Origin of the sequence: Embleya sp. NBC_00896 (assembly GCF_045207785.1) — a bacterium.
In the GTDB taxonomy this organism is placed as follows: domain Bacteria; phylum Actinomycetota; class Actinomycetes; order Streptomycetales; family Streptomycetaceae; genus Embleya.
Genome location: NZ_CP108776.1, coordinates 5,268,036 through 5,382,453 on the forward strand (window position 1 = coordinate 5,268,036; position 114,418 = coordinate 5,382,453).

Annotated in this window: 102 protein-coding genes, 2 pseudogenes and 1 riboswitch (2 of these 105 only partly in view); of the genes and pseudogenes, 50 read left to right on the plus strand and 54 right to left on the minus strand. The window is 71.0% G+C overall.

Going from position 1 to position 114,418, the window contains the following annotated elements:
* On the plus strand, window positions 1-345 hold the 3' portion of the coding sequence (locus OG928_RS23915) for an AI-2E family transporter (RefSeq protein WP_406287148.1). Its footprint begins 834 nt before the window's first position; only the last 345 of its 1,179 coding nucleotides appear in the window; the start codon falls outside the window, past its left edge; it ends in the stop codon at window positions 343-345.
* Here the strand turns inward: OG928_RS23915 and OG928_RS23920 are convergent.
* Together OG928_RS23920 and panB are read right to left on the minus strand one after the other, a co-directional pair.
* Window positions 318-1,076, minus strand: coding sequence for a site-2 protease family protein (locus tag OG928_RS23920; protein ID WP_406291158.1), 759 nt, complete (start codon window positions 1,074-1,076; stop codon window positions 318-320). The genes OG928_RS23915 and OG928_RS23920 overlap by 28 nt on opposite strands.
* Window positions 1,077-1,199: 123 nt before the next feature.
* Window positions 1,200-2,081 (minus strand): 3-methyl-2-oxobutanoate hydroxymethyltransferase, encoded by an 882-nt coding sequence (gene panB / locus OG928_RS23925; protein WP_406287150.1) that lies wholly within the window; start codon window positions 2,079-2,081, stop codon window positions 1,200-1,202.
* Window positions 2,082-2,323: 242 nt separating this feature from the next.
* Between panB and OG928_RS23930 the strand changes: the two genes are divergently transcribed.
* The 3 genes from OG928_RS23930 (at window position 2,324) to OG928_RS23940 (ending at window position 5,749) form a co-directional block, all read left to right on the plus strand.
* A complete protein-coding gene (locus OG928_RS23930; RefSeq protein ID WP_406287152.1) occupies window positions 2,324-3,910 on the plus strand; it encodes an MFS transporter in 1,587 nt (528 codons plus the stop codon).
* A 1-nt stretch (window position 3,911) separates the two neighbouring features.
* Window positions 3,912-4,580, plus strand: a complete 669-nt coding sequence (locus tag OG928_RS23935; protein WP_406287154.1) for a TetR/AcrR family transcriptional regulator — start codon at window positions 3,912-3,914, stop codon at window positions 4,578-4,580.
* Window positions 4,581-4,693: 113 nt separating this feature from the next.
* Window positions 4,694-5,749 carry an endonuclease/exonuclease/phosphatase family protein gene (locus OG928_RS23940; protein ID WP_406287156.1) on the plus strand — a complete coding sequence of 352 codons (1,056 nt, stop codon included), beginning with the start codon at window positions 4,694-4,696 and terminating at the stop codon, window positions 5,747-5,749.
* Window positions 5,750-5,855: 106 nt separating this feature from the next.
* On the opposite strand, the gene OG928_RS23945 is transcribed toward OG928_RS23940, so the two are convergent.
* Window positions 5,856-7,622: an NAD+ synthase gene (locus OG928_RS23945; protein ID WP_406287158.1), complete on the minus strand. Its 1,767-nt coding sequence runs from the start codon at window positions 7,620-7,622 to the stop codon at window positions 5,856-5,858.
* Window positions 7,623-8,089: 467 nt separating this feature from the next.
* Between OG928_RS23945 and OG928_RS23950 the strand changes: the two genes are divergently transcribed.
* The gene (locus OG928_RS23950) at window positions 8,090-9,451 is read left to right on the plus strand and encodes a glutamine synthetase family protein (RefSeq protein ID WP_406287160.1); all 1,362 of its coding nucleotides are present in this window, start codon (window positions 8,090-8,092) and stop codon (window positions 9,449-9,451) included.
* 106 nt (window positions 9,452-9,557) lie between these two features.
* Here the strand turns inward: OG928_RS23950 and OG928_RS23955 are convergent, their stop codons facing one another.
* Window positions 9,558-10,187: a TetR/AcrR family transcriptional regulator gene (locus tag OG928_RS23955; RefSeq protein WP_406287162.1), complete on the minus strand. Its 630-nt coding sequence runs from the start codon at window positions 10,185-10,187 to the stop codon at window positions 9,558-9,560.
* 241 nt (window positions 10,188-10,428) lie between these two features.
* Between OG928_RS23955 and OG928_RS23960 the strand changes: the two genes are divergently transcribed.
* A complete protein-coding gene (locus OG928_RS23960) occupies window positions 10,429-13,458 on the plus strand; it encodes a bifunctional [glutamine synthetase] adenylyltransferase/[glutamine synthetase]-adenylyl-L-tyrosine phosphorylase (protein WP_406287164.1) in 3,030 nt (1,009 codons plus the stop codon).
* Here OG928_RS23960 and OG928_RS23965 read toward each other — a convergent pair.
* Both OG928_RS23965 and OG928_RS23970 read right to left on the minus strand, forming a co-directional pair.
* Window positions 13,422-14,309 carry a phosphatase PAP2 family protein gene (locus OG928_RS23965; protein WP_406287166.1) on the minus strand — a complete coding sequence of 296 codons (888 nt, stop codon included), beginning with the start codon at window positions 14,307-14,309 and terminating at the stop codon, window positions 13,422-13,424. The two genes, OG928_RS23960 and OG928_RS23965, sit on opposite strands and share 37 nt — an antisense overlap.
* Window positions 14,310-14,578: 269 nt before the next feature.
* Entirely contained in the window at window positions 14,579-16,039 is a 1,461-nt protein-coding gene (locus tag OG928_RS23970; protein ID WP_406287169.1) for an MFS transporter, read from the minus strand.
* Between the two features lie 151 nt (window positions 16,040-16,190).
* Here OG928_RS23970 and OG928_RS23975 point away from each other — a divergent pair, with 151 nt between their 5' ends.
* Window positions 16,191-16,445: a heavy-metal-associated domain-containing protein gene (locus tag OG928_RS23975; protein ID WP_406287170.1), complete on the plus strand. Its 255-nt coding sequence runs from the start codon at window positions 16,191-16,193 to the stop codon at window positions 16,443-16,445.
* Between the two features lie 73 nt (window positions 16,446-16,518).
* On the opposite strand, the gene OG928_RS23980 is transcribed toward OG928_RS23975, so the two are convergent.
* Window positions 16,519-16,860, minus strand: a complete 342-nt coding sequence (locus OG928_RS23980; protein ID WP_406287172.1) for a VOC family protein — start codon at window positions 16,858-16,860, stop codon at window positions 16,519-16,521.
* A 192-nt stretch (window positions 16,861-17,052) separates the two neighbouring features.
* Between OG928_RS23980 and OG928_RS23985 the strand changes: the two genes are divergently transcribed.
* On the plus strand, window positions 17,053-18,291 hold the full coding sequence (locus OG928_RS23985) for an MFS transporter (RefSeq protein ID WP_406287174.1): 1,239 nt from the start codon (window positions 17,053-17,055) through the stop codon (window positions 18,289-18,291).
* Window positions 18,292-18,520: 229 nt separating this feature from the next.
* Here the strand turns inward: OG928_RS23985 and OG928_RS23990 are convergent, their stop codons facing one another.
* Window positions 18,521-20,752, minus strand: coding sequence for a hypothetical protein (locus OG928_RS23990; RefSeq protein ID WP_406287176.1), 2,232 nt, complete (start codon window positions 20,750-20,752; stop codon window positions 18,521-18,523).
* A gap of 779 nt (window positions 20,753-21,531) precedes the next feature.
* Here OG928_RS23990 and OG928_RS23995 point away from each other — a divergent pair.
* Window positions 21,532-22,065: a DUF6461 domain-containing protein gene (locus OG928_RS23995; RefSeq protein WP_406287179.1), complete on the plus strand. Its 534-nt coding sequence runs from the start codon at window positions 21,532-21,534 to the stop codon at window positions 22,063-22,065.
* 543 nt (window positions 22,066-22,608) lie between these two features.
* Here the strand turns inward: OG928_RS23995 and glnA are convergent.
* Window positions 22,609-24,018 carry a type I glutamate--ammonia ligase gene (gene glnA, locus OG928_RS24000; protein WP_406287181.1) on the minus strand — a complete coding sequence of 470 codons (1,410 nt, stop codon included), beginning with the start codon at window positions 24,016-24,018 and terminating at the stop codon, window positions 22,609-22,611.
* Between the two features lie 245 nt (window positions 24,019-24,263).
* On the opposite strand from glnA, the gene OG928_RS24005 reads away from it, so the two are divergent.
* Window positions 24,264-24,722 (plus strand): RDD family protein, encoded by a 459-nt coding sequence (locus OG928_RS24005; RefSeq protein WP_406287184.1) that lies wholly within the window; start codon window positions 24,264-24,266, stop codon window positions 24,720-24,722.
* 128 nt (window positions 24,723-24,850) lie between these two features.
* Here the strand turns inward: OG928_RS24005 and OG928_RS24010 are convergent, their stop codons facing one another.
* The 5 genes from OG928_RS24010 to OG928_RS24030 form a co-directional block, all read right to left on the minus strand.
* Window positions 24,851-25,537: a DUF4191 domain-containing protein gene (locus tag OG928_RS24010; protein ID WP_406287186.1), complete on the minus strand. Its 687-nt coding sequence runs from the start codon at window positions 25,535-25,537 to the stop codon at window positions 24,851-24,853.
* Between the two features lie 292 nt (window positions 25,538-25,829).
* Complete coding sequence (locus tag OG928_RS24015; RefSeq protein WP_406287188.1) at window positions 25,830-26,084, minus strand: hypothetical protein; 255 nt, start codon at window positions 26,082-26,084, stop codon at window positions 25,830-25,832.
* Between the two features lie 92 nt (window positions 26,085-26,176).
* On the minus strand, window positions 26,177-27,148 hold the full coding sequence (gene lipA, locus OG928_RS24020; RefSeq protein ID WP_406287190.1) for a lipoyl synthase: 972 nt from the start codon (window positions 27,146-27,148) through the stop codon (window positions 26,177-26,179).
* A 195-nt stretch (window positions 27,149-27,343) separates the two neighbouring features.
* Entirely contained in the window at window positions 27,344-28,138 is a 795-nt protein-coding gene (gene lipB / locus OG928_RS24025) for a lipoyl(octanoyl) transferase LipB (protein WP_406287192.1), read from the minus strand.
* A gap of 28 nt (window positions 28,139-28,166) precedes the next feature.
* Window positions 28,167-28,820 carry a hypothetical protein gene (locus tag OG928_RS24030; protein WP_406287194.1) on the minus strand — a complete coding sequence of 218 codons (654 nt, stop codon included), beginning with the start codon at window positions 28,818-28,820 and terminating at the stop codon, window positions 28,167-28,169.
* Window positions 28,821-29,183: 363 nt separating this feature from the next.
* Here OG928_RS24030 and OG928_RS24035 point away from each other — a divergent pair, with 363 nt between their 5' ends.
* Complete coding sequence (locus tag OG928_RS24035; protein WP_406287196.1) at window positions 29,184-30,554, plus strand: tetratricopeptide repeat protein; 1,371 nt, start codon at window positions 29,184-29,186, stop codon at window positions 30,552-30,554.
* Window positions 30,555-30,624: 70 nt separating this feature from the next.
* On the opposite strand, the gene OG928_RS24040 is transcribed toward OG928_RS24035, so the two are convergent.
* The 4 genes from OG928_RS24040 to lpdA all read right to left on the minus strand — a co-directional run bounded on the left by OG928_RS24040 (window position 30,625) and on the right by lpdA (window position 36,293).
* Complete coding sequence (locus OG928_RS24040; protein WP_406287198.1) at window positions 30,625-31,884, minus strand: NAD(P)/FAD-dependent oxidoreductase; 1,260 nt, start codon at window positions 31,882-31,884, stop codon at window positions 30,625-30,627.
* Window positions 31,885-32,060: 176 nt separating this feature from the next.
* On the minus strand, window positions 32,061-32,954 hold the full coding sequence (locus tag OG928_RS24045; protein WP_406287200.1) for a TIGR01777 family oxidoreductase: 894 nt from the start codon (window positions 32,952-32,954) through the stop codon (window positions 32,061-32,063).
* A gap of 88 nt (window positions 32,955-33,042) precedes the next feature.
* Window positions 33,043-34,833: a 2-oxoglutarate dehydrogenase, E2 component, dihydrolipoamide succinyltransferase gene (sucB, locus tag OG928_RS24050; RefSeq protein ID WP_406287202.1), complete on the minus strand. Its 1,791-nt coding sequence runs from the start codon at window positions 34,831-34,833 to the stop codon at window positions 33,043-33,045.
* Window positions 34,834-34,904: 71 nt separating this feature from the next.
* A complete protein-coding gene (lpdA, locus tag OG928_RS24055; RefSeq protein WP_406287204.1) occupies window positions 34,905-36,293 on the minus strand; it encodes a dihydrolipoyl dehydrogenase in 1,389 nt (462 codons plus the stop codon).
* Window positions 36,294-36,556: 263 nt separating this feature from the next.
* Between lpdA and OG928_RS24060 the strand changes: the two genes are divergently transcribed.
* On the plus strand, window positions 36,557-36,880 hold the full coding sequence (locus OG928_RS24060; RefSeq protein WP_406287207.1) for a hypothetical protein: 324 nt from the start codon (window positions 36,557-36,559) through the stop codon (window positions 36,878-36,880).
* A gap of 90 nt (window positions 36,881-36,970) precedes the next feature.
* Here OG928_RS24060 and OG928_RS24065 read toward each other — a convergent pair whose 3' ends face one another.
* From OG928_RS24065 to OG928_RS24080, 4 genes and pseudogenes are all read right to left on the minus strand, one after another.
* Window positions 36,971-38,479 (minus strand): leucyl aminopeptidase, encoded by a 1,509-nt coding sequence (locus OG928_RS24065; protein WP_406287210.1) that lies wholly within the window; start codon window positions 38,477-38,479, stop codon window positions 36,971-36,973.
* 162 nt (window positions 38,480-38,641) lie between these two features.
* Window positions 38,642-39,424, minus strand: coding sequence for an adenosylcobinamide-GDP ribazoletransferase (locus OG928_RS24070; RefSeq protein ID WP_406287212.1), 783 nt, complete (start codon window positions 39,422-39,424; stop codon window positions 38,642-38,644).
* A complete protein-coding gene (locus OG928_RS24075; RefSeq protein ID WP_406287214.1) occupies window positions 39,421-40,461 on the minus strand; it encodes a nicotinate-nucleotide--dimethylbenzimidazole phosphoribosyltransferase in 1,041 nt (346 codons plus the stop codon). The genes OG928_RS24070 and OG928_RS24075 overlap by 4 nt, the downstream gene beginning before the upstream one ends.
* 173 nt (window positions 40,462-40,634) lie before the next feature.
* Window positions 40,635-41,942 (minus strand): annotated as a pseudogene (locus OG928_RS24080) (bifunctional adenosylcobinamide kinase/adenosylcobinamide-phosphate guanylyltransferase).
* Between the two features lie 91 nt (window positions 41,943-42,033).
* Between OG928_RS24080 and OG928_RS24085 the strand changes: the two are divergent.
* Entirely contained in the window at window positions 42,034-42,240 is a 207-nt protein-coding gene (locus OG928_RS24085; protein ID WP_406287216.1) for a hypothetical protein, read from the plus strand.
* A 113-nt stretch (window positions 42,241-42,353) separates the two neighbouring features.
* Here the strand turns inward: OG928_RS24085 and OG928_RS24090 are convergent, their stop codons facing one another.
* The 3 genes from OG928_RS24090 to OG928_RS24100 are packed head-to-tail and all read right to left on the minus strand — an operon-like array spanning window position 42,354 to window position 44,759.
* Window positions 42,354-43,352, minus strand: coding sequence for an aldo/keto reductase family protein (locus OG928_RS24090; protein ID WP_406287218.1), 999 nt, complete (start codon window positions 43,350-43,352; stop codon window positions 42,354-42,356).
* 34 nt (window positions 43,353-43,386) lie between these two features.
* Entirely contained in the window at window positions 43,387-44,157 is a 771-nt protein-coding gene (locus OG928_RS24095) for a class I SAM-dependent methyltransferase (RefSeq protein WP_406287221.1), read from the minus strand.
* Window positions 44,154-44,759 carry a DUF3043 domain-containing protein gene (locus OG928_RS24100; RefSeq protein ID WP_406287224.1) on the minus strand — a complete coding sequence of 202 codons (606 nt, stop codon included), beginning with the start codon at window positions 44,757-44,759 and terminating at the stop codon, window positions 44,154-44,156. Before OG928_RS24100 ends, OG928_RS24095 begins: the two co-directional genes overlap by 4 nt.
* Before the next feature lie 188 nt (window positions 44,760-44,947).
* Between OG928_RS24100 and OG928_RS24105 the strand changes: the two genes are divergently transcribed.
* Window positions 44,948-45,721: a PspA/IM30 family protein gene (locus OG928_RS24105; protein ID WP_079026675.1), complete on the plus strand. Its 774-nt coding sequence runs from the start codon at window positions 44,948-44,950 to the stop codon at window positions 45,719-45,721.
* On the plus strand, window positions 45,718-45,996 hold the full coding sequence (locus OG928_RS24110) for a hypothetical protein (RefSeq protein ID WP_406287227.1): 279 nt from the start codon (window positions 45,718-45,720) through the stop codon (window positions 45,994-45,996). The genes OG928_RS24105 and OG928_RS24110 overlap by 4 nt, the downstream gene beginning before the upstream one ends.
* A 115-nt stretch (window positions 45,997-46,111) precedes the next feature.
* Here OG928_RS24110 and nadA read toward each other — a convergent pair whose 3' ends face one another.
* Window positions 46,112-47,326, minus strand: a complete 1,215-nt coding sequence (gene nadA / locus OG928_RS24115; RefSeq protein WP_406287229.1) for a quinolinate synthase NadA — start codon at window positions 47,324-47,326, stop codon at window positions 46,112-46,114.
* Between the two features lie 162 nt (window positions 47,327-47,488).
* Here nadA and OG928_RS24120 point away from each other — a divergent pair, with 162 nt between their 5' ends.
* Window positions 47,489-47,842, plus strand: a complete 354-nt coding sequence (locus tag OG928_RS24120) for a HesB/IscA family protein (protein ID WP_395862290.1) — start codon at window positions 47,489-47,491, stop codon at window positions 47,840-47,842.
* Between the two features lie 104 nt (window positions 47,843-47,946).
* On the opposite strand, the gene OG928_RS24125 is transcribed toward OG928_RS24120, so the two are convergent.
* Together OG928_RS24125 and OG928_RS24130 are read right to left on the minus strand one after the other, a co-directional pair.
* Complete coding sequence (locus OG928_RS24125) at window positions 47,947-48,633, minus strand: hypothetical protein (RefSeq protein ID WP_406287231.1); 687 nt, start codon at window positions 48,631-48,633, stop codon at window positions 47,947-47,949.
* A 47-nt stretch (window positions 48,634-48,680) separates the two neighbouring features.
* Window positions 48,681-48,893 (minus strand): hypothetical protein, encoded by a 213-nt coding sequence (locus OG928_RS24130; RefSeq protein WP_406287234.1) that lies wholly within the window; start codon window positions 48,891-48,893, stop codon window positions 48,681-48,683.
* Window positions 48,894-49,050: 157 nt separating this feature from the next.
* Between OG928_RS24130 and OG928_RS24135 the strand changes: the two genes are divergently transcribed.
* Window positions 49,051-50,028: a carbohydrate kinase family protein gene (locus OG928_RS24135; protein ID WP_406287236.1), complete on the plus strand. Its 978-nt coding sequence runs from the start codon at window positions 49,051-49,053 to the stop codon at window positions 50,026-50,028.
* A 90-nt stretch (window positions 50,029-50,118) separates the two neighbouring features.
* Here OG928_RS24135 and OG928_RS24140 read toward each other — a convergent pair whose 3' ends face one another.
* Window positions 50,119-51,525 carry a cysteine desulfurase/sulfurtransferase TusA family protein gene (locus OG928_RS24140; RefSeq protein ID WP_406287239.1) on the minus strand — a complete coding sequence of 469 codons (1,407 nt, stop codon included), beginning with the start codon at window positions 51,523-51,525 and terminating at the stop codon, window positions 50,119-50,121.
* 237 nt (window positions 51,526-51,762) lie between these two features.
* Between OG928_RS24140 and coxB the strand changes: the two genes are divergently transcribed.
* From coxB to OG928_RS24165, 5 genes are all read left to right on the plus strand, one after another.
* Window positions 51,763-52,626, plus strand: coding sequence for a cytochrome c oxidase subunit II (coxB, locus tag OG928_RS24145; protein ID WP_406287240.1), 864 nt, complete (start codon window positions 51,763-51,765; stop codon window positions 52,624-52,626).
* 3 nt (window positions 52,627-52,629) lie between these two features.
* Window positions 52,630-54,348 (plus strand): cytochrome c oxidase subunit I, encoded by a 1,719-nt coding sequence (gene ctaD, locus OG928_RS24150; protein WP_406287242.1) that lies wholly within the window; start codon window positions 52,630-52,632, stop codon window positions 54,346-54,348.
* Window positions 54,345-54,743, plus strand: coding sequence for a cytochrome c oxidase subunit 4 (locus tag OG928_RS24155; RefSeq protein WP_406287245.1), 399 nt, complete (start codon window positions 54,345-54,347; stop codon window positions 54,741-54,743). Before ctaD ends, OG928_RS24155 begins: the two co-directional genes overlap by 4 nt.
* A 209-nt stretch (window positions 54,744-54,952) precedes the next feature.
* Window positions 54,953-56,245 carry an Ig-like domain-containing protein gene (locus tag OG928_RS24160; protein ID WP_406287246.1) on the plus strand — a complete coding sequence of 431 codons (1,293 nt, stop codon included), beginning with the start codon at window positions 54,953-54,955 and terminating at the stop codon, window positions 56,243-56,245.
* 178 nt (window positions 56,246-56,423) lie between these two features.
* Window positions 56,424-57,650 carry an Ig-like domain-containing protein gene (locus tag OG928_RS24165; RefSeq protein WP_406287249.1) on the plus strand — a complete coding sequence of 409 codons (1,227 nt, stop codon included), beginning with the start codon at window positions 56,424-56,426 and terminating at the stop codon, window positions 57,648-57,650.
* 179 nt (window positions 57,651-57,829) lie between these two features.
* On the opposite strand, the gene OG928_RS24170 is transcribed toward OG928_RS24165, so the two are convergent.
* Genes OG928_RS24170 through OG928_RS24185 form a run of 4 tightly spaced genes read right to left on the minus strand, consistent with a single transcriptional unit; the run spans window position 57,830 to window position 62,019 of the window.
* Entirely contained in the window at window positions 57,830-59,473 is a 1,644-nt protein-coding gene (locus OG928_RS24170) for a cytochrome bc complex cytochrome b subunit (protein ID WP_406287251.1), read from the minus strand.
* Window positions 59,473-60,558, minus strand: a complete 1,086-nt coding sequence (locus OG928_RS24175) for a Rieske 2Fe-2S domain-containing protein (protein WP_406287252.1) — start codon at window positions 60,556-60,558, stop codon at window positions 59,473-59,475. The genes OG928_RS24170 and OG928_RS24175 overlap by 1 nt, the downstream gene beginning before the upstream one ends.
* Window positions 60,555-61,355 carry a c-type cytochrome gene (locus OG928_RS24180; protein WP_406287255.1) on the minus strand — a complete coding sequence of 267 codons (801 nt, stop codon included), beginning with the start codon at window positions 61,353-61,355 and terminating at the stop codon, window positions 60,555-60,557. Before OG928_RS24180 ends, OG928_RS24175 begins: the two co-directional genes overlap by 4 nt.
* 46 nt (window positions 61,356-61,401) lie before the next feature.
* The gene (locus tag OG928_RS24185) at window positions 61,402-62,019 is read right to left on the minus strand and encodes a heme-copper oxidase subunit III (RefSeq protein ID WP_406291160.1); all 618 of its coding nucleotides are present in this window, start codon (window positions 62,017-62,019) and stop codon (window positions 61,402-61,404) included.
* A gap of 75 nt (window positions 62,020-62,094) precedes the next feature.
* Here OG928_RS24185 and OG928_RS24190 point away from each other — a divergent pair, with 75 nt between their 5' ends.
* From OG928_RS24190 to OG928_RS24210, 5 genes are all read left to right on the plus strand, one after another.
* On the plus strand, window positions 62,095-63,210 hold the full coding sequence (locus OG928_RS24190) for a cytochrome c oxidase assembly protein (RefSeq protein WP_406287257.1): 1,116 nt from the start codon (window positions 62,095-62,097) through the stop codon (window positions 63,208-63,210).
* A gap of 9 nt (window positions 63,211-63,219) precedes the next feature.
* On the plus strand, window positions 63,220-63,630 hold the full coding sequence (locus tag OG928_RS24195) for a hypothetical protein (RefSeq protein ID WP_406287259.1): 411 nt from the start codon (window positions 63,220-63,222) through the stop codon (window positions 63,628-63,630).
* 108 nt (window positions 63,631-63,738) lie between these two features.
* The gene (locus OG928_RS24200; RefSeq protein ID WP_406291162.1) at window positions 63,739-64,152 is read left to right on the plus strand and encodes a hypothetical protein; all 414 of its coding nucleotides are present in this window, start codon (window positions 63,739-63,741) and stop codon (window positions 64,150-64,152) included.
* Window positions 64,153-64,262: 110 nt separating this feature from the next.
* A complete protein-coding gene (gene trpD, locus OG928_RS24205) occupies window positions 64,263-65,345 on the plus strand; it encodes an anthranilate phosphoribosyltransferase (protein ID WP_406287261.1) in 1,083 nt (360 codons plus the stop codon).
* Between the two features lie 209 nt (window positions 65,346-65,554).
* Window positions 65,555-65,671, plus strand: a riboswitch (SAM riboswitch).
* 236 nt (window positions 65,672-65,907) lie between these two features.
* Entirely contained in the window at window positions 65,908-67,308 is a 1,401-nt protein-coding gene (locus OG928_RS24210; protein ID WP_406287263.1) for an aminotransferase class V-fold PLP-dependent enzyme, read from the plus strand.
* Window positions 67,309-67,328: 20 nt separating this feature from the next.
* Here OG928_RS24210 and OG928_RS24215 read toward each other — a convergent pair whose 3' ends face one another.
* From OG928_RS24215 to OG928_RS24225, 3 genes are all read right to left on the minus strand, one after another.
* Window positions 67,329-67,607: an Lrp/AsnC ligand binding domain-containing protein gene (locus OG928_RS24215; RefSeq protein ID WP_406287265.1), complete on the minus strand. Its 279-nt coding sequence runs from the start codon at window positions 67,605-67,607 to the stop codon at window positions 67,329-67,331.
* Window positions 67,498-68,421 (minus strand): rhomboid family intramembrane serine protease, encoded by a 924-nt coding sequence (locus tag OG928_RS24220; RefSeq protein WP_406287266.1) that lies wholly within the window; start codon window positions 68,419-68,421, stop codon window positions 67,498-67,500. The genes OG928_RS24215 and OG928_RS24220 overlap by 110 nt, the downstream gene beginning before the upstream one ends.
* Before the next feature lie 72 nt (window positions 68,422-68,493).
* The gene (locus tag OG928_RS24225) at window positions 68,494-69,126 is read right to left on the minus strand and encodes an exonuclease domain-containing protein (RefSeq protein WP_406287268.1); all 633 of its coding nucleotides are present in this window, start codon (window positions 69,124-69,126) and stop codon (window positions 68,494-68,496) included.
* Between the two features lie 247 nt (window positions 69,127-69,373).
* On the opposite strand from OG928_RS24225, the gene OG928_RS24230 reads away from it, so the two are divergent.
* From OG928_RS24230 to OG928_RS24250, 5 genes are all read left to right on the plus strand, one after another.
* Window positions 69,374-69,610, plus strand: a complete 237-nt coding sequence (locus OG928_RS24230) for a hypothetical protein (RefSeq protein ID WP_406287270.1) — start codon at window positions 69,374-69,376, stop codon at window positions 69,608-69,610.
* 392 nt (window positions 69,611-70,002) lie between these two features.
* Window positions 70,003-71,391, plus strand: a complete 1,389-nt coding sequence (locus OG928_RS24235) for an NYN domain-containing protein (protein WP_406291164.1) — start codon at window positions 70,003-70,005, stop codon at window positions 71,389-71,391.
* Window positions 71,392-71,457: 66 nt separating this feature from the next.
* Window positions 71,458-71,781, plus strand: coding sequence for a hypothetical protein (locus tag OG928_RS24240; RefSeq protein ID WP_406287272.1), 324 nt, complete (start codon window positions 71,458-71,460; stop codon window positions 71,779-71,781).
* Between the two features lie 67 nt (window positions 71,782-71,848).
* Complete coding sequence (locus tag OG928_RS24245) at window positions 71,849-73,237, plus strand: hypothetical protein (RefSeq protein ID WP_406287275.1); 1,389 nt, start codon at window positions 71,849-71,851, stop codon at window positions 73,235-73,237.
* 16 nt (window positions 73,238-73,253) lie between these two features.
* The gene (locus OG928_RS24250; protein ID WP_406287277.1) at window positions 73,254-74,522 is read left to right on the plus strand and encodes a M48 family metallopeptidase; all 1,269 of its coding nucleotides are present in this window, start codon (window positions 73,254-73,256) and stop codon (window positions 74,520-74,522) included.
* A 31-nt stretch (window positions 74,523-74,553) separates the two neighbouring features.
* Here the strand turns inward: OG928_RS24250 and OG928_RS24255 are convergent, their stop codons facing one another.
* Entirely contained in the window at window positions 74,554-75,849 is a 1,296-nt protein-coding gene (locus tag OG928_RS24255; protein ID WP_406287279.1) for a glycosyltransferase 87 family protein, read from the minus strand.
* A 50-nt stretch (window positions 75,850-75,899) separates the two neighbouring features.
* Between OG928_RS24255 and OG928_RS24260 the strand changes: the two genes are divergently transcribed.
* Complete coding sequence (locus OG928_RS24260; RefSeq protein WP_406287281.1) at window positions 75,900-77,141, plus strand: glycosyltransferase family 4 protein; 1,242 nt, start codon at window positions 75,900-75,902, stop codon at window positions 77,139-77,141.
* Between the two features lie 94 nt (window positions 77,142-77,235).
* Here OG928_RS24260 and OG928_RS24265 read toward each other — a convergent pair whose 3' ends face one another.
* Window positions 77,236-79,041 carry an AMP-dependent synthetase/ligase gene (locus tag OG928_RS24265; RefSeq protein ID WP_406287283.1) on the minus strand — a complete coding sequence of 602 codons (1,806 nt, stop codon included), beginning with the start codon at window positions 79,039-79,041 and terminating at the stop codon, window positions 77,236-77,238.
* A 322-nt stretch (window positions 79,042-79,363) separates the two neighbouring features.
* Between OG928_RS24265 and OG928_RS24270 the strand changes: the two genes are divergently transcribed.
* The 3 genes from OG928_RS24270 to OG928_RS24280 all read left to right on the plus strand — a co-directional run bounded on the left by OG928_RS24270 (window position 79,364) and on the right by OG928_RS24280 (window position 81,875).
* On the plus strand, window positions 79,364-80,131 hold the full coding sequence (locus tag OG928_RS24270; RefSeq protein WP_406287285.1) for a metallophosphoesterase: 768 nt from the start codon (window positions 79,364-79,366) through the stop codon (window positions 80,129-80,131).
* Window positions 80,132-80,248: 117 nt separating this feature from the next.
* Window positions 80,249-80,683: an SRPBCC family protein gene (locus OG928_RS24275; protein ID WP_406287287.1), complete on the plus strand. Its 435-nt coding sequence runs from the start codon at window positions 80,249-80,251 to the stop codon at window positions 80,681-80,683.
* 7 nt (window positions 80,684-80,690) lie between these two features.
* Window positions 80,691-81,875: an ArsA family ATPase gene (locus tag OG928_RS24280; protein ID WP_406287289.1), complete on the plus strand. Its 1,185-nt coding sequence runs from the start codon at window positions 80,691-80,693 to the stop codon at window positions 81,873-81,875.
* A 70-nt stretch (window positions 81,876-81,945) separates the two neighbouring features.
* Here the strand turns inward: OG928_RS24280 and OG928_RS24285 are convergent, their stop codons facing one another.
* Complete coding sequence (locus OG928_RS24285) at window positions 81,946-82,140, minus strand: DUF397 domain-containing protein (RefSeq protein ID WP_406287291.1); 195 nt, start codon at window positions 82,138-82,140, stop codon at window positions 81,946-81,948.
* Window positions 82,137-82,679, minus strand: coding sequence for a DUF5753 domain-containing protein (locus tag OG928_RS24290; protein ID WP_406287293.1), 543 nt, complete (start codon window positions 82,677-82,679; stop codon window positions 82,137-82,139). Before OG928_RS24290 ends, OG928_RS24285 begins: the two co-directional genes overlap by 4 nt.
* A gap of 115 nt (window positions 82,680-82,794) precedes the next feature.
* Here OG928_RS24290 and OG928_RS24295 point away from each other — a divergent pair, with 115 nt between their 5' ends.
* The 4 genes from OG928_RS24295 (at window position 82,795) to OG928_RS24310 (ending at window position 85,813) form a co-directional block, all read left to right on the plus strand.
* Window positions 82,795-82,989, plus strand: a complete 195-nt coding sequence (locus OG928_RS24295; protein WP_406287295.1) for a hypothetical protein — start codon at window positions 82,795-82,797, stop codon at window positions 82,987-82,989.
* Between the two features lie 178 nt (window positions 82,990-83,167).
* On the plus strand, window positions 83,168-83,746 hold the full coding sequence (locus OG928_RS24300; protein ID WP_406287297.1) for a DUF5304 family protein: 579 nt from the start codon (window positions 83,168-83,170) through the stop codon (window positions 83,744-83,746).
* 132 nt (window positions 83,747-83,878) lie between these two features.
* Window positions 83,879-84,817 (plus strand): ROK family glucokinase, encoded by a 939-nt coding sequence (locus OG928_RS24305; protein ID WP_406287299.1) that lies wholly within the window; start codon window positions 83,879-83,881, stop codon window positions 84,815-84,817.
* A 345-nt stretch (window positions 84,818-85,162) separates the two neighbouring features.
* Window positions 85,163-85,813, plus strand: a complete 651-nt coding sequence (locus OG928_RS24310; RefSeq protein WP_406287301.1) for an endonuclease/exonuclease/phosphatase family protein — start codon at window positions 85,163-85,165, stop codon at window positions 85,811-85,813.
* 7 nt (window positions 85,814-85,820) lie between these two features.
* Here the strand turns inward: OG928_RS24310 and OG928_RS24315 are convergent, their stop codons facing one another.
* The 3 genes from OG928_RS24315 to OG928_RS24325 form a co-directional block, all read right to left on the minus strand.
* Complete coding sequence (locus OG928_RS24315; RefSeq protein WP_406287304.1) at window positions 85,821-87,608, minus strand: protein kinase domain-containing protein; 1,788 nt, start codon at window positions 87,606-87,608, stop codon at window positions 85,821-85,823.
* 84 nt (window positions 87,609-87,692) lie between these two features.
* Window positions 87,693-88,526 carry a hypothetical protein gene (locus OG928_RS24320; protein WP_406287305.1) on the minus strand — a complete coding sequence of 278 codons (834 nt, stop codon included), beginning with the start codon at window positions 88,524-88,526 and terminating at the stop codon, window positions 87,693-87,695.
* 7 nt (window positions 88,527-88,533) lie between these two features.
* Window positions 88,534-89,313, minus strand: a complete 780-nt coding sequence (locus tag OG928_RS24325; protein ID WP_406287307.1) for an alpha/beta hydrolase — start codon at window positions 89,311-89,313, stop codon at window positions 88,534-88,536.
* 288 nt (window positions 89,314-89,601) lie between these two features.
* Between OG928_RS24325 and OG928_RS24330 the strand changes: the two genes are divergently transcribed.
* Genes OG928_RS24330 through OG928_RS24340 form a run of 3 tightly spaced genes read left to right on the plus strand, consistent with a single transcriptional unit; the run spans window position 89,602 to window position 92,324 of the window.
* Entirely contained in the window at window positions 89,602-90,399 is a 798-nt protein-coding gene (locus tag OG928_RS24330; protein WP_406287310.1) for a lysophospholipid acyltransferase family protein, read from the plus strand.
* Between the two features lie 33 nt (window positions 90,400-90,432).
* Window positions 90,433-91,581, plus strand: coding sequence for a MacS family sensor histidine kinase (gene macS, locus OG928_RS24335; protein ID WP_406287312.1), 1,149 nt, complete (start codon window positions 90,433-90,435; stop codon window positions 91,579-91,581).
* Entirely contained in the window at window positions 91,578-92,324 is a 747-nt protein-coding gene (locus tag OG928_RS24340; protein WP_406287315.1) for a response regulator, read from the plus strand. The genes macS and OG928_RS24340 overlap by 4 nt, the downstream gene beginning before the upstream one ends.
* Window positions 92,325-92,355: 31 nt before the next feature.
* Here the strand turns inward: OG928_RS24340 and glpK are convergent, their stop codons facing one another.
* Window positions 92,356-93,828, minus strand: a complete 1,473-nt coding sequence (gene glpK / locus OG928_RS24345; RefSeq protein WP_406287317.1) for a glycerol kinase GlpK — start codon at window positions 93,826-93,828, stop codon at window positions 92,356-92,358.
* A 178-nt stretch (window positions 93,829-94,006) separates the two neighbouring features.
* Here glpK and OG928_RS24350 point away from each other — a divergent pair, with 178 nt between their 5' ends.
* On the plus strand, window positions 94,007-95,032 hold the full coding sequence (locus OG928_RS24350; protein ID WP_406287319.1) for a 6-phosphofructokinase: 1,026 nt from the start codon (window positions 94,007-94,009) through the stop codon (window positions 95,030-95,032).
* 34 nt (window positions 95,033-95,066) lie between these two features.
* On the opposite strand, the gene OG928_RS24355 is transcribed toward OG928_RS24350, so the two are convergent.
* The 4 genes from OG928_RS24355 to OG928_RS24370 form a co-directional block, all read right to left on the minus strand.
* Window positions 95,067-96,443 carry a hypothetical protein gene (locus tag OG928_RS24355; RefSeq protein WP_406287321.1) on the minus strand — a complete coding sequence of 459 codons (1,377 nt, stop codon included), beginning with the start codon at window positions 96,441-96,443 and terminating at the stop codon, window positions 95,067-95,069.
* A 145-nt stretch (window positions 96,444-96,588) separates the two neighbouring features.
* Window positions 96,589-97,026 carry a nitroreductase family deazaflavin-dependent oxidoreductase gene (locus tag OG928_RS24360; RefSeq protein WP_406287324.1) on the minus strand — a complete coding sequence of 146 codons (438 nt, stop codon included), beginning with the start codon at window positions 97,024-97,026 and terminating at the stop codon, window positions 96,589-96,591.
* A 39-nt stretch (window positions 97,027-97,065) separates the two neighbouring features.
* Entirely contained in the window at window positions 97,066-97,956 is an 891-nt protein-coding gene (locus OG928_RS24365) for a phosphotransferase family protein (RefSeq protein ID WP_406287326.1), read from the minus strand.
* Between the two features lie 258 nt (window positions 97,957-98,214).
* The gene (locus OG928_RS24370; RefSeq protein ID WP_406287328.1) at window positions 98,215-100,077 is read right to left on the minus strand and encodes an anthranilate synthase family protein; all 1,863 of its coding nucleotides are present in this window, start codon (window positions 100,075-100,077) and stop codon (window positions 98,215-98,217) included.
* Window positions 100,078-100,421: 344 nt separating this feature from the next.
* Here OG928_RS24370 and OG928_RS24375 point away from each other — a divergent pair, with 344 nt between their 5' ends.
* The 5 genes and pseudogenes from OG928_RS24375 (at window position 100,422) to OG928_RS24395 (ending at window position 108,616) form a co-directional block, all read left to right on the plus strand.
* Window positions 100,422-101,756, plus strand: coding sequence for a class II 3-deoxy-7-phosphoheptulonate synthase (locus OG928_RS24375; RefSeq protein WP_406287330.1), 1,335 nt, complete (start codon window positions 100,422-100,424; stop codon window positions 101,754-101,756).
* A gap of 86 nt (window positions 101,757-101,842) precedes the next feature.
* Window positions 101,843-102,868 (plus strand): threonine aldolase family protein, encoded by a 1,026-nt coding sequence (locus tag OG928_RS24380; RefSeq protein WP_406287332.1) that lies wholly within the window; start codon window positions 101,843-101,845, stop codon window positions 102,866-102,868.
* Window positions 102,869-103,274: 406 nt separating this feature from the next.
* Window positions 103,275-103,715: pseudogene (locus OG928_RS24385) on the plus strand (transposase); the annotation flags it as partial.
* Between the two features lie 45 nt (window positions 103,716-103,760).
* On the plus strand, window positions 103,761-106,019 hold the full coding sequence (locus OG928_RS24390; RefSeq protein WP_406287333.1) for a protein kinase domain-containing protein: 2,259 nt from the start codon (window positions 103,761-103,763) through the stop codon (window positions 106,017-106,019).
* 149 nt (window positions 106,020-106,168) lie between these two features.
* Window positions 106,169-108,616 carry a protein kinase domain-containing protein gene (locus OG928_RS24395; RefSeq protein WP_406287336.1) on the plus strand — a complete coding sequence of 816 codons (2,448 nt, stop codon included), beginning with the start codon at window positions 106,169-106,171 and terminating at the stop codon, window positions 108,614-108,616.
* Window positions 108,617-109,081: 465 nt separating this feature from the next.
* On the opposite strand, the gene OG928_RS24400 is transcribed toward OG928_RS24395, so the two are convergent.
* The 4 genes from OG928_RS24400 to metF form a co-directional block, all read right to left on the minus strand.
* Window positions 109,082-109,396 carry a bacterioferritin-associated ferredoxin gene (locus tag OG928_RS24400; protein WP_406291166.1) on the minus strand — a complete coding sequence of 105 codons (315 nt, stop codon included), beginning with the start codon at window positions 109,394-109,396 and terminating at the stop codon, window positions 109,082-109,084.
* 136 nt (window positions 109,397-109,532) lie between these two features.
* Window positions 109,533-110,015: a bacterioferritin gene (gene bfr / locus OG928_RS24405; RefSeq protein WP_406287337.1), complete on the minus strand. Its 483-nt coding sequence runs from the start codon at window positions 110,013-110,015 to the stop codon at window positions 109,533-109,535.
* Between the two features lie 166 nt (window positions 110,016-110,181).
* Window positions 110,182-110,475, minus strand: coding sequence for a hypothetical protein (locus OG928_RS24410; protein WP_406287339.1), 294 nt, complete (start codon window positions 110,473-110,475; stop codon window positions 110,182-110,184).
* Between the two features lie 124 nt (window positions 110,476-110,599).
* Window positions 110,600-111,517, minus strand: coding sequence for a methylenetetrahydrofolate reductase [NAD(P)H] (metF, locus tag OG928_RS24415; RefSeq protein ID WP_406287341.1), 918 nt, complete (start codon window positions 111,515-111,517; stop codon window positions 110,600-110,602).
* Between the two features lie 166 nt (window positions 111,518-111,683).
* On the opposite strand from metF, the gene OG928_RS24420 reads away from it, so the two are divergent.
* Window positions 111,684-112,775 carry a polyprenyl synthetase family protein gene (locus OG928_RS24420; RefSeq protein WP_406287343.1) on the plus strand — a complete coding sequence of 364 codons (1,092 nt, stop codon included), beginning with the start codon at window positions 111,684-111,686 and terminating at the stop codon, window positions 112,773-112,775.
* Window positions 112,776-113,387: 612 nt separating this feature from the next.
* Here OG928_RS24420 and OG928_RS24425 read toward each other — a convergent pair.
* On the minus strand, window positions 113,388-113,906 hold the full coding sequence (locus tag OG928_RS24425) for a ribonuclease domain-containing protein (protein WP_406287345.1): 519 nt from the start codon (window positions 113,904-113,906) through the stop codon (window positions 113,388-113,390).
* Window positions 113,907-113,943: 37 nt separating this feature from the next.
* Window positions 113,944-114,418, minus strand: partial view of a thiamine phosphate synthase gene (gene thiE / locus OG928_RS24430; RefSeq protein ID WP_406287347.1) — the 3' portion only. Its footprint extends 170 nt past the window's final position; only the last 475 of its 645 coding nucleotides appear in the window; the start codon falls outside the window, past its right edge; the stop codon is at window positions 113,944-113,946.

Sequence of the window (114,418 nt, forward strand, 5' to 3'; positions counted from 1 at the left end):
ACGGTGAGCCCCTTGACGGTGCTGTGGGTGGTGCTGTTCGCGACGGCCTACCAGCAGTTCGAGAACTACCTGCTGCACCCCAGGATCACCGCGCGCACGGTCGAGATCCACCCGGCGGTCGCGTTCGGCGCGGTGATCGCGGGCGCCTCGCTGCTCGGCGTGGTCGGGGCGCTGGTCGCGATTCCGGTCGCGGCCACCGCGCAGGCGTTCGTGGGCAGCTACCTGCATCGCTACGCGGTGCCGCAGCACCACCTCACACCCGACGAGACCCGGCCGCCGCGCGAGCCGGGCCGGCTGTCCCGGCTGTGGCGGCGCGGTCAGGACCAGAAGCGGAACAGCCGGTAGCCCTGGTCCGCCAGGAACGGCGACACGTCGAGCGCGTTCGTGATCTGGTCGATCACGTCGTAGAACACCCGGTTGACGGACGGCGACCACAGCAGCGCGAACAGGAACAGGATCGCGTAGGGCGCGTACGGGGCGACCGCCTTGCGGAAGCCGTAGGGCAGCCACGGTTCGAGCACGCCGTAGCCGTCCAGGCCCGGCACCGGCAGCAGGTTGAGCACGGCCGCGATGACCTGGAGTTGGATCAGGAACGAGAACGCGGCCAGGAAGGTCGGGCTCGCGCCGTCCACCGCTCCGGAGCCCAGCAGCAGCGCGAGCACGATCGCGATCACGGCGTTGGTGAGTGGCCCCACGGCCGACACCACGCTGTTGCGGGCCCGACCTCGGATCGCCGAGCGGTCGAGGTAGACCGCGCCGCCGCTGAGCGGGATGCCGCCGAGCAGTACGAAGACGGTCGGCAGGATGAAGGACAGGAGCGGATCGCTGTACTTGAGCGGGTCGAGGGTCAGATAGCCCTTCCCCACGACGCCCTCGTCCCCGGAGCGCAGCGCGGCGAACGCGTGCGCGAACTCGTGCAGGCACAGTGACACCAGCCAGCCCGACATGACCATGAGGAACACGGCCGTGCGGGCGGCGGTCTCCGTCGAGCCGTCGTCGCGCCAGGCGTACCAGCCCGAGGCGGCGCACACCGCGACGATCGCGAGGAACACCGGGCTCGGCCGGACGTGCCGCAGCGAGCCGCCCCTCGCGGGTCGGCGATCGTAGTCACCGAAGGGTTGCGTCACGAACTGCTCCAAGTGCGCAGAAGAGGCCGTACGACCGTGGCTTCCGATCGTACGGCCCCCCTGTCGTCACACTCAGTGGAACGCGTGCTCCGGCGCCGGGTAGGCACCGCCCACCACGTCACCCGCGAACGCCTTGGCCGCGTCGCCCAGCGCGGCGCGCAGGTCCACGTACTGCTTGACGAACTTGGGCGTGTGGCCGGTGGTCATGCCCGCCATGTCGGTCCACACCAGCACCTGCGCGTCGCACCGCGCGCCCGCGCCGATCCCGATGGTGGGGATGTCGAGCAGATCGGTCACGCGCGCGGCCAACTCCTCCGGCACACACTCCAGGACCACCGAGAACGCGCCCGCGGCCTGCATCGTCTTGGCGTCGGCGATCAACTGCTCGGCGCTCTCGTCGTCGCGGCCCTGGACGCGGTAGCCGCCGAAGGTGTGTACCGACTGCGGGGTGAGCCCCAGGTGGGCCATCACCGGGATGCCGGCCGCGACCATCGCCTCGACCTGGTGCGCCGAACGCTTCCCGCCCTCCAGCTTGACCGCACCGGCACCGGCCTCCTTGAGGAAGCGCGCGCCGTTGCGCAGGGCCTGCTCGGGGGACTCCTGGTAGGACCCGAAGGGCATGTCGGCCACGATCATCGCGCGCTTGGTGCCGCGCACGACCGCGGCGGTGAGCATCACGAGCTGGTCCATGGTGACCGGCACGGTGTTCTCGTAGCCGAGGTGGTTGTTGCCGGCCGAGTCGCCGACGAGGAGCACGGGGATGCCCGCGTCGTCGAACACGGAGGCGATCATCGCGTCGTAGGCCGTGAGCATCGGCCAGCGTTCGCCGGCCCGCTTCGCGCGGGCCAGGTCGCGCACGGTGACCCGGCGCCCCGTCCCGTCGCCGCCGTAGAGGGTCAGCCCAGGGCCCTCGGTCGACGTGGTTATCGACTGCGCGGAATTGCTGGTGGACATGCTGTTCTCCCGACTCGAGGCGCACGGACGGCGTCCCCGGACAACGCCATGGTGACACGCGCCCCAGCAGGACAACAGGGGAGCCCGGCACCGGATTCCGGGGGAATACGGCACGCGCGATTTACCGAGGCTTTGCAATACGAGACGGTCTCGTTTCGTAAAGTGGGCTAGCCTGTACGCAGTACATCAGCCGTCCCAGTCGGATGAATCGAGCCTCACCCGTGACTTCAGCGAACACCCCCATGCCACGCACGGTCGACGAGCACATACATCGGCGACGCTGGGCGATCCTCGGTGTCCTCGTCATCAGCCTGCTGGTGGTCGTCCTGGACAACTCGATCCTCAACGTCGCGATCAAGACGATCGCCGACCCCGAGCAGGGCCTGGGGGCGACCCAGAGCGAGCTCCAGTGGGCGATCAACTCCTACACCCTGGTCTTCGCGGGCCTGCTGTTCACCGCCGGCATCCTCGGTGACCGTTTCGGCCGCAAGCGCACCCTTCTGTTCGGCATGGTGGTCTTCGGCCTCGCGTCGCTGCTGTCCGCCTACTCGCAGAGCCCCGAGCAGTTGATCGCCGCGCGTGCGGTGATGGGCTTCGGCGGCGCGTTCGTGATGCCCGCCACCCTCTCGATCATCAGCAACGTGTTCGAGCCGCAGGAGCGGGCCAAGGCGATCGGCATCTGGTCCGGCGCGGTGGGCCTGGCGATCGCGATCGGCCCGATCACCGGCGGCGCGCTGCTGGACCACTTCTGGTGGGGCTCGGTCTTCCTGATCAACGTCCCGATCGTGATCGTCGGCATCGTCGCGATGCTGCTGCTCGTCCCGGACTCGCGTGACCCCAACCCCGGCCGGCTCGACCCGATCGGTGTCGCACTGTCCATCGCGGGCCTGGTCTCGCTCGTCTACGGCATCATCCGCGGCGGCGACGCGGGCTGGGGCAGCCTGGAGGTGGTCGGCACGATCGTGCTCGGCCTGGTGATCCTCGGCTACTTCGTGTGGTTCGAGAAGCGCAGCGACCACCCCGCCCTGGACGTCAGGTTCTTCCGCGACCCGGCGTTCTCCGCCGCGGCCGGCGCGATCGGCCTGGTGTTCTTCGCGCTCATGGGCGTGACCTTCTTCATGGCCTTCTACCTGCAGAGCGTGCGCGGCTACACGCCGTTGCAGACCGGTCTGCTGCTGCTTCCGCTCGCGGTCGGGCAACTGCTGTTCTCGGCGCGCAGCTCGGTGATGGTCAAGCGGTTCGGGGTCCGCGCGGTGACCACCGGCGGGATGCTCGTGGTCGCCCTGTCCTTCCTGTCCTTCCTGGCGATGGACCGCACGTCGCCGATCTGGACCCTGTGCGTCGTGTTCTTCTTCCAGGGCGCGGGCATGGCGCACGTGATGCCGCCCGCCACCAACTCGATCATGGCCTCGCTCCCGCGTGAGAAGGCGGGTGCCGGATCGGCCGTCAGCAACACCGTGCGGCAGGTCGGCGGCGCGCTCGGCGTGGCGATCCTGGGTTCGGTGCTGTCCTCCGTCTACCGCGACCGGATCTCCGGCGACCTCGACAGGCTCCCGCCGGACGTGCCCAAGGGCCCGGCGGGCGACTCGGTCGAGGCGACCCTCGCGGTCGCGGGCCGGCTCGGCGACCGGGGTGCGGCGCTCGTGGACCCCGCCAAGGACGGCTTCATCGACGCCATGCACGCGGCCGCGATCGGGTCCGCCGTGGTCGGTCTGATCGGCACGATCGTGGTGTTCCTGTGGATGCCTCGGCGCGAGGCCGGGCAGACTGCTCCCGAAGCGGGCCGTCCCGGAGAGCCCGCAGAGGAACAGCGCCCCGTGAAGGTCTGACATGCAACCTGCCACGCCCGAACCAACAGCAGCGCCCGCCGTCGATCCGCCGGTCGAGGCGACGGCCGAGGGCGTCGCGGTCGACAAGCCGCGTCGCGGTCGACCGCGCAGCGAGGAGGCCGAGCGGGCGATCCTGGAGGCGACGCTGCGGCTGCTCGACGAGCACCGCAGCATCGCCGCGATCTCCGTCGAGGCCGTGGCCCAGGAGGCGGGCGTGGGCAAGGCCACCATCTACCGTCGGTGGCCCGGCAAGGAGGCCCTGGTCGTGGCCGCCGTCGAGTCCGCCGAGGTGCCGCCGGCCACGCTCCCCGGCCGGTCGCTGCGCGAAGACCTGGTGATCATTCTGGAGAACATGCGCCTCCAGGCCATAGACAAGCGCGGCGACGGACTGATGGGCATGGTCACCGGCGAGATGAAGCGCCATCCCGAACTGCACCGGCGCTACCACGAGGTGGTGGTCGAGAAGCGTCGCGCGGTACTGCGGGAGGTGCTGCAACGCGGAGTCGACTCCGGCGAACTGCGCGCGGATCTGCCCATGGAGGTCCTGATGGACCTGGTGACGGGCCCCATACTGGTGCGCAAGCTCGTACGGGAGAACGCAAGCCTGGAGCCGGAGCTCCCGGCCCAGCTCGCGGCCGCGCTGCTCGACGGAATTCGCGCGCGCTCCTGAGCCCGCAGGGAACCTATCGGCCGCTTCTCGGCGTCCGTTTCGACGTAGGCGGCATTTTGTTCGTACGGTGACGCGGACATGCGGGACTCGAACCTGGGACTTCAGGAGGCAGCATGACGTGGCCCACCACGACGGACACCGGAGCCGAGCCGCAACCGGCCGGTCACGGCGCTCCTCGGCGAGGGTCGCGGTTGTCGTGGCAGAACCTCCGGGACGGGGCGATTCGGACCTGGCGTACCCCGCCGTGGCGCCGCGGCCGGGTGATCGCGGTCGTGGCGATCCTGGCGACCCTGCCACTCGCGTTCCACCGCCTGGTGCCCAATACGCCGGGCAACTGGGGCAGCTTCGTGGAGACGTTCCTGCCCTGGGCGGGGCTGGTCGTCCCGGTGTTGCTGATCTGCGCGGCGATCCGCCGCTCGTGGACGGCGGTGGCCGCGACGCTGGTGCCGATCATGGTGTGGGTGGTGATGTTCGGCGGGTTCTTCATGCCGGGCCGCGGCGGTGGTTCGCACGATCTGCGCGTGGTAAGCCACAACGTGAACGCGGTCAACACCGACCCGGCCGGCACCGCCCGCTCGCTGCTGAAGTCGAACGCGGACGTGATCGCGCTCGAGGAGCTGCCCGAGGGCGCGTGGAAGCTGTACAACGCGGTGCTCAAGGACAAGTACCCGAACGTGCAGCACGAGGGCACGGTCGCGGTGTGGACCACGAGCGCGTTCCCGATGAACAAGGCCGAGGCGGTCGACGTCGGGATGGGCTTCACCCGGGCGCTGCGCACGGTGATCCAGACGCCCAAGGGCGACGTCGCGTTCTACGCCGTGCACCTGGCGTCGGTGCGCTTCGGCGCGAGCGGCTTCACGATCGGCGAGCGCAACCACACGATCGGCCGGCTCGCCCAGGCGCTGGCGGTCGAGACCGCACCGCACGTGGTGTTGGCCGGCGACCTGAACGGGACCACCGACGACCGCGCGCTGCAGCCGATCACGCGCTACCTGCGGGACGCGCAGGACGCGGCCGGCACCGGGATGGGCTTCACCTGGCCCGAGTCGTTCCCGATGGCCGCGATCGACCACATCATGACGCGCGGGATGACCGCCGCCGACGCGAAGGTGCTGGGCAGCACGTCCAGCGACCACAAGCCGGTACAGGCCGACCTGCGCCTGCGCTGAGCCGAGCGGCACGGACACACCGAACACGAGGAACACGAGGAATACGACGAGGAAGGGGCCCGGCCATCGCGGCCGGGCCCCTTCCTCGTGTTCGTCGTGTCGCTCGTCAGCCGCTCTCGCGCCACCGGCTGGTGATCGGCAGGCGCCGGTCCCGGCCGAAGGCCTTGAGCGAGATCTTGGTGCCCGGCGGATACTGCCGACGCTTGTATTCGGCCGTGTCCACGAGCTTGAGGATCCGGTCCACCAGCTCGGGCTCGAAGCCCGCCGCGACGATCGCGTCGCGGCCCATGTCGCGCTCGACGTAGTCGTCCAGGATGGCGTCCAGCAGCTCGTACGGCGGCAGCGAGTCGGTGTCGACCTGGCCCGGCCGCAGCTCGGCGCTCGGCGGTTTGGTGATCGAGTTCACCGGGATCGGGGCGACCTCGCCGCGCCGTTCGGCCTCGGCGTTGCGCCAGCGCGAGAGCCGCCACACGACGGTCTTGGGCACGTCCTTGATCGGTGCGAAGCCGCCCACCGCGTCGCCGTAGAGCGTCGAGTAGCCGCAGGCCAGTTCGCTCTTGTTGCCGGTCGCCAGGACGAGGTGACCCTCCTGGTTGGACAGGCCCATCAGCGTCGTGCCGCGCACCCGCGCCTGGAGGTTCTCCTCGGCCAGACCGGTGAGGCCGAGCGCGCCGAGGTAGGCGTCGACCATCGGTGCGATCGGCACCTGGCGGTAGTTGAGCCCGATCCGCCGGGCGGTGTCGGCCGCGTCGTCCTTGGAGTGCTCGGACGAGTAGGTGCTGGGCATCGAGATGCCGTACACGTTGCCGCCGCCGACCGCGTCGGCCGCGATCGCCGCCACCAGCGCCGAGTCGATCCCGCCGGACAGGCCGAGCAGCACCGACTTGAAGCCGTTCTTGGCGACGTAGTCGCGCAGGCCCGTGACGAGCGCCTCGTAGATCTCCGCGTCGTCGGACAGCGCCGGCGCGACCGAGTGCCCGGCGACCGGCCCGGGCAGGTCCGGCGCGGCGTCGGAGACGATCACCTGGTTGATCGTCAGGCCGTCGGCCACCACGTCGCCCGCGCTGTAGACGCTGTCGTCGACCGTGTGCTCGGGCAGGTCGAGGTCGGCGACCAGCAGTTCCTCGCGGAACTGCGCGGCGCGCGAGAGCACCTGCCCCGTGGCGTCCACGATCAGCGAATCGCCGTCGAAGACCAGCTCGTCCTGCGCGCCGAACGCGTTGACGTAGGCCAGCGCGCAGTCGGCCTCGCGCGCGCGGCGGCGGACCAGGTCGAGCCGGGAGTCGTCCTTGCTGACCTCGTACGGCGACGCGTTGATCGACAGCAGCAGCCCGACCTCGGCGGCGCGCGCGGCGGCGACCGGGCCGCCCTCCTGCCACAGGTCCTCGCAGACCGCGATCGCGATGTCGACCCCGCCGATCCGGGCGATCAGGAGCTGATCGCCGGGCACGAAGTAGCGGTACTCGTCGAAGACGCCGTAGTTGGGCAGGTGGTGCTTGGCCGAGCGGGCCGCGATCCGGCCGCCGTGCAGCACCGCCACCGCGTTCTGCGGGGCACCGGCCGGGCGGCCGAGCCGCGGCGTGGAAACCCCGCGCCGGTCCAGATAGCCGACCACGACGGCGATCTCGCCGAGCCCCTCCGCGGCGAGCCGCGCCGCGAGCGCCTCGAGCGCGAGCCGGGACGCCTCGACGAAGGACGAGCGCAGCGCGAGGTCCTCCACGGGGTAGCCGGTGAGCGCCATCTCCGGAAAGGCCACCAGGGACGCGCCGCGTTCGGCGGCCCGCCGGGTCCGGCCGACGACGAGTTCGGCATTGCCGTCGAGGTCGCCGACCGTGGGGTTGAGCTGGCTGAGGGCGATGCGAATCCGGGTCACCCGCCCAATGTACCCGACCCTTGGCGTCAAAGTGACGAATAGTGGCGCGGGCGACGGCGACGCGCCGTTCGAGGGTTTCGCGGCGACGAGTGGCGGGCGATCGGACGCGCGGAAAACCGCAGGCGAACGGCGGGCGAAAGGCGGATCCGGCGGCGAACCCGGGTCTCGGCGCCGAGGGGTGCGGAGGCTACCCTTGGCGCAGTTCACCACCAGGGCCCGCAGGCTCGTCCGACGGGTAGCCGAACGGTGCGACGCCGCGCGAAGAAGGTATCCCGCAAGTCGTCCACGACCGGTTCACGGGGTACAGGACCAGGGGACGTACTCGGGCACCGCGGTAGCTGTACGTGCCCGAGGGTGCACCGCAAAGGGCACGTAATGTGCTCGAAACCCTGTAGCGGGATACTCGTGTACCCCGCAGCGCCCTGCCGATCGCTCACAGGCCGTCCGACCTGCAAGGATAGGGAATTATGGATAAGCAGCAGGAGTTCGTGCTTCGCACTTTGGAGGAGCGCGACATCCGGTTCGTGCGGCTCTGGTTCACCGATGTGCTCGGCTTCCTGAAGTCGGTCGCGGTGGCTCCGGCCGAGCTGGAGCAGGCTTTCGCGGAGGGCATCGGGTTCGACGGCTCCGCGATCGAGGGATTCGCGCGCGTGCACGAATCCGACATGCTCGCGAAGCCGGACCCGGCGACGTTCCAGATCCTGCCGTGGCGGGCCGAGGCACCGGGCACCGCGCGCATGTTCTGCGACATCCTGATGCCCGACGGCTCGCCGTCCTTCGCGGACCCGCGCTACGTCCTCAAGCGCACCCTGGAGCGCGCGTCGGAGAAGGGCTTCACCTTCTACACGCACCCCGAGATCGAGTTCTTCCTGTTCAAGGAGAAGCCGGTCGACGGGCGCCCGCCGACACCGGTGGACCACAGCGGCTACTTCGACCACACCCCGCAGCCGGTCGGTCAGGACTTCCGCCGCCAGGCGATCACGATGCTCGAGAACATGGGCATCTCGGTCGAGTTCAGCCACCACGAGGGCGCCCCGGGCCAGCAGGAGATCGACCTGCGCTACGCGGACGCGCTCAGCACGGCCGACAACATCATGACCTTCCGGCTCGTGGTCAAGGAGGTCGCGCTGGAGCAGGGCGTGCACGCGTCCTTCATGCCCAAGCCGTTCTCCGAGCACCCGGGCTCGGGCATGCACACCCACCTGTCCCTGTTCGAGGGCGACCGCAACGCGTTCTACGAGGCCGGTGCCGAGTACCAGCTCTCCAAGGTCGGCCGCTCGTTCATCGCGGGCCTGCTCAAGCACGCGGGCGAGATGGCCGCGATCACGAACCAGTGGGTCAACTCGTACAAGCGGCTGTGGGGCGCGTCGGCGCGCACCGCGGGCATGGGCGGCGAGGCCCCCTCGTACATCTGCTGGGGCCACAACAACCGCTCCGCCTTGGTGCGGGTGCCGATGTACAAGCCCACCAAGGGGCAGTCGACCCGCATCGAGGTCCGCCAGATCGACTCGGCCTGCAACCCGTACCTGGCCTATGCCGTGCTGTTGGGCGCCGGACTCAAGGGCGTCGAGGAGGGCTACGAACTGCCCGCCGGCGCCGAGGACGACGTGTGGGCGCTGACCGACTCCGAGCGGCGCGCGCTGGGCATCGCGCCGCTGCCGCAGAACCTCGCCGAGGCGATCGCGCTGATGGAGCGCAGCGAGCTGCTGCCGGAGATCCTGGGCGAGCACGTCTTCGAGTTCTTCCTGCGGAACAAGCGGCACGAGTGGGAGGAGTACCGCCAGCAGGTGACCCCCTTCGAGCTGAAGCGGTACCTGCCGGTCCTCTAGTGCCGCGCCCGGCACTGGTCGTAGGCGATCCCGCCCGGGTCTCCCAACGAACGGCCCGTACCCACGTGGGCACGTGGGTACGGGCCGTTCGTCGGCGCGGCCTCGTTCAAGTCTGCCGTGGCGGGGCGAGCAGCTCCATGATGTAGCGGACGTACGCGTCCTTCTCCTCGCCCTGGGGCAGCAGTTGTGGCGCGCCGCGGCGCATCAGCGCGATCCCCACGGTCATCGTCAGCGCGGTGAGCGCGTGCCGGTACGCGACGTCGGCGGGCAGGCCGAGCTCCTCGGTCAGCCGCGCGCCGAACTCGAGCCGGCGTCGGGTGACCTGCTCCAGGATCGGCCCCACCACCGGGTGCGCGGCGTGGATCAGGAGCGTGGTGGTGATGTCCGCGCCGCTGGGCGCGGTGAACGCGTACTCGGTGAGCCGGCGCCCGCGTTCGACCGGATCCTCGATGCGTTCGGCGGCGGCCATCAGTTCGTCGGACTCGGCCACCCAGCGTTCCAGGGCCGCCTGGATGAGCGAGTCGCGATCCTTGAAGTGCCAGTAGAAGCTGCCCTTGGTGGTCCCGAGGCGTTCCGCGAGGGGTTCCACGGCGACCGCGCCCAGGCCGCCCTCCCGCATGGCCTCCAGGGCCGCCCGAGCCCAGTCCTCTCGGCTGAGGGTGCGGCGGCCGGGGCGAGCGGGCCGTTCCGGTTCGTCGTCTGATTGAACCCTCTCCGAGGGAACACCGTTGCGCATGGCACCTACGCTAACGTAGGGTGACGTCCCGTACGGTGGCGTATGGCAGCTCGTCGCTACGGAGGCCCCTTCGGGCCGTGGGACGGACGGCTCGCAGGGTGGACCTGTCGTCCGCCACCGACGAGGGCGCGCCGCACATCGGTTCGTCGCGGTCGGGGGGCTCGGCGAGCCCCGTGCGGCGCGTCCACATTCGCAGTTGTGTTCTTGATCGATCAGCCGATTGAGCGGATACGCTCGGCCGGTGACCTCTGCGGATCAGCCTCGTGAGCCGGCGGCCACCGACGGACGCCTCGTGCGACTCGGCTTCACCGATGTCGCGAGCGCCGCGCGCAACCTCCGCGACCCGGCACTGCTCGGCGCCGGCGACGATTCGCTGTTCCTGGACGCGCTCGCCGCGACCGCCGACCCCGACCTCGCACTGCTCGGCCTGGTCCGGCTCGCCGAGGCCGCGCCGGACCGCTCGATGCTGCTGTCCACGCTCGCCTCCGCCAAGCCCTTCCGGGACCGGATTCTGGGCGTACTGGGCGTGAGCGCGGCACTCGGCGACCACCTCGCGCGCCACCCCGACGACTGGCGCACGCTCGTCACCTACGACGTCCGGGACGCCCGTCCGACGCCGGACTACTTCCACGCCGTGCTCACCACCGCGACCGCGGGCCTGCGCGGCAACCCGGCCCTGGACGCGCTGCGGGTCGGCTACCGGCGCTGCCTGCTGTCGATCGCGGCCCGCGACGTGTGCGGCTCCGCCGACGAGCCGACCGTCGCCGCCGAACTCGCCGACCTCGCCGGCGCGACCCTGGACGCCGCGCTCGACCTGGTCCGCCGCGAGCACCCGCAGGAGGCCGAGCAGAGCCGGCTCGCGGTGATCGGCATGGGCAAATGCGGCGGGCGCGAACTCAACTACATCAGCGACGTGGACGTGGTCTTCGTCGCCGAGGCCCCGCCCGGCGTGGCCGAGGGCGTCGCGGTCGCCGCCGCGAACCGGCTCGCCGGCGCCCTGATGCGGGCCTGCTCGGCCACCACCGCCGAGGGCTCGATCTGGGAGGTCGACGCCAATCTGCGCCCGGAGGGCCGCAACGGCCCGCTCACCCGCACCCTGGCCAGCCACCTCGCGTACTACGAGCGCTGGGCCAAGACCTGGGAGTTCCAGGCCCTCCTGAAGGCCCGACCGGTCGCCGGCGACGCGGCGCTCGGCCGCAAGTACCTCGACAGCGTGTCCCCGCTGGTGTGGACCGCCGCCCGGCGCGAGAACTTCGTCGCCGACGTGCAGGCGATGCGCCGCCGGGTGGTGGACAGCATCCCCGCGCGCGAGGTCGACCGCGAGGTCAAGCTCGGCCCCGGCGGCCTGCGCGACATCGAGTTCGCCGTCCAGCTCCTGCAACTCGTGCACGGCAAGTCCGACCCGGGCCTGCGCAGCGGTTCGACCCTGGACGCGCTGGCCGCGCTCTCGACGGCCGGGTACGTCGGCCGCGACGACGGCGCCGCGCTGGACGCCGCGTATCGCTTCCTGCGCACGCTGGAGCACCGGATCCAGCTCTTCCGGCTGCGCCGCACCCACCTGATGCCGACCGACACCGGCGAACTGCGCCGGATCGGCCGCTCGATGGGCATGCGCGCGAACCCGGTGGGCGAGCTGGAGAAGGCGTGGAAGCAGCAGACCGTGGAGGTGCGGCGGCTGCACGAGAAGCTGTTCTATCGGCCGCTCCTGGACGCGGTCGCGCGGCTGAAGGTCGGCGAGCAGCGGTTGACCCCCGAGGCGGCCAAGGCCCGGTTCGAGGCGCTGGGCTACGCCGACCCGGCGGCCGCGCTGCGACACCTGGAGGCGCTCGCGTCCGGGGTCAGCCGGCGGGCCTCGATCCAGCGCACGCTGCTGCCGGTGATGCTGAGCTGGTTCGCCGACTCGGCGGATCCGGACGCCGGGCTGCTCGCGTTCCGCCAGGTCTCGGACGCGCTCGGCAACACGCACTGGTACCTGCGCCTGCTGCGCGACTCGGGGGCGGGCGCGTCGGGTGCGGCGGCCGAGTACATGGCCCGCGTGCTCGCGTCCGGGCGGCTCGCGCCCGACCTGCTCCTGCGCGCCCCCGAGGCGGTCGCGATGCTCGGCGACCAGGACGGCCTGCGGCCGCGCTCACGGGCCGCGCTGGAGACCGAGATTCTCGCCGCCGTGGGGCGCGCGCCGGGCCCGGAGAGCGCCGTACAGGCGGCCCGCAGCGTGCGCCGCCGCGAGCTGTTCCGGATCGTCGCCGCCGACGTGCTGGGCCGGCTCGACGCGGACGCCACCGGGAAGGCGCTCACCGACGTCAACGCCGCGACGCTGACCGGCGCGCTGCAGGCCGCGATCGACGCGTACGAGCGCGCGCACGGGCCGATCCCGACCCTGATCGTGATCATCGCGATGGGCCGGTTCGGCGGCTACGAGCAGGGCTACGGCAGCGACGCCGACGTGATGTTCGTATACGAGCCGAAGGAGGGCGCGGACGAGGGCCCAGCGGCGAAGGCCGCGCAGTACGTGGCCAACGAGATCCGCCGGCTGCTGCAGATCCCGTCCACCGACCCGCCGCTGCTGATCGACACCGACCTGCGCCCCGAGGGCCGGCAGGGCCCGCTGGTGCGCACGCTCGCGTCGTACCGCGCGTACTACGAGCGCTGGTCCAAGCTGTGGGAGAGCCAGGCCCTGCTGCGGGCCGACTTCACCTCGGGCGACGCCGACCTCGGCCGGCGTTTTCTGGAGATGGTCGCGCCGCTGCGCTACCCGAGCGGCGGGATCGACGACACGCAAGTGCGCGAGATCCGGCGGATGAAGGCCCGGATCGAGGCGGAGCGGCTGCCGCGCGGCGCCGACCCGACCACGCACACCAAGCTCGGGCGCGGCGGCCTGGCCGACGTGGAGTGGGTCGTCCAGCTGTTGCAGTTGCGGCACGCGCACGCCGTGCCCGCACTGCGGGTCACCGGGACCCGCCAGGGGCTCGCGGCCGCCCGCGACGCGGGGCTGCTCGACGAGCACGACGCGAAGGTCCTGGACGACGCGTGGGTCGAGGCCACCCGGGTGCGCAACGCGGTGATGATCGTGCGCGGCAAGTCGTCCGACAGCTTCCCGTCCCACGTGCGCGAGCTGGGCGGGGTGGCCCGACTGCTGGGGCACCGTCCGGACGGGAACGGCGGGCAGACCGGCAGCCTGATCGAGGAGTACCGGCGGGTCACCCGGCACGCGCGGGCGGTCGTCGACCGGGTCTTCTACGGCGAGGACGAGACGTCGACCGGCTCGCGCTGAGGCCGTTCGATCTCGTGCCCGTCCTTGACCCCGGCGTCCATCGGTCGCCTGGCGGGCGGGGGTAGCGACACCGCCCGCGGGTCGTCGGGTGGGTACCGGGGGAAGCGGTACGCCGAGCGCGCGTTGAGCAGGCGCTGCAGGACGAGGGCCACCGCGAGGGTGATCCACCCGCCGACCGCGTCGAGCACGAAGTGGTTGCCGGTGGCGACGATCACGAACAGGGTCAGGACCGGGTACAGGATGCCGAGCGCCTTGACCCACATCGGTCGCGCGAACATCGCGATCGCGATCGCGCACCACGTGGACCAGCCGATGTGCATCGACGGCATCGCGGCGTATTGGTTGGAGACGTTCTTCATGTCGCCCGACGCCATCGATCCCCACGTGTGGTGGACCAGGACGGTGTCGATGTAGCCGGCGTCCGGCAGCAGCCGAGGTGGCGCGAGGGCGAAGAAGAAGTAGCCGAAGAGGGCGAGCCCGGTGGTCAGGAACAGCACCGTGCGTACGGCGCGATAGCGACCCGGATGTCGGTGGAAGAGCCACACGAGCACGCCGATCGTCACCACGAAGTGCAACGTCGCGTAGTAGTAGTTCATCGACACGATCAGCCACGTGACGCCGTTCACGGTGTGGTTGACGCTGTGCTCGATGTCGATGTGCAGTGCCTTCTCGAGGTCGAGCAGCTGCCAGGCCCGATCCACCGCGAGCGCCTCGCGCTCGGGGACCGCGTTGCGGACCAGCGAGTAGACCCAGTAGCCCAGCGCGATCAACGCGAGCTCGACCACGAATCGCGGCCGACGCGGCGTGCTCAGATAGACACGCAATCGGGTCGGCGAAAGGGTTGGCTGCATGGTCTTCCGTCCGGCTTCGTCGGTCACCCGTCGCCCCGACGGCGGCATGGTCTCTCGGCTCGGATTGCCCCCCATACGTTCAAGTCTGCCAGAGCCCAGCCTCGCCGCGATCACCCCGTAGGGCCATCCGAGGCGATTCGTCTCCTCCTCATGGGGGACGTTTCGGACTTCCCGGGAGAGGTCGCCTTCCGAGTGCCCGCACACGCGGCCGAGCGCCGCCCCCGGTCCCCGGGGGCGGCGCTCGGCCGTATGTGTTGTTTCCCATGTGGTCAGTGGGTTGTGGCCGCGCGGGGGTCGGGGGCGGTGTCGGTGACGGGGGCGGTGTCGACCGGGGCGGCGGGCCCGCGCAGGGTCAGGGCGGCGATCACGGCGCCCGCGGCGGCTATCCCGGCGGCGCCGAGGAAGGCCGCGCCGAAGCCGTCGGTGAGGGCACTCGGGTCGCCGATCTCCTGGGCCCCGTGCGCCGCGGCGAGCGCGGTCATCGCGGCGAGGCCGAGCGCCGAACCGATCTGGTAGCTCGTGTTGACGATGCCGGAGGCCAGGCCGCCCTCCTCGGGCCGGGCGCTGGAGATCGCGGTGCCCAGGGACGGGATGAACGCGAGGGCCATCCCGATCGCGGCGAGCAGCGACGCGGGCAGGACGTCCACCCAGTAGTTGCCGTCGGGCCGCGCGAAGGACAGCCAGACCATGCCGGCCGCGAGCGCCGCGAGCCCGGAGACCACGAGCGGGTTGGGTCCGAAGCGGGCGATCAGGCGTGGGGCGAGCACGATCATCATGACCATGATCGCGACGGTCATCGGCAGCAGCGCGGAACCGGACGCGAAGGCGCCGAGCCCGAGCACCTCCTGGAGGTAGAGGTTGAGGAAGAACCACATCGGGATCCAGGCGCCGGCCATCAGCAGTTGCGCGAGGTTGGCCCCGGCCAGGTTGGGCGTGCGCAGGATGCGCAGCGGCATCAGCGGCTCGGCCCGCTTCGACTGGAGCAGCAGGAACAGCGCGATCAGCGCGACGCCGGCGGCGAGCACGAGCAGGGTCTCGGCCGATCCCCACCCGGTCTCGGGGGTGCGGACGACGGCGTACACGGAGGCGGCCAGGCCGGCGGTGACGGTGGTCGCGCCGAGGATGTCGATCGAGCCGCGGCGGGCGGGGGCGGCGGGCATCAGCGACGGGGTCACCACGAGCGCGAGGACCGCGACGGGGATGTTGACGTAGAAGACCCACGGCCAGCTGGCGTACTCGGTGATCAGGCCGCCCAGGAACACGCCCGCGGTGCCGCCCGCCGGTGCGGCGGCGCCGTACAGCGCGAACGCCTTGGTCAGTTCCTTGGGGTTGTCGCCGAACAGCATCATCAGCAGGGTCAGGGCCGAGGGCGCGATCAGCGCGGCGCCGACGCCCTGGGTCGCGCGGCCGAGCAGTTCGACCCACACCTCGCCGGCGAGCCCGGCCACGAGCGACCCGCCGCCCAGGATCGCCCAGCCGACGCTGAACAGGCGCTTGGCGCCGAACAGGTCGGACAGTCGGCCGCCGAGCAGCAGCAGGCCGCCGAACGCGACCACGTAGGCGTTGAAGACCCAGGACAGGTTCCCCTGCGAGAAGCCGAGATCCGTGCGCATCTCGGGCAGGGCCACGCCGATGATCGACGTATCCATGATGACCATGAACTGGGCGAGCGCGATCAGCGCGAGCGCCGCCCAACGGCGCGGGTTCGGCGGTGCCTGAAGCTCGGACATCGTGATCACTCCGTAGATACGACTGGGGGGTATCGAGCGATCCGGAACATACCCTAGTGGGGTATTGAATGCCAGGGGTTGGGGAAAATACCTCCGGGGGGTATGTTGAACCCGGTTCCCAGCCCACCAGTCGATGCCCGGGAGGCACTCCATGAGCACGTCCACGTCCGTGTACACCGTCGAAGGCATGACCTGCGGCAGCTGCGCCTCATCGGTGACGACGCGGGTCACGGCTCTGCCGGGGGTGACCTCCGCGGTCGTCGACCTCCCGACCGGAACCCTGACGGTCACCGCCACGCCCGCGCTTTCCGAGGCCGCCGTCGCCACCGCGGTCACCACGGCGGGCTACACCCTCACCGCCGCCCCGGCGACCACCAAGGCGGCCTGCTGCGGCTCCTGCGGCTGAGCACGCCGACCAAAGAAGGCCCTGCCCCCGCGTGAGTACGCGGGGGCAGGGCCTTCTTCGGGGGCGATTCCCCCTAGCCGGCCGCCCGGTGCAGTCCGAACCGCACGCCCTGATCGTCGACGCACATCGCGAACCGCCCCAAGCCCGACTCCTCGGGGCCGGGATCCTCCGCCGAGCCGCCCAGTTCGCGGACCGTCCGGACGGCGGCTTCGATGTCGTCGACCTCGAAGAACATCAGGATCGGTGCCGACGGGTCCTCCTCGTGCAGTCCGCCCTTGGCGCGGGGCGTCCTGATCCAGACCTGGCCGTTCTCGCCGAACGGCGGGAACTCCCAGTGGAACAGGCGCCCGTAGAAGGCTCGCGCCCGGGCGGAATCCGGGACGCCGATCTCGAAGAAGGCCGGATCGCCGTGCATGGCAACTCCCGAATGTCGATGGACGCTCGCTCCTTCGACCCTAGGGCGTGTCTTGTCACGGTCTTGGATATTTGCGCCCTCGCGACCCGCGCGCCGAGGCATATCCAGTTACCGCGAACCTCTTGCTGTTGCAAGTTATGTGCAACAAGATTGGCCGGCCCCTACCGACCGCTCGGGACGCGGAGCCACGTCATGCCCCACTTGATGCCCGACACCGGACCACAACGCGTCATCGCCGCCTCGAACTTCGCCTACACCATCGGCAGCGGCCTCTACCTGACCGCCGGGGTGCTGTACTTCACCCAGGACGTGCACCTGCCGGCGACCCAGGTGGGTCTCGGGCTCGGCATCGCCGGCTTCGTCTCGCTCATCGTGGGTATCGGCGCCGGCCACCTTGCGGACACATACGGAGCCCGCGGCGTCTACGTCGGCACCCTCGTCGTGCGCGCGCTGGCCACGGCGGGCTTCGTACTGGTGGACAGCTTCTGGCCGTTCGTTCTCGCGGTGTGCACGGCCACCGGGGCACAGGCGGCCGGACTGGCCGCACGCAGTCCGCTCATCAGGCGTTACGGAGGGGACCGGCCGCAGGAATTCCGCTCCTACCTCCGTGCCGTGACCAACATCGGCATCTCTTTCGGCGCCCTGCTCGCAGGCTGGGTCGTCCAGGTGGGCACGCACACCGCCTACCAGCTTCTGGTCATCGGCACCGCGATCGCCATCGGAGCCTCCGCGGCGATCGTGCTCCTCCTGCCGCCGGTCGTGCCCGTAGGGCACGCTGCCGGCGGCCCTCGTTGGATCGCCCTCCGGGATCGGCCCTACCTCGTGCTCACCGCCCTCGACGGTGTCATGGCCATCCAGTTCAAGGTGCTCACGGTGGCCATTCCGCTCTGGCTGGTCGCGGCCACCACCGCTCCGCACTGGCTCATTTCGGGCACCATGCTCGTCAACACGGTCATCGTCATCGCGTTCCAGGTGAGAGCGGGCCGGGCCATCGATTCCCCCGCGGCCTGCGGGGGCGCCTACCGTCGAGCGGGCGTGGCCTTCCTGGTCTCCTGCGCGCTGATCTCGCTGTCCGCGGGGGTACCGACGTGGGCCGCCGCAACGCTCCTCATCGCCGCGGTGGTGATCCACACGGTCGGCGAGCTGTGGCACTCCGCCGCGGGCTTCGAGATCTCCTTCGCCCTCGCACCGGAGCACGCCACCGGCCAGTACCTGGGCGTGTTCGGCCTGGGCGCCGGCCTGGCCGAAGCCCTAGGCCCGGGCCTGCTCATCTCACTCTGCATCACCTGGGGCCGCCCCGGCTGGTACATCGTCGGAGCCCTCTTCACCCTGACGGGCCTGGCGGCCCCACTGGCCATCCGCTGGGCAGAACGCCACGAGCACACCCGGCAAACACCCTTCGAACGCACGGAGAAGGCAGCGTCCGGCTGACCCCGCCCAAGATCACGCCCGCGAGCGAAAGAGCACATGAAGAAGGCCGTCGACCGCTGTCGGCAGCGGTCGACGGCCCCGTCTTCGAGAGGGCTGGGCTTCCAGGCCGACCTACTTCGGTTTGGATGTCGAAGAAGTGATCAGACCTATCCGCGGCAACTGCGGCAAGCCGAGAGGGAGTGCGTGGAGGACGAACTTCGTCGTCCTCCACGCGCGTGCCCATTCGCGACTATTGCTCTGCGGTTGCGGCTCGGAGCTTGTCAGCCGAGATCTGGCCGTCGGGGCCCAGGACGCTATTCAGCGGGACGGGGTTCAGCTCCATCGGGAGCTTCTCGCGCAGCATTCTGTTGTTCCAGGTGTCCGGCGTGATCTCCTGGTAATCCTCCCTGCAGAGATCGGTCGAGTTGGCGACCGCGTCGATCTGCCCGGCAGGCGTGGAGGTGTACTTGCCGAGGCATCCGCCTTCGAAGGACTGGAAGGTGTAGAAGTTCGCGATCGGTTCGCCGGGGTCGTAGGCGTGCTCCTTCGTGGGGAAGCCCATCCACGAGTTCGGGCCCGGGTAGTTTCGCCATGACGCGGGCGTGAAGTGGGTTCCGGAGTCGGGGCCCCACAGGAACCTCAGGAACAGGTACGCGTTGCCTTGCGCGTCGATCCTGGCCGTGTACTGCTCGGCTCCTTCGCTGCTGCCCGTACCGGTCTCGTCGCCCACCGGGTAGCCGCTGGCCTGCTCCGCGCCGAAGGTCAACCACTTGTCGCGGAACCCCGCGAGGATTCTCGACACGCCCACCTTGGGGTGCCAGTAGATGGATTCGCTCTCCTCGTCCATGCCGGGTCCGCGGAAGTGGTTGAAACGGCCTTGGCCGTCGGGGGTGCCTGTCTCGTCGGTGGTCGGGTAGCCGGCGCCTTGTTCGGACCCACCCGCCATCCACTTGTCGCGGATCGCCCCGCCGATTTGATGGGCTCCAGTGTCGGGAGTCCAGTAGATCGAGTCATCGCCGGTGCTCGCGCCCAGCCTGCGGAAGTGGTTGAAGCGGCCCACCCCGTCGGAAGTGGTCGACTCGTCGGTGTCCGGGTAGCCCAGACCCCTCTCCCATCCCAGTTCCGCCCACTTGTCGCGGATCGCCCCGCCGATCTGCCAGGCGCCTCCGGTGGGGGTCGAGTAGATCGAGGTGTCCCCGTCGGAGAAGTGGTTGAAGCGCCCTTGGCCGTCGGGGGTCGTCGTCTCGTCGGTGATGGGATAGCCCAGCGTGGTCTCGGCGCCGAGGCGGAGCCATTTGGCCCGGATGTTCCCCGCAATCTCGTGCGCGCCGGTGGCGGGACTCCAGTAGATGGAGGCGCTCGGCTCGGCTGCCCCGCGTGCTTGGAAGTGGATGTACTTCCCTTGGCCGTCGGAGGTCGAGCCCTGGGCAACGGGGTATCCGACGGCGCCGGCCCCGCCGGCGTGGTTGAACGCGTCCAGGATCGGACCGCAGAGCGGGATGTCGAACGTGGCGGCGAGGGGGGTGGTCGGCTGCGCGACCGTTGCGCAGTTGCCCCACCCGCCCTGCGGTGCCGCGTGGACCCAGAAGTTGTCCCCACGCAGGACGTGGGAATTGGAGATGAAGGTCGATGCGATGGCTCGTCCCGCATCGGTGTTCTGGCCCAGGGGAATCGTTCCGCGAATGCATGGCGCGGCGGGGTCTGCGGTGCCCACGACGCGTATGTTGTCGTACGGCGCGCCGGTCGACGGTCGAGTGGCCACAACCTGGGTGCACACCGAGCCGTCGTCGACGGCCCCCAGCCGGGCGAAGCCGCCCTTGCCCGCACTCTGGAATGTGGCCGCGAAGGGGTACTCGTCGCAGCTGGGATCGTCCGCGGCGGGAAAACTGGGATCGTGGTTGTACTTGCGTTTACAGATGACCTGGCGGCTCATGTCGCCCCAGGACTTTCCGGCCTCCACCGAATCGGCCTGGCTGCGGGTGAGGGGCTTTCCTTTGCCGTTGGCGAGCCTGAGTCCCCAGGCCCCCGCCATCTGCGTCTGCGCGTAGTAGATCATCGCGGATGATGACCCAGACCGCGACACGTCCGCAGTGGGCACGTATTCCGGAATCACGCATCCCGGTGTCGCCAGGTTGAGCGAGTTGTCGCAGCGTGGGTTCCGGGCGGGTTTCCACCCGCCGGGTATCTCCGCGTCGGCAATCGGCGTTTTCATCTCGTATTTCATGGTGAACTGGAGAGTGGACTGCGTCCCGTTGACGGGGTCGGGCAGGGCGGGCGTCCACATGGCCTGGTGCTCGAAGTTGAGTTCGGCACCGACGCCCCCCATGACCTGGGTCATCGTGTTGCCGGAGACGGTGCACTCGGCGCACTCGGTGATCATGCGGACGATGGTTCCGTCCATGGAGGCATCCGCCCTGGTGATCGTGACGTTGATGCGGTGGATGACCACACCACTGTCCTTGCGCATTACGAGCCGGTCCACGAGAACGCCCTGGAGTCCTCCGAGTACCTGCCCGTCTCGTACGACGCTGTAGTGGAACTGGGGATATCGGGCGCAATAGGAGAACCGCCCGAAAGAGCTCGTCTCGCCCGGTCCGGTCCCCGGGTTGCACGGCTCTTCCGGGCCGGCTGCCACCGCCTCAGGAGCAGGGGGCACGAACGGCGTCTCGGTGGAGATCGGCGTTCCCGGCCCCAGGGATCCACAGCCGTAGGCCACCCCGGGCTCCGCACGCTGCGGCAGGCACGAGAAATCGACGGGGCCGCTCCCGGGCGGGACGGGCGCGGCGGCCCGGGAAGCCGGCGGCGTGGTCGACGTGGCCGCGCCGACGCTCGGGGGTATATCCGATTGTGTCGTGGAGGCGGTGGAAGCGGTTGGCGACGCTGACGGAGGAGCCGATGTCGTTGCCGAGGATGTCCCTGCGGGGGTCGATGAGATCGGCGATGTGGACGCAGTCGGGCCGCCGGACGTGGATGCCGGGGGCGGCGTTGTGGGGGCCGCAGTCGTGGGTGGCGATCCCCCCACGACTAAAACTCCGCTAATGGTGACCGCCGTCAAGATTAACCGTAGAACTTTATATTGCGCCGCTGATAGCGTTGTTTTTTCGGACAAAATCCCTCGCTTGCTCGGGTTGAACGGAACGTCTCCCGCCTCCCGGCGAACCTACGGGGCGACTATCATTCGAGGAAGATCAGAAAACCGACATACCCGACTGGTTGGTTAAGTCATTCAGGCATTTTGTAGACAACTGATTAGGAGGAATTATGGATTCCGCTGACCCGGCATGGCTACGCACGGAATATCGGGAGGAGGGCAGCATTGTCTTCGCTTCCGGAGTCGATCCGGCGGAGTTGCTGCGCGCGGTGGGGGGCTTAGACATCGAACTGCGGCCACCGTCGCCCGACGACGTGCTCGACCCCCGTTGCTATCCCGGCGGGATGATCCTCAGGGCCGGTCGCGGTGGAGGCTGGTCGTACTGCTTCCACATGCTCGGTATTGATGCCGCGTCCGTTACCTCATGGGCCTCGCGGAACGGCGAAGCCGTGTCGTTCATGTGGAACGTGAACGCGCTGACGTGGATCAAGTACGCGCGTGCGGGAAGTGTCGAGGTGTCCTTCGAACCCGGCGTTCCGGGAGGTCTCTTTGCGGACACGGGCACGCCACTGGTCGAACTACTGCGTGCGCACCACGACCGGGATGAATCATTCGCGGAGCTCGTCTCACTGACGTGTCGAGAACTCCACATTGGCCTGACGCGATCCGATCTCCGCGAATCCGAATTCGCCGCGCATACCTAATGCACGCACCGGGACGTATGCCTTGCCGAGGCCGGGCTTGATGATGCCGGCGGATTGCACCGGGCACCGTGGCCAAGGCTCCGCGGCTCATGGGGCACCGGCGGGTGAGCGATTCGACGAGGCCGGTCAGGGGCGGCGCCGATCACCCGGACTGTATCTGTGAGACGAGGAAGTCATCGGCCGGGGAATTGGTGAGGCTCGACGGCGATTTCCAGTTCACTTTGATGCCTTCGCGGAAGGCGGACCATTTGTCGGCGTCTGCCGGTGGCCTCCGGCCTGTCCTCCAGCACGGCTCTGAACATCTGGAAGCCCGCGCTCGCCAAGGCCGGCGTCATCGCTCGCCGAGTACCTCGGGCACGTCGATCCCGGCTTCACTCTCCGGATCTACGCCTGCCTCGTGCCCGTCGGCGAGGAGTGCACGAAGAAGGCCGTCGACCGCGCTCTTGAAGCAGCGGTCGACGGCCTTGTCCTTCGGGGGAGTGCCCTCGTCGTGCCCTCTCGGGCTGACTGGAGGGTGGACCCGCAGGTCAGCGGTACTTCGGTTTAGATGTCGAAGTAGAGCTCGAACTCGTGCGGGTGGGGGCGCAGGCGGACCGGGTCGATTTCCTTGGTGCGCTTGTACTCGATCCAGGTGTCGATCAGGTCCTGGGTGAAGACGCCGCCCTCGAGGAGGTACTCGTGGTCGGCTTCGAGCGCGTCGAGGACCTCGGCGAGGGTGCCCGGGACCTGGGGGACGGCCTGGTGCTCATCGGGGGCCAGCTCGTACAGGTCCTTGTCGACCGGCTCCAGCGGCTCGATCTTGTTCTTGATGCCGTCGAGGCCGGCCATCAGCTGGGCGGCGAAGGCCAGGTACGGGTTGGCCGACGGGTCCGGGACGCGGAACTCGACGCGCTTGGCCTTCGGGTTGCTGCCCGTGATCGGGATGCGGATGCACGCCGAGCGGTTGCGCTGCGAGTAGACCAGGTTGACCGGCGCCTCGAAGCCCGGGACCAGGCGGTGGTACGAGTTCACCGTCGGGTTCGTGAAGGCGAGCAGCGACGGGGCGTGCTTGAGCAGGCCGCCGATGAAGTAGCGGGCGGTGTCGGAGAGGCCCGCGTAGCCCTGCTCGTCGTAGAACAGCGGCGAGCCGTCGGTCCACAGCGACATGTGGCAGTGCATGCCCGAGCCGTTGTCGCCGAAGATCGGCTTCGGCATGAAGGTCGCGGTCTTGCCGTTGCGCCACGCGACGTTCTTGACGATGTACTTGAACAGCATCAGGTCGTCGGCCGCGGCCAGCAGCGTGTTGAACTTGTAGTTGATCTCGGCCTGACCGGCGGTGCCCACCTCGTGGTGCTGGCGCTCGATCTCGAGGCCGGCGGCTTCCAGCTCCAGGGAGATCTCCGCGCGCAGGTCGGCGAAGTGGTCGACCGGCGGGGTCGGGAAGTAGCCGCCCTTGTAGCGGACCTTGTAGCCGCGGTTGTTCTCCTCCGCACCGGTGTTCCAGGCGCCCGCCTCGGAATCGATGTGGTAGAAGGACTCGTTCGCGCCGGTCGCGAAGCGCACGCTGTCGAACACGTAGAACTCGGCCTCGGGGCCGAAGTACGCCGTGTCGGCGATGCCGGTGCCGGCGAGGTAGCGCTCGGCCTTCTTCGCGACGTTGCGCGGGTCGCGGCTGTACTCCTCATCCGTCAGCGGGTCGTGGATGAAGAAGTTGATGTTGAGCGTCTTGTCCTTGCGGAACGGGTCGAGCCGCGCCGTGGACAGGTCGGGGCGAAGCGCCATGTCCGACTCGTGGATCGCCTGGAAACCACGGATCGAAGATCCGTCGAACGCCAGGGTCTCGTCCGGGTTGAACGTCTTCGCCGGGACCGTGAAGTGCTGCATCACGCCAGGCAGGTCGCAAAAACGAACGTCGACGAACTTGACGTCGTTGTCGGCGATGTACCGCGACACCTCTTCGGCGTTGTTGAACATCAATCCTCCTCGACCCGGCGCCAGGCGCGGGCAATTGCGTTCGCGGGGAGCGACCTCCTCCCCGGTGGCCACTAGGCCTCGAAGGTAGGCGGGAGCGGTTTCCCGTCGGTGTCCCTCGTGTTTCCGGGATGTTACGCACGCACCCGTACGGGCCGGCCCGACTTGCGTCGATCCGTGTGCATGCTCCACCCTGCCACGCGCACCCCGGGGCGGGTGAATCGGCCCGGCTCGTCTACTTTGGAGAGGTGGACGACAAGACGACCGCATCGCGGACCCAGGCCCCCGGGGCGGCGGGCGAAGAATTCGGCTACCGCGGCAAGCGTCTCGGGCTCCCCGAAGACGGACCCAACTCGATGGCGTCGACCCAGCGCAGGCTCGTCGCGCTCGTGATCGACTGGGGCATCTGCTACCTGATCGCACTGTCCTTCATGGGCGGCGGCGACATCAACGCGGCGGGGACGAGCTGGGGCACGCTCGTCCTGTTCGCGGCGGAGAACCTGCTCCTGGTGAGCACGATCGGCTGGACCTTCGGCAAGCGGATCATGGGCATCCGGGTGGTCTCGGTCACCCGGGCCACGCTCTCGCCGCTCGCGGTCGTGGTGCGCACTCTCCTGCTCTGCCTGGTGATTCCGCCGGCGATCTACGACCGGGACGGGCGCGGCTTCCACGACAAGTCGGTCGGCACCGCGGTTGTGCGTGCGTAGTTCGTAACACGAGCGCGGGCGGACGGGCTCGGCCCGGGACGCGACACGGCGTGAAAAGAGCGGCGGCGATCCTCGAAGGATCGCCGCCGCTCTCGTGTCGACGGGGGATGGGTGCTGCGCGGGGTGCGTCAGCCGCGCGGGCCGCGCGGCATGCGCGCGCCCTTGGGCATCGGACCCTTCGGTACCGGCATGTTCTTCATCAGGTCGCCGACCGCGCGGAGCCGGTCGTTGACGACCGCCACCTCGGGCTTGGCCATGGTCGGGCTCAGCTTCATGATGTGGCGCTGCAGCTTCCGCAGCGGGACCTGGCCCTCGTCGTTGCCGACGATGACCGTGTGCACCACGGTGTTGGCCGCGAGCCGGGACATGCGCTTCTTCTCATCGGCCAGCAGTCGCGTCACGCGACCGGGCTGGCCCTCGCCCACCAGGATGATGCCGGGGCGGCCTACGGCGCGGTGGACGACATCCTGCTGGCGGGTGATGGCCACGGTGGGGGTCACGACCCAGCCACGCTTGAGTGACTGCATGACCGCCAACGCGGCGCCGGGCTGGCCTTCCATCTGGCCGAGCACCGACTTCTCGGCCCGTCGTCCGAAGATGAAGGCCGCCGCGAGCAGACCCACGAGGGCACCGAAGATGCCCAGGTAGATCGGGTGTCCCCACCAGAAGCCGATGGCCAGGAGCACTGCGAATACGCCCAGGCCCCAGGCCGCCACAATCAAGCCGACCCAGGGATCGGCCTTCTTCGTCTGCTGGTAGGCGAGCCGGATCTGCTTCAGCCGGCCGCTCTTCTCGGATGGTTCCTTGCTCGCCATGTGAAAAGGATACTGGCGTGCTTGTGCCGTTGGGCGCGGGAGGTGGGTCCGGTTTCTGGGGGTGTGCCTGCGGTGGGGTTGGCGGGGCGTGGATGCCCTCAAGTGCCGGCTGGGCTGGTTGGGATCAAGCGCGGGCCGGGCTTGGTGGGTGGCCTCAAGCGCCGGCCGGGCTGGACGGATGGCCTCAAACGCCGGCCGGGCTGGAAGGTGGCCTCAAGCGCCGGCCGGGCTTGGATGTGGTCTCAAGCGCCGGCCGGGCTTGGTTGGGTCGGCTCGCGTGTCGGGTGGGGTTCTAGTGGGAGCCGGTGCCCGGGGTCGGGTTGAGGCGGGCGAGGATGTCGGAGGCCTCCGCGCGGGCGCGGGCGCGGTTGCGGTCGGCGCAGACGGCGGCCCACGCGTTGCGGCGCGCGGTGCGCTGGCCGCCCTCGAACATCAGTACGGTTTCGACGGCCCGGAAGACCCGCCCGACGGTCGCCTTGCGTGCGGCGGCCCCACGGTCGAACGCGCCCCGCAGCACCGAGGTGTTGTCCTGCTGCGTGTCTTGCATGACGTCATCCCCCTACGTGTCCTGGGTGCGAAGAATGGACCGCACTGCGATACACCCTTGCAACAGTGTGTTACCAAACGATGACGCCAGGGTCAAACGGAGGTGAAGGTCTGCACACCTTCGCCCGAAGAGTTACGCCTTTCGCGCACTTCGAGTGCCTGGCGGTAGAGCCGACCCGCGCGGTACGACGAGCGGACCAGGGGGCCGGAGAGCACGCCCGCGAAGCCGATCTCCTCGGCCTCCTCGTTCAGCTCGACGAACTCCTCCGGGCGCACCCAGCGCTCGACGGGATGGTGCCGGACGCTCGGCCGCAGGTATTGCGTGATCGTCAGGAGCTCGCAGCCCGCGTCGTGCAGGTCCTGCATCGCCTGGCTGATCTCGGCGCGCTCCTCACCCATGCCCAGGATCAGGTTGGACTTGGTGACCAGGCCGTCGGCGCGAGCCTGCGATATGACGTCCAGCGAGCGCTCGTACCGGAAGCCCGGTCGGATGCGCTTGAAGATGCGCGGCACCGTCTCGATGTTGTGCGCGAGCACCTCGGGACGGGAGGAGAACACCTCGGCGAGCTGGTCGGGCTGCGCCGTGAAGTCCGGAATCAGCAGCTCCACCCCGGTACCCGGGTTCAGTTCCTTGATCTGGCGCACGGTCTCCGCGTACAGCCACGCGCCGCCGTCCGGCAGGTCGTCGCGCGCGACACCGGTGACGGTCGCGTACTTGAGGCCCATCGCCTGGACCGACTCCGCGACGCGGCGCGGCTCGTCACGGTCGAGCTCGGCCGGCTTGCCGGTGTCGATCTGGCAGAAGTCGCACCGCCGCGTGCACTGGTCGCCGCCGATGAGGAAGGTCGCCTCGCGGTCTTCCCAGCACTCGTAGATGTTCGGACAGCCGGCCTCCTCGCACACCGTGTGCAGCCCCTCGCGCTTCACGAGTTGCTTGAGCTCGGTGTATTCGGGGCCCATCTTCGCCCGGGTCTTGATCCACGAAGGCTTGCGTTCGATGGGAGTCTCGGCGTTGCGGACTTCCAGGCGAAGCAGCTTGCGGCCGTCGGGTGCGACAGCGGACACGCGCGACTCCCTCTTCTCGGGGCAGACTGCGGTTCGGGACAGACTGCGGTTGGCCCGACAGGATGGGACGGGCCTTGGTGGGGCGGTCCGTCCAGGGTACGCCCAGTAAATCCGGGGTTTGGACGGCCCGTCAGGTGGCAACCGGCGCGGACCCGGGTGGATTCCCCGGGAGCCGGCTCCGCCGCGAGGCGTGCGTCACGCGTGGACGCCCGCGAACACGGCCGCCAAGTGTCGCTCGGCCAACGGCAGGACCTCGGCGACGGTGACCTCGCGGCCCAGCTCCTGGCTCAGCGAGGTGACGCCGGCGTCCTTGATGCCACACGGCACGATGCGGTCGTAACCCGTCATGTCGGGGTCGCAGTTGATCGCGAAGCCGTGCATGGTCACCTTGCGGGAGACCCGGACGCCGATCGCCGCGAGCTTGCGGTCGTCGCCGCGCTGGCCCGCGTTGGACGGCGCGTACTCGGGACCGGCCAGGCGCGGGTCGAACTCGGGGTGCAGGCGCGGGTCGGGGACGGCGGTGAGGCGGCTGTCCAGGCGCAGGTCCAGGCCGCCGGCCGGGGCGGGCGGCTGCCGGACCGCGTCGCCCAGCACCCAGACGCCGCTGCGGCCCTCCACGCGCGTGGTCTCCAGGCCGAGTTCGGCGCAGACCCGGATCAGCGCCTCCTCCATCCGGCGCACGTGCGCGACCACGTCCACCGGCTCGGGCAGCCGCACGATCGGGTAGCCGACGAGCTGGCCGGGGCCGTGCCAGGTGATCTTGCCGCCGCGGTCGACGTCGACCACGGGGGTGCCGTCCATCGGGCGCTCGGAGGGGTCGGTGCGGCGGCCGGCCGTGTACACCGCGGGGTGTTCGAGGAGCAGACACGTGTCGGGGGACTCGCCGCTCGCGACCAGTTCGTGGACGCGCCGCTGCTCCTCCCATGCGGCCTCGTACGGGACGGCCGCGTCGCCGATGCCTGAGTGCACGAATCGCAAGAAGCTGGTCACGCCCACCAGCGTACGACGGCCCGTCGGGTCACCTGTCGTTGGTGTGGAGGCCGCGCACGCTGCACGTGACACCGGTGAAGGTGCAACCCATCGACTCGACCCGGCCGTACAGGCCGAAGCTGATCACGGTGCTCGCCCCCGGGGCCAGTGGGCCGGTGCCCTGCGCGGTCGCGACGTCGCGGTCGGTGGAGGTGCGCATGTTGGCGCCGACGAGCATCGTGAAGCCGCTCTGCTTGCCCGTGGCGGTGAGCGTGAGGTTCCACGCGGGGAGCGGCCGCGACGTGCGGTTCGTGATGACCACCGTGCCGTCGGCGCCCCACCCCAGGTCCCGCACGCTCGCGTCGACGGAGATGTCCTTCGCGCCGGCCGTGGCGGGCGGCGCCGTGGTGGGCGCGGTGGTGGTGCGGGTCGCCGTGGCGGAGGGGGTGCGGGTCGCGGACCTGGTGGCGGTCGGCTTCGCCGTCGTGGGCGCGGGCGGGCTCGGCGCGGCGCTCGTCCGGGCAGGCGGCGCGACCGCCGGGACCGGCACGTCCAAGCCCTGGGCGGCGGTGCGGCCGCGGGCGGGTTCCCCGTCCGAGCCGGAGAACAGCACGACGCCGCTGGTCAGCAGCAGGCACGCGATCGCGATCGCGGCCAGCGGGATGACGATCCCGCGAGCGGTGTCGTCGGGATGCCGCCTCACACCCGTGCCTCTCTCGGTGCGCGGCCGCCGATGGTCGGCCCCCGCTGATTCGGCTCACCCCAACGGGTGAACTGCCTCGCGCATGTTCCACCACGGCCCTGTGTACCGCAAGCGGCACGAGTGGGCGCCGGGGCTGGTGACGGCACGGTGGATCCTTCCCATGGGTTCGGCAAGTTCTGCCGAAACCGACCGAAGCGGACCACCGCCGGACCACATTCGCCACACCGTGGACGGGCCACGCGCCGTAACTCGAAAGGGTCATTGTTGCGAGCGTTCGGGTTGTAGCGCTCCAGAAATCGCTAGATTCTCGCGCGATCACCCACCCACACCGAACCACCGCACCAGCGGGAGGCGTTCATCTCCATGGCAGCCAGGGTCGAGCGGCGCCCCAACCACCGGCTGGCCGCGCTTGTCGAGGAAGCCGGCTTCTCGCATGCCGGTCTGGCCCGACGCGTTGACCAGCTCGGTGCGGAACAGGGCATCGATCTCCGGTACGACAAGACCTCCGTGGCGCGCTGGCTGCGTGGTCAACATCCGCGCGGGATCGTGCCGATACTGCTTGCCGAGGTCTTCACCCAGCGACTCGGCCGCAAACTCAGCGCCGAGGATCTGGGCATGGCCGGGTGTCGCCCGGACTATGCCGGCCTCGAATACGCGTCGGGACCACCCGAGGCGGTCGAGATCGTCACCGGCATGTGGCAGGCCGACTCGGCGCAGCGATCCGCCCTCGTGGAGGCCGCGTTCACGCCCGGGGCGCTCGTGGTGCCCAGCCGCGACTGGCTGATCGGGGCCGGCGACGAGCGGCCGACCCGGCAGGACGGCGACCGGGTCGGGCTCGGCGACGTGGCCGCGGTGCGCGCGGTCGGCGAGGCGTTTCGGCGGTTGGACAACTCGTTCGGCGGCGGGCACGGCAGACAGGCGCTGGTGCGCTACCTCGACACCGAGGTCACCGCGATACTCCGCGGGACCTACGACTCGCGCACCGGCAGCGCGCTGTTCGGTGCGGCGGCCACGCTCACCCGCCTGGTCGGGTGGATGGCGTACGACGTGGGCGTGCACGGGATGGCGCAGCGCTACTTCGTGCAGGCGCTGCGGCTCGCGCAGGCGTCGGGGGACCGGGCGCTCGGCGGGTTCGTGCTGTCGACGATGAGCCGGCAGGCGGTCTACCTCGGGCACGGCCGCGAGGCGGTACAGCTGGCGCGGGTCGCGCAGCAGGGCGCGTCCCTGGTGGCCACGCCGCGGGTGCGGGCGCTGTTCCACGCGGTCGAGGCGCGCGGGCACGGGCTGCTCGGCGACGCGCGGGCGTGCGGGGCGGCGCTGTTGCGGGCAGAACAGGCGCTGGAGTGCGTGTCGCCGGGGGACGACGAGCCCGAGTGGGTGGCGTTCATGAACGAGGCGCAGCTGACGGACGATCACGCGCACTGCTACCGGGACCTGGAGGACTACGACAAGGCGCGCGAGTACGCCGAGCGGTCGTTGCGGCTGCGCGGCAGCGAGTACACCCGCAGCCGGCTGTTCTGCCAGACGATCCTGGCCACCGCGTTGTTGGAGCTCGGCGACGTCGAGCAGGCGTGCCGGGTCGAGGCGGAGGCGACCGAGCAGGCGGAGGGTCTGCGGTCGTCGCGGGCGGTGGACTACGTGCGTGAGTTCACGCACCGGTTGGCGCCGTATCGGGACGTGCCGGCGGTCCGGGAGTTCGAGGCGCGGTCGGGGTGCTTCGTGCGTACGGCTTGAGCGCCGGGCTGCGGTCGCGTCTGGGTGGGCGGGTCCGGTCGCGGCCCCGGTCCCTTCGGCCCCGGGGTCGCTACCCCGTCAGGACGCCCAGGTCGGCCAGGGCCGACCTGGCCGCTCTGCGGCCGGAGGCCAGGGCGCCCTGGATGGAGCTGGAGTCGCGGTGGTCGCCGCAGACGTACAGGCCGCCGATCAGCCGGACCGGGCGACGGAAGTTGTGGCCGGGCTCGACGACCGGTACGGCGGACGGGATGTGACATGTGCTCAGGTGCGCCCACGATGTCGTGGGCGTGTCGTACACGACCGCGAGCCGTTCGCGGACCCGCAGTTCGAGCTTGGCCGGCTCCGAGCCGTCGTGCCCGAGCACCGTGGTGGCGACCAGCGCGCGGCGGTCCGGCGAGTAGGTCGGTGCGACCTGGCTCACCACCGCCGTGTGCGCGAACGGGCTGCGCCGGTCCGCCTCCACGACCAGCGACGCGTCGGCCCGGGGCACCCCGCGGGCGACGTGGTAGAGCGTGGTCACCGCGTGGAACCCGGGCTGTCGCAGCCCCGGCAGCAGGGCCACCGCCGTGGTCGGATCGGTCGCCACGATCACCGCCCGCGCGTGGATCTCGCCCGCGACGTCGGTGAGCACCCGGTCGGCCGAGATCGACAGCACCCGTACGCCGTACCGCACGACGCCGGCCGGCAGCCCCGCCGCGAGTTGCTCCGGCACCGCCGCCATGCCGCGCGCCGGCAGCCCCACCCGGCCGCGCAGGAACGAGCGCAGCATCAGCTCGGCGAACCGGCTCGACGAGCGCAGCGCGGGGTCGTGCAGCAGGGCGGCGAGCAGCGGGCGAAGGGTGCGCCGGGCGAGCTCGGGCGGCAGTGACCGCATCGACGGCGCGTCGGCGGTCGCGACCTCGGGCCCGCTCAGCACGCGCTCCACCGGCGCGGACGCGGTCCGCGCCAGCAATGCGGCGAGCCGCGCGCGATCCCCGCCGTTGCCGTTGCCGGTCCGCAGCCCGCCCAGTGCGTCGCGCACGCGCCGCACGTCGCCGATCCGCTGCGTTCGGCCGTCCTCGTACAGCAGCACGCCCGGCAGGAACGAGCGCAGCCCCAGGGCCGCGACGTCGAGTTGGCGACCCACCTGGGGCCACGACGTGGTCAGCGACTGGAAGCCGCGGTCGACCCGGAAGCCGTCCACGAGGTCCGTACGCACCCGCCCGCCGGGTCGGTGCGCCGCCTCCAGGACCGTCACGGACACCCCCGCCGCGGCGATGGTCCGTGCCGCGCTCAGGCCGGCCAGACCGGCCCCCACCACGATCACCTCGGTACGGCGCACGTCGACCACGGTCGTCCTCCCGTCCCCCTACCGCGCACGGCCCGAGGCGGCGCACGGAGTCGCCTTCATCGCCTTCATCGCCTTCAGGTCATACCCAGCGAAGGATGGGGGATAGCGCTCCGAAGTCGCCCGATGCGGATCCGGTGATCAACTGCGGGAACCGGCGCCGCGTGCCGGACGGGGGACTATCCCGCCAGCGCCGCCGCGATCGCGTCCTCCACGGTCGGGTGCTCGAACGTGAAACCCGCGTCGAGCAGCACCTTCGGCAGGACCCGCTGACCGGTGAGGATCTCGCCGGCGAAGTCGCCGAGCACCGCGCGCAACGCGAACGGCGGTACCGCGAACACCGTCGGCCGGTGCAGTGCCCGGCCCATCGCCTTGGTCGCCTCGGCGTTGGTGACCGGGTGCGGCGCGGTCAGGTTGACCGGGCCCGCGATGTGCTCGTGGTCCAACAGGTAGCGGATCGCGGCGATCTCGTCGGCGAGCGAGATGAAGCTCCAGTATTGCCGGCCCGAGCCGAGCCGGCCGCCCAGGCCCGCCTTGAACAGTGGGAACATCCGCCCCCACGCGCCGCCGCGCCTGGAGACCACCAGCCCTGTCCGCAGGTGCGCGACCCGGATCCCGGCCTCCCGGGCGGGCGCGGTGGCGGCCTCCCACTCGGTGCACAGGTCGACCAGGAAGCCGCTGCCGGGCGACGACGTCTCGTCCACCGAGCGGTCGCCCGTGTCGCCGTAGAAACCCATCGCCGAGCCGGACAGGAGCACGCGCGGGACGGGCCGCAGGTCGGCGAGCGCGCGGGAGATCGCCGCCGTGCCCAGGACCCGGCTGTCCCGCAGCTCGCGCTTGTACGCGGCCGTCCAGCGCCGGTCCCCGATGCCCGCGCCGGCCAGGTGCACCGCGGCGTCCACCGCCCCGAGCGACGCGGTGTCCACCGTGCCCGCGTGCGGGTCCCAGCGCACCTCGTCGGGCCCGGTGGGGGTCCGGCGGACCAGCCGGACCACCTTGTGGCCGTCGGCGGCCAGCGAGCGGACGAGAGCGGAACCCACGAGGCCGGTCGAACCGGTGATGGCGATGCGCATGCGCACATCCTTGCCCACCCGACCGCGGACGTGCCGAAGGCGGCCCGGGCGAGCGCCCGAACCGCCTTCGGTATCTGCCGTGTGCCCCTTACAGGCCGAGGTCGCCCTCGAAGGCGCCTTCCTCGAGACGGGTCTTCACCGTCTGCAGGAAGCGGGCCGCGTCCGCGCCGTCCACCAGGCGGTGGTCGTAGGACAGGGCCAGGTACACCATCGAACGAACCGCGATGACCTCGCCGAGCGTCGGGTCGTTGACGACGACCGGGCGCTTGACGACCGCGCCCGTGCCGAGCATCGCGACCTGCGGCTGCGGGAAGATCGGCGTGTCGAACAGCGCGCCGCGCGAACCCGTGTTGGTCAGCGTGAACGTACCGCCGGCCAGCTCGTCCGGGCTGACCTTGTTGGTGCGCGTGCGCTCCGCCAGGTCCGAGATCTTGCGCGACAGGCCCGCGATGTTCAGGTCACCCGCGTTGTGGATGACCGGGACCATCAGGCCGCGGTCGGTGTCCACCGCGATCACCAGGTGCTCGGCGTCGTGGTAGGTCACCGTGCCGGCGGTCAGATCCATCGACGCGTTCAGGACCGGGTGGACCTTGAGCGCCTCGACGGCCGCCTTCGCGAAGAACGGCATGAACGACAGCTTGACGCCCTCGCGCGCCACGAAGTCCTTCTTGGCGCGGTCGCGCAGGCGGGCGATGTTGGTGACGTCCACCTCCACGACCGTGGTCAGCTGGGCCGAGGTCTGCAGCGACTCGACCATGCGCTTGGCGATCACCGTGCGCATGCGCGAGAGCTTCTCGGTCCGACCACGCAGCGGCGAGGGCTCGATCGCCGTCGGGGCGGCCTTCGCCGGAGCGGACGCGGCGGCGGCCGGAGCCGACGCCGCGGCCTGGGCGGCGGCCTGCTGCTTGCGGGCCGTCTCGAGGACGTCCTGCTTGCGGATCCGGCCGCCGATGCCGGTGCCGGCGATCGAGGCGAGGTCCACGTTGTGCTCGGCCGCGAGCTTGCGGACGAGCGGCGTGACGTAGGCACCGTCGGCCTCGGCCGGCGGCGTAGGCTGCGCCGCGACCGGAGCGGGCTGCTGCGCGACCGGGGCCGGAGCCGGGACCGGCGCGGGCGCCGGAGCGGGCGCCGGTGCCGGGGCGGCCGGCGCGGCCTGCTGCGGAGCGGGGGCCGGAGCCGCCTGCTTCGGCGCCTCCTGCACCGGGGCCGGAGCCGCCGGAGCGGGCGCCGCCGCCGGAGCCGAACCGGGCGCGCCGATGATGGCCAGCTCGGCGCCGACCTCCACCGTCTCGTCCTCGGCGACCGTGATCTTCAGCAGCACGCCACCGATCGGCGCCGGGATCTCGGTGTCGACCTTGTCGGTCGAGACCTCCAGGAGCGGCTCGTCGGCCTCGACCGTGTCACCCTCCTGCTTGAGCCAGCGGGTGATCGTGCCCTCCTGCACGCTCTCGCCGAGCGCGGGCAGCAGCACCGGGGTGCCCTGCACGTCGCCGGCGGGGGCGGCCGGAGCGGCGGGTGCCGCGGCCGGAGCGGCCGGGGCGGCGGGAGCCGCGGCGGGCTCCTGCGCGACGGGCGCGGCGGGGGCGACGGGCGCCGCGGGCGCCTCCTGCGCCGGGGCGGCGGCCGGAGCCGCGGCACCGGTGCCGTCGTCGATCACGCCGAGCTCGGCGCCGACGTCGACCGTCTCGTCCTCTTGGGCCTTGATGGACACCAGGATGCCGGCGGCGGGGGAGGGGATCTCGGTGTCGACCTTGTCGGTCGAGACCTCGAGCAGCGGCTCGTCCAGCTCGACTCGCTCACCCTCCTGCTTGAGCCAGCGGGTGATCGTGCCCTCCTGCACGCTCTCGCCGAGCGCGGGCAGTGTTACGGAGACCGGCATGGGTCAATGACTCCTTCTCAACGCTTCAAGGCGTGTGGCTTCGATGACGGGGCGCGATTGGGTGCCGTACGTCAGTCGTGGACGTGCAGCGGCTTGCCCGCCAACGCGAGGTGGGCCTCTCCGAGCGCCTCGGACTGCGTCGGGTGCGGGTGGATGAGCTGGGCGACCTCGGCCGGCAGGGCCTCCCAGTTGTAGATCAGCTGGGCTTCCGCGGTCAGTTCGCCCATCCGGGCACCGACCATGTGGATGCCGACGACCGGACCGTCCTTGACCGAGACGACCTTGACCTGGCCGGTGGTCTTGAGGATCTGGCTCTTGCCGTTGCCGCCGAGGCTGTAGCTGATCGACGCGAGCTTGTCCGAGCCGTAGCGCTCGACCGCCTGCGCCTCGGTGAGGCCGACCGAGGCCACCTCCGGGTCGCAGTAGGTCACGCGGGGGACACCCGCGTAGTCGATCGGGACCGGGTTCAGGCCCGCGATCCTCTCGGCGACCAGGATGCCCTCGGCGAAACCGACGTGGGCGAGCTGAAGGGTGGGGATGAGGTCGCCCACGGCGGAGACCGTCGGCACGTTGGTGGCGCAGTACTCGTCGACCAGGACGTAGCCGCGGTCCATCTCGACGCCGGCCTCCTCGTAGCCCAGCCCCGCCGAGACCGGGCCGCGACCGACGGCGACGAGCAGCAGCTCGGCCTCGATCTGCTTGCCGTTCTCCAGCGAGACCCGGACGCCCCCGTCGGTGTACTCGACACCGCTGAAGCGCGAGCCGAGCTCGAACTTGATGCCGCGCCGGCGGAACGCCCGCTCGAGCAGCTTGCTGCTCGCCTCGTCCTCGAGCGCGACCAGGTGCGGCAGTGCCTCGACGATGGTCACGTCCACGCCGAAGGACTTCCAGGCGCTCGCGAACTCGACGCCGATCACGCCGCCGCCCAGGACCACCGCGGACTGCGGGACCCGGTCGAGCACGAGGGCGTGGTCGCTGTTGATCACGCGGTTGCCGTCGATCTCCAGGCCCGGGAGCGACTTCGGCACGGAGCCGGTCGCGAGCACCACGTGTCGACCCTCGTAGCGCTGCCCGTTCACCTCGACCGCGGTCGGCGACACGAGCTTGCCGGCGCCTTCGACGACGGTGATGTTGCGGCTCTTGATCAGGCCGGTCAGGCCCTTGAACAGGCGCGAGACGACGCCGTCCTTGTATGCGTGCACGGCGGAGATGTCGATGCCGTCGAACGTCGACTTGACGCCGAACTGCTCGCTCTCACGGGTCTGGTCCGCGACCTCACCGGCGTGCAACAGCGCCTTGGTCGGGATGCAGCCGTTGTGCAGACACGTGCCGCCGAGCTTGCCCTTTTCGATGAGGACGACCCGCATACCGAGTTCGGCCGCGCGGAGGGCGCACGCATAGCCGCCGCTCCCGCCTCCGAGAATGACTACATCGAAAACGGCTCCGGCGTCGTTCGCCACGTCACGTCCTCCTGTGATTGCGATGCTCACCCGCGCGGGACGCGGCGGGTAGCACCCCCTTCTTGTGGAAGGTCTCAAGTGCCGGTACAACATCCTCCCACTTGTCGAGAGCGACCGAGCACTCCGCCCCGGTGTTGGCTGTCCCACAGGGAAGGCGACGAAGGGGCGGATCGGGGGCACACCGTGTCGTTGCGGCTCGTTGTGCCCAACACGATCCCGACTTCCGCGCGTACGACATGCAGGTACGACAGGAAGGAATTCCCGTGGGGCTGTTCCGACGCAGACGCGGATCCGGCGCGGAGGCGCCAGACCGCAGGCAGGCCGCCGCGGCGGCCGCCCACCTGAGCGAGTTCGCGCAGAGCCGCAAGGGCGTCGAGGCGTACATCGAGCCGGTCACGACGCTGAGCGGGACCACCGTGGTGTTCGTCGCCGACACGGGGGAGTGGACCAGGCGCCGGGTCGCCGACCCGGCGGCGGCGCGGGCGCTGGCCCGCAAACTCGGCATCCCCGTGTACGAGGCGGCGCTGATGGGCTACCCCAAGCGGATGCGCGAGTGGACCCGACGCCAGGCCGGCGAGGGTTCCTGACCGATCCGCCGGGCCGGCCGGGGCGCCTGCGTGCCCCGGCCGATCCGGTCGGGTCCGGTCCGGTCTCGACCGGACGGATCCGACGCCGGGTCAGATCCGGTTGTCCGCGACGTCCTGCGCGACCTGGAGCAGCGAGCGGACGGCGACGCCCGTGCCGCCCTTCGCCTTGTAGCCGCTGACCTCGCCCTCGTTGAAGGCCGGGCCCGCGATGTCCAGGTGCGCCCAACTGACGCCCTCGGCCACGAACTCCTGGAGGAACAGACCCGCCACGAGGCCGCCGCCCATGCGCGAGTTGCCCATGTTCTTGATGTCCGCGATCGGCGAGTCCATCGACTTGCGCATGTCGGCCGGTAGTGGCATCGGCCACGACGGCTCGCCCGCCCGCGTCGCGGCGTCGTACACGGCGTCGCGGAAGTCGTCGTCGTTGGACATGATTCCGTACATGTCGTTGCCCAGGGCGACCATCATCGCGCCGGTCAGCGTCGCGACGTCGATCAGCATCTGCGGCGACTCCTCGCACGCGCGCGTGATCGCGTCGGCGAGCACGAGCCGGCCCTCGGCGTCGGTGTTGAGCACCTCGACCGTGCGGCCGCCGTACATCCGCAGCACGTCGCCGGGGCGGGTGGCGGTGCCGGACGGCATGTTCTCGGCGAGCGCGAGCCAGCCGGTCACGTTGACCGCGAGGCCCAGGCGGGCCACGGCCGCGACCGCGCCCAGGACGGCCGCCGCGCCGCCCATGTCCATCTTCATCGTCTCGTTGGAGCCGGCCGGCTTGAGCGAGATGCCACCCGAGTCGTAGGTGATGCCCTTGCCGACGAGCGCGATCGTGCGCTTGGCCTTGGGGTGCGTGTAACCCAGGCGGACCAGGCGCGGCTTGGCGGCCGAGCCCTGGCCGACACCGAGGATGCCGCCGAAGCCCTGCTTGGCGAGCATCTTGTCGTCGAGCACCTCGACCTTGAAGCCGGCGTTCTTGCCGGTGTCCACCGCGACCGCGGCGAAGTCCTTCGGGTTCAGGTCGTTCGGCGGGGTGTTGACCAGGTCACGGGCCTGGTTGACGCTCTGCGCGGTGATCGCGGCGCGCTCGACGGCGGCCTTGGCGGCCTTGTCGCGGCCCTTGATGCCGAGCAGCACGACTTCCTTGACCGCCTCCTTGCGACCCTCGCGCGACTTCTCGCGGTAGGTCTCGAAGGAGTACGCGCCGAGCAGCACGCCCTCGCCGAACGCGCCGACCGCCTCCGCGCCGGTCAGCGGCATGGCGACGCCGGCCTTCTTGACCCCCGCGAGGGCGCGTGCGGCGTTGCCGCCGGCGCGGCGCAGCGCGTCGGCGGTGAAGCCGTCGGCGGGCTGTTCGCCCAGGCCCACGACCAGGACGAGCGGGGCCTTGGCCGCGCCGAAGGTCGGGACGCGGTGCAGTTCGCCCTCGGCGCCGGTGGCCCCGAGCGCGGACAGGGTGTCGGTGAGCCGGCCGTCGAAGGCCGCGGCGACGCTCTCGCCGCCGGCGGCGACGACGGCGCCGTCCTCGCCCTTGGTGGCGCCGATCACCAGAACGTCGGCGCGCAGGGAAAGAGCCGCGGTGGAGCCGATACTCAGTGTGGTCACGGGTGTCCTGTCTCTCAAGATCGCTGGGTGTCCCTCACGTCCCTCGGGACGAGGAGGGGCACCGACGACGGCATCCGTGCTCGGAACGCCGTCGCCGTGCGGTGACGAGCCGTATGGAAGATACGTTCGCGTCCAGCATTTCACGGCCCCGCGGGAAACGTCTCAGCCAGTGGACAGGACCACGAGGGTCACGCATCCCGTGGTCTCCACCACGGCGCCCAGCACGTCGCCGGTGATCCCGCCGAATCGGCGGGTCGTATGCCGCAACAGCAGTGCGCCCGCGCCGAGTCCGGCGGCGACCGCGCCGAGCGCGCGCAGTCCCTCCGCCGGGCCCTGGACGAGCGCGTACAGCCCCGCGCCGGCGACCAGGACGAGCGACCACGCGGCGAGCACGCCGCGGCCGACCGTGCCCGCGACCATCGCGCCGAGCCCGTCCGGACGCGCGGAGGGCACGCCCGGGCCGCACGCGATCGCGAGCGCGGCCCGCCCGGTCACGGTCGCCACGACCAGCGCGGCGACGGCGGGGGCCGAGCCCGCGTGCTGGAGACGGACCAGTGCGCCGGTCTCCACCAACACCAGGAAGACCAGGGCCAGTACGCCGAACGGGCCGATGTCGGACGCCTTCATGATCCGCAGCGCGTCCGGCGCGGGCTTGGCCGAACCGAGGCCGTCGGCGGTGTCGGCGAGGCCGTCCAGGTGCAGGCCGCGGGTGAGCAGCGCGAGCGCGCCGACCGCGAGCACGGCGGCGGTGAACGCACCGGTGCCGGCCCACCCGGCGAGTGCGAGCAAGCCCGCCGCGAGGCCGCCCAGGACCAGGCCGACCAGCGGCGCGCACGCCATCGCCCGGCCGGCCACCGGGCGGTCGACCCGGTCGACCCGGACCGGGATCACCGACAGGATGCCGAAGGCCAGGCGCAGCCCGGCCGAGGTGGTGCCCGAACTCACGGGGTGGGGTTCACCCGCGCCACGAGGTCCACCGCCGCGCGCAGCACCGGCAGCGCGAGCAGCGCGCCGACCGCCTCGCCGGCGCGGACCTTGTAGTCCAGGACCGGTTCGAGCGCGAGCCGGTCCAACGCCTTGACGTGCCCGGGCTCGGGCGTCACGTGCCCGGCCAGCCACCAGTCGGGGGAGCGGTACGAGATCCGCTGTGCGACCAGCGCCGCCGCGGCGGTGGCCACGTCGTCGATCAGCACCGGCGTGCGGCGGATCGAGCACTGCAGCAGGAACCCGGTCATCGCGGCGAAGTCGGCCCCGCCGGAGACGCCGAGCAGGCGCATCGGGTCGCCGAGCACCGGCCGCGCGCGGCGCAGCGCGTCCCGGATGGTGGCGCACTTGCGGATCCACGTCGCGTCGTCGATGCCCGAGCCGCGACCGATCACGGCCGCCGCGTCCATGCCGGTCAGCGCGCCGATCAGGACCGCGGCCGGAGTGGTCGCGGCGGCGCCCAGCGAACCGAGGAGGAGGATGTCGGCGCCCGCGTCGATCTCGGCGTCGGCGACGTCCATCCCGACCCGGAACGCCCGCTCGGCCTCGCCGGGGGCGAGCGCGTCGGCGGTGTCGATCGGGGCGCTCGCGCGGCCGATCCGGTCGCGCGAGACGTGTTCGGGGAAGGCGTCGGGCTCGGCGTCGACGGCGACGTCGACGACCCGTACGCGCGCCCCGACGGCGGCCGCGAAGGTGGCCGAGGGTGAGGCGCCGTCGAGGGTGGCCCGCACCTCGCGCGCGGTCCAGCCGGGTCGGCGCACCGACACGTCGTGGGCGGCGACGCCGTGGTCGGCGGCGAACAGGACGACGCGCGCGGTGCCGATCGGGGCGGTGGTCTTGCCGCCCTGGACCGAGGCGAACCAGATCGCGAGGTCCTCCAGTCGGCCGTAGGCCCCGGGGGCGCCGGCGAGGGCGACGAGGTGGTCGCGGACGCGGGCGCGGGCGTCGTCGTCCGGTCGCTCGACGTGGGCGGCCAGGGAATCGAGGTCGATGGTCACGGTGGCCAGGGTAGTTGTGCGGTTCGCGCCGTCGCGACGGGCCGGGGAGTGTCCGGGGCCTGCCCGGGGGATCCCGGGCCCGGCTTCGCCCGGATCCCCCGGGCGGGGCCGGGCCCGACGGATCGGGCCGCGGCGCCGGGCGTCGCCGACCCGGCGGGCGCGGCGGACACCGCCTACGAGGCCGCGTGTCGGGCGCGTCGCGGGAGGCCGCGCAGGGTGAGGACCTGGCCGGCGACCACGAGCAGGACCTCGTCGGATTCGCCGGCGATGGTGGCGTTCAGCCGGCCCAGTTCGTCCCGGAAGCGGCGGCGGCGGGGGTCGGCGGGACCACGCCGCTGCCGACCTCGTTGCTCACGCCCACGACCGGGACCCGGCAGGCGCGCCAGGCGGCCGCCAGGGCCGCCACGTCGGCGCGTACGGCCTCGCGCGCCCCCGCCGCCCACTCCTGGTCGTCCCACGCGCCGCTGGCGTCCATGACGGCCGTCAGCCACAGCGACAGGCAGTCCACCAGGAGTGGCCGCCGCGCCTCGGTGAGCAGCCGGGTCAGGTCCACCGTCTCGGCGGTCGACCAGGTGTCCGGCCGCCGCTCGCGGTGCAGCGCGACGCGTTCGGCCCACTCCGCGTCGCCCTCGCGGGTGCCGCCGGTCGCCACGTAGAGCACCTCCGGGCAGGCCGCGAGCCGGCGTTCGGCCTCGGCCGACTTGCCCGAGCGGGCGCCGCCGAGCACGAGCGTGCGGTGCGGCCGGGGGCCGCGGGCGCGGCGTCGCCGCCGACCCGTACGACGCCGCCGTCCGGTACGGCGCGCGCGCCCCACGCGGCCAGCCGACGGTGCAGTTCCTCGCCCGGCGGCGACTCGTGCGACAGGTGTATCGCGAGCACGTCGGTATCCGCGGTCACCGCGCCGTCGCGGCGCAGCGTGGCCAGTCGCTCGGGCCAGGACACCACGTCCAGGAGGACCACGTCGTAGTGCCCGCCCTCGCGCGTCCAGGCCCGGGTCGCCTCCGCCTCCGGCGGCAGCGCCGAGGGCGGCGCGTACAGCAGACGGGTGCCGTCCGCGCCGGTCACCTCGTACGCGACCCGTTCCGGCGTACCGCCCGGCAGCACCCGGATCCGGTGCCCGTCCAGGTCGAGGACGTCGCCGGCCGCGACCTGCCGCCACCGCGGCCGCCGCCGGCGCCGGCAGCCAGGCCGGCGGCGCGGACGGCGCGGCGACCTCGTCGAGCCCGCGGCGGCAGCCACGCCAGCGACGCGGACTCGGCGGGCCCGCTCAGCAGCAGCCGCCGCACCCCCGTCAGCGGGCGTCCCGCCCGCGCCGCCGCGTGTGCGGGCTCCGGCCCGCAGTCCAGCAGCAGCGTGCCGTCGAGCAACACGGACGCGGGTCCGCGTACGACCGGACCGGTGCACCCCAGACAGGACGCGCAGGTGCAGAACGGCTGGGGCCAGCCCTTGGGACCGGCCGTGCCGAGCAGCGTCAGCTCCATGGGTGTCGTCGTGCTCCTGGCTATGTGGTGGGTGGGCTTGATCTACTGTGCACGTCTTTGACGGTCCGAGATCCGAGGTGAGGAGCCCGACATGTCGTGGGTGTGGCGGTATGAGGACGCGGACGGGGCCCCGGTCGACGGACCGCAGGCAGAGGACTTCACGAACCAGTCGGACGCCGAGAGCTGGCTCGGCGAGATCTGGAAGGACCTGCTGGCGGCCGGCATCGAGCAGGTGAGTCTGCTCGAGGACGACACAGCCGTGTACGAACACATGAGTCTGCGCGCCGCCGAGGGCTGAGGTCCTCCGCGCCGGAACCGATTCGGAACGTGCCCGATCGGAAACGTGCCCGATCGGAGACGTGAAGGGGGCGCGGCCGAGGCCGCGCCCCTCTTGATCATCTCAAGACCGTGTCACGGCCGCGTCGTCGGGCTCACGGTGAGCGCGGGGTCACGGCTGACGACCGGGTCGAGGATCACGTCGATCTTGGTCAGCAGTCCCTCGTCCAGCCGCACGCCGGCGGCCTTGACGTTCTCGTGGACCTGCTCCGGACGCGACGCGCCGATGATGGCCGCGGAGACGTTCGGGTTCTGCAGCACCCAGGCCACCGCGAGCTGGGCGAGCGAGAGCCCGGCCTCGTCGGCCAGCGGGCGCAGCTGCTGTACCCGGGTGAGCAAGTCGTCGGTGAGCATCCGGGACACGAAGTTCTGGCCGCCCTTGTCGTCGGTGGCGCGCGACCCGGCCGGGGGCGGCTGCCCCGGCAGGTACTTGCCGGTGAGCACGCCCTGCGCTATCGGCGACCACACGATCTGCCCGAGCCCGAGCTCCTCCGAGGTCGGCACGACCTCGGCCTCGATCACCCGCCACAGCATCGAGTACTGCGGCTGGTTCGAGATCAGCGGGACCCGCAGCTCGCGCGCGAGCTCCGCGCCGGCCCGGATCTGCTCGGCGTTCCACTCGGAGACGCCGATGTACAGCGCCTTGCCGGCCCGGACCACGTCCGCGAACGCCAGCATGGTCTCTTCCAGCGGCGTCTCGTGGTCGAACCGGTGGGCCTGGTACAGGTCCACGTAGTCGGTGCCGAGCCGGGACAGCGAGCCGTCGATCGACTCCAGGATGTGCTTGCGCGACAGACCCCGGTCGTTGTGACCGGGGCCGGTGGGCCAGTAGACCTTGGTGAAGATCTCCAGGCCCTCGCGGCGCTCACCCTTCAGCGCCCGTCCCAGGACCGACTCCGCGCGCGTCTCCGCGTACACGTCGGCGGTGTCGAACGTGGTGATCCCGCAGTCAAGCGCGGCCCGTACACACTCGAGCGCCGCGTCCTCTTCCACCTGGGAACCGTGGGTGAGCCAGTTGCCGTAGGCGATCTCGCTGATGACGAGGCCACTGCGGCCGAGGTGTCGGAAGTCCATGCGAACACCCTATGTCGGGCACTCGCGACCCGATCTAGCGCACCGTCTTGCGGCCCACCAGATGCAGTATCGGTGCGATGTCGCGGTACGGGGCGCGTCGGGACGCGTCCTCCTCGCAGGCCAGCAGGTTCTGCCAGGCCTTCTGCCCGCGGGGCGGCTCGGCGTCGTCCGGCTGCAGGCCGCTGAAGACGCCCACGCCGTACCACTCCAGGACCGGCGCGCCGAGATCCGCGAGCACCGTGGACAGCCCCTCGACCGTGTCCGCGCGCAACGTGCCGCCGGCCGGGTTGGGGTACGTGGTCGCCGACAGTCCCTTGAGCGTCGCGGTCCACTGGGCCGCGGCGCCCGCGCGCATCGCGAGCGATCCCGCGTTGCGCGAGGTGACCGAGATCAGGCCGCCCTGCGTCATCATCCGGGCGAGCGCCGCGAGCATGCCGTCGGGCTCGGGCTGAGCCTCCAGCACGTCGTGGCATATGGCCAGGTCGAAGCTGCCCGGCGGGAAGTGCCGACCGGCCTCGGCGCCGTCGCCCTCGACCAGGCGCATCCGGCCCTGGACGTCGGCCGCCTCCTGGGCCAGGTCGTCGTGCAGCGTGGTGAGCACCTCGGTGTCGGTGTTCACCGACGTGACGATGTGGCCCGCGCGAGCGAGCAGTATGCCGGGGGAGGCCGGCCCGCAGCCGACGTCGAGCACCCGCAGCGGACCCCGGTCGCGCAGGCGCGTCATGTGTTCGGCCAGCTGGCGGGCCACCAGCTCGCGCCGGACCAGCGTGTGCAGGTCGCCGGTCAGCCCGGTGATCGTGGTCATGCGACCTTCTCGCCACGCTTGACCTGGGGCTTGGGCAGCCGCAGGCGACGGAGTTGCAGGCAGCGCATCAGCGCGTAGGGCGTGATGCCCTTGAGGCTCTCCTTCGGGAACTTCGCCCGCAGCGCCTTCTTCAGACCCATGTTGACCCGAATGGAGTCGAGGATGATCAGCAGGATCACCGCGATCCACAGGAACAACGAGAAGTTCTTCAGCGCGAGGCTGGGCAGGATGCTCAGGATCAGGATGAGCACGGCGGAGGGCAGGAAGAACTCGCCGACCGTGTAGCGCGCGTCGACGTAGTCCCGGGCGAACCGGCGCAGGGGGCCCCGGTCACGCGCCGGGAGCGCCCGCTCGTCACCGGTCAGCAGCGCCTGGCGCTGCGTCTCGCGCTCCTCGCGCATGCGCATCCTGGCCTGCTTGCGAGCCTGCTTGGGGTCCTTGGAAACGGACACCTTGGTCTTGCGGTTGGCCTGGGCATCGCTGCGCTTGGGCGTCGGACGGCCCTTGGGGGCCTGGGGGTCACGGACGGCCTGCGAACCCTGGGCACGCTCCAGGGACTGCTCGGCGGTCTCGGGCTCTGCCTGCGAACGTCGTCGGAACACACTCAAAGCCTACGTGTTCGACGTGCGGGACATTTCAAGGCTCCCCGGATTCGTCCGCGGCACCGATTCGGAACTCTCGCGGGAGCGGACACGTCAACTGAGGCAAAGCCCTGCTGCCACAAGGTCGCTTGGGCATTTAGGCTTCAGAGAGCAGCACGGGTTGCCTACGAAGGGGGCACGCGAGGCCCATGAGCGGTGTAATGAAGCGAATGGCGATGATCTTCCGCGCGAAGGCCAACAAGGCCCTCGACAAGGCCGAGGATCCACGCGAGATGCTCGACTACTCGTACCAGAAGCAACTTGAGCTGTTGCAGAAGGTGCGTCGGGGCGTGGCCGATGTGGCCACCTCCCGCAAGCGGCTGGAACTGCAGATGACCGGCCTGCAGCAGCAGTCGGGCAAGCTCGAGGACCAGGGCCGCAAGGCGCTGGCGCTCGGTCGCGAGGATCTGGCCCGCGAGGCGCTCATGCGTCGCTCGGGTGTGCAGCAGCAGATCTCGGACCTCGGTACCCAACACCAGAACCTCCAGGCGGAGGAGGAGAAGCTCGTCCTGGCCTCGCAGCGACTGCAGGCCAAGGTCGACGCGTTCCGCACCCGCAAGGAGACGATCAAGGCGACCTACACGGCCGCCGAGGCACAGGCGCGGATCGGTGGCGCGGTCGCCGGCATCTCGGAGGAGATGGGCGACGTCGGGCTCGCGATCCAGCGGGCCGAGGACAAGACCGCGCAGATGCAGGCCCGAGCGGGTGCGATCGACGAGCTGCTCGCCTCGGGCGCGCTCGACGACCCGACCGGGATGGCGAAGGACGACATCACCGCCGAGCTGGAGCGTTTGTCCAGCACGTCGGACGTGGAACTGGAGCTGGAGCGGATGAAGGCCGAGCTCTCCGGTGGCACCCCGCCGCCGGCGATCGGCCCCGGTCAGCCCCGGCCGCGCTTCGACAAGCAAGGAGACGGCACATGATCGTGCGGATCATGGGTGAGGGCCAGCTCGACGTCGCGGAGGAGTACCTCGCGGTGCTCAACCGGTACGACGACGAGCTTCAGGTCGCGATCGAGAGTGGTGACGACGCCGCTTTTCGCGCCGCCCTGACAGCGCTTTTGGCCAAGGTCCGCGAGGTCGGCACGGACGTGCCGGCAGAGGAGATCGTGTCGTCCGACCTGATGTTGCCGGCAACGGACGCACACGTGGACGAAGTCAGGAAGATGCTCCGCGCGGACGGCCTGATCCCCGGCTGACCGCGACGAACCGCTCCTCCGTGCTGCGTGCGGGCGGTGTGTCCCGGGTGACCCCGGGGCGCACCGCCCGTGCCGCGTTCACGATCCGGCCCGATCCGCACGAGCGCCGGCGCGGCTACGGCAGTGCCAGCATCCGATCCAGCGCGACCTTGGCGAACTTCTCGGTCTCCGCGTCCACCCGGATCCGGTTGACCACGTTGCCGTCGGCCAGCGACTCCAGGGTCCACACCAGGTGCGGCAGGTCGATCCGATTCATCGTGGAGCAGAAGCACACCGTCTTGTCCAGGAAGACGACCTGCTTGTCGGGGTGCGCCGCGGCCACCCGGCGGACCAGGTTGAGCTCGGTGCCGATCGCCCACGCCGAACCCGGCTCGGCCGCGTCCAGCGTCTTGATGATGTATTCGGTCGAGCCCACGTAGTCGGCCGCGTTGACCACCTCGTGCCGGCACTCCGGGTGGACCAGCACGTTGACCCCGGGGATCCGGGCCCGCACCTCGTCGACCGCCGCGACGTCGAACCGCCCGTGCACCGAGCAGTGACCGCGCCACAGGATCATCTTGGCCGCGCGCAGCTGCTCGCGGGTGAGCCCGCCGTTGGGCTTGTGCGGGTTGTACAGCACGCAGTCGTCGAGGGTCAGCCCCATCTCCAGGACCGCGGTGTTGCGGCCGAGGTGCTGGTCCGGCAGGAACAGCACCTTCTCGCCCTGCTCGAAGGCCCAGTCGAGCGCGCGCTTGGCGTTCGAGGACGTGCATATGGTGCCGCCGTTGCGGCCGGTGAACGCCTTGATGTCGGCCGAGGAGTTCATGTACGAGACCGGCACGGTCACATCCACGATGCCCGCGTCGGCGAGCACGTCCCAGCACTCCTCGACCTGCTCGGAGGTGGCCATGTCGGCCATCGAGCAGCCCGCGGCGAGGTCCGGCAGGATCACCTGCTGCTCGTCGGAGGTCAGGATGTCCGCGCTCTCGGCCATGAAGTGCACACCGCAGAAGACGATGTACGACGCGCCCGGCCGGGCCGCCGCCTCGCGGGCGAGTTTGAACGAGTCGCCGGTCACGTCGGCGAAGTCGATCACCTCGTCGCGCTGGTAGTGGTGGCCCAGGATGAAGACCTTGTCGCCGAGGCGCTCCTTGGCCGCGCGGGCCCGGGCCACCAGGTCCGGGTCGGACGGCGAGGGCAGGTCACCGGGACACTCGACGCCCCGTTCGCTGCGCGGGTCGGCGGCGCGCCCGAGCATCAGCAGCGCGAGCGGCGTCGGCTGCACCCCGGGCGGCAGGTCCAGATCGTGTGTCGCGGTCACGGCGCGTACCTCTTCTCGTCTAATTGACATTAACAATCTTATCCTGTTCATGTCAGGTTGACGAGAGTGGGGGTGTGCGACCATGAATGAACGCGAGGCCCGAGAACACGAGTGGGAATAGGGCCGAGCCTCCATCGGTTGCCGACGGTGGAAGTGCGTACGAACGACGGACCACCACGTGGGAGCTTGCAGATGACTGTCCAGGACGAGACCACCAAGACCGGTGGCATCCTCCTCAGCGATGAGGCGGCGGCCAAGGTCAAGACTCTGCTGGAGCAAGAGGGTCGCGACGATCTCGCGCTGCGCGTGGCCGTCCAGCCCGGCGGCTGTTCCGGCATGCGGTACCAGCTGTTCTTCGACGAGCGCTCGCTCGACGGCGACGTCGTCGCGGACTTCGGTGGCGTCTCCGTGGTCACCGACCGGATGAGCTCGCCTTATCTGAGCGGCGCCACGATCGACTTCGTCGACACGATCGAGAAGCAGGGCTTCACGATCGACAACCCGAACGCCGCCGGCTCCTGCGCCTGCGGCGACTCGTTCCACTGATCCCCGGGATCGCGGAACGGCTCTGACCCGCACCCGACGCCGCACCGACCCCTCCGGGGGACGGTGCGGCGTCGGCGTATGTCCGGGTGTTCGGGTGTTCGGGGTCAGGAGAGCGGATGGCCGCCCGGGGTGATCGTCGCGCCCGTCTTGGCGTCGACGACGGCCCGGTCGCCCAGCGGCGTGGGAAGAATCACGTCGGCCGAGACCTCGACGGCGATGGTGGTGCACATGCCGCCCTTGTCGGTGGCCTGGACCCGGATCGCGACCCGTGTCGCCGACTCCGTGTCGACCACGACGCGGTAGGTCGCGCACTCGCCGCCCCAGAACCGGGTCGTGAGGGTGCGGCCGTCCGGGTGGACCGTGTAGCGGCTGAACTGCGTGTTCTGCTGCGCCGGGTAGTACGTGTTGGGACCGCCCGAGGGCAGCACCGGCGACGAGGTCGAGGTGGAGGCGTCGGGACCGGCCGCGTTGCCCGGGCCCGTGCTCGGGGCCGTGCCGTTCGGGGCCGCGTTGCCGGGAGCGGCGTCGCCCGGGGCGGGCGGCTCGGCCGCCCCCGCCGTCGCGACGTCCCTGGGCGCGGCGGGTTCGATCGAGCCCGGGGTTCCGGGGGCGGCCGATGAGCCCGACCCCGCGACCTCCTCGCGGGCCGACCCGTCGTCACCCCCGGTCAGCGCGAGCGCGCCGCCGCCGATGCCGAGTACCGCGACGATCGCCAGCGCGGGGATCAACAACCGCCGGCGCCCGGTCCGTTCGTTCCGAGTGCTTTCGTCGTTCTCACCGTGGGTACGCATGCCGGTCCGACGCACTCCCCGGCGGAGCGGTTCCCTCGGTCGCCGAATCAGTCGCCGTATTCGGACATGCCCGCCAGGAGCGTCGCGCCGTGCGCGGGGACGTCGGTCGCGGGAGCGTGCGAACCCGTCGCCGCGATCCTCGCGGGCGTGCGCTCCGGGCCGGGCGTGGTCCACGATGCGTCGATGTGACGGCAGTCACCGCGCAGGTCCTCGAGCGTCTCGGGCTCGGCCTGGGAGGGCATCACGGGCATCGACGGCATTACGGGACTCCTTGACTGGGGTTTCCCAGCCTAGATCGCACGGAGCGTGACGGCACGGTCTACCGATGGGTAGTTTTCGATGGGGCCGCGAATCGCGGTGGGTTAACGTGTGCGAGTTTCCCCCCTCGTACTCCACGTACTCCAGGAGCCACGCGCCATGCGCATTGCCGTGACCGGGTCGATCGCCACCGACCACCTCATGACGTTCCCCGGTCGGTTCTCCGACCAGCTCGTCTCGGACAAGCTGCACGTGGTTTCCCTCTCGTTCCTCGTCGACCAGCTCGACATCCGGCGCGGCGGCGTCGCGCCGAACATCTGCTTCGGCATGGGGTGCCTGGGGCTGTCGCCGATCCTGGTCGGCGCCGCCGGGGCCGACTTCGTCGACTACCGCTCGTGGTTGGACCGGCATCACGTCGACACCGAGTCCGTGCATATCTCGCAGACCCACCACACCGCACGGTTCGTGTGCACGACCGACGCCGAGCACAACCAGATCGCGTCCTTCTATACGGGGGCGATGAGCGAGGCCCGCGAGATCGAGCTGCGGCCGGTGGCCGACCGGGTCGGCGGGCTCGACCTGGTCGTGATCGGCGCGAACGACCCCGAGGCGATGCTGCGGCACAGCGACGAGTGCCGCGAGCGCGGCTACCCGTTCGCCGCCGACCCCTCGCAGCAGCTGGCTCGGATGGACGGCGACGACATCCGCCGGCTCATCGACGGCGCCGCGTACCTGCTCACCAACGAGTACGAGAGCGGGCTGATCACCCAAAAGAGCGGCTGGTCGGAGGCCGACATCCTGAAGAAGGTCGGCGTCCGGGTGACCACGCTCGGTCCCGCCGGGGTGCGGATCGAGCAGGCCGGCCTCGACACGATCGTCGTGGCGTGCCCGGCCGAGGAAGCCAAGGTCGACCCGACCGGGGTCGGCGACGGGTTCCGGGCCGGCTTCCTGTCCGGCATCTCGTGGGGGCTGTCGCTGGAGCGCGCGGCGCAGGTCGGCAACATGCTGGCGACCCTGGTCATCGAGACGGTGGGGACGCAGGAGTACTCGTTGCGGCGGACCTCGTTCCTGGCCCGGCTCGCCCAGGCCTACGGCGACACCGCCGCCACCGACGTCTCGGCCCACCTCCCGACCTGACCGCGCCGCGGCCTCACGCGCCGGATCGAATCAGCCCGGCCGGCGTTCGAGGCCAGGCAGCCCGGCCGGCGCTTGAGGCCACCGCGTCGGCTAGCCATGGCGCCGAACCACGTACGCGCTGCCCCTGACCCGCGCTTCGGCGCGGACGAACTCGTGGCCGGTCATTTCGCACCAGGCCGGGATGTCGAGGCGGGATGCCTCGTCGTCGGAGAGCACGGTGACCAGCGTGCCGTCCTCGACGTCGAGGATCCGCTTGGCCAGTTCGATCACCGGGATCGGACACCGCCGGCCGAGCGCGTCCACCACGACGCCGCTCTCCTCGGGAGCCGGCGCCGCGACCCGCGGCGCCGGTTCGTGGGCGACCACCGCGCGCAGCTTCGCGACCAGACCCGGCAGCAGCGCCAGGAAGCGGTCCACCTCGGCCTCGGCCACCCCGCGCGGCAGCGAGATCCGGATGTTGCCCTGGGACAACACGCCCATCGCCTCCAGGACATGACTGGGCGTCAGGGTCGAGGACGTGCACGAGGATCCGGACGACACCGCGAAGCCGGCCTTGTCCAGCTCGGTCAACAGCGCCTCGCCGTCCACGTACAGGCACGAGAAGGTGAGGATGTGCGGGAGCCGGTCGACCGGGTCGCCGACCACCTCGACATCCGGCACCGTCTCGGCGACGCGGGCCCGGACGCGGTCGATCAGCCCGAAGATCCGGCGGTCCTCGTCGGCCGACTCGGTGGTCGCCGCGCCGAGCGCGACCGCGGCCGCGACGATCGCCGGGACGTTCTCGAAGCCGGGCACCCGCCGCGCCTCGCGCTCGTCGTACGGCAGCGGCGACACGTACCTGGTGCCCTTGCGGACCACGAGCAGGCCGACGCCCGCCGGGCCGCCCCATTTGTGCGCGCTCGCGGTCAGCACCGACCAGCCGTCCGGCACCGGCATTCGGCCCACGGACTGCGCGGCGTCCACGAGCAGCGGTACGCCCGCCCGTCGGCACACCTCCGCCACCTCGGCGATCGGCTGCACCGTCCCGACCTCGTGGTTGGCGCTCTGCACGCACGCGAGCGCGGTATCCGAACGAAGCGCCGACGCGAACGCCGCCGGGTCGAGCCTGCCGGTACGGTCCACCCTCGTCCGGGTGATTTCCGCGACTGTTCCGCGCTGCTCCGAAAGGGCCGCGTGGGTGTCCGCGGCGTGCAATACGGACGAGTGTTCGACCGCGCCGACCACCACGTGCGCGCCTACGCGCCGGCGGCCCGCGAGCACGCCGAGCATGCCGGTATGGACCGCCTGGGTCCCGGAAGTGGTGAACGACACCTCGTCGGATCGGGTGCCCAGGACGGACGCCACGGTCTCGCGGGCGGCGTCGAGCAGCATCCGGGCCCGTCGGCCGTCGTAATAGCCGCGCGCGGGATCGGCCCAGCCCTCGTCGAGAGTGCTCAGGAAAGCCGCTTTCGCGGCGGGGTGGAGTGGTTCGGTGGAGGCCGCGTCGAAATACGCCATGAGTCGGACGGTAGCCAATAACCGATTGCCGGACGTGTTCGGCCTGTTCGCCCGAACGGACGCACCGGTACATCTGCCCGTTCCGCGACACCCGACCTCCGCGCGCGACCCGAATAGGGCTGGAGTAGGGTTTGGCCCGCAGAAACATCCATACCTGTCCGCGCAACGGGTCGTCAGGGGAGATAAGTTCCCGATCCGGACCTCGGCGCGCGGGCGAGACATTCGGGAAGGCGCTACGTGAGTCCCTACGGCTCCGACCGCTCGCCGCGGCGCTGGATGCGGCGCAGGGTGCCGCAGCTGCTGGCTCTGGGCCTCGTCATTGCGACCGCCACCGGCTGCTCCGTCGATTCCAAGGACCTGCCGAGACTCGGCCTGCCCAACCCTGTCACCGAGCAGGGTCCGCGAGTCCTGTCGCTGTGGCAGGGCGCCTGGATTGCAGCGCTGATCGTCGGTGCCGTGGTGTGGGGGCTCATCCTGTGGAGCGTCGCGTTCCACCGCCGGTCGCGTACCAAGATCGAGATCCCGCCGCAGACGCGGTACAACCTCCCCATCGAGGTTCTGTACACGGTCATCCCCGGCATCATGATCGCGGTCTTCTTCTACTTCACCGCGCGTGACGAGACCAAGCTCGAAGAGCTCTCCAAGAACCCCGACAACGTGATCAACGTGGTCGGCGTGCAGTGGAGCTGGTCCTTCAACTACAAGGGTGACCCGGCCGACGGCACGATCAACGTCTACGAGCAGGGCACGCCCGGCAAGCCGCCGACGCTGTACCTGCCCGTCGGCGAGTCGGTGCGGTTCGACCTCACCTCGCCGGACGTCAACCACTCGTTCTGGGTTCCGAACTTCCTTTACAAGAAGGACATCATCCCGGGCCGCTTGAACAAGTTCGAGGTCGTCCCGACGAAGAAGGGCACGTACGGCGGCAAGTGCGCCGAACTGTGCGGCGTGGACCACTCGCGCATGCTCTTCAATGTGAAGATCGTGGACAAGGCCGAATACGTCCGACACCTGAGGGAGCTGGCCCAGAAGGGCCAGATCGGTGAGCTGCGCAGCACGATCAACGAGCCTGCCCCCGTTGAAGCGCACGGGAAGAAGTGACGAGTGACAATCCTCAGTGAGCCACAGACCGTGGCCGCGGACGGACCGCCTCCGGTCCGCCGCAAGGAACCCGGGAACATCGTCATCAAGTGGATGACGACCACGGACCACAAGACGATCGGGTCGATGTACCTGATCACCTCCTTCGTCTTCTTCTGCATCGGTGGTGTGCTCGCGCTGCTCATGCGCGCCGAGCTGGCCCGTCCCGGTACGCAGTTCATGTCGAACGAGCAGTTCAACCAGTCGTTCACGATGCACGGCACGATCATGCTGCTGATGTTCGCGACGCCGCTGTTCGCCGGCTTCACGAACTGGATCATGCCGCTGCAGATCGGCGCGCCGGACGTCGCGTTCCCGCGACTGAACATGTTCGCCTACTGGCTCTACCTGTTCGGTTCGCTGATCGCGGTCGCCGGCTTCCTCACCCCGCAGGGTGCCGCCGACTTCGGCTGGTTCGCGTACGCCCCGCTGTCCGACTCGGTCCGCTCGCCGGGCATCGGCGGTGACATGTGGATCATGGGTCTGGCGATGTCGGGCTTCGGCACCATCCTCGGTGCCGTCAACTTCATCACCACGATCATCTGCATGCGCGCGCCCGGTCTGACGATGTTCCGCATGTCGATCTTCTGCTGGAACGTCCTGCTGACCTCGGTTCTGGTCCTCATGGCGTTCCCGGTCCTGGCGGCGGCGCTGTTCGCCCTGGAGGCCGACCGCAAGTTCGGTACCCATATCTTCGATCCGGCCAACGGCGGACCGATCCTGTGGCAGCACCTCTTCTGGTTCTTCGGACATCCAGAGGTGTACATCATCGCGCTGCCGTTCTTCGGCATCGTGTCGGAGATCATCCCGGTCTTCGCGCGCAAGCCGATGTTCGGCTACAAGAGCCTGATCGCCGCGACCATCTCGATCGCGGGCCTCTCGGTCACCGTGTGGGCGCACCACATGTTCCCGACCGGCGCGGTCATGCTGCCGTTCTTCTCCTTCATGACGTTCCTCATCGCCGTACCCACCGGCGTGAAGTTCTTCAACTGGATCGGCACCATGTGGCGCGGCTCGCTGTCCTTCGAGACACCGATGCTGTGGACCGTCGGCTTCCTGGTGACGTTCGCGTTCGGTGGTCTGACCGGTGTCATCCTCGCGTCGCCGCCGCTGGACTTCCACGTCTCGGACACGTACTTCGTGGTGGCGCACTTCCACTACGTGGTGTTCGGCACCGTCGTCTTCGCGATGTTCGCCGGCTTCCACTTCTGGTGGCCGAAGTTCACCGGCAAGATGCTCGACGAGCAGCTCGGCAAGATCTGCTTCTGGACGCTGTTCATCGGCTTCCACACCACGTTCCTGGTGCAGCACTGGCTGGGTGCCGAGGGCATGGCCCGTCGGTACGCGGACTACCTGGACTCGGAAGGCTTCACCACGCTGAACACGATCTCGACTCTGGGCTCGTTCCTGCTGGGTCTGTCGCTCCTGCCCTTCCTGTACAACGTCTGGAAGACGCACAAGACCGGCAAGAAGATCACGGTGGACGACCCGTGGGGTTACGGCCGTTCGCTGGAGTGGGCGACGTCCTGCCCGCCGCCGCGGCACAACTTCACGAGCATTCCGCGGATCCGCTCCGAGGCCCCCGCGTTCGACCTCCACCACCCGGAGATCGCGGCGCTGGAGTACCTCACCGACGAGCGCTCCGAGGCGTCGCCCGAACTGGCGAAGGGAACCGAGAAGTGAAGTTCAACGGTGTCCTGTTCGCGGTCCTGGCGGTGTTCCTGCTGCCGGTGACGATCGTCTACTGGGTCCTCTCCGAGGACCCGACCGGTACGACGGCCCTCGCGCTGACGTTCGGCCTGTCGCTGATGATCGGGTTCTACCTGATCTTCACCGCGCGCCGGATGGACCTGCTCGCGCAGGACAACGAAGAGGGCGAGATCGCCGACGACGCCGGCGAGTTGGGCTTCTTCGCCCCGCACAGCTGGCAGCCGCTGCTGCTGGCGAGCGGGTCGGCGCTGCTGTTCCTCGGCGTCATCTTCGGCTGGTGGCTGGCGATGTTCGCGGCCCCGCTCGTCGCGATCGGCGTCTTCGGCTGGGTCTTCGAGTTCTACCGAGGCGAGAACCAGCGCTACTGAGCGCTACCGATTCGCATCCAACGCAATACGGTTTCGCCACAAGGCCGGTCACCCGAATGGGTGACCGGCCTTGTGTGATATCTACAGAGGACTCCCCGACGCCCGCGAATGTCACCGCTGTGTGACTGTTCGCCGGTTGTAGCAACCCCGACCGCGGGTCGATGCGTCAAATGGACGCAAGGGAGTACCAGGACGAGGGAGGAAAACGCGTGCCCCGGATACACGGAGCATCGCGCACGGGGGCAGCGGGCGGCGGCATACGCCTCTTCGCGGGACTCATGGTGGCGCCGCTCATATTCATCGCAGGCTGCTCGTCCGACGGCGGCAAGACCGACCCCGGCGGGTCGACCGGGGGCAACTCCGGTGGTTCGAGCAGCGGTCCGAACAAGAAGGGCGCGGCCGGGCCCGCCGCGATCGCCATCACTCCCGCCGACGGCACCAAGAGCGTCGAGACGGACGGCGTCCTCAAGGTCGACGCGACCGGGGGCAAGCTGACCTCGGTGGTCGTGACCGACGCCAAGGGCCAGACCGTGGCCGGGCAGATCAGCCCCGACGGGATCGGCTGGAAGCCGGACGCGCCACTGGCCAACGCCGGCGCCTACACGGTGGCCGCCAAGGCCGCGAACGCCGACGGCGTCGAGGTCACGGCGCAGAGCAAGTTCAACACGAAGAGCGCCGACGACACGTTCGTGGCGAACTTCAACATCGAGCCGGACAGCACGTGGGGCGTCGGCGCGATCATCTCGCTGAAGTTCAACGAGCCGATCAAGGACAAGGCCGCGATCGAGCGGAACCTGAAGGTCGTCTCGGAGCCCGCGGTCCAGGGCTCGTGGTCCTGGCTCAAGGACCTCGACGGCAACGACCGCGTGGACTACCGCCCGGAGAAGTACTGGGTGACCGGTACGAAGGTGAACCTGAAGGCGAACCTGACCGGCGCGAAGGCGGCCCCTGGCGTCTACGGCAAGCAGACCAAGGACATCAAGTTCACGATCGGGCGCTCGCTGGTCGCCACCGCCGACCTCAAGTCGAAGTACATGTCGGTCAAGCAGGACGGCACCGAGATCAAGAACCTGCCGATCTCGGCGGGCGGCCCCAGCTTCCCGACCTGGGGCGGCACGATGGTGGTGCTCGACAAGGTGGACGGCATCACGATGGACTCGGAGACCGTCGGCCTGGGTGACGCGTACAACATGAAGAACGTCCGTCACGCGGTGCACCTCACGGCGTCGGGCACGTACGCGCACGGCGCGCCGTGGAACGAGGGCAAGTTCGGCCGACAGAACGACAGCCACGGCTGCATCGGGATGGGCGCCTCCAACGCGAAGACGTTCTTCGACCTGGTCACCCAGGGCGACCCGGTCGAGGTCCTCAACAGCACCGACAAGACCGTCAAGCCCGGCAACGGCCTCGGCGGTTGGAACGTCGACTGGGCGACCTGGCTCAAGGGCAGCGCGCTGAGCGGCGGCGGGGCGGCCCCGACCTCGGGGACTCCCGCACCGTAGGACACTCGATCGGATCCGACGGGATCCGACGGGATCCGACGGGATCCGACGGGATCCGATGACCTACCCCGATCGGGTGCTTTGTCGGATTATATGAATGAATCGGCCCTTTCCCGGCCACTCTCGACGCAGCAACTCCGCGAATACCGCGCTCGTTGAGCACGGCTGGAGGTCTTGAGTGAGTCGGGAAAGTGCTGTTCGCCTCCGGTGGATCGGATGGGCCGTCACGCCGGTCGTACCGCTCGTGTTCGTCGCCGGATGTGGGACGTGGGAAAAGCAGCGGGCCGCCGAGATCGAGCGGCCCGCCACCGGCATCGCCCGGGTCGACCTGGGCGTGCGGACGGATCGGCCGACGCCCGCGGGCGAGCCGATCACCGTCCAGGCGCGCGACGGCCGGTTGTACGCGGTGAGTTTGATCGGACCCGACGGGAGACTCGTTCCGGGCGCCAACGCCACCGGCGGCGGATCGTGGTCGAGTTCCGAGCCGCTGGACTACGACACCGAGTACACGCTGACCGCGTCCGCGGTCGACGCGTTCGGGCTGAGCGCGACCCGGCGCACGTCGTTCCGGACGATCTCGCCGGACGCCGAGATGCGGGCGGACACGGTGTTGCCGGAGGCCGGTTCGACGGTCGGCGTGGGCATGCCGATCACCGTGGGTTTCGACCGGCCGATCAACGATCCCCGACTGCGCGCCGCGGTGGAGAAACGGTTGATCGTCTCGGCGTCCACGCCGGTCGAGGGCGCGTGGGGGTGGGTCGACGACGACACGGTGCGATACCGACCCAAGAACTATTGGCCGGTCGGCACGAAGGTCTCGGTGACCACCAGCCTGATCGGCCTCGACTTCGGCGGGGGCGTCTACGGCGGGCCGGGCGAGCCGGTCGTGTTCGACGTCGGCGACGCCGTGGTCGCCACGGTGGACGCGGGGGCGCACTCGATGACCGTGTCCCGCAACGGCACCGAGCTCAGGACCCTGGCGGTGACCACCGGCAAGCCCGGCTTCACCACCCGCTCGGGCACCAAGGTCGTGCTCGGCAAGCAGCCGCACGTGGTGATGGACGGCACCACGGTCGGCATCGCGGCGGGCAGCAGCGACAGCTACCGCCTGGACGTCTACTGGGCCACCCGGGTCACCTGGAGCGGCGAGTTCGTGCACGCGGCCCCGTGGTCGGTCGGCGCGCAGGGCCGCGCCAACGTGAGCCACGGCTGCGTGGGGATGAGCACCGAGAACGCCAAGTGGTTCTACGACCAGGTCAAGGTCGGCGACATCGTCACGGTCGTGAACACCGGCAACCCCAAGACCATGGAGCCGGTCGGCAACGGCTACGGCGAGTGGAACCTCGACTGGGCGGAATGGCTCTCGATGAGCACCACCGGTCCCGCGACCGTCCGGCCGCTCTGACCCCGCGGCGACCGCCCCTCCGCGGCCGCGCCGGCCCGGGCCGCGAAAGGCCCTGGGCGGCCGTCTGCGGGGTGCGACGCGAAGGGCCCCACCGGAGAGATCCGGTGGGGCCCTTCGTCGCTTGCTGCGCGTCCTGCGGGTCGTGCCGATGTGGCGTCAGCAGCTCGGCCCCGGTCGCGTCAGTGGTGACCGTGTCCGCTGGTCAGTTCCTTGTACTCCTCGGCCGTCGGCTTCTCGATCGGCTCGGCGAAGTACCAGTGGGAGAGCTTGGAGCGCAGCTTGTGCGACCCCTTGACCTTGCGGGCCACGCCGTTCTCGTCCTCGGCCGCCTCGAGCTGGTACGGCTTCGGCTGCTCGTGCGCGGTGAGCGTGTGCCGAACCTCCGGGGCCAGCGGTTCGTGTATCTCGACGAACTCGCCGTGCGGGAGCTTCTTGATGACACCGGTCTCGCGACCGTGCAGGACCTTGTCGCGGTCGCGCCGCTGCAGGCCCTTGCACCACCGGACGGTGACCATGTAGGCCAGCACGGGGGCGATGAAGAACGCGAAGCGCCCGATCCAGGTGATCGTGTTGATCGACAGGGCGAAGTGCGTGGCGATGACGTCGTTGCCACCACAGACCCACAGCACGCCGTACGCCACGATCCAGGCGACACCCAGACCCGTCCGGACCGGCATGTTGCGCGGCCGGTCGAGCAGGTGATGCTCACGCTTGTCGCCGGTGATCCAACCCTCTATCCACGGATACAGCGCCATGAACGTGAACAGCACGCCCGGCACGATCAGGGACGGGATCATCACGTTGAAGCTGAGCGTGTGGCCCCAGATGTTCCATTCCCAGTTCGGCATGATGCGCAGGGATCCCTCGAGGAACCCGATGTACCAGTCCGGTTGGGAACCCGCGGTGATCTGACCCGGGTTGTACGGGCCGTAGGCCCAGATCGGGTTGATCTGCACCATGCCGCCGAGGGCGGCGGTGATGCCGAACACGATGAAGAAGAAGCCACCGGCCTTGGCCGCGTAGACCGGCAGGAGCGGCAGGCCCACGACGTTCTTCTCGGTCTTGCCGGGACCGGGGAACTGCGTGTGCTTGTGGTAGAAGACCAGGATCAGGTGGACGGTCAGCAGACCGACCATGATCGCGGGCACCAGCAGCACGTGGATCGTGAACAGGCGCGGCACGATGTCGTTGCCCGGGAACTCCCCACCGAACAGGAAGAACTGCAGGTAGGTGCCGACGATCGGGATCGAGAGCACGACGCCCTCGGCGATCCGCAGACCCGTACCGGAGAGCAGGTCGTCCGGGAGCGAGTAGCCGGTGAAGCCGTTGACCATGGCCAGCACCAGCAGGATGAAGCCGAAGAGCCAGTTTATTTCGCGCGGCTTGCGGAACGCTCCGGTGAAGAAGATCCGGAACATGTGCACGAACAGCGACGACACGAAGATCAGCGCGGCCCAGTGGTGGATCTGACGCATCGCCAGGCCACCGCGGATGTCGAAGCTGATGTCCAGCGTCGAGGCGTACGCCTGGGACATGTGAATGCCCTGCAGCGGCACGTAGGAGCCGTCGTAGACGACCTCCTCCATGCTGGGCTGGAAGAACAGGGTCAGGAAGACACCGGTCAGCAGCAGGATGATGAAGCTGTAGAGCGCGACTTCACCGAGCATGAAGGACCAGTGGTCCGGAAAGACCTTGCGCAGGTTCTTCTTCGCGGCGCCGTAGATGCCCAGCCGACTGTCTATGGCGTCGGCGGCACGGACGGCCGCGTTGTTCGGGATCGGGGTGTTCCTGTTCTCCCCGCCCTTGGGCTTTTCGCTCGACATCAGCCACGCTCCCAGAAGCTCGCGCCGACCGGTTCGGCGAAGTCCTGCGACGCGGCGAGGTTACCCGCCTCGTTCACATGGATCTTCAGCTGCGGCAGGGACCGCGCAGCCGGTCCGAACACGACCTTACCGTCGTCGGCGAGGTCGAAGGTGGACTGGTGACACGGGCAGAGCAGGTGGTGCGTCTGCTGCTCGTACAGTCCGATCGGACAACCCACGTGGGTGCAGATCTTCGAGTACGCCACGATGCCCTCGTAGCCCCACGCCTGTTCCTTCTTGGACTTGATGTCCTGCGGCTCCAGGCGGACCAGGAGGACCGCGGCCTTGCCGGCCTCCTCCAGCCACCCGTGTTCGAGCTCTTCCTTCTGACCGGCGGGGCCGTACTTCTCCACCAGACCGTCGGGGAGCGCCATGGTGAGCGAGCCCTTGACGATGTCGTTCGGCTTGATCGGCTTGCCGGTCGCCTCGTTGATGAGCTCCTTGCCCGGAGCCCACTCGGTGTGCCGGAGCTTGGTCCCCGGCAGCGGGCCGAGGTCGCGCAGCAGCACGACGCCGGACAGCGGCACCAGGGCCATCGCGCCGATCATCGTGCGACGGATCAGCGGCCGGCGGCCGATCGCGGAGTCGGCGGCACCCTGAGCGAACTCACGGATCGCGTATTCGCGGGTCTCGGCGTCGGAGGCGAGCTCGTGCCGCTCCTGGACGACCTCTTCGTCCGTCATCAGCGTGCGCGCCCAGTGGATCGCGCCGGCGCCGATGCAGAACAGCGCGAGGCCGAGCGTGCCGCCCAGCGCGAAGTTCTGCGCACCGATCTTGCCGAAGAAGAAGATGTCGATGATGCGGTGCTTGTCGATACCGACGTAGGCCCAGATGAAGCCGATCGTCGACAGCATCGAGATCACGAAGAGGAGCGCGACCTGACGCTCGGCGCGCTTCGCCGCCTTCTCGTCGATGTCGGTGACGCGCGGCTCGTGGGCCGGCAGACCGGGGTCGGCGAACGGGTCGCCTTCCGCCGGAACGTGGGCCGAGGCGTGTACCTCGGGCAGGTGCTCTTCAGGCACTTCTGGCTTGTCCTGGCTACTCATTTGGTCCTGGCCTTGGGGGTCCGAGCGGCAACCCAGATCGCACATCCGATGAGCAGACCGAGAGCGATGATCCAGCCGAACAGGCCCTCGGACACCGGGCCGAGCCGGCCCAGTCCCAGGCCGCCGGGGTTCGGCTCCTTCTTGGTCGTCTCGCGGACGTACGTGACGATGTCCTTCTTCTGCTGCTCGGGCATCGTGCTGTCCGGGAACGAAGGCATGTTCTCCGGGCCGGTGAGCATGGCCTCGTAGATGTGCTTCGGGTCCACGTTCGTCAGCGGCGGCGCGTACTTGCCCGCGGTCAGGGCGCCGCCCTCAGCGGAGAAGTTGTGGCACTGCGAACAGTTCGTGCGGAAGAGTTCGGCGCCGTTGACGATGTCGCCGTCGGGAGCGTACATGTTCGCCGTCGGGATCTTGGGCCCGACGCCGAGCGAGGCCACGTACGCCGCGAGCTGCTCGACCTGGGCGGGGGTGTAGACCGCCGGCTTGCTCGGTGCCTGGGGGCCGGGCTGCGCAAGCGGCATCCGGCCCGTCGACACCTGGAAGTCGACGGCGGCCGCGCCGACGCCGATCAGGGAGGGTCCGTCCGAGGAGCCCTGGGCGTCGAGCCCGTGGCAGGTCGAACAACCGCTCAGGTAGAGCTTCTTGCCCGCTTCGACCGCGATGGAGGCAGAGTCGTCGGCCTCCGCCTTCTTGGCGGGCGCGAACGCGGCGTACAGCCCCCCCGTGGCCGCGAGCGCGAAGATGAGTACGACGATCGCCGCCAAGGGGTGGCGTCGCCGTGCGGAGAGCTTTTTCACGAAAAACCCCGGTCCAATGTCGTCTGCGTAGTGAGTGTCGGGTCGTCTACCTGATGACGTAGATCGTGAAGAACAGACCGATCCAGACCACGTCGACGAAGTGCCAGTAGTACGAGACGACGATTGCGGCCGTGGCCTGTTCGTGCGTGAACCTGCGAGCCGCGTAGGTGCGTCCGAGGATCAGCAGGAAGGCGATGAGACCGCCTGTCACGTGCATGCCGTGGAAGCCGGTGGTCAGGTAGAAGACCGAACCGTAAGCCGACGACGAAAGAGTCGTACCCTCCTTGACCAGCTCCGTGTACTCCATCACCTGGCCGCCGACGAAGACGGCGCCCATAACGAAGGTGATCACGAACCACATGCGGAGCTTCTTGACGTCACCGCGTTCGGCCGCAAAGACGCCGAGCTGGCAAGTGAGCGAGGACAGCACGAGGATCGTCGTGTTGCCCGTCGAGAACGGGATGTTCAGCTCACTGGCGTGCTCACGCCATGCGTCCTGGCCGGTGACCGACCGGATGGTGAAATACATCGCGAACAGGGCCGCGAAAAACATCAGCTCCGACGCCAACCAGACGATCGTGCCGATGCTGACCAAGTTGGGACGGTTGAGAGTCCCGTGTGAGGGCCCGGTTTCTAGTGAAGTTGCTGTCGCCACGGCGGCCATTATTGCGGTCGCCGGATCTGCCCACACTTCGGGGGGCAACCTTTGTACAACGTGTCCGGGTTAGGCTCTGGTTCCGTGAGTGGCTCTACAGGCGACGCCGGGGTGTTTCTGGCACACGCGACACCCGGGAACGTACCGCCGGAACTGACCCCCATTCGGCTCCTGACCGGGTGGGTGTTCGAGCCGATCCCGATCCTGGTCGCGATGCTCTTCGGCGGGCTCTATCTGTACGGCGTGCACAAGCTCAGGGCCCGGGGGGACTCGTGGTCGCGGTGGCGGAGCTTCTCCTTCCTGGGTCTGGGGCTGGGCACGTTCCTGCTCGCGACCGAGTCGGCGCTGGCCGCCTACGACACCGTGCTGCTGAGCGTGCACATGGTCCAGCACATGGTGCTGGCGATGATCACGCCGATCTTCCTGGCCCTCGGGGCGCCCATCACCCTCGCCCTGCGGACCCTGCCGATCAAGTGGCGCAACCGGCTCAACGCGCTCCTGCACAGCAGGTTCGGCAAGGTCGTGACCTTCCCGGCGTTCGCGGGCTTCATCTTCGTGCTCAACCCGTTCGCCCTGTACTTCACGCCCTGGTATGAGCTCACGCTGCGGAACACCTTCATGCACGACATGAATCACGTGCACTTCGTGATCATCGGCTGCATGTGGTTCTGGCCACTCCTGGGGTTGGACCCGATGCCGCGTCCCGGTTATCCGATGCGGCTGCTCGCGGTGTTCGCGACATTGCCGTTCCACGCGTGGCTGGGCATCGCGATCATGAGTTCCTCCACCGTCCTGGCCGGTGACTGGTACAACGACCTCGGTCGGGAGTGGGGCGCGAGTCCGCTGTCCGATCAGGGCACGGCGGGCGGAATCCTGTGGGGCAGCGGCGACATCATCGGGCTGCTGGTCTTCCTCGTGCTGTTCGTGCAATGGGCCAGGGCGTCCGAACGCGAGGCGGTGCGCGAGGACCGCAGGCTCGATCGACTCGAACTGATCGAGGCCGGTCGCAAGGCCCGCGACGAGCGGTTGGCGCGCGAGGCGGCACCGGCCGGGGAGGCCTCGGACGACGGCGTCGAGGCCGCCGGAAAACCCGTCGAGAAGAGCACTCTTCCGAGTGACTCTGCCCGAACGGAGGACGCCGACTCGACCGTCCGGGTCGCACACGGGGTCGAACCGCGGCTCGCCGACGCCGCCGAGTAGCGTCGCCGCATGATCCTCGAACGGTTCCTTCGCCGGCGGCGCCCCGAGCCCGAACCCGTGCTCGTCGACGACGGCACCCTCACCGTGGTCGGATCCTGCTTCGACCCCGCGCGCGCCGACTCGGCGGTGGTCGCGGAGCTGCGTGCGGCCGGGGTGGCGGTGGAGACCGGCCCGTTCGTGATGCGGCACGTGCTGACCCTGCCCGACGACGCGGCGGTCGCCGAGGCGGTCCGGATCCTGGCGCCGGACGGGTGGGCGGTGGACGTGGTGGACCCGACCGAGCGGCCGCTGCGGGTGCGCATCGCGCGGCAGCAGGTGCTCACCGGCCTCGAGCCGGCCCGCGAGCGGACCCGGATGGCGGGCCTGGCGCAGCGGCTGGGCGGGGACGCGGCGGGTTACGAGGTCCTCGCGCGCGGGTGACGGCGAGCGGGACGGGAGCGTGACGAGACACACATTCTCGTCGCGAAAGGCGCTAACATCCGGGTCGGATTCGAGTGTTGTCCCGTACCTAGACACAGGCAGGTGGACATGACGCGCGGCGAGACCATGACCGTCCTCGTGTACAGCGACGACCGCAACACCCGACGGAAAGTCACCCTCGCGCTCGGGCGCAGGCCCGCCGTCGACGTGCCGTTCGTCGAGTACCTGGAGTGCGCCACCGAGCCCGCGGTGATCGAGGCGATGGACAAGGGCGGCATCGACCTGGTGATCCTGGACGGGGAGACCGCTCCCGCCGGCGGCATGGGGGTGTGCCGTCAGCTCAAGGACGAGATCTACCACTGCCCGCCCGTGCTGACCCTGGTCGGCCGCCCGCAGGACGCGTGGCTGGCGACGTGGTGTCGCGCGGACGCGGTGGTCGCGCACCCGCTCGACCCGCGCACGCTCGCGGACGCGGCGGCGGGCCTGATGCGCGACCGAATCGCGGGGCGTCAGCCGGCCTAGGAGGCGCTGGGGCGGCGGGGCTGTCCACGGGTCGGGATAAGGCACCGGTGAGGCGAGGTGTGGTCGGTACGCTGTCGCGGACTTATCCGATGACACAGCGGGAGCGGACCATGGGTGCCTCGATCTCGGCCGACAAGAGCGGTGGCAACCCGGCGGACCGTTCCTGGCGGGACATCCTCGCGACGCTCATGCGTGGCGACGACCTGCCCGCCGACGCGACCGCGTGGGCGATGGACCACATCATGACCGGCGAGGCCACGCCGGTGCAGGTCGCCGGCTTCGTGGTCGCGCTGCGGGCCAAGGGCGAGACCGTGGACGAGGTCTCGGGCCTGGTGCAGGCGATGTACGCCCACGCGTCGACCATCGAGGTCCCCGGTCGCACGGTCGACATCGTCGGCACCGGCGGCGACCTCGCGCGGACCGTGAACATCTCGACGATGTCCGCGATCGTGGTCGCGGGCACCGGCGAGACGGTGGTCAAGCACGGCAACCGCGCGGCGTCCTCGTCGAGCGGGGCCGCCGACGTGCTCGAAGCGCTCGGCGTGGTGCTGGATCTGACGCCGGAACAGGTGGCCCGGACGGCGGCCGAGGCGGGCATCACGCTGTGCTTCGCGCAGCGCTTCCACCCGGCGCTTCGGCACGCGGCGCAGGCGCGGCGCGAGCTGGGGGTGCCGACCACGTTCAACTTCCTGGGCCCGCTCACCAACCCGGCGCGGGTGCGGTTCCACGCGATCGGGGTCGCGGACCTGCGGATGGCGCCGATCGTGGCCGGTGTGCTGGCCGATCGGGGCGCCACCGCACTGGTGTTCCGCGGCGACGACGGGCTGGACGAGCTGACCGTCACGACCACGTCGCAGGTGTGGATCGTGCGGGACGGCGACGTGCGCGAGGACCGGGTGGACCCGCGCGACCTGGGGATCGCGCTCAACGGGATCGAGACGCTGCGGGGCGGTGACGCGGCGTTCAACGCGGAGGTCGCGCGCAAGCTGCTCGCGGGCGCGCAAGGGCCGGTGCGGGACGCGGTGTTGTTGAACTCGGCCGCGGCGCTGGCCGCGCTCGGCACCGGGGAGGGGTCGCTGACCCAGCAACTGGCGACCGGGATCGAGCGGGCCGCCGAGGCGATCGACTCGGGCGCGGCGCACGCGGCGCTCGAGCGCTGGGTGGAGACGACGCGGGGGTTCGCGCGCGGGTAGGGCGCGCATCGCGGTGCCGTCCCCGATCGCCGGACGGGCTCGACGTGGCCCGCTCCCGGTTGCCCTCGAACGCCGGGCGGGCCGGGGGGAGTCGGGCGGGCTCGGGAGGGTCCGTTCGGCGATCGCGGGTGAGGTGCCGGGTGTCCAGTATGTGGAACCGATGGGTTCGTCGTTGCGCAAAGCGATCCCTCTGGTAATAATTCTGCGCAGGTCACGAGTGACAGTGGAAAGCCCCGGCTTGCTGTCCGGCAACCCTCGCTCCGCGGTGGGGTGCCCCGGGTGATGACACGGTCAGGCGTCGCAAGGCGCCCTGGCAAGCGCGGACCCCTCGTATGACGGCAGGCATCGCTCGATGCGACCCGGGGTCCTGTACCTGGGGAGCATGTGATGGCGTGAAATCTCTTTCTCGAAACGGGCAATTCGCCCATTCCGTACGCGCTGAATAGTCGCGCGTCGCTTTTCCGAGACCACATTTCACAGCGGATCGCCAGCCCTCCACTCATGTCGATGTATCGACATCGAGAGGGGCGTCGGTGGTTCGAGCCTGCCGAGGAGTTTCGCCATGACCGTCAGCACCGCTTCCGCCTCCGCCGCCTCCCCCCTCGACTGTGACGTCGCGATCGCCGCGCCGCTGCCCGTGGTCGGCCGGGACGTGCTCGTTCCGCTGGTGACCGGCGGCGAGGTCGAGTACGCCGCGCTCGACTACGGGGCGAGCGCGCCGTGTCTACAGCGGGTGTGGGACGACGTGTCCGCCTACCTGCCCTACTACGGCAGCGTGCACCGCGGCGCCGGTTACCTCTCGCAGCTGTCCACCGACCTGTACGAGCAGAGCCGCGCCACCGTCGCGGAGTTCCTCGGGCTGCGGGCGGACGACACGCTCCTGTTCACCCGCGGCACCACCGACTCGCTCAACCTGCTCGCCTCCGTACTGCCGCGCGGCACCCGGGTGTTCGTCTTCGCGACCGAGCACCACGCGGCGCTGCTGCCGTGGCGCCGGCACGCCGGGGTGACCCAGCTGGCCGCGCCGTCCTCGCCGGAGCAGGCGATCGCGACGCTCGAGGCGGCGCTGGCCGGGTCCGGCGACGGGCCGCGCCTGGTGTGCGTGACCGGCGCGTCGAACGTGACCGGCGAGATCTTCCCGGTCGCCGAGCTGGCCGAGGTCGCGCACCGGCACGGCGCGCGGATCGTGCTCGACGCCGCGCAGCTCGCGCCGCACCACCCGGTGTCGGTCGAGGACCTGGACGTCGACTGGATCGCACTGTCGGCGCACAAGCTGTACGCGCCGTTCGGATCGGGCGTGCTCGCGGGGCGGGCCGACTGGCTCGACGCCGCGGAGCCGTACCTCGCGGGCGGCGGCGCGAGCAAGGCCGTGACGCTGGACCACGTCGAGTGGAACCGCGGCGCCGCGCGGCACGAGGCGGGTTCGCCGAACGTGATCGGGGCCTACGCGCTCGCGTCGGCCTGTCGGGCGATCACCGAGGCCGGGCCGAACGCGCTGGTCGCGCGCGAGGAGGCGCTGCTGGCGCGACTGCGCGCCCGGCTCGCGGAGATCCCCGAGGTGCGGACGCTGGAGCTGTTCGGTCCGGAGTCGGCGCGCGTGGGCGTGCTGTCGTTCGTGGTCGAGGGGTGGAACAGCTCGCGGTTCGCCGCGGTGTTGTCGGCCGAATACGGAATCGGCGTGCGGGACGGGCTGTTCTGCGCGCACCCGCTGGTGCGGCACCTGCTCGGCGGACGGGCCGACCAGCCGACCGAGTGTGGGTCCCCGGACGCGCCCGAGGGTGAGCAGAACCTCAACGCGATCCGGGTCAGCTTCGGTCTGGGCACGCCCGTCGAGCACCTCGACCGGTTCGCCGCCGCCGTCCGCGAACTCGTGCGGCGGGGTGCGCGCTGGAGCTACACGGTCGACGGCGGTCGCTGCGTCCCGGACTCGGACCCCCGCGGTCCCCGCGGGCTGCCGGCCTGAGCGGCGGCCGCCCGGGAGACCTACTCCAGGCCGATGGCGAAGGCCGCTTCGAGGTCGTGGTGGGAATAGGTACGGAAGGCGATGTGGGTCGTGGTGGCCTCCACACCCGGGACCTTGTTGAGGCGACCGGGGATGACCTCGGCCAGGTCGTCGTGGGCGCGGACGCGCACCATGGCGATCAGGTCGAACTCACCGGTCACCGAGTAGACCTCGCTCACGCCCTCGATCGCGGCGATCGCCTCCGCGATCTCCGGGGTCTGGTCCACGCGCGTCTTGACCTGCACGATCGCGGTGATCACGGGGCAGTCCTCCGGCTCTCGACGACAAGGTGCCCGAGCTTAGTCGCCACGGGGCCGCCGGGCGGTGCCGGTAGCGCAACCACGCGTATCCGAAGCCGACCGCGAAGCCGACCAGATGTGCCGCGTACGCGTACACGGCGTCCCCCTCGACGCCGATGCCCCGCAGATAGAGCCCCTGCACGCCGAAGTAGCAGCCCAGGACGACCCACGCCGGGAAGCGCAGCGGGACGAAGAACAGCGCCGGCACCAGGCTCGTGACCCGGGCCCTGGGGAACAGCCACAGGTACGCGCCGAGCACGCCCGCGATCGCGCCGGACGCGCCGACCAGCGGCTGTACCGAGTCCGGCGCCGTCGCGGCGTAGCCGTAGGTCGCGACGCACCCGGTCAGCAGGTAGAAGAAGGTGAATCGGATCCGGCCCATCCGGTTCTCCACGTGCGCGCCGAACACGTACAGGAAGAGCAGGTTGCCGAACAGGTGCAGCCAACCGCCGTGCACGAACAGCGCGAACAGGGCCGACCGGACCGGGATCTTCGCGCCCGGGTCGGTGGGGGCGCAGACGACCGGTCCGCGGTCGGTGCCCACGACCCGGGACGGGTGGCCGAGCGGCCGGTTCGTCAGCAACTCTGCGGGGATCGCGCCGTGCAGACGGAAGTAGCGCGCCTCGGCGCACACCTGCTGCTCGAACGTGGCCGCGCGAGGGCCGAAGCCGGACACCGGGCCGAGCAGGAAGACCACGACGTTGATCGCGATCAGCGCGTAGGTGACCACCGGCGCTCGCGGCGTCGGGGGCCGATCGCGGACCGGAATCGCCATGCCCCGATCGTCACCCGGGGTCGGGATCGGGGCAGGGACAGTGGGCGAATGGGCGACCGACACGCCCGGGCGTCACCCGTTCGGCACGGTTTGCGGCGCCCGAGGCCGGCCGAGTGCCAGCAGATCGGACAGCTCGTGCCGGCCGCTCTCGTGCATCCGCCCGATGAACGCGCGCAGCACGTGCGCGGTGGCCCGGGCGTCGGCGAGGGCCCGGTGGGTCGGATCGGCGGGGGCCTCGAAGAACCGCGCGAGCGTGCCCAGGCGCATGTTCGGCACCGTGCCCGGCGGCAGCAGCGCGCGGGCGAGCGCGAGCGTGTCCACGACCGGGAACTCCGGCCAGGGCCGATCGCACGCGGTACTGGCGGTACGCAGGAAGCCCACGTCGAAGGGGGCGTTGTGGGCGACCAGGATGGCGCCCTCGGCGAAACGCGTGAATGCCGGCAGCACGAGCCGCAGCGGCGGCGCGTCGGCCACCAGGTCGTCGGATATCCCGGTCAGGTCGGTGATGAACTCCGGGATCGGGACGCCGGGGGAGACGAGCGTCGCGAACTCGCCCAGTCGGTCGGGGCCGCGCAGGCGCACCGCGGCGATCTCGGTGATCCGCGCCTCCTGCGGATCCAGGCCGGTCGTCTCCAGGTCGACGACCGTGAACACCTGCCGCTCGACCTCGTCGCGGGCCGCTCGGGACCCGGCCGTGGTTCGCAACTCGTGGCCCGGAACGATACTGTCCGGCGGGCGGGGACGCCGCGGCGAGTCGGCCGCCGGCAAGCCCTGACCCGCCGAACCTCGTGACCGGCAATCCCGGTGCGCGGTGCTGCTCATGTACCGGACGGTACGTTTCCGGCCTGACACGGCCGCGCCCAGGTACCTCTCGCAGCCCGGCATCATGGGTGTACGCGGACAACTCGCGATCCGGAAAAGGTTCGCAGCCAAGAACAGGAAGGGAACACGCATGTCGATCCAGGCCCCCACCGAGGACACCCGGTGGCGCTGCTCGCTGTGCGGCAACCTGACCCGTTTCGACGTCACGCGGACCACGAGGGCCGTCGAGTTCACCCACCTCGACCTCGCCGGCGCGGCGCGGGTCGAGGAGCGCGAGATCCTCTCCGACGAGATCGAGTCGGTGCGCTGCCGCTGGTGCAACGCGACCGACTCCGTCGAGCTGGTGGCGCGCCCCGACGCGAGCTGATCCCGCCGACACCGGTCGGCGGGACCGAACGGCGACAATGGGACTGTGCATCGTTTCGGCATCGGGGCGGCCCGGCGAGGCCGTCCTCGCCCCGGAACGCGCCATGATCAGGGCGTCGGCGTTCCGGAAACGGTGACGCGGGGAGGGGCCTCAAGGGAACGGGAAGGACCGGAGGAGCAGTGAGCGGACCGGATACCCGCGCGGACGAGGTCACGCCTGCGCACGCCGCCGACGCCGCCGAGGCGGTGCCGGCCGCCGAGCCCGACCTCGACGCGCAGTCCCGGACCGCTGCGCAGGCCGACGGCGAGCCGACCGAGGCCGACGTCGACCGTGTGGAGCCCGTGCCCGCCGAACCGGCGACGGCCGCCGAGCCCGAGGAACCCGCCCCGCTCGTGGCGCCCGCCGAGCGGGTGGAGTGCGCCGAGCCGGCCGGACCCGCCGAGCAGCCCGAGGCCGCGGAGGCCGCCGAGCCCGAGGCGCTCTCCGGGCCGTTGCCCGAGGCCGTCCGGATGCGGGTGATCTCCGTGGCCGCCGACGCGCTCGGCACGATGACCGCCGACGAGGTTCCCGGCCCGCTGCGCCGCTTCGCCCGCTTCACCCACCAGCGCCGCGCCAAGTACGCCGCGACGCCGCTGGCCGCCGCGCTGGAGAACGACCCGGTCTTCCGGCAGCGCATAGCGGAGCGCTTCCGCAAGGGCCTGCCCGAGATCTCCGAGGCGCTGGAAGCCGGCAAGGTGCCCGCCGCGGCCGACCCGCTCGACGTCGCCACCGCCGCGTACCTGCTCCGCCCCCGCGGCTGGGTCCGGCTGATCGAGACCGCCGGCGACGCCGCCAAGGAGGCCGCCGCCGACCGTGCGGAGGCCGAGGCCGCAGAGGCGATGTCCCGCCTGGAACACGAGGTCGGCGTGCTGCGCGCGGCCTCCAAGACCGAGCACGAACGGCTGCGCGCGGAGTTGGAGACGGCCCGCAAGGAGGCCGACCACCTGCGCCGCCAGGTGCGCGGCCTACAGGGCAGCGCCAAGCACGAGGAGAAGGAGGCCCGCCGGGCCCGCTCCGAGCTCGACGCCGTCCGGGTCGAGGCCCAGGCCGCCGTAGCCGCCGCCGAGAAGGAGGCGCGCCGGTTGCGCGGCCGGGTGTCCGAGGTGGAATCGGCCCTGGAGGCGAGCCGCCGGGCGGCCCGCGAGGGGCGCAGCATGGAGGACACCCGGGTGCGGCTGCTCCTGGACACCGTCCTGGAGGCGGCCCAGGGTCTGCGTCGCGAGCTCGCGCTGCCGCCGGTGGGAATCAGGCCGGCCGACACCGTGGACGCCGTCGTCCCGGGCGCGTCCGGGATAAAGGACATCGCGCAGCGCGCGCTCGAAGGCGACGACCCGGCACTGCTCGACCAATTGCTGGCGCTGCCGCAGGCGCACCTGGTGATCGACGGCTACAACGTGACCAAGACCGGCTATCCGACGCTCGCGCTGAACAAGCAGCGCGACCGGCTGATCGGCGGGCTGACCGGGCTCGCCGCGCAGACCGGGTGCGAGGTGACGTGCGTGTTCGACGGCGCGCAACTGGACGCCCCGGTGCTGCTGGCCCCCGCGCGCGGGGTGCGGGTGATGTTCAGCAAGCCGGGGGAGACCGCCGACGAGCTGATCCGCCGGCTGGTGCGCGCGGAGCCGCCGGGCCGCCCGGTGGTGGTGGTCTCCACCGACCGCGAGGTCGCCGACGGCATCCGCAAGGCGGGCGCGCGCCCGGTGCCCTCCACGATGCTGCTGCGCAGGCTCACCCGCAGCTGACCGCACCGCGTGTCGGTGCCGCTCCCTACCGTTGACGGGGAAAGTCGACGAAAGGGGAGGAGCCACATGCGCATCGCCTGTCGTACGCACCGCGGCCGAGGGCGCGCCGGCGCCGGCTGCGCCATTCCGGCCTCGATCGGGCCGGCCCTGATCAGCGCTCGATCCATCGATTCCGACATACCGTCCGAATTATCCTATTCGGCGGAAAATGGCGAGCACGGCGACTTCGCCGAATACCCCGAGCGCCCCGAGTACACGGAACTCGACGAGGAGACGCTGACCGCGCTGCGCCTGTTCGCGGCCGAGGAAATGCTCGCGGCGGTCGGTACGTATATGCGCGAAAGCGGCGAAATCGTGAGCGTTCGGCGACCGGCGGACCGCGACAGGTGACCCTTTTCGGCGTGATTGATGGACTACGCCCGGCCGGACCCGGCCCGCCCACGTTACGATCGACCACGTGGATGACCCCAGTCGGGCCGCGCGCCGGATCCGCAGCCTGCTGCCCGTCCTGGTCGTGCTGTGCGCGCTCGCACAGCTCGGGGCCGTCCTCGGGGTCACCGGGTTCGTCGTCGACGCCACGTCCTCGACGTCGCAACGCGCGCACGACAGGGTGTTCGGCTCGCCCGGACAACCCTCCACCAACGCCGACGAACAACACGCCAACGCTCGCCGGATAGCGATCGCCGCGCTGCTGGAGCGACGCTCCGCCGCGTTCCTGTCCCGCGACCGTGAGGCGTTCGCGGCCACGCTCGACCCGCAGGACGCCGCGTTCCGGCAGACCCAGGTCGGCGTGTTCGACAACATCGCCGAGGTGCCGTTCGCCGGGTGGGAGTACGAGATCGTCACACCCGGCGCGTTCGAGCTGTCGGCCGCCCGCGCGAGCGCCCTGGCCGCGCCGACCTTCACCGCGCAGGTCGACCTCCTGTACCGGATCACCGGACACGACGTCACACCCGTGCGCGTGCCGCAATACCTGACCTTCGTGCTGCGCTCGGGCGAGTGGTTCCTGGCGGCCGACACCGACGGCGCCGCGGCCGGCATGCGCACCCCCACCCAGCTGTGGGACCTGGGCCCGGTCACGGTCGTCCAGGGCACGCACAGCACGGTCCTGGGCATCGGTACGCGCGCCGTGCTGCGCCGGTTCGCCCAGGACGCCGACCGGGCCGCGCCCGCCGTCAGTGGGGTCTGGGGCCAGTCGTGGCCCGGGCGCACCGTCGTCGTGGTGCCCGCGACGCAGGCCCAGATGGCCCGCCTGCTCGGCGCCGAACCGAGCAAGTACGCCCGGATCGCCGCCGTCACCACCGGCGAGCGCGGCGCCTCCGCGTCCGCCGCCCCGGCCGACCGGGTCATCGTCAACCCCGACGCCTTCCGCGAGCTCGGCGACCTGGAGCGCCGGGTGGTGATGGTGCACGAGATCACCCACGTCGCGAGCCGCTCGTTCACCCGCTCGTGGACCCCGACCTGGCTGTCCGAGGGCTTCGCGGACTACATCGGCTACCTCGACTCGGCCCAGACCATGCGCACGGCCGCCCCGGAGCTGCGCCGCGACGTCAAGGCGGGCAAGGTCCCGGCACGGCTGCCCACCGACGCGAGCTTCGAGACCACGCAGGAAGAACTGCCCCAGGCGTACGAGATGGGCTGGCTGGCGTGCAAACTGATCGCGGAACGGTGGGGCCGGGACAAGCTGGTCGAGCTGTACCGCGCGCTCGGCGCCGAACCGCCGCCGGGTGTCGGTGCGCCCGACCCGCCCTCGGCGCTCGCGTCGGCGATGGTGTCCGTCCTGGCCACCAACCCGGACGCCTTCACCAAGACGTGGATCGACTACCTGCGGACGCAGGCCGAATGACGGGGGCGCGGCGGGCATGTCGGTCCAGAGGCTGTTGCTGATCTGCCTGATCTGCACGGGCGTGGCCCTGCTGGTGGCGATCGCGGTCACCACACCGTGGCGGCCGCTGCCCGAACCGCCCGGGGGATTCGGACATCCCGACGCGGCCCGCGACTTCACCGCGGCCGAGATCGCCCGCGGGCGCGCCCTCGCGCGGGCCGCGCGCCCGCCCGCCTACCTCTCGATGGCGCTGTCGCTCGTGGTGGCCCTGGTCCTGGGCCTGACCCCCGCCGGCGCCTGGATCGTGCAGACCGTCGCGCGACCGCTCGGCGGCGGATGGGTGTGGAGGATCCTGCTCGGCGGGCTCGCCCTCGCGCTGGTGGGCCGGCTCGTGACGCTGCCGTTCGCGGCCCGCCTGGAGGTGGTCCGGCGCCGGTACGGGCTGTCCGTGCAGACCTGGGCGGGCTGGTGGGTGGACGTGGCCAAGAGCTTCGCGATGTCCACCGGTCTGCTGCTGGTGGTCGTGCTCGCGCTGTACGCGCTGATCCGCGCGCTGCCCCGGGCCGGCTGGCTGCTCGCGGCCGGCGGCGGCGCGCTGCTGGTGGTGGCGATCTCGTTCCTGTACCCGCTGCTGGTCGAACCGGCGTTCAACAAGTTCGAGTCGATGCCCGACGGGCCGCTGCGCACGTCGCTCATCCAACTGGCCGAGCGGGACGGGGTGCCGGTGCGGGACGTCCTGGTCGCGGACGCCTCGCGGCGGACGACCGCGCTCAACGCGTACGTCTCCGGGTTCGGGTCGACCCGGCGGATCGTGGTCTACGACACCACCGTGCGGGACGCGGATCCGCGCGAGGTCGAGCTGATCGTCGCGCACGAGTTGGGCCACGCCAAGCGCAACGACGTCCTGCACGGCACGCTGATCGGCGCGGCGGCGCTCGCGGCCGGGGTGTGCGCGGTGGGCCTGCTGATGACGTGGCCGCCGCTGCTGCGCCGGGCCGGCGCGGACTCCGCGGGCGATCCGCGCTCGCTCGCCCTGCTGCTCGCGGTGGTCGCGGTGCTGGGCACGCTGTCGGGGCCCGGCCAGATGCTGATCAGCCGGCGCCTGGAGGCCCGTGCCGACGTGCACGCGCTCGACCTCACCCGCGACCCGGACGCGTTCATCCGCATGCAGCACAGACTCGCGGTCGCGAACCGCTCCAACGTCACCCCGAATCCGGTCCTGCAAATCCTCTTCGGCTCACACCCGTCCGCCCCCGAGCGCATCGCACTGGCCCGCGACTGGGCCCGTCTGCACGTTGAGGGGTAGGTCGGGCCGGCCGGCGTGCCGCCCCGACTTCCTACACCGCCGTTTCGGCCGCCGGCCGCCGCGCCATGGCACCTGCCGCCACCTCGTCCGGCCCGTGCACCGGCACGACCGGCTCGCGACTCGCCCGCCACAGCCGTGTCGCCGACACCACCGCCGCCGTCACGAGCAGACCGTTGCGCACGCCCAGGGCGAGCACCGCGTGCGGGCGGCTGCCCAGCAGTTCGCCGAACCAGATCGGGAATTCGAGCAGCGTCGGCGGCAACGCGCACAGGATCAGCAGCGCCACCGGCCGCTGCGTTGTGTCCCGCTGCAGCAGGCACACCGCCGCCAGACCGATCAGCCACACCAGGTACTGCGGACTGATCACCCGGCTCGTCACCACGAAGATCAGCACCGCGCACAACGCCGCGTCGCACGCCGTCGTGCCGGTGAACCGACGGGCCGTCAGCCGCCACAGCACCAGCCACCCCAAGCCCAGGGCGCTCGCGAGCAGGCTCAGTCGGCCGACCGCGAGGATGTACGGCCCGTGGAACTCCAGCGAGCCGTAGCTCTCCTGGATCCGGCCGCTCCAACCGCACCAGGACGCGACGTGGAACGGCACCGCGAGCACCGACTCGACCTCGATGCCGCGTTCGCACTGGAACCCCAGGAACGCGAACGCGCCGGGCAGCAGCGCGGCGAAGCCGAGCACGACGGCCGCGCCGCCGATCAGCACCCACGCGTACACCCGCCCCGTCCGGGCCCACCCGCGCACGCCGACGAAGATCAACACGGGCCACACCTTGACCGCCGCCGCGATGCCCGCGAGCACGCCCGCGGCCCGGTCCCGGTCGGTGCGCCGACCGCCCATCAGCACCAGCGCGGCCACCGTCGGCGCGGTCGCCGCGAGGTCGTAGCGAGCAAGCACTATCGGCCCGAGCAACGGCACCGCCACCACCCACAGGTACGCGCCGTACGGCGACGCGCCGCGCCGCCACGCGCGCACCAGCAGGGTGAGCACGACCGCGTCGGCGGCGACCATCAGCACGTACACGGAGGTCGCGTAGTCGAACGGCAGCAGCCCCGGCAGCAATATCACCCCCGCGGCCCCCGGCGGGTACTGCCAGCGCACGTCGTCGACCGGGAACGTCCCCGAGCGCAGCACGTGGAACCACTCGCGGTAGATGGCCTCCGCGTCGCCGACCACGAACGGCCATGGGTTGGGCAGCACGTCCAGCACCGTCAGCAGCAGGAGCAACCGCGTCGCCGTCCAGACGAGGGCGACGGTCCACAACGCGTTCCATGGGGTGCCGAGCGGTCCGCGGGGATGGAACGGCCGAGAGCTCACCGACGGATCGTACAGAGCGCCGGCCTCGTGGTCTGGGATCCTCGATCGTGATGAAGACCTTGATCGTCACCAACGACTTCCCGCCGCGTCCCGGCGGCATCCAGTCCTTCGTGCACTCCATGGCCCTGCGCCTGCTGGCGGACGGCGTCGTCGTCTACACGTCGTCGTGGAAGGACCGGGCCGAGATGGCCGCGTTCGACGCGGCCCAGCCCTTCCCGGTCGTGCGCGACCGGACGCCGATGCTGGTGCCGACGCCCGGCGCGATCCGCAAGGCCTGCGCGATCGCGCGCGCGGAGGGCTGCGACACGGCCTGGTTCGGCGCGGCGGCGCCGCTGGGGCTGATGGCCCCCCGCCTGAGCGCGGTGGGCGTCGAGCGGCTCGTCGCCACGACCCACGGGCACGAGGCGGGGTGGGCCGTCCTGCCCGGCGCCCGGCAGCTGCTGCGGCGGATCGGCGAGGGCGTGGACACCGTCACCTACCTGGGCGAGTACACCCGGTCCAAGATCGCCCCGGCACTCACCCCCGCGGCGGCCGCCCGGATGGTCCAACTGCCGCCCGGCGTCGACGAGGACGTGTTCCGGCCGGGCGTCGGCGGGGCCGAGGTGCGGGCCCGGCACGGCCTGACGGACCGTCCGGTCGTGGTCTGCGTGTCGCGCCTGGTGCCGCGCAAGGGGCAGGACGTCCTGATCCACGCGCTGCCCGGGATCCGGCGCCGGGTCCCGGACGCGGCGCTGCTGATCGTCGGCGCCGGCCCGTACCGCGGCAGGCTGGAGGCCATGGTCGACGAGGTCGGGGTGCGCGACTCGGTGGTGTTCACCGGCGCGGTGCCGTGGGCGGAACTGCCCGCGCACCACGAGGCGGGCGACGTGTTCGCGATGCCCTGCCGCACCCGCCGCAAGGGCCTGGACGTCGAGGGCCTGGGCATCGTCTACCTGGAGGCGTCCGCGGTGGGCCGGCCGGTGGTCGCCGGGGACTCGGGCGGCGCGCCGGACGCGGTCCTGGAGGGCGAGACGGGTTACGTCGTGAACGGCCGCTCGCCCGTCGCCGTCGCCGAACGCGTCGCGGAGCTGCTCGCCGACCCGGAAAAGGCGGCCCGGATGGGCGCGGCGGGTCGGCGCTGGGTCGAGAAGGAGTGGCGCTGGGACCTGCTGTCGGGCCGGCTCAAGGGCCTCCTGGACCCCGATGCGGGCCTCGGCATGGACCTCGGCACGGACCTCGGTTCCGACCTCGGTTCCGACCTCGGTACGGACCGCGATGCGGACCTCCGTGAGGACCCCGACGCGCGGCAATGACCCGCGCATGACCTGCGGCGAACGACCGCGGCGTCGTGGGCCCGAGGCACAGTGCCGGGCCCACGACGCCGAGGCCGTCGCGAAGGTGGGGTGCTCAGCCCTCGTAGATCCTCTCGATGTCCTGCTCGAAGTCCTTGAGCACGAGGTTGCGCTTGAGCTTGAGGGACGGCGTCACGTGGCCGCTCTCCTCGGTGAAGTTGATCTTCAGGATGCGGAACTTGCGGACGCCCTCGGCGCGCGAGACGGCCTTGTTGCCCTCGTCGATCGCGTCCTGGACGGCGGCGAGCAGGTCCGGGTCGTCGGCGAGGTCGGCGACCGTCGCCTCGGCGGACTTGCCGTTCTGTTCCTTCCAGGTCGGGAAGGTCTCCGGGTCGATGGTGATCAGCGCGGCCACGAACGGGCGGCGGTCGCCGACGACCATGCACTCGCTGATCAGCGGGTGGGCCCGGATGCGGTCCTCGATCACGGCCGGCGCGATGTTCTTGCCGCCCGCGGTGACCAGGATCTCCTTCTTGCGGCCGGTGACCGTCAGGAAGCCCTCGTCGTCCAGGACGCCGATGTCGCCGGTGTGGAACCAGCCGTCCTCGAACGCGTCGGCGGTGGCCGCCTCGTTCTTCCAGTAGCCGGTGAACACGTTCGGGCCCTTGGCCAGGATCTCGCCGTCCTCGGCGATCCGCACGGCCGAACCCGGTACCGGCCGACCGACCGTGCCGATCCGGATCCCGTCCGCCGGGTTGACCGTGTGCGCGGCCGTGGTCTCGGTCAGGCCGTAGCCCTCCAGCACGGTGAAGCCGATGCCGCGGAAGAAGTGTCCGAGCCGGGTGCCCAGCGGCGCGCCGCCGGAGATCGCGTGCGTGGCCTGGCCGCCGAGCGCCGCGCGCAGCTTGCCGTAGACGAGCCTGTCGAACACCTTGTGCTTGAGCTTGAGGCCCAGGCTGATGCTCGCGCCGTCCATGCCCTCGCTGTACTTGATGGCCGTGTCCGCGGCCATGTCGAAGATCCTGCCCTTGCCGTCGGCCTGCGCCTTGGCCGAGGCCGAGTTGTAGACCTTCTCGAACACGCGCGGCACCGCGAGCACGAACGTCGGCTTGAACGACGCGAGTTCGGTGGTGAGCTGCTTGACGTCCGGACAGTGCGCCACGCGCACCCGCGCCATGACGCAGCCGATCTCCAGGATCCGGCCGAGCACGTGCGCGAGCGGCAGGAACAGCAGACAGCTCGACTTCTCCGGGACGAACAGCTTGTTCAGGAGTGCGACCACGTTGGCCAGCTCCGCCTGGAAGTTGCCGTGCGTGAGGATGCAGCCCTTGGGCCGTCCGGTGGTGCCCGACGTGTAGATGATGGTCGCGATCGAGTCGGCCCGCAGGGTCGCGCTGCGCTCCTCGACCACGGCGTCGCTCACGTCGCGCCCGCCGGCGGTCAGCGCGGCCACGGCGGCCTCGCCCTCGCCCTCGTCGATCCGCCATACGTGCTTGAGCTCGGGCAGCCGCTCTCGCGCCCGCTCGACCGCGCTCTCGTGCGCCGCGTTCTCCACGATCACCGCGCGCGCGCCCGAGTCGGACAGGATCCACTCGATCTGCTCGGCCGAGGACGTCTCGTACACGGGGACCGAGATCGCGCCCGCGCACCAGATCGCGAAGTCGAACAGGGTCCACTCGTACCGGGTACGGGACATCAGCCCGACCCGGTCGCCGGGCTCGATGCCCGCCGCGATCAGACCCTTGGCGGCCTCGTACACCTCCGCCAGGAACCCGGTGGACGTCACGTCGGTCCAGCGTCCGCCCACCTTGCGGGCGAGCGCGGCGACGTGAGGTGCCTCCGCGGCGTTGCGCTTGATGAGGTCGGTCAGGTTTCCCTCGGGGGGAACCTCGGCCAGGGCCGGGACGCTGCACTCGCGCACTGATGCTCCTCGTTGCGGTCTCGGCGCCGGTCTCCGACGCTGCCGTTTGCCGTTTGTCTGTCTTGCCGATTCTTTGACGGGGGCAGACGTTACTGGCAAGTAGGTCTGTGGGACAGGGGTCGCGAGGATCCTGTGCCCCGTCTCACGCTACGGACAAGCCCACGGCCGGATCGACTCGGACCCCGTCCGGACACCGATGGTCCATCCGTCCCGGTTCGGCCGCGCATGTCGAGAGTATCGATTCACCACGTGAGCGTGTGTGACGGAGACAACCCCCTTCGGGCGTCGGTTTCGGTTCCGGGCCGTCAGTAAAGTGACAGGCATGCGGGTCCACGTGGTGAGCGATGTCCACGGCGCTGCCGAGGCACTCGCCCGCGCCGGCGAGGGCGCCGACGCGCTGGTGTGCCTGGGCGACCTCGTGCTCTTCCTCGACTACCACGACCTCGACCGCGGCATCTTCACCGACCTGTTCGGCATCGACAACACCCGCAAGCTGCTCGCGCTGCGCAACGCCCGGCGGTTCACCGAGGCCCGGGTGTTCTCCGGCTCGCTGTGGGCGGGCGTGCCCGGCGGCGCCCGCGCGGCGATCGAGGACGCGGTGCGCCGGCAGTACGCCGCACTGTTCGCGGCCTTCCCGACGCCGACCTACGTGACCTACGGCAACGTCGACGTGCCCGACCTGTGGCCCGACTACGCGCGCGAGGGCGTGACCGTGCTGGACGGGCAGGTCGTCGAGATCGGCGGCCGTACCTTCGGCTTCGTCGGCGGCGGCCTGCGCACCCCGATGCACACGCCGTACGAGATCTCCGACGAGGACTACGCCGCCAAGGTCGCCGCGGTCGGCAAGGTCGACGTGCTGTGCTGCCACATCCCGCCGGCCGTCCCCGACCTGACCTACGACGTGGTCGCGCGCCGCTTCGAGCGCGGCAGCGAGGCGGTGCTGACGGCGATCCACGAGACCCGGCCCGATCTCGTGCTGTTCGGCCACGTGCATCAACCGCTGCGCGCGCGGATGCGGATCGGGCGTACCGAATGCGTCAACGTGGGGCATTTCCAGGCCACCGGAAAACCGTACGTCCTCACCTGGTGAGCCGGTGCCGCGTACGCGCAGTTCGGGCACGGTAGCCTTCGGTCGGATCGGTTGTACTCAAACATCCTGCGATGTTTGTTCATGACGGCTAAGCGACCTTCCGGAGGACTCCTCACGATGGCTGAACGGACCAGCTCGACCATCACGATCGACGCCACACCGGCCGAGGTCATGGCCGTCATCGCGGGGTTCGAGGGCTATCCCGAGTGGACCGGCGAGGTCAAGGAGACCGAGGTCCTCGAGATCGACGAAGAGCTCGGGCGCGCGGTGCGTGTGCGGTTCAAGCTCGACGCGGGTGTGATCAGCGACGAGCACGTGCTCGGCTACACGTGGGACGGCGACCGCGAGGTGCGGTGGACCCTCGTCACGAGCCAGATGCTCAAGGCGCTCGACGGGCGCTACGCGCTGAGCCCGATCCCGGGCGGCACGGACGTCACGTACGAACTGACCGTCGACGTCAAGATCCCGATGTTGGGGATGCTCAAGCGCAAGGCGGAGAAGGTCATCATCGATCGCGCCCTGACCGGGCTCAAGAAGCGCGTCGAGAGCTGAACCGGCGGTGACGCGGGTCCTGTTGGTCACGGGCCTCCCTGGCGCCGGACGGACCACCGTGGCGACGGCGACGGCGGTGGCCGCCGCGCGGGCCGGGCGGCGCACCCTGCTGCTGGCCGCCGACGGCACGCGCGACGTGGACACCGTGCTCGATGTGCCGGTGACCCCCGAGCCGGTCGAGGCGCTGCCGAAGCTGGCCGTGCAGCGGGTCGCGGCGCGGGCCGAGTTCGAGCGCGAGTTCCTGTTGGTCCAGAGCCAGTTGGGCGCGGCGCTCGCGGTGGTCGGGGTGGATCCGCTGGATCCCGAGGAGATCACCGTGCTGCCGGGGGCCGGCGACGTGCTGGCCCTGCGGGTGCTGGCGCGGGCGGTCGCCGCGCAGGCGTACGACCTGATCGTGGTCGACCTGCCGGCCGCCGGGCGTGCGGTGCCGATGCTGGCGTTGCCCGAGAACCTGATGCGCTACCTGGATCGGCTGCTGCCGGTCGAGCGGCAGGCGGCGCGGGCGCTGCGGCCGATCCTGGCCGCGGTCGCCGGGGTGCCGATGCCCGAGGACTGGGTGTACGACACGGCCCGGCGGGTGAACATCGAGCTGGAAGCGCTGCGGGCGCTGGTGGACGCGCCCACGACCACGGTGCGGCTGGTGGTGCGGCCCGGGACGGTCGCGCTCGCGGGGGCCCGACGGGCGGCCTCGGCGCTCGCGCTGTACGGCCACCGGATCGAGGACGTGATCGTCAACGGGATCGGCGCGGCCGACTCGCCGGATCCCGTGGTGCGGGCGCGCGCGGAGGTCGCGCGCGAGACCGTGGACGCGTTGTGCGCGCTGTTCCCGCGCTCGCCGCTGGCGCAGATCCCCACGCTCGCCGCCGAGCCGTTGGGCGCGGCGGAACTGGCGGATGTCGCGGGCCACTTCGGGCCGGTCGGCTTGGGCGGTACCACCGGCGACGAGCACGGGATCGAACGGGACGGCGAACGGCTGATCCTGCTGCTCCCGCTGCCGGGCACCGACCGCGACGACTTGGACCTGCTCCGCCGCGGCGACGAACTGGTCGTGACGGTGGGCCCGAACCGGCGGCTGCTCCGGCTTCCGTCGGCGCTGCGGCGCTGCGTGATCGAGGGCGCGGGGCTGCGGGACGGGATGCTGCGGGTGCGATTCGTGCCGGATCCGGCGGTGTGGATGCGCACGTCGCGGTAGCGGCGGCGAACCGACAACGGCCCGGATGCTCTGAAGAGCCCTCCGGGCCGTTCTCGTGTGTCGTTCGAATTCAGCGGCTCTTGAGCGACCCGATCAGAGCCACCCACGAGGCGGGCTCGACGGTGAGGTGGCCGACGCCGAGGTCCTTGGAGTCACGGACGCCGATCGAATCCCTGAAGGCAGCGGTCTCAACACAGTTGCCGCCCTGATTCGTGCTGTAGGACGACGTGAACCAACGGGGGGAAGGGTGCTGTGCGCTCTTCACAAGCTCTCCATTACCGAGCGGATCAGACGTGCGGTCCCAGCAGGCGGCAGACCCTCCGCCCGTAGCGCATCGTATGGACGCTTCGCTGAAGCCACGCCCACAGCATCGGAGTAGACCATGCCTCCTCCGACCGGCTCGACGTAGACGCAATCGTCGCCTTCGTCGAACGTCGGCAAAGTCATCGGGCCGTCGAGCATGGCATGCAATCCTCGACTGAATGGGGCCAGTTGAACGGTCAGGTTCGGAAGTTCCACCGTCTTGAGGATGTATTCGAGCTGCTCACGCATCACCGCCGGATCATCGGGATGCCGGCGCAAGGCGGCTTCATCCATCACGAAGCACGCTTCCGGTGGATTTCCCCGGGTGAGTACATGCTGTCGATCGATTCGCGCCTCGACAACGTTCGATTTCTCGACCCAGGTAGGTGTGGATCCATGCCGCCATTGGCGGCTCCGACTCCCGACGCGTCGCCATCCCGTACCCCTTCGCGGTCTGCTTTGGCGAACTCTCGCCAAGCGATCGCATCTCTCGTTCGTCACCGTTCGCGGGGTGAAATGTGTCCGATTGTTGTCGACTGATCACCCATAGCCAACGGTAGCCCGGAAGGAGTTTGATGGGGAGTGGATTCGCCAATTCATCCCTTGGGAGTGATCGATGGGAATTCTGCAAGGCGAGAGCGGGATGACTATTTCCGTTTATCGGATCAAAGCCAATGGCGAACGCGAAGTGCTCAAGCCGCCGCACCACTACGAGGTCCACGCGGATGACCCGCGACCTGCCTATCCCGCCAATGACCCGCCGTGCGAGTGCGATCGCTGCGAGGCCGTACGGATCTCGAAGCCGATGTGAACTCGTGATCCCTCTGCCCTGCCCTGCCCTGCCCCGCCCTGCCCCGGGCCCCGGTCGGTGCCGTCGATCGGGTGCATGGGCCGGACTCGGTGCGGGATGCCGTTTCCGTGTCGGGTTCGGGCTGTTTGTGGGGCGTTCTGCTCGCGTTCGAGGGGGAGGACCGCGCACAATGCGTCGGATGGATCGAGACGAGCGGGACACGGGCAAGGGCAAGGGCGAGGCCGGCGCGGACGCGTGGGCGGATGTCACGGACGAGGTGCCGAAGGGTGCGGGGGCATCGGCGGGTGCTCCTGGTGCTCCTGGTGCTTCCGGCGCGGCAGGTGCCCCGGGTGCCCCGGGTACCCCGGGTACCCCGGGTACCCCGGGTGCTCCGGGTGCTCCGGGTGCTCCGGGGGATGCGGGAGGGTCGGAGGCCGAGGCCGCGGAGGACGACGGTGCCGAGCGGGTCGATCCCTGGGCGCGGCTCGGGGAGGAGGCTCGCAAGCTGGCCGAGTCGCTGACCGGGGCGGACGGCAGGGACGGCGAGCCGCCGGCGGCGCGGTTGGCCGAGGAAGCGCGCAAGTTCGCCGAGTCGCTGGTGGATCAGGCCGGCGCGGTGCGCGAACAGGTCGCGCGCAGGCATCCGGAGGTCGCCGCGCATCTCGCCGCCGCGGGGGCGGAGTTGGCCTCCGCGTATCGGGCCTTCGTGGGCGACCGGGAGCGCCGGTGGGCCGCGAAGCCGGCCGAGACCGAGCGGATTCGGCTCGACGACGAGTAGATCGTGGCGACGGCCGGGCCGCGTCCCGACGTGTCGTACCGGTGGCCGGCAGGCGTACGGGTGGGGGAAGGCCGGGTGTCGGACCAGTACGATCCGTTGCGGGGCAATGCACGCGAACGAGCTTGGGACGACATGGGACTCACGATCGGTGTCGATATCGGTGGCACCAAAATCCTCGCGGGCGTGGTCGACGCCGACGGGGTGATCCTCGATCGGCTCAAGGTCGCAACCCCCAAGGACGCCGATGCGACCGCGCGGGTCATCGCCGAGGCGGTTGCCACGCTGCGGCGCAACCATGTCGTGGAGGCGGTCGGGCTGGGCGCCGCCGGGTTCATCGGGGCGGACCGGTCGACCGTGCTGTTCTCGGCGAACGTGGGCGCGTGGGTCGGCGAGCCGTTGCGGGACCGGATGGAGGGCCTGATCGGCCTCCCGGTCGTGGTCGAGAACGACGCCAACGCCGCGGCCTGGGCCGAGGTCCGGTTCGGTGCCGCCGCAGGGCAGACCAATGTGATGTGCGTGACCGTGGGCACGGGTATCGGTGGAGCGATCGTGTTCGGCGGGGAGCTGTACCGGGGCGGCGGCGGGATCGCGGGCGAACCGGGGCACATGCGGGTCGTCCCGGACGGCATCGCGTGTCCGTGCGGCAACTACGGCTGCTGGGAGCAGTACGCGAGCGGCAGCGCGCTCACGCGCTTCGCGCGGGACCGGGCGGCGGGGTTGCCGGAGGCGGCGGAGAAGCTGCTCGCGCTCGGCGACGGTACGCCCGCGGGTATCCAGGGGCCGCACGTGACGCAGGCGGCGCTGTTGGGCGATCCCGTGTCGGTGGCGGCGTTTCGGGAGGTCGGGGCGTGGCTCGGGCAGGGGCTCGCCGATTTGTCGGCCGTGCTTGATCCGGCGGCGTTCGTCATCGGTGGCGGGGTCTCGGATGCGGGGGACCTGTTGCTCGTTCCCGCGTTGGAGACCTACCGCAGTGTGCTGCGGCGGGGGCATCGGCCCGGGGCGGAGGTCTTCGTGGCGACGTTGGGTAGTGCGGCGGGGTTGGTCGGCGCGGCGGACCTCGCGCGGCGGTAGTCGTTGGGCGGGTGGTGGCCTCACGCGCCGGCTGGGCTTGGTTGCCCTCAAGCGCCGGGCGGGCTGGTGGCCTCAAACGCCGGCCGGGCTTGGTTGTCCTCAAGCGCCGGACGGGCTGATGGGTGCCGAGTGGGCAGCGTAGGTCGGGGCTGAAAAGCTTGTCCTCAAACGCCGGACGGGCTGGATGAGTTCGGCTTCGGGCTTCGGGCGGGTGGTGGGAGGCTTTGTCCTCAAACGCCGGACGGGCTGGATGGGTTCGTCTTCGGGCTTCGGACGTCCTCAAGCGCCGGACGGGCTGGATGGGTTGTTTGCGAGGGGGCTTTGGTGGCGGTTGGTGTGCGGGTCATGTCGTACAACGTTCGGGCGTTGCGGGATGATCGGGAAGCCCTCGTTCGGATCGTTCGGCACTGTGCGCCCGATGTGTTGTGTGTGCAGGAGGCGCCGCGGTTTCTGCGGTGGCGGTTCGCGGTGGCTCGGTTCGCGCGGGAGTGCGGGCTGGTCGTGATCACCGGGGGCGGGACCGCCTCGGGGCCGCTGTTGCTCGGTGGGTTGCGGGTGACGGTGCGTCGGGCGGCCGATGCGCGAGGGATGGCCGCGGCCGTCGTGGACGTCGGCGGGGCCGAATTCGCGGTGGCGAGCACGCACTTGGGCCTGAATGCCGCCGAGCGCCGCGGGCAGGCCGATCTCGTACTGCGCCGGTTGAACGCGCTCGGCGCCGAACACCGGGTCCTGGCCGGGGACTTCAACGAGTCGGCCGGCCGCCCGGCGTGGGATCGACTCGCCGACGAGTTCCAGGACGGGTACGCGACCGCGCCGTGGGGCGAGGAGTACACGGCGCCGCGCCGCGACCCCGGCCGACGGCTCGACGGCGTGTTCGCGTCCGCGGGCATAGAGGTGCTCTCGTGCGGCGTCCCCGACGACGTCACGGACGCCGACTACACGGCCGCGTCCGACCACCGCCCGGTCCTCGCGACCCTTCGGGTGCCCACCGCTTGACGGTGCGTCAGGGCTGGAAACTGGCCTTGAAGTCGGCCAGCAACTGTTGGGTCGCCGGGTCGTTCCAGACCGCCTCGGGCACATCCATGTACAGCGCGTAGCCCCGGTTCTTGTCGGTGGCGAAGCCGAGGTTGAACACGTGCCGCTTGACGCTGGTGCCGTAGGTGAACTGCCAGGCCGCCGCGTCGTAGTTGCGGTACTCGGCCTTCTCGATGCTCACGCGCGCGTAGTTCGGGAAGGCGCCCCGGGCGTGGGGCTCCTGGTTCTTCCAGTCCTCGACCGGGTCGCCCTGTGCCGAGTCGCCCGTGTCCACGTTGAACTTGAGGGTCCGCTCCTCGTTCGTGAAGAACTCCTGCGTGCCCTCGGTCTTGGCCTTGGTCCACCCGGGCGGCAGACCGAGCCGGTATTTCGTCGTGCTACCGACGTACGGGGTCCACCCGGCCGGGAGCCCGGCGGCGTCGTTCGGCGGCGCGGACGTCTGCTGTGCGGGCGTGGTCTGCTCGGGCGTGCCGGCGGGTGTGGTCTGCGCGGGGGTGTTGCCCGCCGGGGGCTGCGGCAGTTCGCCGGCGACCCCGGAGCTCGTCTGCGAGGCCGAGGGGGTGTGCGGACTCGTCTGCGGGAGGGGGCCGCCGGAAGTGCCCGACGCACCCTTCGCCTTCTTGTCGTCGTCGTTGGGGACGACAAGGAACAGGATCAGGCCCACCACGACGCCGAACACCACCAGGGCCGCGATCGCGGCGGGCAGCGGCAGCCACGGGAAGGCCCGGCCCGGTCGGCGCTCTCTGGGCGGCTTGGGGGGCTTCGTGGGCGGGGCGACGAGGGGGGACACGGTCTCCACATCGCCCCCCTCGCCCCGGGGTATCTCGTCCGAGTCCGGTTCGGTGCGCCGCGGCTCCGGCGCGGATGCGGAGCCGGCCGCCGACGGTGCGGGCAGCGTCGGCAGCACCCGCGTCCGCGCGTTCTCGGCCTGGATCTCGCGCAGCGCGCCGCGCAGCATCGACTCGGCCTCGGCCGCGTCCGGCCGCGCGGCCGGCTCACGGTCGAGCAGCGCGCGCAGGACCGGATCGAGCGGGCCCGCGTGCTTGGCCGGCGCCGGATCCTCGCTCACGATCGCGGTCAGCGTCGCGAGCGGCGTCGAGCGCTCGAACGGGGAATTGCCCTCGACCGCCGCGTACAGCGTCGCGCCCAGCGACCACAGGTCGGACGCCGCCGTCGGATCCAGGCCGCGGGCCCGCTCCGGCGGGATGTACGCCGGCGCGCCCAGCACGACGCCCGACTGGGTGACCGACGAGTCGCCCTCGACGATCGCGATGCCGAAGTCGCTGAGCACCGCCCGGCCGTCCGGGGTGATCAGCACGTTGCCGGGCTTGACGTCCCGGTGCAGGATGCCCGCCGCGTGCGCGGTCCGCAGCGCGTCGACCATCGCGATGCCGATCTCGGCGACCCGGTCGGCGGGTATCGGTCCGTTCTCGCGGATCAGCTCCGCGAGCGAGCGCGAGGGGACCAACTCCATGACGATCCACGGCCGATCGTCCTCTTCGACCACGTCGTAGACGCGCACCACCGAGGGATGACTGAGCCGCGCGGCGGCCCGTGCCTCGCGCGCCGCGCGCTCGCGCAACCTGGCCCGATCGGCCTCGTCGGCGCCCGGTTGCGGCAACATCTCCTTGACCGCGACCTCGCGACCCAGGACCTCGTCCCGAGCTCGCCAGACCGCACCCATGCCCCCGCGCCCGAGTTGCTCCGCGAGCAGGTAGCGCCCGCCGATCAGGCGTCCCTCGTTATCCGCGTCCACGCAAGGAAGGTACCCGGCCGGAGACCCCCAATGCGGGGTGACATCCCATCAGAACCGGTCACGATCATGCCAAGTGACGTCGGGTCAGACCACGGCACCGTCGTCGGGGTCGTCATCGTCCCGATCTCGACGCATCCGTGCCACCAACGCGACGAATCCACCGGTGAACGCGGTGAACGCGGCGAAGGAGGTCCACGGCCCGACCGGGCGGCCGATCAGCACCGACACCAGCAGGTACAGCGGGCCGCCGATCAGCGCGATCCACGCGATCTTGGTGGCCGCGTCGGTCTTGGGCAGCGGGGGCGGCGGAGGCGGCACGAAATGCGCCTCCGGGTCCTCGTCCAGCTCGTTGATGGCCGGCGGCCCCGGCGGCGCGAGCGAGTAGTCGCGCGGCCCGGCGGCCGCGGGCAGCCCGACCTTGAACGACCCGTCGGTGGGCGGGTCGCCGCCCGGGCGGTCACCGCCCAGGTCCTCGGCGACCGGCCAGCGCGGGACCGGATCGGTCACCTCGTTGTCGAAGGACGCGACGATCTGCGCCCACACCTCGTCGTCACCCGGCCGCTCGGCGGGCGCGGCCGGGTCGGCGGGCTCGGCCCGTTCCGCCGGTTCGGTCCGGGACGACTCGACCTGCGGGATGTCGGCGGGTCCGGCCGCGGCCTCCTTGCCCCGCGCCCGGGGCGAGGACGGCTCGGTCAACGAGCGCAGGATCGCCCGGGCCCGCGCCGTCGCCGTCGCGTCCACCCACAGGCGCTCGATCTCCTCGGGTTCCTCGTCCGGATCCCGAGGCTCGAGCGTCGAGACGTAGGCCGCGACCCCCGCCTCGCGCAGGGCGTCCAGCATCACGTCGGCCGCCTCGGGGTCGAGGTCGGTCAACGGCTTGAAGGACTCCGCGTCGAGTCCGTTGCCACGTCCGCGCACCGTTCGTTCAGTCCCTCTCGGCCGTCTCCGGGGTCCGCGCGTCCGGCGCGAGCCGGCGTACGAATTCCAGGCTGGATGCGAAGATCCGTTCCGCGTCGTGGTCGAGCGTCGCCACGTGATAGCTGTCGTTGAGCAGGACGTCGGTGACGTCCGTGGAGGAGATCCGGGCCAGCACCGTCTCGGAGTTGGCGGGCGAGACCACGTGGTCGTGCGGACTGTGCAGGAGCAGCACCGGCTGGGTGACCTGCGGCAGGTCGGCGGAGACCACGCGCCAGAACCGGGACAGCGAATAGGCCGCCTTGACCGGTGTGCGCGTGTACGCGAGCTCGACCGAGCCCTCAAGCCGGATGTCGGAGGCGATTCCGGGCGCCGACGATATGACATGGCGCAGCACCGGCAGCAGCTTGGCCCGCGGGTCGTCGGCCTGCACCGAGGGGTTGACCAGCACCAGGCCCGCCACCTCGTCGCCGTGCTGCTGGGCGAGCCGCAACGCGAGCCCGGCGCCCATCGACAGGCCCATCACGAACACCGTGTCGCAGCGCTCGCGCAGCCGGTCGAGCGCGCGGTCCACGGTCGCGTACCAGTCCTGCCACGTGGTCAGGTTCATGTCCTGCCAGCACGTGCCGTGACCCGGCAGCAGTGGCAGCGACACCGTCAGGCCCGCCGCCGCGAGGTATTCGGCCCACGGCCGCAGCGACTGCGGAGTGCCCGTGAACCCGTGGCAGAGCAGGACCCCGACGGGGCCGCCATCGTGGTGCTGGGGTTCGGCACCGGGCAGGATCGACACCAACGGGCTCCTTCGGGTGACGGGCGGGCGGGGACGAGCGCCGGCTGTGCCGCCGAGCGCGGCGACCGGTGGACGACGAGGTGATACAGGTTCCATAACGGGGTCGGAAGGCGAGTGGTTCCGCCTCTTCCCCCCACAACACCCCGGCGCTCCGGAATCGTCCCACGGTCGTGCGCGATGCGTACAGCGGCGCGACCCCGGTGCCGGCGGTGCCCGGACAAGCGGATCCGCGAGTCCGCGCACGGGGGGATGCTCTAGGGTCGTGCTGTCCCGAGCTGGAGGTCAGGGTTGTTCTACCGGCTGATGAAGATGATCGTCGGTCCCGTCTTGAGGCTCTTCTTCCGCCCGTGGGTGGAAGGCCAGGAGCACATCCCGGAACGGGGCCCGGCCATTTTGGCGAGCAACCACCTCTCGTTCTCGGACTCGTTCTTCCTCCCCACCGTCGTCCCGCGCCGGATCACGTTCCTGGCGAAGTCGGACTACTTCACCGGGCGCGGGGTCAAGGGTCGGCTCACCGCCGCGTTCTTCAAGGGCGTCGGCCAACTCCCCGTGGACCGCAGCGGCGGCCGCGCGAGCGAGGCGGCGCTGAACGCCGGGCTCAAGGTGCTGCGCGAGGAGCAGCTGTTCGGCATCTACCCCGAGGGCACCCGCTCGCCGGACGGCCGGCTCTACCGCGGCAAGACCGGCATCGCGCGGCTCGCCCTGGAGTCCCGCGCGCCGGTGATCCCGGTCGCGATGATCGACACCGAGAAGATCCAGCCGCCCGGCAAGGTGGTGCCGAAGATCATGCGGGTGGGGATCAAGGTCGGCGAGCCGCTGGACTTCTCCCGCTACGAGGGCATGGAGGACGACCGCTTCATCCTGCGCGCGATCACCGACGAGATCATGTACGCGCTGATGGAGCTGTCGGGCCAGGAGTACGTCGACACGTACGCGGCGGACGCCAAGAAGCAGCTCGACGAGGCCCGCAAGCAGGCGGCAGCGGCCAAGGCGGCCGAGAAGGGCGCCGACGCCGCGGCCCACGAGGACGCCGAGCCGGCGGCCGGGCGGGGCGACGCGGACGGTTCCGACCGGCCCGCCGCCTGACCGGGCCGAGCCGGCGCAGTCAGGGGAGTCCACGTGGGTGTCGAGCAGTCGCTGTGGCGGGCGCTCACGGTCTTTCGGGTGCTCGCCCTCTCCTACGCGATCGTGCGGTTCGCGCAGGTCGCGGGCGATTACCGGTATCCGGTCGGCGGGTGGGCCATCATGGCGCTGCTCACGGTGTGGACCGCCGCGACCGCGTACGGCTTCCGCGACCCGAGGTTGCGCGAGCCGCCGCTGCTGATCATCGACGTGTGCGTGGCCGTGAGCTGTTTGCTCGCGACCCGGTGGCTGGACGATCCCGAGCGGGTCGCGCAGGGCACGATGACGCTGCCCACCGTGTGGGTCTCGGCGCCGGTGCTCGCGTGCGCGCTCAAGGGCGGCTGGAAGACCGGCTCGGTGGCGGCTCTGGTGATAGGCGCCTCCAGCGTGGTGGAGCGCGGCGCGATCACGCCGGACAACCAGCACAACATCGTGCTGTTGCTGCTCGCCGGCGGCGCGGTCGGCTACGTCGTCGAGATCGCCCGGGTCAGTGAGCGGGCGCTCGCCCGGGCGCTGCAACTGGAGGCGGCCACGCGCGAACGCGAGCGGCTCGCGCGCGACATCCACGACGGCGTGCTCCAGGTGCTCGCGTTGGTCCAGCGACGCGGCGCGGAGTTGGGCGGCGAGGCCGCGGGGCTCGGAAAGCTGGCGGGCGAGCAGGAGGTGGCGCTGCGCCAGCTGATCTCCGCGACGCCCGCCCGGGTCGAGTCGGCGGACCTGCCGGGCTCGGGCACGAACGGCGAGCCGGCTCGTCAGGACCTGCGCGTGCTGCTCGGCGGCTTCGCCGGCGCCCGCGTCACGGTGTCCTCGCCGGGCACGCCGGTACTGCTGCCCACCCCGACGGCGCGCGAGGTCACCGCCGCCGTGTCGGCGGCCCTGGACAACGTGCGCCGGCACGCGGGCGAGGGCGCCAACGCGTGGATCCTGCTGGAGGACGAGACGGACGAGATCGTGGTCAGTGTCCGCGACGACGGCCCGGGCATGGCCCCGGGCCGGCTCGAAGCGGCCCGCGCGCAGGGCCGGTTGGGCGTGGCCCAGTCGATCGAGGGCCGGGTGCGCGACCTCGGCGGGAGTGTGGTGTGGTCGTCGGTGACGGGAGAAGGCACCGAGCTGGAGCTCCGGGTGCCGAGGCAGGGGAGCGGATGAGCGAGACCGGTGGGACGAGCGGGGCGAGCGGGACGAGTGGGGCGAGCGGAACCGGCGACCCGAGTGGCGGCGGCGAGCCGGCCGCGCCGCTCAAGGTCCTGGTCGTGGACGACCACCCGATGTGGCGCGAGGCGGTCGCGCGCGACCTCGCGGAGGCCGGCTACGACGTGGTCGCCACGGCCGGCGACGGGCCCGAGGCGGTCCGCCGGGCCCGGGCGACCTCGCCGAACGTGGTGATCCTGGACCTGCACCTGCCCAAGCTGCCCGGCGTCGAGGTCGCCCGCGAACTGGTTCGGCACGACCCGTCGGTGCGGATCCTGGTGCTGTCGGCGAGCGGCGAGCAGGAGGACGTGCTGGAGGCGGTCAAGGCGGGGGCGACGGGCTACCTGGTCAAGTCGGCGAGCCGCGAGGAACTGGTGGACGCGGTCGGGCGCACGGCGATCGGCGACCCGGTGTTCACGCCGGGGCTGGCGGGCCTGGTGCTGGGCGAGTTTCGCCGGATGGCCACGGACCCGCCGGCGAAGGACGCGGGCAAGGGCCCGGCGGCACCGCGCCTGACCGACCGGGAGACCGAGGTCCTGCGGATGGTCGCGAAGGGGCTGTCGTACAAGCAGATCGCGGAACGGCTGTTCCTGTCCCATCGGACCGTGCAGAACCACGTGCAGAACACCCTGAACAAGCTGCAACTGCACAACCGGGTCGAGCTGGTCCGGTACGCGATCGAGAAGGGCCTGGACGACTGAGACGACCGCGGGCCGAGCGAACGGCCGAGCGTCAGTCTGCCCAGCCCTTCGCGCGTTCGACCGCTCGGCGCCAGCGGGCGTGGGCCCGGTCGTCGCGCGGGCCCGGGTCGTAACGGGCGTCCAGACGCCACGTGCCGGCGAGTTCGGCGGTGGAGGCCCACACCCCCGTGCCGAGGCCGGCCAGGAACGCGGCGCCCAAAGCGGTGGTCTCGCTGATCCGGGGGCGTTCGACGGGGACGCCGAGCTGGGCCGCCTGGAGTTCGCACAGCAGACCGTTCTCGGAGGCGCCGCCGTCCACCTTGAGGAGCGGCAGGGACAGGCCCGCCTCGCTGGTCATCGCGTCGATCACGTCGCGGACCTCGAAGGCGATGGCCTCCAGCGTGGCGCGGACCAGGTGTGCGCGAGTCGTGCCGCGGGTCAGACCCAGGATCGTGCCGCGCGCGGTCGGATCCCAGTCGGGCGCGCCCAGGCCGGTCAGCGCGGGGACGAAGACCACGCCGCCGGAGTCGGGGACGGTGCGGGCGATCGGCTCGCTTTCCCCGGCCGCGCCGATGATGCCGAGGCCGTCGCGCAGCCACTGGACGGCCGCGCCGGTGACGAAGATCGAGCCTTCGAGCGCGTAGGTCAGCGAGCCGTCGGGGGCGCCCCACGCGACGGTGGTGAGCAGGCCGGCCTCCGAGCGGACGGGTTCGTCGCCGGTGTTGATCAGTACGAAGGAGCCGGTGCCGTACGTGCACTTCACGTCGCCGGGGGCGTGGCAGGTCTGGCCGAACAGCGCCGCCTGCTGGTCGCCGGCGATGCCGGCGATCGGGATGTCCAGGCCGAGGAAGGTCGCGGGATCGGTGCGGTCGATCACGCCGTAGGAGGGGACCACCTCGGGCAGTGCCGCCTCGGGGACGCCGAACAGCTCGCACAGTTGTGGCGACCACCGCCCGGTGGTGATGTCGAAGAGCAGCGTGCGGGACGCGTTCGACGCGTCGGTGACGTGCCGGCGGCCGGCGGTGAGTCGGGCGACGAGGTAGGAGTCCACCGTGCCCAGGGCGATCCGGCCCTCCTCGACGCCGTGCCAGGCGCGCTCGTCGTGCCGGGCGAGCCAGGCGTACTTGGTCGCGGTGAAGTAGGGGTCGAGCCGAAGGCCGGTCAGCTCGCTCACGCGGGGTCCGTGGCCCGCCTCGGCGAGTTCGGTACAGATCGCCGCCGAGCGGCGGTCCTGCCAGACGATCGCGCGGCGCGGTGACGCGAGCGAGCGGCGGTCCCACAGGCACGCGGTCTCGCGCTGGTTGGTGATGCCCAGGCAGGTCGGTCGCTCGGGCGCGCCGTCCAGCGCCTCGCGGCACGCCTGGAGGGTGGCCTGCCAGATCTCCTCGGGCGCGTGCTCGACCCACCCGGGCTGTGGGAAGTGCTGCTGGAACTCCTGGTAGCCACGCGCGAGCACGTCCCCGTTCCGACCGACGACGAGGGCGGTCACCCCGGTGGTCCCGGCATCGATCGCAAGCACGCTCATGGCGCCCGACTCTATTGCGTCACGTCCGATATGTGGACCCGGATCGGGCCCGCGTGCAATGCAGCAGAACTCGATCAACTCGGGTACCTCGAACGGGTGGTGGGAAGAGTCGAGGTGGCTTCTCGCACCGGTAGCGTGGGCCGCGAATCGTACCGGACGGAAGAAATCGGAGATTTCGATGCGTGTCGGAGTACTGACCGGCGGCGGCGACTGCCCCGGCCTCAACGCGGTGATCCGGGCTGTCGTGCGCAAGGGCGTCCAGGACTACGGGTACGACTTCATCGGCTTTCGGGACGGCTGGCGCGGGCCGCTCGAAGGCGACACCATGCCGCTCGACGTCAAGGCCGTCCGAGGGATCCTGCCGCGCGGTGGGACCATTCTGGGGTCGTCGCGGACCAACCCGATCAAGGTGGATCGCGGCATCGAGCGGATCCGCGAGAACCTCCAGAAGCTCGAAGTGGACGCGCTCGTGGCGATCGGCGGCGAGGACACCCTCGGGGTCGCGACCCGGCTGCACGAGCACGAGGTCAAGGTCGTCGGGGTGCCGAAGACGATCGACAACGACCTGGGCGCGACGGACTACACGTTCGGCTTCGACACCGCGGTGAACATCGCGACCGAGGCGATCGATCGCCTGCACACCACCGCCGAGTCGCACCGGCGCGTGCTGATCGTCGAGGTGATGGGCCGGCACGCGGGCTGGATCGCGATCCACTCCGGCATGGCCGGCGGCGCGAACGTGATCCTGATCCCCGAGCAGAACTTCGACGTGGAGGAGGTCTGCGGCTGGGTGGACAGCCGCTTCCGGACCAACTACGCGCCGATCATCGTGGTGGCGGAAGGCGCGATTCCGCTGGCGGGACAGATGGTGACGAAGGATCAGACGCTGGACGCGTTCGGCCACGTCAAGCTGTCCGGCATCGGCGACTGGCTCGCCTCGGAGATCGAGAAGCGCACCGGTCACGAGGCCCGCACGACCGTGCTCGGGCACGTGCAGCGCGGTGGCACGCCCACCGCGTTCGACCGGTGGCTGGCCACCCGGTTCGGCTTCCACGCGATCGACGCGGTCAACGCGGGCGACTGGGGGAAGATGGTCGCGCTGCACGGCACGGACGTGGTGACGGTGCCGTTGGAGGCCGCCACCCGCGAGCTCAAGACCGTGCCGCCGGCCCTGTACGACGAGGCGAAGGTGCTGTTCGGGTAGGCGGCGGCAGCAGCCGTCGACGGCGCGTCGGGCGTCAGGCGTCGGGTCCGTAGGGGTCCGGGTCCTCGGGGGCCCGGCCGCGATTCCTGCGGGCGAAGTACACGACGGCCACGACGACTCCTCCAAGGGCGAGCCAGATCGCGATCGTGGCGAACGTGAACGGGTCGCCGTCGTCGGTGTCGGCGGCGCCGGACTTGGTGGGGGCCTCGCCCGGGGCGACGGGACGCAGCCTCGGGGGGCCGTCCGGGGCGCCGGCGGCGGTCACCCGGAACACCCGGAAGTCGCTGCGCGACAGCGGTAGGCCGCCGGCCGGGTTCAGGAAGTCGGTCCCGGCCAGGACGGCGACATCGTGCCCCGTCGCCGGTGACTCGGCCGGAAACCACACGCGCACTTTGATGGTGGTGAACTCGCCCGCCGGCAGATGGCGTTCGGTCTCCCACACCGGTGAGTCCAACGCGCCGAGCAGGTGCCCGGGGCGCCCGGTCTCGACATCGATCAGGTGGGACAGGGGCACCGGCGTCCAGTGGCCGAGCGGCGTGAACGCCTCCACCTTCAGGTGTTCGGCGGCCAATCCGGAACCGCCCGAGGTGAACAGGAGTTGTGGGCGCAGCGCGTCGATCGTGCGACCGGTGTCGTTGGAGATCGCGATGTGGAACTCGAACGCGCCGGCCCCGGCCCGGATCCAACCGGGCACGCCCGTCAGGTCGAACGCCGGCCCGCCGTTCCGGGCGGCCACCCCCGCGACCCGCATCGCGGTGCCGCCGAAATCGGCCGGTCCCGCGTCCGGCGCGGATGGTGGGTCGGACGCGTCGGACGCGTCGGGCGGGGGCGGAAGGGCGGGTCTGGTGCCGTCGGCCCCGACCACGACGAACTCGATGTCGCTGAACGTGCCGAAGCGCTTGTCCTCGCCGGGGGCGGACGGCCCGGCCTCGCCGCCGATCTCGATCCCCGCGAGCTGCGGCGGCGCGCTCGCCGCGAGCGTGAAGCGCAATCGGTAGGCGAGGGTGCTGTTCGGAGCCAGCCGCCCGGATGTCCCCGACAGCTTCTCCGCTCCCCGGTAGGGCAGCATCACCCGGAGGTCCCGGGCCGGGTCGAGCACGAGCGTGCCCCACCGGTTGGTGGTCGGGTCCAAGAGCTCCAGGAGGATGTGTTCGGGACGGATGAAGTCGCCGAAGACGGTGACGTACGGCTCCAGGAGCAACGGACTTCCGCCGGTGTTGCGCAGTGTCGCGGTGAACTCGACGGTCCCCGCGCCCGCTCGCAGTTCGTGGGGGACCTCGGACACTTCGATCCGTTCGGCCGCGACCTGCGGATCGTCGGGCCCGGGGGTGGCCCCCCGGGCGCCCTGGACGGTCGGTACGGCCAGGAGCAGCGCGAGCACGAGCGGGGAGACCCGGCGGAGCATACGCATGCTGGATGAGCCCGTCGTCGGAGGCAACCGGCGGCGAGCCTACCCGCCCACCGCGACCCGCCAGAAGGGTCGCACCCGGCCGAACTCCCGGACACGGCCCCGCGATCGGGCGACGGGCGATCGGGCGACGGGCCCAGGGCGTCTCCTAGTCGGCGGCGCGTCGCAGTCGGACCACCGGGATGTCCCGCTCGGTCTTCTGCTGGTAGCCCGCGTAGGGCGCGAACACCTCCACCAGGTGCGGCCACACCCGCGCCTTCTCCGCGGGGGAGAGCGTCTCGGCGGTGGCCGCGAAGCGCTCGGTCTCGACGCGAAGGCGCACCTGGGGGTTGGCGGTCAGGTTGAGGTACCAGAGCGGGTGGTGGTCCGAACCGCCGAGCGAGGCCACGACCAGGTAGTCCTCGCCGTCGCGTCCGTAGATCAGCACGGAGCGACGCCATTGGCCGCTCTTGCGTCCGAGGGTGTCGATCAGCAGGCACGGCGAGCCCTGCACGGTCAGCCCCTTGGTGCCGCCGGACTCCTCGTAGAGCTTGGCCTGATCGGCCACCCACTTGGTGGGACTGGTGGTCGCGCCGAGCTCGGACATCCGTGCCTCCGGGGGGTGAGAAGCTCCTACCCGGTCACCCTACGTCGGCGGCCCGATCGTCCGCGGGTGCGAGCGCGGCGGACACGCCCGCCGATGTGCCCGGCCCGCGCGGGCCTCGGCGAGCGCGGTCAACCGGGCGTTCCACGGCGCCGCGTCCGCGGCGCCGATCCCGCGCGAGCACTGGTTGGTGGCGGCGAACACGAATGCCTCCATCGCTTCCCGGGACACCGTGCGCCAGCATCCGAACCGGTCCGCCCACGAGGCCGCCTGCTCGGCGGTGTGCCCCTCGTCCATCAGCCGGCTCGCCACCAGGGCGACCTCGATCCACGCCGGGCCGCGCGCGGGCTGGGCCCAGTCGACGAGGTAGGCCCGCGGTCCCCGTTCGCCGATCAGCACGTTGTGCGGGTGCAGGTCGGTGTGCAACAGGCTCTCGCCGCGCAGCAGTTCCAGCTGGCGATTGCTCAGGAAGGCACGCCAGCGCTCCTCGATCCGCGGCAGCGGCAGATCGCGTACCGCGACCCGGCCCAGCCGCCGCAACGCGTCCGCCACCAGCGGCAGATCCGCCGTACCCGGCGCGAAGTCGGCGTGCCGGCCCACGATGTAATCGAACCCGAGCAGCAGCCAGTCGTCGAGCCGAACCTCCCACCGCAGCCTCGGCGACACCGCGCTCACATGCGGGGCGACCCGCGCTTCCACCCCTTGCTGCGGTACGGCCGGGTGGTCGCGCGGGACGCCCTTGACGAAATACCGGGCCCGCTCGGTCGTCACCGTCGCCGCGAACTCGCAGTTGAATCCGGCCCACACCGTGGCGACGGCCAGCACGCGCCCCGCACACCGTTCGACCGCGGCGCGCGCGTCCGTGGGCAACTCGTCCCAGCAGGTACGCGGCGCCGTGTGGAAGTTCGGCGGCGGGGGCGGCAGATCAGCCATCGGCATCCGGTGGCGAGGGCGGGAGCGGGCGGGGCCCGCCGAAGGTCACCCCGCACTTGCGGCAGCGCTTGCGGCCGCTCCAGTCGACGGGGTCGTGCGGCGGACAATCGGAGCCCACGGGAACCCCCTCCACTGGAATCGGTCGACGAACGGGTAGAGGATCCTCCGCCGCCACGTCCCGAGCAACGCGATTATGATTCCACGCCGCTCCCGCCTCCGCCGGGACGCGCCCCCGATCGCGGTGGATTCCCCCTCACGTCACAGCCCGGCGAGCAACTCCCGGACGATCGACAGGCCGTTGTGGGTCAGCACCGACTCCGGGTGGAACTGCACGCCCGCGAGCCGCATCCGGGGGGAGCGCAGCGCGTGCACCAGGCCGGACTCCGGGTCGGCGGCGAACTCGACATTGGGCACCCCGTTCGCGGGGCGTACCGCGGCGAACGCGTTGTAGAAGCCGACCTTCTCCGGACGGCCGAACAGGTCGATCTCGACCTGCTTGCCCTGATACGGCCGCGCCTTGCGAACCAGGTCCAGGCCCAGCTCGCGGGCCAGCAGCTGATGCCCCAGGCACACCGCGAGCAGCGGCCCGCTCGCGTCCAGGCGGGTCCGCAGCAACGCGCCCATGAGCCGGATCTTGCGGTGCGAGGCGTCCCGCGGGTCGCCGGGGCCGGGGCCCACCACGACCAGCTCGGCCGTGCGCACCCGACGCGAGGTCACATCGTCGTACGACCTGACCTCCACCCGGAGGCCGAGCGTGCGCAGCACGTGCGCGAGCATCGCGGTGAAGGTGTCCTCGCCGTCCACCACCAGGACCTGACGGCCCGCCAACTCCGGTGCGCGCAGCGCGGTCTCGTCACGGGGGCGCATCCAGAACGGCGCGAGCGCGGCGTTGCGCGAGGCCAACACGGCACTCACCTCGGGATCGGCCGCGAGCGTCGCGGACGCGGCCGGCGCCGCCGCCGGGACCACCCCGAGCGCGGCCAGCACGCCGGCCGCCTTGGCGTGCGTCTCGGCGACCTCGTCCTCGGCCTTCGAATGCCGCACCAGGGTCGCGCCGGCGGGGACCCGCAGGCCGCCGTCGGGGGTGATGTACGCCGTCCGGATCAGGATCGGCGCGTCCAGCGTGCGCCGCCCGTCCGCGTCGCGCCCGATCAGCGCGACCACGCCGGAGTAGTAGCCGCGGCCGGTCGGCTCGTGCCGGTGGATCACCCGGCACGCGTTCTCCAGCGGGCTCCCGGTCACCGTCGGCGCGAACATCGTGCCGCGCAGCACCGCGCCGACGTCCCGCGAGGTGACTCCGCGCAGCAGGTACTCGGTGTGCGCGAGATGGCCCATCGGCTTCAGGAACGGGCCCTCCACCGCGCCGCCGAGGTCGCACACCTCGCTCATCATCTTGAGTTCCTCGTCGACGACCATGAACAGCTCGTCGATCTCCTTCGGGTCGTTCAGGAACGCCAGCAGGCCCTCGCGCGAGGGGCCCTGCGCCGGATACCGGTACGTCCCGCTGATCGGGTTCATCACCACCTCGCCGCCCACCGAGCTCACGTGCCGCTCCGGACTCGCGCCCACCAGCGTCAGGTCGCCGGTGTGGATCAGGTAGGTCCAGTAGGCGCCGCTCTCGCGGGTCAGCAGCCGGTGCAGCAGCGTGCCCGCCGAGGCCGGCGTGTACCCCTCGATGTGGTCGCGGAAATCGCGCCGGATGACGAAGTTCGCGCCCTCGCCGTGGCCGATCTCGTCCTCGATGACCCGCTTGACGATCGTGGCGTAGGTCTCGTCGTCGACGTCGAAGCCGCCCCCGCGCAAGGCGACCGGCACCCGGGGCAGCGCCGCGAGCACCTCGTCCACCGGCAGCTCCAGCTGCCCGGTCACCTTCAGGCAGCGCAGCGGCGTGCCGTCCTCGTGGCACGCGAAGCCGCGCTCGCGGATCTGCGCGTACGGCACGAGCGCGAGCAGTTCGTGACCCGGCCCGCCCTCGGCCGGCAGCGGCAGGTCGTCGAGCGTGGCGACATCGACGATCTCGCCGGTCAGCAGCTCGACCACGGCGGAGTGCTCGCGCCGGATCAGCGCGAAGGGCGGTGGGGTGGCACTGAACAGCGGGGACAGGGCGTCGGCGGTGCGCATGGGTGCTCCTCGGTGGGAAGAGACGCCCTCCCGACCGGGCGATCCGCCGTTCGTTCACCCGCTCCCGGGAAACTCCCCGGGGTGAGCAAGACAAAGGCCGCCCTGCCGGGCGGCCGTCGGATCGTGGGGTGATCGCGAAGTCAGTGGGCCGCCGCAGGGACGGGCCACCAGGAACTCCGATGGGAACTGATCGCGATCACGCGCTCACCCTAGCGCACGGGGCCGGACACCGAGGCCCATCCGGCAAGGGCACCCGGGGCCCGCGTCGCCGGTCGGTGGAGCCGATCGTCTCGCTCTCCGGGCGGTGGGTCCAAATAGGTTGCCTCTCCGCTTAGGCTTGGCTGGTGACCGTGAACGACAACGAATCCTGGCGAGCCCTCCCGGCAGCGCAACAGCCCGAGTGGCCGGACAACGAGGCCCTGGGCACCGCCCTCGCGGACCTCCGCTCCTATCCGCCGCTCGTCTTTGCCGGCGAGTGCGACCAGCTCCGTGGTCGGCTGGCCTCGGTGGCCCAGGGCGAAGCGTTCCTTCTGCAGGGCGGCGACTGCGCCGAGACCTTCGTCGGCAACACCGCCGACGCGATCAAGAACAAGCTCAAGACCCTGCTGCAGATGGCGGTCGTGCTGACCTACGCGGCGTCCGTGCCGGTGGTCAAGGTCGGCCGGATGGCCGGACAGTACTCCAAGCCGCGCTCCAGCGGCATGGAGACCCGCGACGGCGTGACCCTGCCGTCCTACCGGGGCGACGCGGTCAACGAGCTGGCCTTCACCGAGGCCGCCCGCACGCCGGACCCCGAGCGGCTCAAGCGGATGTACCACTCGTCGTCCGCGACGCTGAACCTCGTCCGCGCCTTCACCACCGGTGGCTACGCCGACCTGCGCCAGGTGCACGCCTGGAACCAGGACTTCGTCGCGCTCTCGCCCTCGGGCGAGCGCTACGAGCGGCTCGCGGCCGAGATCGACGGCGCGATGCGGTTCATGCACGCGTGTGGGACCGACCCCGAGGAATTCCGCACGGTCGAGTTCTACGCCAGCCACGAGGCGCTGATCCTGGACTACGAGGCCGCCCTCACCCGGGTGGACTCGCGCACCGGCGACCTCTACGACGTGTCCGGCCACATGGTGTGGATCGGCGAGCGCACCCGTCAGCTCGACGGCGCGCACGTCGAGTTCGCGTCGCGCATCCGCAACCCGATCGGCGTCAAGCTCGGCCCGACCACGTCCCCGGAGGACGCGCTCGCGCTGATCGACAAGCTCGACCCGAACCGCGAGCCGGGCCGGCTCACCTTCATCGTCCGGATGGGCGCGGGCAAGGTCCGGGACAACCTCCCGGCCCTGGTCGAGAAGGTCTCGGCGGCCGGCGCGCAGCCCGTGTGGGTGTCCGACCCGATGCACGGCAACACGTTCGAGGCCTCCAGCGGGCACAAGACCCGTCGCTTCGACGACGTCCTCGACGAGGTCAAGGGCTTCTTCGAGGTGCACCGCGAGCTGGGCACGCACCCCGGCGGCATCCACGTCGAGCTCACCGGTGACGACGTCACCGAGTGCGTCGGCGGCGGCGACGAGATCTTCGTCGACGACCTGCACCAGCGCTACGAGACGGCGTGCGACCCGCGGCTCAACCGCAGCCAGTCGCTCGACCTCGCGTTCCTGGTCGCGGAGATGTACCGAAAGAGCTGACGCCGCGCCGGATCGCCGGATCGCTGCCTCGCCGAAGGGCGGACCTGCTCGGGTCCGCCCTTCGACGCGTCTGGAATGCTGCCGGTATGACCTTCACCGATCTGCGCAGTGACACCGTCACCAAGCCCGGCCCCGCCATGCGCGCGGCGATGGCGAACGCCGAGGTCGGCGACGACGTGTACGCCGAGGACCCGACCGTCCGCGCCCTGGAGGAACGGGTCGCCGACCTGTTCGGGCAGCCGTTCGCGTTGTTCGCGCCGACGGGGGTGATGGCCAACCAGATCGCGATCCGGCTGTCCGTGCCGGCCGGCGGCGAGCTGGTCCTGGACGCCGACGCGCACATCGTCGCGCACGAGGACGCCGCGGCCGCCTGGCACGGCGGCATCCAGACGCGGACCACGCTGAGCCCGCGCGGCCTGCTCGACCCCGCCGACCTGGCCCGGTTGATCCGCGTCGGCAACCCGCACACGGTCGGCACCGACATGGTCGCGGTCGAGCAGACCCACAACCGCGGCGGCGGCTCGGTGTACCCGCGGGAGCGGTTGACCGCGATCCGCGACCTGGTGCGCGGGCACGACATGCGGCTGCACTGCGACGGCGCCCGGATCTGGAACGCGCACGTCGCGACGGGCACGCCGCTGCGCGCCTACGGCGAGCTGTTCGACACGCTCAGCGTGTGCCTGTCCAAGGGCCTGGGCGCGCCGGCCGGTTCGGTGGTGATGCTGCCGGCCGAGTACGAGGCGGAGGCGCGCCGGATGCGGCACCGGATGGGCGGCGGGATGCGCCAGGCCGGCATCCTCGCGGCGGGCGGGCTGTACGCGATCGAGCACCATGTCGAGCGGCTGGCCGAGGACCACGAGCGCGCGCGGGAGCTGGCCGCGCTGCTGCGCGACGCGGACTTCGACGTGGTCGAGCCGGAGACCAACATCGTGCTGGTCGAACTGGGCGAGCAGCGACCGGACGCGGCCACGGTCGCGGAGCGCTGCCGCACGGAGGGCGTCCTGGTCTCGGCCTTCGGCCCACGACTGCTCCGCCTGGTCACCCACATGGACGTGGACACCACCGCCTGCACCCGCGCGGCCAACGCCATCACCCAGGCAGCAAAGCCATAGCCCAAACGCGAAGCGCCGGAGATCCGGCCCGTCCGGCGCTTGGCAAGCGGGCCGCAGGCCGCTGAAGGACACCTCGACGGGCGTACAAGGGCGAATCCAGCCGGTCCGGCGTTTGAGAGGGCGTTTACATATGTCTGTTCCGGAAAGCGGCTTTCGCCGCTGACTGTTTTGCTGTTGTTCGAGCGGTATACGAGTTTCGCGTCCTCTCACCACTCGGAGCCCGATATCCGTTTCGCTCGCGTCTACCGCTTGAAGTCCGTCCGGTTTGAGGATGCGACGGAATTTCCCGGTGACCAGCGGAACGGCGCCTTCCGGCCCTCCCGCGCCGACGCCACGGCGTGAGCCGGCGGAAGCCGTACCCCGGCGACCTGTCCGACGCCCGACGGGCCCTGATCAAGCCGACTCGCGCGATCAGGGAATCTTCGCTCGGCTCAATTACGACCTGACCGCACCGGCCCGTGTGAAGGAGGGCCGCAAGCCCGAACCCACAGGCTCCGTCATCGACACCCAGAGCGTGAAGACCTCTACCAAGAAGGCCGTCATCGAGCACGGCGCGCAGCTCGGAATCGACGTCGAAGTCGTCGACGGAAACCCCGGAGTTCGCGGCTTTCACGTCGTGAAAAGACGCTGGGTGGTGGAGCGGAGCATCGGTTGGATCGTGATGCACCGCCGACTCGCCCGCGACTACGAGACCCTCACCGCCGGCTCCGAAGCCATGATCCACGTCGCCTCTTCGGTGCAGGGCGCCGTCGCCGCATCGGGGTGTGGTCTGCGGGGTCCGTTTCCGCAGCTTGACACCGGTGTGCGTGGGGTCGCGCGGACGGCGCGACGGGGCGGCGCACGATGATCATCGAGTAGGTATTGTGGCGTGCCGCCGCAGAAGAGGGGAACCATGGAGTTGTCGGACGCCGCCGATCCGCGGTGGGTCGGACCGTACGCCGTGCTCGGCCGGCTTGGCGCCGGCGGCATGGGCAAGGTGTACCTGGGTCGTTCGGCCGGCGGCCACACCGTCGCGGTCAAGGTCGTCCGTCCCGAACTCGCCGACGATCCGGTGTTCCGGGCCCGCTTCGGCCAAGAGGTCGCGGCCGCCCGACGGGTCGCTGGTGCCTTCACCGCCCCGGTCGTGAACGCCGACCCTGATGCTCCGGTCCCCTGGATGGCGACGGCGTTCGTGCCCGGCGTACCCCTCTCCGTGGCGGTCGCCCGGCATGGGGCGCTGCCCGAGGCGTCGCTGCGCATGCTGGTCGCCGGGCTGGCGGAGGCGCTCAGGAACGTGCACGCCGCCGGCCTGATCCACCGCGATCTCAAGCCGGCGAACGTCCTGCTGGCGCTCGACGGACCGCACGTGATCGACTTCGGGATCTCGCGGGCGGTGGAGGGAACCTCGCACACCCGCAGCGGCGCGGTGGTCGGCTCGCCCGGGTACATGTCGCCCGAGCAGGCCCTGGACCAGCCGCTCACGCCGATCAGCGATGTCTTCTCGCTGGGCGCCACCGCGTATTTCGCCGCGACAGGGCTGCCGCCGTTCGGGAGTGGCAACGCCGCCGTGCTGATGTTCCGCGTCGCCGGCACCGAGCCGGACCGCGCGCCACTGGCCGGGCTCGGCGAGCCGCTTCGCGCGCTGATCCTGCGATGCCTGGCCAAGGATCCCGCGGCGCGGCCCGATCCGGTTCAGGTGGTCGCGGACGTCGAAGAGCAGGGCGTCGACGTGGCCGCCGGGAGTTGGCTGCCCGCGCCGCTGACCACCGACATCATGGCGGTCCGCGCGTCGATCCTCACCGCTCCCGCGCCCCTGCCCGCGCCCCCGCAAATACCTCCGGCCCCGTGGGCCCTGCCCGCGCTGCCGCCGCAGCCCCCCGCTCGGGGCACCCGTACGATCAGTCGCCGCACCCTGCTCGTCGGCGCTGCGGGCGCCGTCGCAGTGGGCGGGGGCGTCGCGGCGACCGTGCTGTCGGCGCCGGGCGGCGGCGCCGAGAACACCGGGCGGAACACCCGGTCCAGTCCCGGTCCGACAGCCGCCTCGGTCGCCCTCCCGACGACGCCCCTCACCGCGCCCGACGCCGTCGTCCGCACGATGCCGAACCTCGGTACGGCGTGCACCGGCCTCGTCCTGAGCGGCGACGTCCTGGTCAGCTTCGGCCTGCTGAACGCAACCGGTCTGGACCTGAACGCCAAAGTCCGCTGGGCGCCGATCACAGTGATACCCGCCGTCGGGGCCAAGCATCGGCCCGCCGTCGTCCGCAACGGCATCCTCTACTTCTACGGGGGCGCCGGATCCTCCAACGTCATGGGCCTGCACGCCGTGGACATCGCGACCGGGAAACTCCTGTGGACGGTGGGGGCCCCGGCCGCCGGCTGGTCCCCGTGGGCCGTCGCCGGACTCCTCGGCGACACCGTGATCGTCTCTGGCAGCATCGACGCCACCAGTGGGTCGCCCCGAGGTTTCGTGTGGGCCGTCGACACGCGCACACGCCGCACGCTGTGGCAGCAATCCGGCGAGGACGTGATGGCGGTGCTGCTGGTACCACCGCCCACGACCGAGGCGATGATTCTTGCGGGTGGCACCGGCAGCGCCGGCAGCCGCGCCGGCGAGGTGGTCGTGCTCGACCCTGCGACCGGCAGGCGTGGCTGGCGGAACCCGGTGCCCGGCGGCTCCTTCGGCCCCTATGCGAACACGACGGCGTGCTTCGCAGGCGGCGCCTACGTGTACGCGGGAACCTCGGTCACCGCGGTCGACCCGCTCAGCGGCAGGACGCGGTGGACCTTCAAGGTCACCCGCAACGGGTACGACGCCTTCGGCGAACCGGTTGCGAGCCCGGACGAGAAGACGGTGTACGTCACCTGCGTCGTCGGCCTTGTCGCCCTCGACGCGGCGACCGGCAAACCGAAGTGGGCCACCGCGCCGCAGGGCGGTTCGCTCACGGAGAGCAACTGGGCCTCGGCCGGGATCCGGGTCGCGGACGGCAACGTGTACGTGGCGGACGACAGGACGAACCTCTGGGCCGTGGACGCCGAGACGGGCAGAGGCCGGTGGAAGTACAGCGACCCTGTCCAGAACTCGGTCAACGTCCCGCTCACGGCGGTCGGGGGCGGCCGGTTGTGGAGTGCCAACGGCACCTCGCTGGTCGTCGTCGCCGCTAGCGGGGCGTAGCCGCCGACCCCACCCGCGCGACCGGTGCGACCGACGTGGCCGGCACGACCGGCGCGATTGGCACGACCGGCCTGGGCGATCCGCGATCGATACCCGAACCCCCGCCACTGCCTGGGTGTTCACGAACAAGAAGGTGGTGACAGTCGTCCATGGAACAGCTCGACGCCTCGGACCCGCAGCGGGTCGGCCCGTATGTCCTGCTCCTCCCGCTCGGTTCGGGCGGCATGGGCAAGGTCTACCTGGGCCGCTCCGCCGCCGGACGCGCCGTCGCGGTGAAGGTCATCCGCGCCGACTTCGCCGCCGACGAGCACTTCCGGAACCGGTTCCGCGCCGAAGTGGCGGCCGCGCGACGGGTGTCCGGCGCCTTCACCGCGCCGGTCGTGGACGCCGACCCGGACGGCGACCCGCCGTGGATGGCGACGGCGTTCGTCTCGGGCCTGTCGCTGTACGACGCCGTCCAGCGTCACGGCCCGCTGCCCGAGCAGTCGCTGCGCATGCTGCTGGCCGGGCTGTCCGAGGCCCTGGTCCGCATCCACGCGGCGGGCGTGGTCCACCGCGACCTCAAGCCGGGCAACGTCCTGCTGGCGCTGGACGGCCCCCATGTCATCGACTTCGGCATCGCCCGCGCACTGGACGGCACCTCATTCACCCGGGAGGGCATCACCGTGGGGTCGCCGGGCTACATGTCGCCCGAACAGTCCCTGGGCCGGCCGATAACCGCGGCGAGCGACCTGTTCGCGCTGGGCTCGACGATGTTGTACGCGGCCTCCGGGCAGCGGCCGTTCGGCGACGGCCCGCCCGCCGCCGTACTCAGGCGCGTCGTCGGTGATCCGGCCGACACCGCCCGGCTGCCGGCCTCCATCCGGGCTGTGGTGGCCGCCTGCCTGGACAAGGACCCCACGCGGCGCCCGACGCCGCACGAGCTCATCGACTTCATCAGCCGGGAAGGGGCCCACCCGGATACCCGGAGCTGGCTGCCAGAGGCGGTGACGCGCGACGTCAGCCGTGCGGCCGACGTCCTGACGGGACTGCCGGCTTCCTACGGCGTGGCGAGCGAGCGGGTGAGCGGGCAGGCGGGCGAAGCGGCGAATGGGTCGGCGGGTGAGCCGGTGACCGCGCCGGCGACCGAGTACTTGGCCGTGCACACGGCCACGCAGGCGGCTGAAGAGCTCACATCGTCCGCTCCCGCACCGCCCGGGATGCCCATGCCGCAGAGCCCGCCGGCACCGGTCCGCCGGCAGCCCTCGCGCAGACGGCTGATCCTCGGCCTCGTCGGGGGCGCGGGCGTGGCGGTCTCCGGCGGCGCAGCGGCCATATTGCTGTCGGAGAACGACGGTTCGGGCAAGGGTGCGGCCGCGACGCCGTCCGACACCGGCCCAGGGTCCGCATCGCCGCCTGCCGTTCCGGCACCGCCCCCGGTCGTCCCGCACCCGCCGCTGCCCGCGCCGACCGGCAAGAAGGGCGTCCTCGACGCACCCGCGGCCGCGACGAAGTGGACGGCCAAGGCGGGCGGCCCGATCTCCGACTTGGCCGTGTACGGCGGTTCGGTCATCGCCACCAGCACGAACGGCCGGGACGCGTTCGACACGGGCGCGGGCAGATCGCGGTGGACGCTGCCCCTGGGGGCGGATTCGAACGGCACCGGCTTCGCTGCCGGGGACGACCACACGATCTACCTCACCGGCACCAGGACCGGGACCGCCTCCCGGAAGTCTGTGCTGACCGCTGTCCAACCCGGTACCGGGACAGAGCTGTGGACGCTCCCGATCCCGCGTCACGAGTGGATCCCCCACGGCGTGTCCGGCATCGTCGACGACACCGCCTTCGTCACCGGCCGGGTAGCCGGCGGTTCCGCGGCGTCCTTCCCCAAGTTCGTGTGGGCCATCGACCTCAAGACCCGGGCCGGTGTGTGGGAGGCCGTGGGCGAGGACATCGCCGGGTTGTTCGTCTCCCCACGCAGCCCGGACCTGCTGCTGCACGGCGACGGCGAGCAGGGCCCGGACGGGCAGCTCATGACGCTCGACTCCACGCGCCGGGGCGCGCGCGGCTGGAACAAGACCCTGCCGCCGCCGTCGACGCCGGCGTACGCCACCCCGATCCACCGGCGTGTCCCCGTCTGTTGGGCGGGCGGCGGCTTCGTCTACTGCGCGGACAAGGTCTACCTCGTCGAGCCGGGCAGCGGAAAGCAGGTGTGGGCCTTCCCGGCCGGCGCGGCCGGCGAGAGCTTCACGGACTGCGCCTCGGACGCCGACGGCGGCTCGGTCTTCGCCGCCACGCAGACCACGCTCTACTGCCTCGACGGAAAGTCGGGCGCACTGCGCTGGCGCAGCTCGATACCCGGCGGGTCCGCGAGGCAGCCGGGGTTCGTGACGGGAAGCGTCTGGGTTCGCTACGACTTCGGCAACGTGTACGTCGCGGACACCACCGGAACACTGTGGGCGGTTGACGCGACCACCGGGACGACTCGGTGGAAGCACCCGTTCCCGGTCCCGTCCACCGGAGCCGGCGCCGATATCGACCCGGTCCTGGCGGCCAGCGCGGGCACGGTGTTGGTAGGACACGGATTCCAGATCACCGCGATCGACGCGGGCGGGTAGCCGGCGGCATCACGTCTTCGGCCACCCCGTCCCGTTGGGGGATGCCGAGATCTCGATGCCCGACGCCGAGGTCGTCGATGTCACGCCCGCCGGAGGACACGGACATGTCGTCACGCTGCGTCCCTTGGAGTCTCCGGCTCGCAGAGCGGTCCGACTGGTCGACGGGTGAATGTTCGCCGACTTCCCGGACCGACCCGCGACGGCCCTGGCCCTGGCCCGAGCCGGGGCCGACCCTGTGGAAGAAAGCCCAACGGCCCAGGCGGCTGTGGGACTTTGGCGGCACCGTCACCCCGCGCGGGACCACCTATTGACTCGGCGACGCCGATCGACCCTTCGCCGAGGACCCGATCCGACACGTCGGGTAGACCACCGAACCGAATCGTCGGCCTCGACGGCGAACGAGGGCGAAATCCAGCCCGTCCGGCGTTTGAGGACAAGCGGGCCGCAGGCCGCTCGCCGCGCGACTCAGGCCGCGTCGGACCTGTGCAACGGAACCACATTGTCGGGAACCGACCCCGCCGCGACCACCGGCATCGGCAACGCAACCGGCTCGCCCTCGGCCCCCGTCCCACAGGCCCCGGCGGAACATGGGTCGGAGCTTCCGCACAGCGAACGCCGACGCCGCTTCGACTCGTCGCGGGGAAGCATCGCGGTGATGCTCTTGACGCACCGCCCGCAATCGGTGCCGGCGCCGCCACACGACTGGGCTATCTCACGCATCGTGCGTGCGCCATCGGCTATCCGGTCGTTCACCTGTTTGTCGGTGACACCGAAACACATGCAGACGTACACGGAGAATTCCCCCCAGCGGGCGAGGCTACTTAGGTAAGGGTAACCTCAGCCTTCGCCGGGGGGAATACCGGGTGACAGGTGACACAGCCGGCAAGTCCACCATCCGCGGATTCGCCGCCGCGGCTCAGCTCTCGTTCGGCTGCTTGAGCAGGCCCGCGATGTAGAGCTGCTCGCCGACCTCGGTCAGCAGGGCGAGCTGCGTCTCCAGGTAGTCGACGTGCTCTTCCTCGTCGGCGAGGATCTCCTCGAAGATGTTGGCCGACGTCACGTCACCCTTCTCGCGCATGAGCGGGATGCCGCGCCGCAGCCGCTCGACGGCCTCCATCTCGACCGCGAGGTCGGCGCGGAACATCTCCTCAAGGTTCTGGCCGATCCGCAGCGCGTTGAGCCGCTGGTAGTTCGGCAGTCCCTCCAGCATGAGGATGCGGTCGGTCAGACGCTCCGCGTGCTTCATCTCGTCGAACGACTCGTGACGCGTCCACGCCGCGAGCTTGATGTAGCCCCGGTGCTCCTGCATCTTCGCGTGCAGGAAGTACTGGTTGATGGCCGTGAGCTCCGCTGTGAGCTGTTCGTTCAGGAGCTCGATGATCTGCGGGTCACTGTGCATCGCGACGCACCTTCCGGTGTTGATGGGACACGGGGTCGCCCTGAATGCTCAAGGGGCAGGGGTTACCCCTGGGATCCTGTCACTTTTGGTAGTGCATTCGCCACGAAGGGCAGCCTTGCCTTGCAATGTCGAACATGTCCCGTCGTGCCCCGCTCGCGACGCACGGTCACCTGGCCTTGGCCCGGCGTCCCTTCGGGCGTTTGCCGGTGATCGTCCAGCCGTGGTGGTAGGCCCGGCGGACGAAACGGGTGGTCAGGAACTGGCCGATGGCGAAGCAGAACGCGCCGATCCCGACCACGACCGGGTTCTTGATCACCACGCCCGCGGCCACGGCCAGGAAGCCGAGGAACGCGAGCACGCGGTAGCGAAACGGCGCGCCGTGTTGCCACAGCACCTCGGTCAGCAACCACAACCCGATGGGCACGAAGAGGATGTAGAGCACCACCAGGCCGAACTGCACGGTCGATCCCTTCCGTTACCGGTTCGTTGCCTCACCCTAAAGGGTCAACCGTCCGGCAGGGCCGGCCTGCTCGGGCCGGATTCGGGAAGTCGTGCGACTCGCTGGCGAAGTTGCCCGGTAGTGCTCAGGCGCGTTCGTCGAGGCCCAGGTTCTGGTAGATCTCGGTGGTCGCCGTCGACTTGTTCAAGGTGATGAAGTGCAGGCCCGGCGCGCCTTCGGCGAGGAGGCGCTCCGACATCCGGGTGGCGAACTCGACGCCGATCGCGCGGACCGCCGCCGTGTCGTCCTTGACCGCCTCGACCGCCGCCGCCAGCTCGGCCGGCACCGCGCACCCGCTCAGCTCGTCCATCCGCACCAGGTTGCCGGCGCTGGTGACCGGCATCACCTCGGGGATGATCGGGATGTCGCAGCCGGCCGCCGTGACCCGGTCGCGCAACCGCAGGTAGTCCTCCACCTTGAAGAACATCTGGGTGATCGCGTAGTCGGCGCCCGCGCGGCACTTGGCCACGAAGTGCCGGATGTCCTCGTCCCAGTCGGTCGAGCGCGGGTGCATCTCCGGGAACGCGGCGATGCCCACGCAGAAATCGCCGGACTCGCGCAGCAGCTCGACCAGCTCGATCGCGTACGTGAAGCCGTCCGGGTGCGCGATCCACTCGCCGTTGGGGTCGCCGGGCGGGTCGCCGCGCAGCGCGAGCACGTTGCGCACGCCCGCGTTCGCGAACTGTCCGATGATGTGTCGCAGCTCCGCGCGCGAGTGGCCGACCGCCGTGAGGTGGCCGACGGGGGTGAGCGTCGTCTCGGCGGCGATCCGTTCGATCGTCTCGACGGTGTGCGCGCGGTTGGAGCCGCCCGCGCCGTAGGTGACCGACACGAAGGTCGGCGCCAGCGATTCGACCCGGCGGATCGCGTCCCACAGGGTGCGGGTGCCCTTCTCGGTCCTCGGCGGCATGAACTCGAACGAGAAGGACCGGTTGCCGTCCGCGAGGAGATCGCGGATGGCAGGGGTTCGACCGCTTCGAGTGGACGTCGCACCGAGAGACATGCGTGCAGGTTATCCGCCGGACACGGGTCCGGGCGTCGACTTCCACTCTGCGAGACGACACGAAGCCGGCGGAACCGTTACCTCGGCCGCCGGGCCGACCCCGGTGCCGGCACCGTGTGCAAGTTAGGCTGCCCCGTATCCCTCCTCGCCTCCGACGGAAGACTCCATGGCTGCCGATTCCTTCCCCGTACACCCCCTGGACCGGGGCGGCCTCCGGCAGCGCGTCAATGCCGCGTTGGGTGAGTTCATGGACCGGCAGGGCGCCGTGCTCGCCGAGGTGGGCGAGGGCATGGCCCCGGTCGCCGCGGCGCTGAACGACTTCGTGCTCGACGGCGGGAAGCGGCTGCGGCCCGGCTTTTGCTACTGGGGTTGGCGCGGTATCGCGGGTCCCGACCGGGACGACACCGCGATCGTGCGCGCGGCCACCGCGCTCGAACTGCTCCAGGCCAGCGCGCTCATCCACGACGACCTGATGGACAGCAGCGACACCCGGCGTGGCAAGCCGGCGGTGCATCGCCGCTTCGAGGGGCTGCACGGCGCGAGCGGCTGGGTCGGCTCGGGCGAGTCCTTCGGGTCGGCGGCGGCGATCCTGCTCGGCGACCTGTGTCTGTCCTGGTGCGACGAGATGTTCGGCGCGAGCGGCGTGGACGACACGGCGCTGCGGGCGGCGAAGCCGCTGTTCGACGTCATGCGTACCGAGGTGATGGCGGGCCAGTACCTCGACGTGCTGGAGCAGGCGATGGGCGGCGGCTCGGTCGAGCGGTCACGGCGCGTGATGCGGTTCAAGTCCGCCAAGTACACGATCGAGCGCCCACTGCACGTCGGGGCCGCGCTGGCCGGTGCCGACGAGGCCGCCTTGGCCGCCTACTCCGCGTACGGGCTGCCGCTCGGCGAGGCGTTCCAGCTCCGGGACGACGTGCTCGGCGTCTTCGGCGATCCGGAGCGGACCGGGAAGCCGGCCGGGGACGACCTGCGGGAGGGCAAGCGGACCGTGCTGCTCGCGCTGGCCGGCGAACGCGCCCGCCCCGCCCAGGCCGAGATCCTGGCCGCGCTGCTCGGCGACCCCGAGCTGAGCGACGCCGGCGTGAAGGAACTGCGCGCGGTGATCGAGGACACCGGGGCGCTCGCCGACGTCGAGTCGATGATCACCGATCTGACCGAGCGGGCCCTCGCGGCGCTCGCCGTCGCGCCGATCGCCGAGGACGCGCGCGAAGTCCTGCGCGAGCTCGCCGACGCGGCCACCGTTCGGAGCGTCTAGCCCCGGATCGCCCGGTGCGGGGGCGTCGACCGTGAACGGCAGGCCGTGCGGTGCGAGGCGGGGCCGTTCGGGCGCGGCGACCCCCGTACGGCCGGTGTGCTCGGCGTGTTCGGCGTCGGTCGCGAGCAGCGCCTGCGGCGGGTAGCGGCCGACCAGGTAGATCCCGCCGATCATCGCGGCCAGCACGACCAGCGGGAACAGCAGCGCGCTCCCGTTGTCCGGCGCCGCCCCGGCGCGTGCCGTCGCCGGCACGGGATGGTCGGCGTGTCGGTGTCGCGGTCGGGGGATCCACGACCGCGCATCGGCCGCCGCGGTCGAGGTCGCGGGGTGCGGCAGGTCGTGGTCTCGGCCATCCTCTGCGGACCCCGGACGGAAGCGAACGTCGGGTGTGTCCATCTCGGCAGTCTGACCGGTTGTTCGGTCCGGCTCGGCCGGAATGCGCCATCTGCGAAGGCGACCACCCGATCGGCTCAGGGGTGAAAGGCGGCCGGATCGCATCGAACCGGTTCACACCGCTCCGGTGGGCGCGGAGCCGGTGGACGCGGTGTGCGGGGCGCGCGGAATCGGTGCGCGCGGAGCTGCTGCACGCCGATTCGGTGCGGGCCCGTCCGGTCACGGCAGGACGGCGGCGAAGCTCGCGTAGTGGTCGTCGCTGTAGTAGCGCTCGGCGTCCTCGCCGGCCACGATCCGGCGCGCGCCGCGGTCGGCCGAGCCGGGGGTGGGGACGGTGTACTCGCGATAGTGGCCGGTCGGCTCGGCCGGGAGCAGTCGCTCGCGGTTGCCGAACACGATGCCGTCGCGCGCGTACGGGAACGGGCCGCCGGCCGCGATCAGCCGGAGCGTCTCGCGGGCCTCGGCCGGCAGCGCCGCGGCGGACACGGTGCGCATGCCGGTGGGCACCCAGTCGGGGCGGGCCGCCGGGTGGGCGGTTCGGCCGGGAGGGGTGGCCGCGCCGGTCGTCGGGCCGCCGGTGCCGATGGTCGAGGCGACGGGCGCGCGGGTCGACGCGGTGCCGGCGCCCTTGCCGTCGCTGTCGCCGTCGCCGCGCGTGAGCGCGAACACCAGCGCGAGCGCCGCGACGAGCGCGAGCAGCGTGACGATGACGAGGTTCCGCCGCTGGGCACCGGACATATCCCGCATGTTGCCACGCCGCTTCGCGCGCCTCGGGTCAGCGCGTGGCGAGTCGCTTGACGAATTCCGCCGTCGCCGCGGCCGGGTCGACGGCCTCGGTGATCGCGCGCACGACCACGACGCGGGTCGCGCCGGCGGTCAGCACCTCGTCGAGGTTGGCCAGGTCGATGCCGCCGATCGCGAACCACGGCCGGGTCGGCCGCAGCGCGGCGGTGTACCGGACGAGGTCGAGGCCGGGGGCGTGCCGGCCGGGCTTGGTCGGGGTGGGCCAGACCGGGCCCGTGCAGAAGTAGTCCACGCCGGGCTCGACGATCGCCGCGTCCACCTCGGCCTCGGCGTGCGTGGACCGCCCGATCAGCGCGTCGCCGCCGATGATCGCGCGGGCCGCCGGGACCGGCAGGTCGTCCTGGCCCAGGTGCAGCACATCGGGCCCGGCCGCGTGCGCGACGTCGGCGCGGTCGTTGACCGCGAGCAGCCTTCCGTGTCGGCGGCACGCGTCCGCGAACACCTCG

Excerpts from the sequence above, each read along its gene's own strand:
- panB (WP_406287150.1), bottom strand. The coding sequence starts at position 2,081 with ATGTCCACCAGCAATTCCGCGCAGTCGATAACCACGTCGACCGAGGGC.
- OG928_RS23930 (WP_406287152.1), top strand. The coding sequence starts at position 2,324 with ATGCCACGCACGGTCGACGAGCACATACATCGGCGACGCTGGGCGATC.
- OG928_RS23935 (WP_406287154.1), top strand. The coding sequence starts at position 3,912 with ATGCAACCTGCCACGCCCGAACCAACAGCAGCGCCCGCCGTCGATCCG.
- OG928_RS23940 (WP_406287156.1), top strand. The coding sequence starts at position 4,694 with ATGACGTGGCCCACCACGACGGACACCGGAGCCGAGCCGCAACCGGCC.
- OG928_RS23950 (WP_406287160.1), top strand. The coding sequence starts at position 8,090 with ATGGATAAGCAGCAGGAGTTCGTGCTTCGCACTTTGGAGGAGCGCGAC.
- OG928_RS23955 (WP_406287162.1), bottom strand. The coding sequence starts at position 10,187 with ATGCGCAACGGTGTTCCCTCGGAGAGGGTTCAATCAGACGACGAACCG.
- OG928_RS23965 (WP_406287166.1), bottom strand. The coding sequence starts at position 14,309 with ATGCAGCCAACCCTTTCGCCGACCCGATTGCGTGTCTATCTGAGCACG.
- OG928_RS23970 (WP_406287169.1), bottom strand. The coding sequence starts at position 16,039 with ATGTCCGAGCTTCAGGCACCGCCGAACCCGCGCCGTTGGGCGGCGCTC.
- OG928_RS23975 (WP_406287170.1), top strand. The coding sequence starts at position 16,191 with ATGAGCACGTCCACGTCCGTGTACACCGTCGAAGGCATGACCTGCGGC.
- OG928_RS23980 (WP_406287172.1), bottom strand. The coding sequence starts at position 16,860 with ATGCACGGCGATCCGGCCTTCTTCGAGATCGGCGTCCCGGATTCCGCC.
- OG928_RS23985 (WP_406287174.1), top strand. The coding sequence starts at position 17,053 with ATGCCCCACTTGATGCCCGACACCGGACCACAACGCGTCATCGCCGCC.
- OG928_RS23995 (WP_406287179.1), top strand. The coding sequence starts at position 21,532 with ATGGATTCCGCTGACCCGGCATGGCTACGCACGGAATATCGGGAGGAG.
- glnA (WP_406287181.1), bottom strand. The coding sequence starts at position 24,018 with ATGTTCAACAACGCCGAAGAGGTGTCGCGGTACATCGCCGACAACGAC.
- OG928_RS24010 (WP_406287186.1), bottom strand. The coding sequence starts at position 25,537 with ATGGCGAGCAAGGAACCATCCGAGAAGAGCGGCCGGCTGAAGCAGATC.
- OG928_RS24015 (WP_406287188.1), bottom strand. The coding sequence starts at position 26,084 with ATGCAAGACACGCAGCAGGACAACACCTCGGTGCTGCGGGGCGCGTTC.
- OG928_RS24035 (WP_406287196.1), top strand. The coding sequence starts at position 29,184 with ATGGCAGCCAGGGTCGAGCGGCGCCCCAACCACCGGCTGGCCGCGCTT.
- OG928_RS24045 (WP_406287200.1), bottom strand. The coding sequence starts at position 32,954 with ATGCGCATCGCCATCACCGGTTCGACCGGCCTCGTGGGTTCCGCTCTC.
- sucB (WP_406287202.1), bottom strand. The coding sequence starts at position 34,833 with ATGCCGGTCTCCGTAACACTGCCCGCGCTCGGCGAGAGCGTGCAGGAG.
- OG928_RS24085 (WP_406287216.1), top strand. The coding sequence starts at position 42,034 with ATGTCGTGGGTGTGGCGGTATGAGGACGCGGACGGGGCCCCGGTCGAC.
- OG928_RS24090 (WP_406287218.1), bottom strand. The coding sequence starts at position 43,352 with ATGGACTTCCGACACCTCGGCCGCAGTGGCCTCGTCATCAGCGAGATC.
- OG928_RS24095 (WP_406287221.1), bottom strand. The coding sequence starts at position 44,157 with ATGACCACGATCACCGGGCTGACCGGCGACCTGCACACGCTGGTCCGG.
- OG928_RS24105 (WP_079026675.1), top strand. The coding sequence starts at position 44,948 with ATGAGCGGTGTAATGAAGCGAATGGCGATGATCTTCCGCGCGAAGGCC.
- OG928_RS24110 (WP_406287227.1), top strand. The coding sequence starts at position 45,718 with ATGATCGTGCGGATCATGGGTGAGGGCCAGCTCGACGTCGCGGAGGAG.
- nadA (WP_406287229.1), bottom strand. The coding sequence starts at position 47,326 with ATGTCAATTAGACGAGAAGAGGTACGCGCCGTGACCGCGACACACGAT.
- OG928_RS24120 (WP_395862290.1), top strand. The coding sequence starts at position 47,489 with ATGACTGTCCAGGACGAGACCACCAAGACCGGTGGCATCCTCCTCAGC.
- OG928_RS24125 (WP_406287231.1), bottom strand. The coding sequence starts at position 48,633 with ATGCGTACCCACGGTGAGAACGACGAAAGCACTCGGAACGAACGGACC.
- OG928_RS24130 (WP_406287234.1), bottom strand. The coding sequence starts at position 48,893 with ATGCCGTCGATGCCCGTGATGCCCTCCCAGGCCGAGCCCGAGACGCTC.
- OG928_RS24135 (WP_406287236.1), top strand. The coding sequence starts at position 49,051 with ATGCGCATTGCCGTGACCGGGTCGATCGCCACCGACCACCTCATGACG.
- OG928_RS24140 (WP_406287239.1), bottom strand. The coding sequence starts at position 51,525 with ATGGCGTATTTCGACGCGGCCTCCACCGAACCACTCCACCCCGCCGCG.
- OG928_RS24170 (WP_406287251.1), bottom strand. The coding sequence starts at position 59,473 with ATGTCGAGCGAAAAGCCCAAGGGCGGGGAGAACAGGAACACCCCGATC.
- OG928_RS24175 (WP_406287252.1), bottom strand. The coding sequence starts at position 60,558 with ATGAGTAGCCAGGACAAGCCAGAAGTGCCTGAAGAGCACCTGCCCGAG.
- OG928_RS24185 (WP_406291160.1), bottom strand. The coding sequence starts at position 62,019 with ATGGCCGCCGTGGCGACAGCAACTTCACTAGAAACCGGGCCCTCACAC.
- OG928_RS24195 (WP_406287259.1), top strand. The coding sequence starts at position 63,220 with ATGATCCTCGAACGGTTCCTTCGCCGGCGGCGCCCCGAGCCCGAACCC.
- OG928_RS24200 (WP_406291162.1), top strand. The coding sequence starts at position 63,739 with ATGACGCGCGGCGAGACCATGACCGTCCTCGTGTACAGCGACGACCGC.
- trpD (WP_406287261.1), top strand. The coding sequence starts at position 64,263 with ATGGGTGCCTCGATCTCGGCCGACAAGAGCGGTGGCAACCCGGCGGAC.
- OG928_RS24210 (WP_406287263.1), top strand. The coding sequence starts at position 65,908 with ATGACCGTCAGCACCGCTTCCGCCTCCGCCGCCTCCCCCCTCGACTGT.
- OG928_RS24220 (WP_406287266.1), bottom strand. The coding sequence starts at position 68,421 with ATGGCGATTCCGGTCCGCGATCGGCCCCCGACGCCGCGAGCGCCGGTG.
- OG928_RS24230 (WP_406287270.1), top strand. The coding sequence starts at position 69,374 with ATGTCGATCCAGGCCCCCACCGAGGACACCCGGTGGCGCTGCTCGCTG.
- OG928_RS24240 (WP_406287272.1), top strand. The coding sequence starts at position 71,458 with ATGCGCATCGCCTGTCGTACGCACCGCGGCCGAGGGCGCGCCGGCGCC.
- OG928_RS24250 (WP_406287277.1), top strand. The coding sequence starts at position 73,254 with ATGTCGGTCCAGAGGCTGTTGCTGATCTGCCTGATCTGCACGGGCGTG.
- OG928_RS24260 (WP_406287281.1), top strand. The coding sequence starts at position 75,900 with ATGAAGACCTTGATCGTCACCAACGACTTCCCGCCGCGTCCCGGCGGC.
- OG928_RS24270 (WP_406287285.1), top strand. The coding sequence starts at position 79,364 with ATGCGGGTCCACGTGGTGAGCGATGTCCACGGCGCTGCCGAGGCACTC.
- OG928_RS24275 (WP_406287287.1), top strand. The coding sequence starts at position 80,249 with ATGGCTGAACGGACCAGCTCGACCATCACGATCGACGCCACACCGGCC.
- OG928_RS24295 (WP_406287295.1), top strand. The coding sequence starts at position 82,795 with ATGGGAATTCTGCAAGGCGAGAGCGGGATGACTATTTCCGTTTATCGG.
- OG928_RS24300 (WP_406287297.1), top strand. The coding sequence starts at position 83,168 with ATGGATCGAGACGAGCGGGACACGGGCAAGGGCAAGGGCGAGGCCGGC.
- OG928_RS24305 (WP_406287299.1), top strand. The coding sequence starts at position 83,879 with ATGGGACTCACGATCGGTGTCGATATCGGTGGCACCAAAATCCTCGCG.
- OG928_RS24310 (WP_406287301.1), top strand. The coding sequence starts at position 85,163 with ATGTCGTACAACGTTCGGGCGTTGCGGGATGATCGGGAAGCCCTCGTT.
- OG928_RS24340 (WP_406287315.1), top strand. The coding sequence starts at position 91,578 with ATGAGCGAGACCGGTGGGACGAGCGGGGCGAGCGGGACGAGTGGGGCG.
- glpK (WP_406287317.1), bottom strand. The coding sequence starts at position 93,828 with ATGAGCGTGCTTGCGATCGATGCCGGGACCACCGGGGTGACCGCCCTC.
- OG928_RS24350 (WP_406287319.1), top strand. The coding sequence starts at position 94,007 with ATGCGTGTCGGAGTACTGACCGGCGGCGGCGACTGCCCCGGCCTCAAC.
- OG928_RS24355 (WP_406287321.1), bottom strand. The coding sequence starts at position 96,443 with ATGCGTATGCTCCGCCGGGTCTCCCCGCTCGTGCTCGCGCTGCTCCTG.
- OG928_RS24360 (WP_406287324.1), bottom strand. The coding sequence starts at position 97,026 with ATGTCCGAGCTCGGCGCGACCACCAGTCCCACCAAGTGGGTGGCCGAT.
- OG928_RS24365 (WP_406287326.1), bottom strand. The coding sequence starts at position 97,956 with ATGGCTGATCTGCCGCCCCCGCCGCCGAACTTCCACACGGCGCCGCGT.
- OG928_RS24370 (WP_406287328.1), bottom strand. The coding sequence starts at position 100,077 with ATGCGCACCGCCGACGCCCTGTCCCCGCTGTTCAGTGCCACCCCACCG.
- OG928_RS24380 (WP_406287332.1), top strand. The coding sequence starts at position 101,843 with ATGACCTTCACCGATCTGCGCAGTGACACCGTCACCAAGCCCGGCCCC.
- OG928_RS24390 (WP_406287333.1), top strand. The coding sequence starts at position 103,761 with ATGGAGTTGTCGGACGCCGCCGATCCGCGGTGGGTCGGACCGTACGCC.
- OG928_RS24395 (WP_406287336.1), top strand. The coding sequence starts at position 106,169 with ATGGAACAGCTCGACGCCTCGGACCCGCAGCGGGTCGGCCCGTATGTC.
- OG928_RS24400 (WP_406291166.1), bottom strand. The coding sequence starts at position 109,396 with ATGTGTTTCGGTGTCACCGACAAACAGGTGAACGACCGGATAGCCGAT.
- bfr (WP_406287337.1), bottom strand. The coding sequence starts at position 110,015 with ATGCACAGTGACCCGCAGATCATCGAGCTCCTGAACGAACAGCTCACA.
- metF (WP_406287341.1), bottom strand. The coding sequence starts at position 111,517 with ATGTCTCTCGGTGCGACGTCCACTCGAAGCGGTCGAACCCCTGCCATC.
- OG928_RS24420 (WP_406287343.1), top strand. The coding sequence starts at position 111,684 with ATGGCTGCCGATTCCTTCCCCGTACACCCCCTGGACCGGGGCGGCCTC.
- OG928_RS24425 (WP_406287345.1), bottom strand. The coding sequence starts at position 113,906 with ATGTCCGGTGCCCAGCGGCGGAACCTCGTCATCGTCACGCTGCTCGCG.